The organism is Herbiconiux sp. 11R-BC (assembly GCF_049472555.1).
In the GTDB taxonomy this organism is placed as follows: domain Bacteria; phylum Actinomycetota; class Actinomycetes; order Actinomycetales; family Microbacteriaceae; genus Herbiconiux.
This window is the reverse complement of record NZ_JBCEBO010000005.1, coordinates 170749-284993: the sequence shown is the minus strand read 5'-3', so window position 1 is coordinate 284993 and position 114245 is coordinate 170749. Positions and strand designations below refer to the sequence as shown.

Sequence of the window (114245 nt, the reverse complement as noted above, 5' to 3'; positions counted from 1 at the left end):
CCCGCATGTTGATGGAGGTCTTCGCTCCGCCCCGCAGCACCATCAGCGAGACGAAGTTGGCGACAAGGCCCACCCCGGCGACCGCGAGCATCAGGCCGCCCTGCACCTCCCCGGGTTCGGCCGAGAACAGCCGGATGACGGCCTCCACCGTCACGAACACCGCGACGCCGATGAGGATGAGGCTGTTCACCAGCGCACCGAACACCTCGGCGCGCTGGTAGCCGTAGCTGTGCCGCTCGTTCGCCGGGCGTGCCGCCACGATCGTGGCGACGAGGGCGATGATCAGGCCGACGAGGTCGGAGAGCATGTGCCCCGCGTCGGCGAACAGCGACAGTGAGCCGCTCAGCAGGGCGCCGACGGCCTCGACCACCAGCACCGTCGCCACGATGGCGATGGCGATGGTGAGCCGCGTGCGGTTCGCACCGCTGCCGTGGTCGTGACCGGAATGCTCGTGGCTCATGTCATCAACGGTAACCGCCTCCGAGCCGCGGGAGGCAGCGTATCCCCTAGTCAGGAATGACGTTCATTCTCAATACCGGGATGGCGGCCTCGAAGGCCCGGGCCCGGTGGCTGATCGCATTCTTCTCGTCGGCCGTCAGTTCGGCCGCCGACACGTCGTGGCCGTCGGGCACGAAGATCGGGTCGTAGCCGAATCCCCCGCCGCCGTGGGCGGCGCGGGCGAGTCGCCCGGGCCAGGAGCCGGAGACCACGGCCTCGAAGGCCGGCTTCTCCGCGGTAGCGGGCACGACGACGGCGATGTGGCAGGCGAAACGGGCGCCGCGGTGCTCGTCGGCGATGTCGGCGAGCTGGTCGAGCAGTAGGTCGAGGTTCGCCACCGCCCCCTTGCCGTGCCCCGCCCAGCGCGCCGAGAAGATGCCGGGCGCGCCGCCGAGAACGTCGACGCAGATGCCCGAGTCGTCGGCGAGGGCCGGCAGCCCGGTGTGCGCGGCGGCGGCGCGCGCTTTGATCAGCGCGTTCTCGTCGAAGCTCGTGCCGTCCTCCACCGGCTCCGGGCCGTCGTAGGGCTCGATCTCGAGCTCCGGCAGAGCCGCGCCCAGGATGCCCTGGAACTCCTCCACCTTGTGCGGATTGTGGGTGGCGAGCACGACGCGCATCCGGATGCCCTACTCGGCCCCGGCGGCGAGCACCGCGTTCTGCAGGACGGCCAGCTCGGTGGTGCCGAGGAGCGCCAGGTCGAGCAGGGAATTCAGCTCGGTGCGGTCGAAGGGCGCGCCCTCCGCGGTGCCCTGTACCTCGACGAAGAGACCGCGGCCGGTGACGACCACGTTCATGTCGGTCTCGGCGCGAACGTCCTCGACGTACGCGAGGTCGAGCATCGGCTCACCGTCGATGATGCCCACCGACACCGCGGCCACGGAGTCGATGAGCGGGGTCGAGCGCTGCCCGATGAACTTCTTCTCGCGTGCCCACTCGATGGCGTCGGCCATCGCGACGTAGGCACCGGTGATGGCGGCGGTGCGGGTTCCACCGTCGGCCTGCAGCACGTCGCAGTCGATGACGATGGTGTTCTCGCCGAGGGCCTTCATGTCGACCACAGCACGCAGGGACCGGCCGATCAGGCGCGAGATCTCGTGGGTGCGACCACCGATGCGGCCCTTCACCGACTCGCGGTCCATGCGGTCGTTCGTGGCGCGCGGCAGCATCGAGTACTCGGCCGTCACCCAGCCCTTGCCCGTTCCCGACTTCCAGCGCGGGACCCCGTTCGTGAACGAGGCTGTGCAGAGCACGCGGGTCTTGCCGAAGGAGACGAGCGCCGAGCCCTCGGCCTGCTCGCTCCAGCCCCGCTCGATGGTGACGGGACGGAGCTCGTCGGCGGTGCGGCCGTCCTTGCGGGTGGCGGTGCTGCTGTCGGTCACGGGGTGCTCCTTCTGGGGACGGGCGGGAGGGGGATGGTTCCGGTCTCGACGAGTTCGACCGAGCCGACCTCGGGCCCGAGGAACAGCTCGGCCAGGCGGAGGAACTCCTCCGCGCTCGTGCCGGTGGCCTCGTAGCGGTAGCTCGGGCGGCCGGGCGCCGTGCGCTCGAGACCGGTGCGCACGAGGGTGCGGTAGACGTCGTTGGCGGTCTCGGTGTCGCTCGAGACGAGCCGCACGCCGTCGCCGACCACGTAGGAGATGGCGCCCTTGAGGAACGGGTAGTGCGTGCAGCCGAGCACCAGGGTGTCGATGCCCTGCTCGACGAGGGGTGTCAGGTAGCGCTCGGCCAGCGCCACCAGCTCGCGGCTCGTGGTGTCTCCCGCCTCGACGTGCTCGACGAACTCCGGGCAGGCCTGGCTGAAGAGCTCGAGGTGGGGAGCCGCGGCGAAGGCGTCGTTGTAGGCGCGGGAGGTGATGGTGGCGGTGGTGCCGATGACACCCACGCGATTGTTGCGGGTGACCGTCACGGCCGTGCGCACCGCCGGCTGGATGACCTCGACCACGGGAACGCTGTAGCGCTCACGGGCATCCCGCAGCATGGCCGCGGAGGCCGTGTTGCAGGCGATCACGAGCATCTTGACGTCCTGCGCCACGAGGTCGTCGAGCACCTCGAGGGCGAAGCGCCGCACCTCGGCGAGCGGGCGCGGCCCGTAGGGCGAGTGCGCGGTGTCGCCGACGTAGAGGATGGACTCGCGCGGCAGCTGGTCGCGCACCGAGCGGGCGACCGTGAGGCCTCCGACCCCGGAGTCGAAGATCCCGATCGGCGCATCACTCACGGTATGACAGCCTAGACGACCGGGCCACGGCATAAGCTCGGAGGGTGACCGCGTCCACCGCTCTCCTCACCGACCGCTACGAGCTCACGATGGTCGATGCGGCCATCCGTGCAGGGACGCACGAGCGGCAGAGCGTGTTCGAGGCCTTCGGCCGCACGCTTCCGGCGGGCCGCCGCTACGGTGTCGTGGCCGGAACCGGGCGGCTGCTCGAGCTCATCCGCGACTTCCGCTTCGGCGACGCCGAGCTCGAGTTCCTGCGCGACAACGCCGTGGTGAGCGCGGTGACCCTCGACTGGCTCGCCGACTACCGCTTCACCGGCACCATCACGGGCTATCGCGAGGGCGAGGTCTACTTTCCGAACTCCCCCATCCTCGTGGTCGAGTCGAGCTTCGCCGAGGGCGTCGTGCTCGAGACGTTGGTGCTCAGCGTGCTGAACTACGACTCCTCGGTGGCCGGTGCCGCCTCGCGCATGGTCTCGGCCGCGCAGGGGCGCCCGCTCGCGGAGATGGGCTCGCGGCGCACCGGGGAACGCTCGGCCGTGGCGGCGGCCCGGGCCGCCTATATCGCCGGCTTCGGCGCCACCTCGAACCTCGAGGCCGGGCGCAGCTGGGGCATCCCCACGATGGGCACCGCCGCCCACGCGTTCACCATGCTGCACGACTCCGAGGAGGAGGCGTTCCGCGCGCAGGTCGACGCGCTCGGCCCGGAGACGACCCTGCTCGTGGACACCTACGACGTGACCGAAGGGGTGAAGACGGCCGTGCGGGTGGCCGGTGCCGGGCTCGGCGCCGTGCGGCTCGACTCCGGCGACCTGCTCACCCTCGTCTCGGCCGTGCGCCGGCAACTGGATGCACTGGGCAACACCGCGACGAAGATCACCGTCACCAACGACCTCGACGAGTACACCATCGCCGCCCTCGCGGCCACGCCGGTGGACTCCTTCGGCGTCGGCACCTCGGTGGTCACCGGATCAGGCTCCCCGGCCGCCGGCATGGTCTACAAGCTCGTGGCGCGGCAGGACTCGGCCGGCGAGTGGGTCTCGGTGGCCAAGCGGTCGCCGGAGAAGGCGACCCACGGCGGGCGCAAGCATCCGGTGCGGCTGCTCGACGCATCCGGAACCGCCGTCTCGGAGTCGCTGTACGTCGGCGAGGCCGCACCCGCCGTGGTGCGCGGCCGCCGGCTGCACGCGCGGCTCGTCACCGACGGGGTGGCCGACCCGGCCTGCCTGGGAGCCGCCGGCGTCGAGGCGGCGCGGGCACGGCGGGCTGCCGCCATCCGGGAACTGCCGCCGGAGGCGTTCCGGCTCGCGGCCGGGGAACCGGCGCTGCCGACGGTCTACGTGGAGGGCTGAGTCTGGGCGCGAGAGGAGGCAGGCGCCCGCTCGTGGCGTCTACTCGCGGTGTCTACTCGTCGGCCATCTTCTCGTAGATCTCCTTGCAGGTCGGGCAGATCGGGAACTTCTCGGGGTCGCGCCCCGGGGTCCACTTCTTGCCGCAGAGCGCCTTCACGGGCTTGCCGGTGAGCGCCGACTCGAGGATCTTCTCCTTCTGCACGTAGTGCGAGAAGCGCTCGTGGTCGCCCGGATCGATCTGCTCGGTGTTCAGCAGCTCCTCGAGCTCGCGGTCGAGGGTGATCGTTCCGCCGCCGTCGGGCAGATCTCCGGGCTCGGAGACGCGTGCGAATGCTGATGTGACCATGGAGTCGATTCTAGATCGTGCGCGCCGGGGCGATGTCAGTTGCCCGACGGCGATGTCGACTGCCCAAGGGCGAGGTCAGTTGCGCTGGGCGGCGGCGAGGATCTCGGGGCCGCGCTGGTTGAACACGCGCGCACCGAGGGCGACGCCCGCGACGAGCACCACGATGCCGACGCCGAGGCCCGTCCAGAGCGACACCCAGAAGTAGTCCGGGTCGACGAACACCCCCATCACGCCGTAGACGATCGAGGGCAGCGAGAGCACGATCGTGCCGACGAGCGAGAAGCCCTGGGCGAGCACCGACGCGGCGCCGGTGGACTGCGGCTGCGTGAAGGCGCTGTCGTGCGGCCGCGTGGCCGGGTAGGGGAAGCGGGCGGAGAAGATGCTGCCGAGGCCGAGGCCCGTGAGCACGAGGCAGGTGCTGGCGCCGAGCACGGCGGGCAGCGCATCCGGGTTGTTCGCGAAGAGCACGCTGAGGAAGGAGCCGAGGCCGATCAGCGGGATGGCGATCAGCACGGCCGGGATCATGCGGCCGATGCGGTCGGCGAGTCCGAGGCGGCCCGAGACGATGTGCAGCCAGATCGCCGTGTTGTCGAAGGCCACGTCGTTGTGCACGACCCAGCCGAGGAACACGCACATGATGGGGATCGGCAGCAGGGCCGTGTACTCGATCGGCACACCCACGAACACGAAGACGAGCACCGTGATGAGCGGGACCACGGGCACGATCACGAGCTGCGTGGGGTAGCGCGTGTCCCGGCCCCAGTAGGTGAGCGAGCGGGCGGCGACCGCGCCGGCCGGTGTGGCGGGCATCCGCCCGAACCAACCGAGCCCAGCGTGCTCCCGCACCTCCGACGGCCCGCCCGGCGTCACGAGCATGAGCGAGACGAGGCCCTTCCAACCGAGCCAGAGCAGCGCCAGGGTGGCGAGCGCGATGAGCAGCTTCAGCACCGCGAGCACCCACTCGCCGTTCGCCGCGTCGGCCGGGATGGCCCACACGGCGCCGATCGGGGTCCAGCCCAGGATGCTCTCGAGCGCGGAGAAGAAGCTGCGGCCGTCGGCCCCCCAGGCCGTGATGACCAGGAGCAGGAGCGCCGGGACGGCGAGCAGCACGAGCAGCACGCCCACCGTCGCGCCGACCTCCCGCGCGCGGCGGGTGGAGAAGGCGAAGGCCGAGAGCGAGACCGAGATGCGCGCGGCGAGCACGCAGGTGACCGCGCCGATGACGGCCGAGAGCACGGCGAGCACGGCGGAACCGGGCGACTGCGACCAGGTGACGATGGTGGCGAGACTCGCGAGGGTGACGACGACGGCGGGAACGCTCACGAAGGCGGCGACGAACACCCCGACGGCCACGCGGTCCTCGGTGACTCCGTAGAGGGAGAAGGCCCGCGGGTCCATGCTGTCTCGCGCGTTGAAGACCACCGGCAGCACGAGGAAGCCCAGCAGCACGGCCGAGCCGCCGATCACCACGATGTTGCGCGCGACATCCGGATCCGCACCGCGCAGGCCGAACAGCACGCCCACGAGCGCGATGGCCATGATGACCCCGTAGACCACACCGAGCACGATGCCGACCTGCTGCGAGGTGCTGCGGCGGAACGTGTTGCCGAGAAGCCGCAGCCTCAGTCGGAGGAACTCAGCAACCATTCCATGCCTTCTGCGCTCTTGCGGCCGCCCGCTAGTTCGACGAATCGTTGTTCTAGGGTGCCGCCTTCGCGCACCTCGTCGACCGTTCCCTTCGAGAGCACGCGGCCCTCGACGATGATGGCGACGCGGTCGCAGACGCGCTGGATCATGTCCATGCTGTGGCTGGAGAGCACCACGGTGCCGCCGCCGTTGACGTACTTCTGCAGGATCTCCACGACGTTCGCCGCCGACACCGGGTCGACCGATTCGAAGGGCTCGTCGAGCACGAGGATGCGCGGCGAGTGGATCATCGACGAGGCCAGGGCGATCTTCTTCGTCATGCCCGCGGAGTAGTCGGAGACGAGGCGCCCGAGGGCGTCCTCGAGACCGAAGGCCGTGGCGAGGTCGTCGGCGCGCTGGCTGACGGTGGCCGCATCCAGCCCGCGCAGGGTGCCGGAGTAGTGCAGCAGCTGGCGGCCGGTGAGGCGGTCGAACAGCCGGAGACGGTCGGGAAGCACGCCGATCAGGCGCTTGGCCGCGGCCGGGTCGCGCCACACGTCCTGCTCGAGCACCGTGACGGATCCGCCGTCGGGGCGCAGGAGGCCCGTGACCATCGAGAGCGTGGTGGTCTTGCCTGCGCCGTTCGGGCCGACGATGCCGTAGAACGAGCCCTGGGGCACGTCGATGTCGATGCCGGCGACGGCAGTGGTGCTGCCGAACTTCTTGGTGAGGCCCGAGATCGAGAGCACGATCTTGTTCGGGTCGAGGTCGCGCACGACGAGCCGGGGCGGGGCGGGAGCCACGCGCGGCTTGGCCGGAACGCGGGGCGCGCGCGGCCCGGATGCGGTGGTCGCCGGTGCGGGAGCGGCGGCGTCGGCTCCGTCGCCGCCGGGAGCCGGGACGGGGGTGCGCGGCTTGCGCTGGGGTGGCTTGCGCGGAGCGGAGGGCCGCTTGACCGGAGCCGCCGGAGCGGGGGCGGGTGCGGCCTTCGTGCTCGCCGTCTCGTCGACCACGACGGTCTCGTCGTCGGCCACGATCTCCTCGAGGGTGACGACCTCGATCACCGGGCGCGAACGGGCGGGGCTCGAGGGCCGGCGCGCCGCGCTGGGCTTCGCAGGGGTCGTGGGCTTGGCGGGTGTGGTGGGCTTCTGAGCTGCTGCCGGCTTCTGGGCGGCGGCAGGCTTCTGGCCGGCCGACTTCTGGCCTGCCGCCGGCTTCAGGGCGGCCGGACGCTTGGCAGGCTGCCGCGTCGGCGCGGCCGAGGAACCGCCCGCTCTGGCGGGCGCGCGCCGCGGTGTGCGTGCGGCGCCAGATGGTGCTCCCCCGCTGTCTGGAGTGTCTGACTCTGAGCTCACCGCACCAACCTATCAATCCCTCATCTGCCCCGCACGAGCTCCGCCGCGCGCACACGAAGCACTCAGTCTGACACCTTCCGGGGCCGCGGACCGCATCCCGAAACAGAAACGACACAGACCGGCTCGCCGCGACGAGAGTCCTCCACAGGAGGCCGGTCGGGGGAAGTTATCCACATGCGGAGCGCCGGGCGCCGGGAAGAGGGGTGTTCGTCGGTGGTGGGGTTTTGGATGTCGGGTATGGCAAGCAGTCACCTCACACATCACGAAACCGAATCCGACGCCTATCCCGTGCCGCTGCGCCTCGACCGACGCGATGCCCCACAGAGCTACCGGCTGAGGAACGTGAGCGAGGAGCCCCTGCGCGGGCTCTCGTTCACGCTGCTCGGCAGCGGGCTCATGCGGGCGACCGCGCCGCTCCTGCTCGTGCCGGGGCAGGAGATCCGTCTGCACATCCGCGGTTCGTCCCTGCCGCGCTCGGCGGTGCTCATCATCCGCTGGTTCCGGCCCAACGGAGACGAATACCTCTGGCGGGTGAGCTTCTGATGACGGGGCTCAGGAGCCGCCGGCGGCCTCGCGTGCCCGGATCAGGTCGGCCACCGTGATCTTGTGCGGCCGGTCGGGCAGCATGTCTGCGGTCATGCCGTCGAGCAGCACGGCGGGATTCACGTTCAGGGCCCCGGCGATGCGGAGGATGGTGTGCAGCGAGGGGTTCGCCTGGCCACGCTCGATCTTGCCGAGGTTGGTGAAATGCAAGCCGGCGAGCTCGGCCAGTTCCATCTGGTTGATCGCGAACTTCTGCCGCTCGTCGCGGATGCGGGCGCCGAGCAGGCGGGCCGCTTCCGAATTGACAGAACTCACGCCTCATGACTACCGGCCCGAAGCAAACGCGACCAGAGCGCCCGATGCGCATGCGTTCAGACCCCTCGACAGCTCAGAGGCCCTGGCGCTCCACCATCGGCAGGGCCACGCGGGTGACCACCGTGTCGAGCACGGCCCAGGCGACCCGACGGCGCCACGGCAGATGCCCGGTGTGCACGGCCGTGTACTCCAGCCCGGGTTCTCCGCCCCGGTTGCGCTTGAAGTCCGCCACACCGCTCGAGGCGTGCAGCTCGACGCCGGCCTCGTGGGCGGTGAGGGCGATGACGTAGCTCAGGATGCGGTACAGCCCGGCCTCGCGCGGAAGCGCGGTGTCGTAGCCGACCACCGGGGCGGCGAGGAGCCCGTGGGCGACGGTGTAGCCGATCACGGCGTCGATGCTGCCGCGCCCGGCAGCCGCCGGATCGCCGGGGACGGACTCCTCGTGGCGCTCGATCAGCAGGAAGCGGAGGAATCCGCTGCGCTGGGCGACGCCGATGAAGTGCGGCGTGTAGCGCGGGTTCAGCCGGGAGTACTTGTCGGTGTAGAGCAGGCGGTAGAGCTCGGCGATGCGGGCGCGGGTGGGCGCATCCGACATGCCGGTGGCGGGGTCGACCGCGGCGGGGCGCACCGTGTACCCCGAGCTCTCGAGCAGCGCACGGTCGCGGCGCACATCGCGCAGCGACAGCCATTCGGCGCCGCGGGTGTCGGTGAACAGCACGCTCCGCGAGGCGATGAGCCGGTAGCCCGCGCGCCGCAACACGTCGGGGAGTGCGGAGCCGTGGCCGTGCACGCTGCGCCAGCCGATGGCGAGCCGCGGATGCCGGCGGCTGAGCTCGCGGGTGACCGTGGCGACCTCGGCCTCGTCGAGCGCGGGCAGGAGGTTGGTGGAGACCAGGGCGTTGCCGATGAGCGCGATGTCGTCGACACGGCCCGCCCGGAGCACCCGTTCGAGCACGGCCACGGCGCCGCGGGCGAGCAGACGGGCCGGGCGCGACTGCAGCTCTCCGATCTCCTCGCGGGCGTAGTGCACGTAGTGGGTGAGCGGCGAGACGACGTAACTGGCGGGCTCGGCCCCGGCCGCTCCGCGGCGGTGGCGATTCGGCAGCGTGAGCGGCAGGAGGTGGCCGGCAACGGGGATCGTGCCGAGCTCCACGTCGATGTTGGGTGCGAGCGCACGGGTACCGCCCTCCGCCGCGCTGAGCGCGGCCAGCCGGGCTGCCCACTCGCCCCTCGCAGGCTGGGCCGGGAATGCAGACGGGGACCACTCGCCGGCACGCCCGGCCGGCGACGGCGCCCCGGCACGCCCGGTGGGCAGCGGCTCACCGGCACGTGAACCTGCCGGCCGCTCGCCAGCAGACAAGGCGGGCAGGGGCTCACCGGCACGCCCGGCCGGCGACGGCGCCCCGGCACGCGAGTCCCACGGCGGCTCGCCCGCACACCCGGAGGGCGACGGCACCCTGCCACGCGAATCCCACGTCGGCTCGCCCGCTCGCGGGGTGGGCAGCGGCTCGCCGTTCCATTCGATGTCGTGGGTGGAGGCGGCCAGCAGCGGCACCCGGGCCGTTCGCGCCGTCGCGCCTTGCACGGCCAGGGAGCGGAGGAGGGCGGTCACGCGGATGCGGTCGCCGGCCGGGCGGAGCGCATCCGGAAAGTGGAGCTGCGAGACGAAGCGCCGGGCATCCGACGGCCGGCGGATGCCCGCTACCGCGTAGAGGGCATGCGGCAGAGCGAGCCGCGCGGCGCGGCGGCCCGGCACCTCCGCCGGACGGCCGGAGAACGCGGCCGCCAGGCCGTCGCCCGGGCCGAACAGGTGCAGCCCGCTCGTCGCGCGCGGATTGCACTCGAGCACGTGAACGCGGGGAAGCGCGGAGGCGTCCGCGGCGCCCAGCAGCAGATCGAGCCCGAAGAGGCCGGTCACGCCGAGGTGTTCGGCCAGCCGCTCGGCGACGGCGCGCGCCTCGCCGACCTCGGGCCGCGACTCGTCGAGACGCTCGAAGGCGACGGCGGCTCCGGTGCCCGCGCGCCACACCGGGCGATACGCGGCGAAGGCGGTGATCCGCCCGCCGACCGCCACGGCGCTCACGCAGAACTCGTCACCGGTGAGCTCGCGCTGCACGAGCCACGGATGCTCCGGCGACACCCCGGCGACGTTCGGAAGCGGCTCGCCGGCCGCCACCCGCACGGTGCGCGTGCCGAACCGGGAGTACGCGGGCTTCAGGACCACCGCGGGCGCGGTCGCGCCCCGGCGCGCCGCCGCCCGCCGCCACGCGATGGCCGACGACACCACCGCGGTCTGTGGATGCGCGATGCCGAGCTCCCCGAGCAGACGCGCGAAAGCCGCCTTGTCGTGCAGCACCCGCAGGGTGGCGAGGGGCGGCGCGAACAGGCGTTCGGCGAGGAAACGCAGATCCGGCGTGGGATCCCGGAACCGATCTGCGGCGCTCACGCCCCCGGCGGGGCGGCGTACGGTCGCAGGATCGGCCGCGCCGGAGGCCGCTCCGGCCGATCCCACCGCCGCCGCGAGCCAGAACGTCTCCTCGCAGCTCGGAACGACCAGCGAGGCCGCATGCCGTCGGGCGATCTGCTGCACCGCGGCCGCGAACTCCCACGGCCGGAACCGGGCCGACGGCACCCGGTAGGCCGCGCCCACCGCCGCCGACGCCGCCGTCAGGTTCGGCTGGCTGTCGGCCACCACCACGAACGCGCCCTCCTCGGCGAAGCGCCGCGCCAGATCGGCCGTGACCGGCGCCCGGCCGCCCGTCAGCAGCACCGAGCTCGCGTTCACGCCCCCTCGGCCACTCTCACGCACTCGGCGAGCGAGCGGCGCATGTACATCAGCCAGATCGGCCCGATCAGCGCCCGCACCACGAAGCGCCGCCCGCGCAGCGGCCGGAAGCCGTAGCTCCACCGGATGCGCGACCCGTTCCCCGCGGGCTCGTATCGCCAGTGCGCTTCGGCGTCGGACACGAGATGGGCGAGCAGCTTCGTGAAGCCGGTGACCCGGTAGTCGAACACGCCCACCGCATCCGGAGTCGCCGGCGGCTCGTAGCGCAGGAGCTCCTCCTGGAACCGGCCGCCGTCGGAGAGATGCACGAGGCGCCGCTCCCCCGGTCGCGTCCACGGCCCGGTCTCGTCGGAGATGCGCGTGACCGCGGGCAGCACGAGGAAGCCGCGGAACAGCGTGCTGTCGTCGCGTGGCACCACCCGCTCGAAGGCGACGCGCGCCGAGACGCTCGCGAGGGCATCCGCACTGAACTCCACCAGCTCCATGCGCCCACCGTAACGCGCCTCTCCCCGCCGCGCGCCCCCTACTCTGGAGCCATGCCCTCGTATCGCGTGACCATGATCGTCGGAACCCTCGAACTGGGCGTGCGGCCCGAGGAGGTGCTCCCCACCCTGAGCGGCGCCATCGCCGACTTCACCACCGTGGAGTCCTCCGATCTCGCCGTGGTGGCGGGATCGCCGCGCGTGACCGTGCGCTTCACCGCCGACACCGACGAGGCCGCATTCCTCATCGCCGAGCAGGGCATCGACGGCACCCGGGTGTCGGTGGAGCCGATCGCCTGGCAGGTCACCCGCATGGTGCACGGTCGCTGGGAGCCTCTGGCCTAGGCTGCGCCGGCCCCCGGATGCGCGTCGCGGGTGAACCGCAGAAACGCCGAGAGCGTGGCCAGATCGTCGGGATGCGCCGGCAGGTGTTCGGTGAGCCGCGGCGAGAACACCAGATGGGCGGCCCATTTCGCCCGTGAGACCGCCACGTTGAGCCGGTTCTTCATGAGCAGGAATCCGATGCCGCGCGGCACGTCGACGGCGGCCGAGGCGGCCAGCGACACGATCGCCACGGCGGCCTCCCGGCCCTGGAACTTGTCGACCGTGCCCACCGGCACCCCGTCGAGCCCCGCGGCGAGCAGCGCCGCCCGGATGCGCTCCACCTGCGCGTTGTAGGGGGCCACCACGATGACGTCGGAACCCGCCGCCGGCCGGGCCGCGCCGGACTCGCCCGGGTCGGACCACGAGCGGCCCAGCACGCCGCGCACGAGTTCCACCACCCGCTCGGCCTCCTCCGGCGACTGGGTCGAGTTGCCCCGGTGCTCGACCGGATGCAGGTGCAGCCCAGGCGGAACCCCCTCGAGGAACCGCGCCGTCGTCTCGGGCAGGCGCGCCCGCAACTCGCCCTCGTAGGAGAGCTCGCTCACCGGAGCGCAGACCGCGGGATGCATCCGCCAGCTCACGCCGAGGAAGTAGCCGCGCTCGGCCGGCAGCACGTCGTGCCCCGCGGTGAGCCAGCCGAGGGCCGAGGAGTCGACGGGCTCGGGATGCGTGCCCAGCGTCACCTGCGGAAGCTGCTGCGGATCGCCGAGCAGCAGCAGATTACGCGCCGCCACGCTCACGGCGATCGTGTTCGCGAGCGAGTACTGCCCGGCCTCGTCGATCACGAGCAGGTCGAGCTGCCGCCGGCCCACCCGCGCGGTGTTCGTGAAGTCCCACGCGGTGCCGCCCACCACCACCGACTCGCCGTTCTCGCGCCCCGTCGAGAGGAAGGCGCCCAGCCGCTCCTTGCGCAGCACCGTGAACCCCGCGTCGGGCGAGTCGCTCGCCTTGCCCACCCGGCGGGCCTCGACACCGGCGGCCACGATCGCCTCGAGCATGTTCTCGACCACGGCGTGCGACTGCGCCACGACGCCGACGTTCCAGCCGTGCCGGTTGACGAGCTCGGCCACCACGCCCGCACCCGTGTAGGTCTTTCCGGTGCCCGGGGGGCCCTGCACGGCGAGGTAGGAGTCGTCGAGCGCGAGCAGCGAATCGCGGATGGCATCGATCGGCCCGCGCGCGCCGTCGGCCAGGGGAGCCAACGGCATCCCGTCACGCCGCCGGGGCGCACCGCGACGCAGGATGTCGACGGCCGGGTCGGCGGGAAAGGCCGGAAGGGCCTCGACCAGGCTCTGCCCCCACTCGAGTATCGCGGCCTGCAGCGAGGCGGTCTTGGGGGGTGCGGCCGGGGCGACCGCCACGGGAAGCGCCGCATAGGGAGTGCCCGCCATCGGCAGCCGTTCCTCGAAGACGTACTGCGTGAGGCCCGTCGGAAGCACCCGGACCTCGTCGAGCCGGGTGCGGTCGTGTGCCACACGGTCGCTCGCGCGGCTGCGCGGCGCGGACCACGGATGCGGTGGGTCGTACACGAAGTACCGCCCGCTGCTGCTCTCCTCGAGCCGGCTGCCCGGCGCGAGTTCGCCGCGCAGGCGCACCTCCCGGCGGTCGCTCCGCTGGCCCGCGCTGCGGTACCACTCGCGATCGACCACGGCGGCCTCGACGGCGAGCACGTCACGCGTGTCGGCCCAGTCCTCGAGCGGCTGCTCGAGCCGGGCGTAGTGCTCCCACCAGAACGACTTGTCCTCGCGCCGGTGATAGTCGATCGCGGCGGCCGCGAGGGCGAGCGCGGTCTCGTCGTCGGTGCGGTCGGCCGGGGGCACGTGCTCGATCCGCTCGACCAGGGCGCGGTGCACCGGGCTCGGCTCGAAGGCGTCGAGCGCCGTCGCCTCCTCGCCGCCGACGCCCTGGGCGCCCTCGTCGCCGGAACCGGAACCGGCGCCGTCGCCGGGCCCCGGTGCCACTCCGTGCTCCGCCGCGCGCGCCAGCAGCCAGTCGCGCAGCCGCAGCGTCGAGACGCAGTCGTATTGGTTGTAGTCGGCGATCTCGCCCAGCCGCCTCCGAGCTTCGGCCTCGGCCACCGCATCCGTTCGCCCGCGCTCGCGCAGCTCGACGTACTGGGCGTACTCGACGATGGAGTCGGCCGCGTTCGTGACCGCGCTGTCGCGCAGCAGGGAGCCCATGTAGAGGGGCTCGAGCTTCTTCAGGCTGTACGAAGGGCTGCTCACCCGGATGCTCTGCTTCACCACCGGGTAGAGATCGACGAGGACGCCCCGGCGCAGCAGCTCGTCGAGCTGCTCCTCGCCCACGCCGTGCCGGGCGCAGAGCGACTGCAGGTGCGCGCGCTCGTAGTTGGCGTAGTGGTAGACGTGCATCCGCGGATGCTCGCGCAGGCGCGCGGTGGCGTAGTCGAGGAAGTCCCGCAGTGCCTCGCGCTCCTCGGCGTGGTCGTGCGCCCAGAACGGGCGGAAGACCGTGCCCCCGAGCACGGCCGGGTCGTGCTCGACGACGCCGAAGAGGTAGTCGAGGCCCCAGTCGGGGCCGCCGCCCTCGCTGTAGAGCGGGTCGCCCTCGAAGTCGAAGAAGATGTCGCCCGGGTCGGGCACGGGCAGCGCCGCGAGCGGAGCCGTGTCGAACACCCGGTAGCGGGGCGCGCCCGCCGGGGCGAGCTGCATGTGCGCCTGGTCGCGGAGACCGGCGAGGGTGTTCTCGCCGATGCCGGGCACGGGGCCGAGCGAGGAGGCCAGTTCGTCGATGCTGCGGATGCCGGCGTCGAGCATCCGCTGCCGCTGGGTGTGGCGCAGGCCCGCCACCAGCAGGAGGTCGCGGTGCGCGGTGACCTCCGGGCTGCAGACGTCACAACGGCCGCAGGCCGTGTAGCGGGGGTCGCCCCACTCGACCGGAGCGACCGACGCGCCCACCCGCTCGTCGAGCAGCGCCTCGAGCCGTCGCCGCCGGTCGAGGAACACCGGCAGCACGTCGCGCAGCAGGTGGCTCGACGTACTCCCGTCGCCCAGAAGGAGGTGCACCCGCGGACCGAGCGGCACGCCGAGGCGCTCGAGCTGCTCGGCATAGGCGGCGAGCTGCAGCAGCGCCGTGATCTTCGCATGGCGCGCGAGCTTGGTGTCGTAGACCTCGTACCGGGGCGACTCGGCGCGGGGCGGGGCGGCTGCGTGGCCGGATGCGGCCGCCCGCGCGGACCGGGCGGCGCCATCCGGCTCCCGCGCATCCGCCCGCACCAGGAAATCGGCGAAGCCGAGGAAACGGCCGTCGAAGAAGGTGCCCTGGAAGACCACGTCGGCTCCCGCGCGCAGGGCGGCCGCCGTGAGCTCCTGCTGCGCCCGCAGCTCGGCCGGCGTCGTGCGGGCCGGCCTCTCGATCTCGGCCACCCCGGCGGCACGGCTGCCGTCGAAGACGCCGAACTCGGCGCGGAACCGCTCGAGGGTGCGCAGCTCGTGGGCGTCGCCGAGCCGGGCCGTGCGCTCGAGCATCTGGTCGACCGGCTGATCGGGCAGCCCCACCCGGCCGAGCTTCGCGTCGAGCCGGCGCACGAGGGCGAATTCGCAGTCCGCCGCCGCGGTGAGATCGGTGGCGCTGTAGAGCACCGTCGGGTCGCCGAGGCCGCCGCCCGTGCTCTCGGTGACGATCATGCGGCCTCCTCTGCTCGCCGGTGGACGCCATCAGGGTATCCGCCGCCGCCGACACGGTAGCGTTAGCACATGGCCCGACCCCGCCGCTTCGACGAACAGCAGCTGCTGGACTGCGCCCAGGAGTCCTTCTGGGTGCATGGCTACGACCGCGCCTCGGTGGAGGAGATCTCACTCGCCTCGGGCGTCGGCAACGGCAGCATCTACGCCGCCTACGGCAGCAAGCTCGGCCTGTTCCTCGCCGTGTTCACCCGCTACTGCGAGGGCCGGGTGCAGCTCGTCGACGGCGTCATCCGCTCGCACCGCGGAAGTTTCGAAGAAGCGGTGGCGAACTACCTCGACGAGATCGTGGCCGACTGCACCTCGCACGCCGATCTGCGCGGCTGCCTCATGCTCAACAGCATGGGTGAGCTCGCTGCGCGGTTCCCCGAGGTCGTGACCATCAGCAATCGCACGGTCGCGGCGATGGAGGGCATCGTGAGCGAGCGTGTGGCCGACGCCGTGGCCGCGGGCGAGCTCGAGCTCACCCGCGACGAGATCGAGCCGCTCGGCTCGCACATCGTGCTCGTGTCGCAGGGACTCATCCAACTCAGCCGCATCGGCGTTCCCACCGAGCGCCTCCGGGCGATCGCCTCGACCTCGAGCCGGCTCACGGCGCTGCTCACGGCCGCCTGAATCGCGCCACGGCTCCGGGTCGTCTCGGCGGGAACCCCGCCGCACTTGCAACAGATCGAGGAGGGCCGGCGCACCACGCCGAGTAGCCTTCAGGCTGAGGCCAGTGACGTCCCGGGCTCCCGCCGCCGCCGTGGCCGGACCCCGGGACGTCGTCGTTCCCGGTGGGGCCTCCCCTGACGAAAGGACGGCAGATGGCGCTCCCCGCCGTACGGCACGGGGCCGGGTTCTGGATCGTCGCCGCCACCTTCCTGCTGGTGATGGCGTACTCCACGGTGCCGACGCCCCTGTACCCGCTCTACCAGCAGCGCGACGGGTTCTCCTCGGTGACGATCACCGTGATCTTCGCGGCCTACGCGGTGGGCGTCATCGTGAGCCTGTATCTCGCGGGGCACGTGAGCGACTGGCTCGGCCGCCGCCGGGTGCTGCTCGTGGCGGTGCTCGTCTCGGCTCTGGCCGCCGTGATGTTCCTGCTCTGGACGGAGGTGCCGGGGCTCATCCTGGCGCGGTTCGTCGACGGCGTGTCCATCGGCATCCTGACCGCCACGGCCACCGCGCACCTCACCGAGCTGCGGGCCACCGCGCGGCCCTCCGAGAACCGCATCGTCGCCGCCTCGGTCGCGGGCGCGGCGAACCTCGGCGGCCTCGCTCTCGGCCCGCTCATCGGCGGGATGTTCGCCGAATTCCTGCCCGACCCGCTGCGGCTGCCGCACCAGGTCTTCCTCGTCGTGTTCCTGCTGGCGGCGGTGCTGCTGCTCCTGGTGCCCGAGACGGTGACGGCGCCCGATCCCCTCCCCCGCTACCGCCCGCAGCGCCTCTCCGTGCCGGCCACGGCCCGGAGGCCCTTCCTCCTCGCCGCCTTCGGAGCGTTCTCGGCGTTCTCGGTGCTCGGACTGTTCACCTCGCTCGCCCCCACCTTCCTGATCGCGACCTTCGACGCGCCCGACCGCTTGCTGGCGGGCGCGACGACGTTCTCGGTGTTCGGAGCCGCCGCGGCCGGGCAGCTCCTGCTCGCGGCGCTGAAGCTCCGCACCCAGCTGCTCATCGCCGCCCTGGGGTGCGGCGTGGGACTGGCGCTGGTGGCGGCCGGTGCGCTGGTGCCGCTGCTGGCCGTGTACACCGTCGGGGGGATCGGCGCCGGCCTCGGCGTCGGCCTGCTCTTCAAGAGCGCCCTCGCCACCGCGACACGCGTGGCCGAACCGGGCCGCACGGGCGCCACCCTCGCTCTGATGTTCCTCGTCGCCTACGCCGGGCTCGCCATCCCCTCGCTGCTGGTGGGCGTCTTCCTGCAGTTCATCCCGCCCACCACCGTGCTGCTCGCCTTCGCGGCCCTGGTGCTCGTGGCCACCGTCTCCGCCGCCGCCCTGATGCGCCACGCCGCCGCGCGGCCGCGCGAGGAGTTGTCGGACGTGGCCTAGGCGCCGACCGGAGCCGCCTGAGCCGGCGCGGCGCCCGCGGAACCCAGTCCGACGGCGGGCAACATCACGTGGTCGATCATCGCGAGGAGGAACTCGCGGTCGACCGGCTTCTTCAGGATGAGGGTGCGGTAGGCCGCCATCGCGGGCGTGACGAGCGAGAGCGTCTCCACATCGATGTCGCTCGAGATCTCGCCTCGCTCCATCGCCCGGCGGAGGAACAGGCGGTTCACCTCGGCGCGCGGCCGGATGATGGCGTCGTTGATCGCGTCGGAGAGCTCCGGCGACCGGGAGATCATCGACATCACGCCCGCCATGATCTGCAGCTTGCGCTCGCCGTCCTCGATCGAGGCCGGCTTGATCATGGCGACCAGATCGCCGCGCAGGGTTCCGGTGTCGGGCACCACGTCGTACTGACCCCGCTTCATGCAGGCGACGGCATCCACCACCAGTTCGCCCTTCGAGGCCCAGCGCCGGTAGAGGGTGCCCTTGCCCGCCTTCGCGCGCGCGGCCACCATGTCGATGGTCATGCCGTCGTAGCCCGACTCGGCGAGAACCTCCAGGGCGGCCTCCAGGATCTCGGGGTCGCGGGAGTGGTCGCGCTTGCGGCCGAGCTTCGGGGAGCTCTCCGAATCGAGCTCGGAATCGGGGCCGGAGAGGTCGAGCTGCGTCATTGCGGCGATCTCCTTCACTTGTGGGTTATCTGGTCGGGCATCACCATTGTATCCTCGAGAAACAGCACGCTGCCGTTCTGGAACTCACTGTATCCGAAACTGCTCAGTACCGTATATAGTGTCCTTCATGACCCAGACTTCTCCCGCGTCGACCGACGCCGCCCCCACCGGGGCCTCCTCCCGTCGCTGGTGGACACTCACCACCGTCGCCCTCGCCCAGCTCATGGTCGTGCTCGACGCCACCGTCGTGAACATCGCCCTTCCGGCCGCCCAGGCCGACCTCGGCTTCTCCGACGGCGACCGCCAGTGGATCATCACGGCCTACTCGCTCGCCTTCGGCAGCCTGCTCCTGCTCGGCGGCCGCCTCTCCGACCTGATCGGCCGCAAGCGCGCCTTCATCATCGGCCTCGTCGGCTTCGCCGTGGCCTCCGCGCTCGGGGGCGCCGCCGACAGCTTCGGCACGCTGGTGGCGGCCCGCGCCCTGCAGGGAGCCTTCGGCGCCCTGCTCGCGCCCACCGCCCTCGCGGTGCTCACCACCACGTTCACCGTCCCGAAGGAACGCGCCCGTGCCTTCGGCGTGTTCGGCGCGATCGCCGGCGCCGGTGGCGCCGTGGGCCTTCTGCTCGGCGGCTTCCTGACCGAAGACCTGAACTGGCGCTGGAACCTCTACATCAACGTCTTCATCGCGGTGATCGCCATCATCGGCGCCGTCGTCTTCGTCACCACCCCGAAGCGCGTCGGCCCCCGGCCGAAGCTCGACGTCCCCGGCACCCTGCTCGTCTCGGGTGCCCTGTTCTCGCTGGTCTACGGCTTCTCGAACGCCGAGACCGACGGCTGGGGCTCGCCCCTGACCTGGGGCTTCCTGACGGCGGCGGGCGTTCTGCTGGTGGCGTTCGTGCTCTGGCAGCGCCGCGCGGCGCATCCGCTGCTCCCGCTCTCGATCGTGCTCGACCGCAACCGCGGGGCCGCCTACAGCTCCGTGCTGATCGCCGGCGCCGGGATGTTCGGCATCTTCCTCTTCGTGACCTACTACCTGCAGGCCTCGCTGCACTACTCGCCCATCCAGACGGGCCTGTCGTTCCTGCCGATGATCGGCATGCTCGTGCTGGCGGCGCAGCTGTCGACGAACATCTTCGCGCCGCGCTTCGGTCCGAAGATCATGGTGCCGTTCGGCATGCTGCTCGCGATGAGCGGCATGATCTACCTCACCCACCTGAACATCGACAGCAGCTACGCGGCCGACATCCTGCCGCCGCTGATGATCCTCGGCTTCGGCATGGGCTCGATCATGCCGGCCTCGATGCAGACCGCGACCCTCGGCGTCGACCGCCAGTTCGCCGGCGTCGCCTCGGCCATGGTGAACACCAGCCAGCAGGTCGGCGGCTCGATCGGCACGGCACTGCTCAACACCCTCGCGGCGACCGCGCTCACCGACTTCGTCGCCTCGAACCAGCCCACCACCCCGCAGGTGCTGTCGGATGCCGCTATCCACAGCTACTCGACCGCCTACTGGTGGGGAGCCGCGTTCTTCGCCTTCGGCGCCGTGATGTCGGCCCTGCTGTTCCGTCGCCGCGGGCAGGGCGTCTCGCTGCACAACCCAGGTGGCGACGCTCCGGCGAACGCCGCCGCCACCCCGGCCGAGCCGGTGATCGCGCACTAGGCACCGCGCAAGCCGACGGAGTTCGGGCCCGGCTGTCGGAGACGACGGATGCCGGGCCCGAACTGCGTCGGATCCTCCGTCGTTCTGGCGCAGCGGGCCTCCGGGCCAGCAGCCCTTCGACGCTACGAGCCCGGGCTCCTGCGCCCGGGCTCAGGGCAGCGAGAGCTCCTGCGCCGGTGACGGGACCGTGCGGCCGCCCACCTGCACGGTCTCGTCGCCGAGGAACCGGGTGTAGAGCCGCGAGCCCGCCCCCTGGTCGATGGCGAGGTCCCGGCCGAGCAACGCCGTGATGCGCACCGCGGCGGCGCCCGTGGCCTCGTCCTCCGCGATGCCGAGCGCCGGTGCGAACATGCGCGAACGGATGCGCCCGGCCGCCTCGTCGATCCAGGCCCAGGCGTACTCGTGCTCGCCCGTGAACGACTCCGCCTCGAGCGCCTCGACCACCGCGGGCGAGTCGAGCTCGTGCCAGGTGAACTCCGGAGCCCAGGAGGCGCGCCCGGTGATCCAGGTGAGCTCGCCGTCGTAGCGCACGGCGACGTCGCCGGCCGGCACACTCAGCGTCGTGACGGGCAACCCCTGCTGCGCGAGCCACCACGAGGTGCCGACGCTCGGATGCCCGGCGAACGGCAGCTCGCGCGCCGGCGTGAAGATGCGGATGCGCGCCACACGCCCGTCGCCCGAGTGTTCGCCGGTGACGTGCGCGCGACCGTCGCGTTCGAGCAGTTCGTCGACGAACACCGTCTCGCTGAAGCCGAGGGCGGTGGCGATCTCCTGCTCGCGGCCCAGAGTCTGTGCGCTGGAGCGCACCAGGCCGAGCGGATTGCCGAAAGCGCCTCCGGCATCGGTGAACACGGACACGACGTCGACGGGGAGGGAGTGCATCCCCCGATTCTGGGCCCCCGCGGGCACCGGCTCAAGCCGCCAGTCCGCGCCCGGTGGCCTGCTCGTGCTCCGGACTCAGCCGCGGATGGCGACGCTCGGCGAGATGGCCGTCCAGCTCGGCCCCACGGTCATGTACTCGGTGTGCAGCCACACCCGCTGACCCGTCTCGGCGATCTCGAGCGTGGACCCGTAGCGCCCGAAGTGATCGGCGTCGGCACAGCTCGCGACGGTCTCGGCGCCCTCGGCGATGAAGCAGATCTCGTTGTCGGCCGTGGCGCCGGCCCAGTAGTCGATTCCCTCGTAGCTGACGAGCATCCGCACCGAAGAGGGCAGGATGGCGGGGTCGACCCCCGCGATCGCGGGCGGCAGGTGTCCGCTGGCCAGCAGTGTTCCCTGGTCGAGGTGCGCGAGCTTCGTGTACGCGTCGACCGGATGCGTCGCGCATCCGGCGAGACCGATCGTCGCGGCGATCATCAGTGCAGTCGACCCCGTGACGGCGGCGGCTCGCGAACGCATGTGACCCTTCCGAAGAATGCCTGTTGCGGCATATCTTCTCCGCCTTCGACGATAGGGCATGAAAATGATCGTCCGCTCCGAGCGAGGCGCGCCGCCCCGGCCGTCGCCCACAGGTGGTTGGATGGAGGGATGGCCGACAGCACGACGTACATCGACGACTTCGCCGCCTTCATCCGGGCCTCGCCCTCCTCCTATCATGCGGCCGCCGAGACGGCCCGCCGCCTCGCGGCCGCCGGATTCGAGGCGCTCGATGAGACCGCGGCCTGGCCCGCCGGCCCCGGTCGCCACCACGTGGTGCGCGACGGCGCCGTGATCGCGTGGATCGTGCCCGCGGGGGCGGATGCGCTCACCCCGTTCCGCATTCTCGGCGCCCACACCGACTCCCCCGGCTTCAAGCTCAAGCCCAAGCCCACCACCGGCTCGAACGGCTGGCTGCAGGCCGGCGTCGAGGTCTACGGCGGTCCGCTGCTGAATTCCTGGCTCGACCGCGAGCTCGAGCTCGCCGGCCGGCTCGTGACCCGCGACGGAGCGCAGCACCTCGTGCGAACCGGGCCGTTCCTGCGGATCCCGCAGCTGGCCGTGCACCTCGACCGCGAGGCCAACTCCGCCCTCACCCTCGACCGGCAGCGGCATACGGCGCCCGTGTTCGGGGTGGGCGAGGTGTCGCAGACCGACCTCGTGGGCATCCTGGCGGCCCTCGCCGGGCTCGATGCGGCCGAGGTGGCCGGCTACGACCTCCTCACCGCCGACACCAACCCGCCGGCGCGCTTCGGCCTCGACGACGCCCTCTTCGCGGCCGGCCGGATGGACAACCTCACCTCGGTGCACGCCGGCCTCACCGCCCTGCTCGACGCCCCGGCCGCCGGCGGGCACATCTCGGTGCTCGCCGCCTTCGACCACGAAGAGCTCGGCTCCGAGTCGCGTTCCGGGGCGAGCGGGCCCTTCCTCGCCGACGTCCTCGCGCGCATCTCTTCGGGCCTCGGCGCCGGCCTCGAGGAGCGGGCGCGCGCGATCTCGGCGTCGTGGTGCCTCTCCTCGGACGCCGGGCACGCCGTGCACCCGAACTACCCCGAGCGGCACGACCCGGCGAACCACCCCGCCGCGGGCGGCGGGCCGCTGCTGAAGATCAACGCCAACCAGCGCTACGCGACGGATGCGCCGGGTGCGGCGCTCTGGAGCCGGCTCTGCGCCGAGGCCGGCGTCGGCTACCAGGAGTTCGTGTCGAACAACACGGTTCCCTGCGGCTCCACCATCGGGCCGCTCACCGCGACGCGGATCGGCATCCGCACGATCGACGTCGGCGCCCCGCTGCTGTCGATGCACTCGGCACGCGAGCTCGCCCACGTCGACGACCTCGTGGCGCTGTCGGCGGCGATCGGCGCGTTCTTCGGTCCGCGCGACTGAGAAGACGTTCAGACTCCGCGCGCGGCGACCACCCCGGGTGACAGCCCCCAGGCAGGCGCGCGACAATGGCAGGATGGCCGCCTCCGCCGATCCTCCCGTCCGTGTGCTCGTCGTCGAAGACGACCAGGAGCTGGGGCCTCTGCTGCAGCGGGGCCTCGAGGACGAGGGGTACACGGTCGACTGGGTGCTCGACGGCACTTCGGCGCTCATCGCCGAGCGCGCCGCGGACTACGACCTGGCGGTGCTCGACGTGATGCTGCCGGGCATGTCGGGCTTCGAGCTCTGCCGCCGCTTGCGCGGCAGCCGGCCGGGCACGCTCGTGCTCATGCTCACCGCCCGCGACGCCGTCGACGACCGCGTGCGCGGCCTCGACTCGGGCGCCGACGACTACCTCGTCAAGCCCTTCGCGTTCACCGAGCTCACCGCGCGGCTGCACGCACTGCGGCGCCGGCGGGACACCCTCTCGAGCAGCCCACGCATCGAGGTGGGCAACCTCGTGATCGAGAACCACGACCGCGTGGTGAAGGCCGGCGGCCGCGTGGTGGCGCTCAGCCCGAAGGAGTTCGCAGTGCTGCGGCTGCTGGCGCAGAACGCCGGGCAGACGGTGGGGCGCGACGTCATCCTCGCCGAGATCTGGGGAACCGTGCCGCACAGCGACGCGAACATCGTCGACCAGTACATCAGCTATCTGCGCCGCAAACTGGAGCCCGTCGCCGCGGGGGTGAGCCTCGTCACCGTGCGCGGCGTGGGGTTCGAGTTGACTCCCGGATGAGGGCAGCGCTCGACCGTCTGTCGATCCGCGCCCGGATCACCATCGGAACCGTGCTGCTCGCCGGGCTGTTCTTCGGCGGCGCGGGCTTCGTGGTGCGGCATCAGGTGGAGGGCATCCTGAACGACGACGCCGTCGAACTGCTGCAGAGCGATGCGGCGCCGTTCGAGACCGCCCTGCAACGGGAGCCAGGCGACACCCTCGACACTCCCGGCGACGGACAGCTCGTGGCCGTGATCGACGCCAGTGGCGTCATCCGCACCTCCACCCTGCCCGCGGACGTGTCGGCCGCGTTCGGCAGCCTGGATCTCGGCTCCCGCTCGGCGCAGAAGCTCGAGACGCCCTCGGCCGACTACCTCGTGCTGGTCGAGACGGTGGACACCGCGAACGGATCGTGGACGATCGTGTCCGCCCGCAACCACGACGCCTCCGGGGTCGTGCTCGACCGGCTCACCGCGGGTCTCGTCATCGGCCTCGGCGCCCTCACCCTGCTCTTCGGCGTGATGTCGTGGCTGCTCACGGGAGCAGCACTGCGCCCCGTCTCGCGGCTGCGGCGGAGTGCCGACGCGATCGTCGCGTCCGGCTCGTCCGAGCTGCTGCCGGTGGGGCCGGCCCGCGACGAGATCACCGAGCTGGCCACGACCCTCAACCATCTCATCGCCGATCTGCGCGCCTCCGCAGCCCGGGAGCGGCAGATGGTGTCGGATGCGAGCCACGAGCTCCGAACGCCGCTCGCCGTGCTGCAGGCCCAGCTCGAACTGCTGCGCACGAGCGAGCACCGCGATCTCGAGAGCGACGTGCGGGCGGCGGAACGCGCGGCGGCCCGCCTGGCGCACCTCGTGGCCGACCTCCTGGAGCTCTCGCGGCTGGAGGCGCAGACGGGCGGCACCGCGACTCCGGTGGCCGAACTGGTCGCCGAGGCCGGAGACGCGATCGACCGCGCCCGGCTGCAGGCCGCCGGGCAGGAGGTGGCGATCGATTTCGCCGTGCCGCCGGCGGAGGCCACCGACACCGGAACCGTGACGATGCCCGCCCTGCTCTACGGGCGCGTGCTCGACAACCTGCTCTCGAACGCACTCACGGCAGTGGGCGGTGCAGGGCGGATCACGCTCTCGCTCGAGGTGGCCCAGGCTCCGGACGGACAGCCCGGACTCGTCACCGTCGTCGCCGACAGCGGCGCCGGCATCGCCGCAGAGTTCCTCCCGCACGCGTTCGACCGCTTCTCCCAGGAGGACAGCGCACGGGCCGGCGGCCAGGGCGCCGGGCTCGGACTCGCCATCGTCGCGGCCGCGGTGGAGGCCGCCGGCGGCTCGGCCGCCATCCGGAACTCCGACGATGCGGGGGCGATCGTTTCGATCACGATTCCGATCGGTCGGAAGCCGCTCCCATCTCTCTGACAGAGCTCACAGGATGCCCGATGCGGGTCGCGCGCGGTCGATAGCGTGGGGCGGGCTCCCGCCGTGACCGACCACAGAGAGTAGAGATCCCGCGACGCATGGACTACGTCAACGCCATCATCCTCGGCTTCGTGCAGGGGCTCACCGAGTTCCTCCCCGTCTCCTCCAGCGCGCACGTGCGCATCGTCGGCGAGCTGCTGGGCACCGGAGCCGACCCCGGGGCGGCCTTCACGGCCATCACGCAGCTGGGCACCGAGGCGGCGGTGATCATCTACTTCTGGCGCGACCTGACGCACATCATCGGGCGCTGGTTCCTGGCGCTGTTCGGTCGCATCCCGCGGAACGACCCGCAGGCGCGGCTGGGCTGGTTCATCATCCTCGGCTCGGTGCCCATCGTGCTGCTGGGCCTGATCTTCCAGACGACGATCGAATCGGTGTTCCGCTCCCTCTGGATCATCGCGGTCACCCTCATCGTCTTCGGCATCCTGCTCGGGGTCGCGGATGCGGTGGGCACCAAGACGCGCCGGCTGCGGCAGCTCACCGTGCCGCACGCCGTGATCTTCGGACTCGCCCAGTCGCTCGCGCTCATCCCCGGTGTCTCCCGTTCGGGCGGAACGATCACCGCGGGGCTCTTCCTCGGCTACGAGCGGAAGGCGGCAGCGCGGTACTCCTTCCTGCTGGCGATTCCGGCCGTGCTGGGCAGCGGGTTCTACGAGCTGTACAAGGTGCTCACGCACCACTGCTCGGACGTCTGCACACCCGAGGTGTTCTCGCTCGGCCAGACGGCATTGGCGACCGTGGTGGCGTTCCTGGTGGGCCTCGTCGTGATCGCGGTGTTCATGCGCTACATCTCCAGGGGCAGCTTCTTGCCCTTTGTGATCTACCGGATCGTGCTCGGCGTGACGCTCATGGTGCTGCTCTCGCTCGGAGTGCTGCAGGCCTGAGCGGCACGCGCCGGCCTGTACACCCGCTTTGCGCGCCCGGAGTCGGCGCCTAGGCTGGAAGCGGTGAGTGGACGACGCAAGACGAGCGACCCGCGGCTGAACGTCGCGCGATACCGCCTGGACGGCTCGACGCCGAAGGACGCCGACCCGCGGGGCGCATCCGGAACCGCTGCGGGTGACGACGACACCGACGCCGCCGGCCGGATCACGATGGATCAGCGCACGCAGTTCGTGGAGATCCAGATCCAGCAGGCCATGCGGCGCGGCGACTTCGATGACCTGCCGGGGGCCGGCAAGCCTCTCCGCGGCCTCGGCGGCAGCTACGACCCCGACTGGTGGATCCGCCAGAAGATCGAGCGCGAGAACCTCACCGGTCTCGGCCCGCCGGCTCTGACGCTGCGCACCGAGAACGCGAGCCTCGACGAGCGGCTCGACGCGCTGCACTCCGAGCCCCAGGTGCGCGAGGTGCTCGACGACTTCAACCGCCGGGTGATCGAGGCCCGCCGGCAGCTGCAGGGCGGCCCGCCCGTCGTGACGCCCGTGCGCGACGTCGACGCCGAACTCGAACGCTGGCGTTCGCGTCGCGCCGACCGCCGCCGCGCCGCCGAGGCCGAGCGCGAGCGCGCGGACGCGGCCCGGGCCGCGATGACTTGGCGCGAGCGCCGCCGCGCCCGCCGCGCCGAACGCGACTAGCCGTGCAGCCGGCCGGACCCTACATCAGGCCCTGCGCCTGGAACTCCCACTGGATGGCCGGGGCGATGTGCGCCGAGTACTGCGGCGTCATGTGCACCTGGTCGAACTTCGTCGGCAGCGTTCCCGCGAAGGCGGGGCACACCCCGTTGTAGCAGCTGAACGCGAGGGAGCTCACCTGGTGGTCTCCCGTGGCGGAGGCCGCCGCGGTGGACTTCTGGAAGTCCTGCCAGGCGCCGTCGACGGGCATGTTGCAGTCCTGCGGGCTCGACACCGGCGAGTAGCACTGCCCGAGGTTCGCGCCGAGCGGTGGCGGGTCGAGGTAGACGATGCGGCCGGGCGCGTTGTACTTCGCCGTCTCCGCGAAGGTCGAGGCCACGATCTGCGCCGCATTGAGGGGCTGATTGCTGCCGGCCAGCTTGCCGAGCGCGAAGGCGTTCGACACCACGACGAGCTGCGGCTGGTCGCTCGCGATGCGCGCGGCGATGTCGGCCTTACGCTGCTGGCAGACGTCCATCACGCCGGCCCCGTCGTTCTGGATGAGCACGTCGGTGAAGCGGCAGCCGTAGAGCCCCACGGTGGTGATCTTCCACTGCCCGCCGCTCGCCTCGGCCATGGCCTTGAAGGCGGGGGCATAGGCGAGCGCGGTGGAGTCGCCCACGAGGTACATCTGGTGCGGGGCGTTGCCACTCCCCCAGGTGCAGTGCCCGAAATCGGGATCGCGGTTCACGTCGAAACAGCCGCTCGCCGGGTTGTCGCTCGACCCGTGCGAGATGGCGTCGTCCATCGACGGCGAGAGGTTGCCGGGCCACGCGGTGGCGCCCGCCGCGTTGCCGAGGTCGAGCTGCAGCTGGTCCTCGGGGTTCACCGCGGCCGCCGGGTCGCCGGCCACCGGCGCCGCCGGAAGGGCGGGTCCGGCGTAGGGCACTCCGCCGCGCAGGGACAGCTGCGCCGTGATGGCCACCGCCACCACGATCACCACGAGCCCGAGCGACGACAGGATGAACTGCGCCCCGAACCTGTCGCGCCAGTCGGCCCACGCCGTGCTGCGCGCTTCGCGATCGAGGAACTTCTGCAGCCACGGCGAGCGGTGCAGCGGCTGCTCGATCAAGAAGTACGACACGAGCGAGAGCGCGAGCGTGAGGCCCAGGATGAGCAGAGTCACCGTCTGCGTCTGCTCCGGCAGCAGCATGAGCAGGAAGACCAGCACCGGGAAGTGCCACAGGTAGAGCGAGTACGAGATGTCGCCGAAGAACCGCGCCACCGGATTCACGAGCGGGAACAGGTAGCGCTGCGTTCCGCCGATGCCGCCCGCGATCACCAGCGCCGTGGCCACGACGGGCAGCGCGGCGCCGGGCCCCGGGAAGGCGAGCGAGCCGGTGCCGGTGGGGCCGAGCACGAAGAACGAGCCCACGATCCCGGCGAGGCCCAGCCAGCCCGCGAGGAAGCGGATGGCCGTGGGCAGCTTCGCGAGCAGCGGTGCGGCCGCCGCGAGCAGCGCCCCGAGACCGAGCTCCCAGGCCCGGGTGAGCGTGGAGAAGTACGCCACCGCGGGCGCGGAGGCCGTCTGGCTCAGCGCGAAGGCGAAGGAGGCCGCCACGAGGACGGCGGCCAGAGTTCCGACGATCAGCCGGCGGCGGCCGGATGCGCGGGTCACCCGCGCGACGACCAGCACGATCACGAGCACCAGGGCCGGCCAGACGAGGTAGAACTGCTCCTCCACCGACAGCGACCAGAAGTGCTGCAGCGGCGACACCGCGTCGCCGGCGGCGAAGTAGTCCGTGCCCTCGGCCGCGTAGTGCCAGTTCGACACGAAGAAGAACGAGTACACGGCGTCCCACCACGTTGAGAGCGCTCTCGGGCGGTTGAAGAGAAAGTACGCGGCGACCGAGGTGGCCGCCAGCACCGTGACGGCGGCGGGCAGGATGCGCCGCATCCGCCGGGCGTAGAACCGGCGGAACGAGATGCTGCCGGTGTGCTCGAGGTCGCGCAGCAGCAGCCCGGTGATGAGGAAGCCCGAGATCACGAAGAACACGTCGACGCCCGCGAACGCGCCCGACGGCCAGGCGAGCACGTGGTTGAGGATGACGGCAACCACCGCGAGAGCGCGCAGGCCCTGGATGTCGGCACGGGCAGCGGAGCGCGCAGGCGCAGCAGGCGTTCCGGGTGCGCCGGGGCCCTCGGGCTCGGCCGGCTCGGTGGTCTGGGTCGTGAGGCTCACGGTGCTCCTGGGTGTTCTCGAGCCCGGCGCCCTCGGGTATCCGGCGCAGTCGCCCGGCGCCTTCGCAACGCGGAATTCGCCTCGCGAGCCTATCGTGCCCGCGGGCCCTGCTTGCGCATCCGCACCCGGGCAGCCGGTAGAATCGCCGAGGAGCGCCGGGAAGTCTGGTCGGCGGCGGCCGGGTCGGCCGTCTCGCGACGAACGGGCGCTCGGCCCGAGACAGGGCAGGCGAACATGGCCGTCACGAAAGGCCTGACGATGGGCTTCATCCGATCCGAGCGCGTGGCCGCCGTGCTGCTGCTGGCCGCGGCGGCGCTGGGGCTGGTGGCCGCGAACACCGGCATCGGTCCGGCCCTCATGCAGCTGCAGGATGCGCACCTCGCCATCCCCGGCACCTCGCTCGATCTCTCGGTCGGCCACTGGATCAGCGACGGACTGCTCGCGGTGTTCTTCTTCGTGGTGGCCGTCGAGCTCAAGAACGAGTTCACCGTGGGTCAGCTCAACTCGGTGTCGAAGGCCGTGCGGCCCGCCATCGCGGCGATCGGCGGCGTGGCCGTGCCCGCGGTGCTCTACCTCGTGATCACCGCCGGATCGGGATACGAAGGCGGCTGGCCCATCCCCACCGCCACCGACATCGCCTTCGCGCTCGGCGTGCTCGCGGTGTTCGGCAAGGGCATCCCGTCGCGGCTGCGCATCTTCATCCTGGCGCTCGCGATCCTCGACGACATCGTCGCGATCCTCATCATCGCCGTGTTCTTCACCGCGAACCCGAACCTGCTGATGCTCGCCCTCGCCGTGGTGGGCGTGATCGCCTTCGCCCTGCTGAGCCGTCTGCTCGGCCCGCAGGCGTTCGGCGGGCGGTTCCGGATGCCTGCGGCCGTCCTCATGGTCGTCGTCGCCCTGCTGACCTGGTCGCTCGTGTACCTGTCGGGCGTGCACGCCACGATCGCCGGCGTGGCGCTCGGGCTCGCGATGGTGCGCAAGCCCGCCCTGCACGTGCGGCACGCCCTCGAGCCCTGGACCAACGGCGTCATCCTGCCCCTGTTCGCCTTCTCGGCGGCCCTGGTGGCGATTCCCCAGGTCTCCCCCGCACAGCTCGCGCCCGCGTTCTGGGGCATCCTGATCGCGCTGCCCGTCGGCAAGCTGATCGGCATCACGCTCGGCGGCTGGCTCTCGTCGTTCGTGGGGCGGCGCAGAGCGGATGCGACGGGCTCGCCCCGTCCGCAGCTCAGCCTCCAGGGGCTCGTCACCGCCGGCGCCCTCGGCGGCGTGGGATTCACCGTGTCGCTGCTCATGAACGAGCTCGCGTTCGCCTCCTCGCCGGAGGTGGCCGACGAGGGCACGCTCGCGGTGCTGCTCGGCTCGGCGGTGTCGATCGTGCTCGCGGCCATCCTGGTGTCGCGCCTGGCGGCCTACTACCGGCGCCTGCGCGAGCTGCGCCTCGCGGCCGAGGCCGCACGCGCCGCCACGGCCTGAGCGCCGAACGCCCGGTCGCCGGCCCCGGATGCTGCTTCCAGGTCGCGCTTGGTGCGCTCCTGGGCGCCCGTCAGAGCGGTTTGCGCGACCCCGCGCGCGGGATAGGGGTGCGAGGGTGACGGCGTCGGAGGAGCGGAGTACCCTGGCCCGCATGTGCCGAAGCATCCACACCCTCCACAACTTCGAGCCCGCCGCGAGCGACGACGAAGTGCACGCCGCCGCCCTGCAGTACGTGCGCAAGATCAGCGGAACCACGAAGCCCTCGAAGGCCAACACCGAGGCCTTCGACCGGGCCGTCGCCGAGATCGCGCACATCACCCATCACCTGCTGGAAGACCTCGTCAGCGCGGCTCCCCCGAAGAACCGCGAGGTGGAGGCCGAGAAGGCGAAGGAGCGCTCGGCGAAGCGCTTCGCGACCGCCTGAGCTACCGGGCTCGCTGGCGTCGGCCGTCGCGCACGGCCCCCACGAGCATCCACGCCGCATAGCCGAACAGCAGCACCACGGCGACGGGCACGATGACTCCTCGTGCGTCGCCGTTCACCGCGGTGTTGACCCAGCCGAGCAACGGGATGCTGTACCAGAGCGTGCCGACGATCTGCACCTCCTGCACGGGCTTCTCGTCGGCGAGGGCGTTGTTGTCGCCGCGGGTGATGAAGGTCGTCGTGCCGTTCGAGGACAGGCGCTTCTCGATCACGCGGTGACTCACGACGCCGGGCTTGCCCGACTCCAGCTGGTAGGTGAGCACGTCGCCGACGCGGATGTCCTGCACCGCCGTCGGCTTCACCACCACGAGGGTGCCGGGCGGGAAGCCGGGCTCCATCGACTGGGTCAGCACCGTGAGCGGTCTCCCGCCCACGGCCGCGGGCAGCGCGATGGTGACCACGGCCAGCGCGAGCACGAGGATGAGCACGGCGGCGCTCGTGGTGACGCCCAGGTAGTGGCGCAGCGTGCCGCCCGCCGCCGCCGGCGGTCGGGATCGCGTCCGTTCGCCCGCGTCGATCGATGCCGTGGCAGCGTGCACGGGTGCGGCAGCGGCTGCGGGTGCGGCAGCGGCAGCGGCTGCGGGTGCGGGTGCGGCAGCGGCTGCGGCAGCGGCTGCGGCAGCGGCAGCGGCAGCGGGTGCGGGTGCGGCAGCGGCAGCGGCTGCGGGCTTCGCGCGGCTGCCGCGCCCTGCCGGCGCCGCCCGGTTGCGTTCTGGGGTGTCGAGCGCGGCACTCATCGCGTCCACCGCCTCGGCCGGCGCCGCCCGGTTGCGTTCTGGGGTGTCGAACCCGGCACCCATCGCGCCCACCGCCTCGGCCGGCGGGCCGATCCTCCCGCGCTCCCTGCGTCCGCTCGCGACGTTCGCCCTACGGCCGCATCCCGCCTTGCCGACCCCGGGCGCCCCTCCAAGCCCGTCCGCCGTGCCGGTCCCGGCCGGGTGGGTGTGTGCGGCAGCGCGCGTCCGGCCGGGTGCGCGACCGTGACTGCGATGCCCGCCCCGAGGAGCGCGGCGGCCACCAGGGTCACGAGCGCCACCGGCAGCCCGGTCGACGCGATCGCGCCCGATCGGATGCCCGGCGCCGCGAGCCCCTCGTCTCCCCCTCCCGGGAAGGCCGGCACCACGGCCCCGCCCGCGCAGTCGGCGCTCGGCCCGGCGCCGTCGGCCGGGTCGCGCAGCGCCGCCACGAAGTCGAGGCCGGCTCGCGCATCCTGGGCCTCCCGGCCGCGCGCGTCCGGAGAGAAGGCCACCGTGACGGTGAGCGCGACGGACGAACCCGGCTCCAGCACCGGTCCGGTCAGCAGCAACGCGCATCCGGACGCCGCCCCGAGCGGAAGCGCCTCGGCGGCCCGCGCCCCCGGCGCCCCGGCCGACACGAGCAGGGCGGCGGCCAACTCCGCGCTCGTCGACCAGGCATCCGTTCCGCTCAGGCGCACCGTCGCCGGTGACGCACCGGCGTTCCGCACCCAGAGGCTCGCCGACATGCTGTCGCCGGGCACCACGACCGGAGCTCCGGCGAACAGGGGCCGGCTGAGGGGGTCGCGAAAGTCGACGCCGTCGAGGCTCACCTGGATCCCCTCGGCGGGCACGGAGGCCACGACGCCCTCGACCGGAGGTCTCGGAGCTGCCGGAGCCGTGTATGCCGACATCGGCATGAAGACCAGCATCCCCGCTCCCACGAGAACCCTCAGGCCGGGCATTGCACGCTCAGCAGCGGCAGCAGCGCCGTGCGCAGACTGATGGTGGTGCCCGCACCGGCGGTTCCGTACACGCTGTCGTGGGTCTGCACCACCACCGGCACCGATGCGAGCAGCCCGGTGAGACCCAGATCGAGGGCCGAGACGGTCGTCGACACGGGCGAGGCTCCCGGCGCAACCGTGCGGAACGAGGCCGTGGCGAGCGACCCCGAGTGGAGGGTGTAGCTCGTGGCGTCGGCCACCGGGGTCCACTTGAGCGTGACCGTGCCGGCGATGGTCAGGGTGCCGGGGTTCTCGGTGCAGGTGATGGTGCCGACGTCCGCGACTTTGAACACCCGCTGGGTGAACGCCGCCGGACTCGCCGTGGTGACCCAGTTCGTTCCCACCCGACCGGTGATCGTGAGCACCGAGGACACGGTCTGGCCCTGGTAGGCGGCCACCGTGTCGTCGAGCCTGGTGGCGGCGCAGACGGTGACGGATGCGCCCACGGCGACCGAGGCGACCCCCGCCGGCAGGGCGGGCGGCGCGGCGAGGGTTCCCACCGTGGTACCCGAGGAGGGGATGCTCGCGGCGCAGCTGCCCGCACTCCCGCCCCAGAGCGTGAGGGAGAGGTGCGCGGGGAGCGCTGTCGCCGAGGTGTTGGCGACGCCGAGCGTCAAGGCGAGCGGCGACGATCCGGTGTTCGCGAACACGAGCGGGGCGATCGCGAGGTTCGCGCTCGCGGTGGCGGCCCCCGCGAACTTGTACTCCTTCACGAGCGCGGCCGACCCCGTGGCGGTGAGGGAGGCGGTGGCCGCGTTGGCCGTGGCCCCGAGGCTCTGCACGGCGGCGGTCCAGGAGGCGGCCGCCGACAGCGTCGTCACTCCCGCGAGGAAGACGGTGAGGAAGGCCGCGACGAGGAGGAGGACGGCGGAGCGGCGCCTCACAGCTGTCTCCCGTCGATGAGCACGGCGAAGCTCGCGGCGGAGCTGCCGCGTGCCGCATCCGGAGCCCCCGTCGGCAGAGCGGCGCTCACGCAGAAGAAGACCGAGGCGCCGGCCGCCAGCGTGGTGCTGAGCTCGGCGGCGGGGGCCGAGGCGAAGACGCCGGTCCACTCGGGCGTGAAGCCGCCCGAACAGGCCGCCGCCGAGGCGCCGGCCGCCACGCCCACCGTGAGCGCCCCGGAGAAGGACGTCGCTCCGCCGGACAGCGTGAGCCCCGTCACCCGCAGCTTCAGCGGGATGGTACCGGTGTTCTTCACGACCGCGGATCCCGAGACGGTGGCGCCCGGATACAGCGCGGTCGTGGGGAGCGACAGCGCCGTGGTGACGGCGAGCGAGGCATCGCCCGAGGTCAACGTCACGGCTGCGGCCGCCACCGCCTGGGAGTTCAGCAGGGCGTAGGTGCCGCCGGCCGCCGCGACGGCGAGTGCGACCCCCGCACCCGCCGCGACGGCGGCCATCAGCATCCGGCGCACGGGAGGGCGGATCAGGACGGGAAGGTCTGCGACAGCGTCACGTTCATGTTGCTGAGGTTGACCGATCCGAGTTTGGCGTCGTTGTACTGACCGGCCGTCCCCCGCGGGAACGCGAGCGTGACGGTGACGGTGACCACCTGGGTGACCCCGGTCGCACCGGCGGTCACCGTGTACGGGCCGGGGCTCGTTCCCGTGATGCCGGTGCCGCTCGCCGCGAGGACCGCGTTGTCGGTCAGGTAGCTCGCGAGCTGCGTGTCGGCCGCAGCGGCGGAGCTGGGCGTGACCGCCTGCGCCCCGAGGGCCAGCGAGGCGGTGAGGTTGTTGCCGACGGCGGTCACGGTGAGGTCGTCGGTGTAGGTGAGCGTGTCACCCGGCACGATCCGGTAGGAGGCGATGGCGATGGTGGTGCCCGTCTGGTCCTTCCAGACGCCCGCGGTGCCGTCGTTCACGACCGTGAGATTTCCGGCGACGATGGTGCCGCCGGAGACGGCGGCCTGATCGTTCCAGAAGGCGAAGGTGCCGGCACCTCCGAGCAGCAGGGCGATGCCGGCGGCCCCGGCGATGGCGCCCTTGGCAAGCTTGTTCATGGTGTTCCTTTCACGCGCGGTCCCCCGGCGCCGGTCGTGCGTCACGCCAGGTGATCGCGGGTTGAGGATGGTGCTCGAACGAGTCTCCGAAGCGGATCACGCGCACGCCAGGGCGACCGCTCGCGATGTCGCGGGAATGACGGGACGTGTCGCGGTCATGACGCTGGCCCGGGCAGGGCGGAGGGGGACTACCGAGAATCGGCCCGTCACCGGATCCGGATACCGAGCATCGGCGGTGCGGGAACGGTAGTGGCCGCTTCATACGGCCCGGCCGCTACCCAACGACTACCGACGTGCGGCGGGCTGCGGCCCGGGCAGCCATAGCCTGACCCCACGATCACAGCACGACCGGGGTGGTGATGAACGGGGGTGGTGACGATGGAGCCGGCGATGACCTACCGCCAAGCGACATCCCACCACCCTGCGCGCACCGAGAAGATCGGTGACGTGACGATCACCTCCACGCGGCTCCCGGCCGGCGGGACGGTCGTGCTTCCGTCCGGCGCCGATCGCCGCGCTCTGCAGCTCGTGGTGCCGGTCGACTCGACCCTCGTCGTGCGCGAGCGCGACGCCGAGCAGTACCTCGTCGGCACCCGGGGACTCGCCTGGTTCCCCGCCTGGTCGGCCGCTGCGGTGTGCAGCCCGCGCGAGGGGGAGGTGCGCTGGGTGGACGTTCCAGCTCGGCTTCTGGGCAGCCGCGGCTCGCTCTCCGAGCCGCTGCCGCCAAGACCCGCCCCCGGTTCGGCGCTCGTGGAACCGGTGCGGGCCTTTCTCGAGGCGGCTTCGTCGGCTCGGAGTCCGCTGCCGCCGGCGGGAGCCGGGGCCGGGGCCGGGGCGGTCACAGCGCTCTCCGGTCGCCTGTTCGAGGAGCTGCTCGGCGCGATGATCGACGCGCTCTTCCGCGAGGCCCGCGGCGCCGGCGCGACGGCCGGGGCCGTGCGGCCACCGCTGCGTGTGCAGGCGGTCGCGCACATCGCCGCGAACCGCGCAGACCCCGCGCTCTCCTCCGAGCGCATCGCGCGAGCTCTGCGCATCTCGGTGCGCCAGCTGCAGCGCGCCTTCGAGGAGGCCGGCACCACCGTGGGCGCCGAGGTGCGCCGCCAGAGACTCGACGCGGCGGTGCGGATGCTCACCGACGAGAGCTTCGACGCCCTCGCGGTCTCCGAGATCGCCGCCCGGGCCGGATTCCGCAACGACGCCGAACTGCGCCGGGCACTCGCGGCCTGTACCGGCGGCGCCACCCCCTCGCGTCTGCGCACCCAGCGCTCGACGACCCTCGCGCGCGTCGGCTGACCGCGCCCGCTCGTCGTCCCGAAGCATCGAGAGACCGAGGCACCGAGGCACACTGGAGCAGATGGCCTGGAGCGATCCCCGACGAGTTGCGAGGAGGAGGGGAGGGCGCGGCTCAGAGCGCGCGGCGCAGGTCCCGGCGGGCGTCGTCGGCGATGGCCAGGGCGCGGCGCGCCTGGTCGAGCGAGCGCTGGTAGAGCACTCCGTAGGTGAAGGAGCCCTCCCCCGCCGCCTCGGCGCGCCGGGAGGTCAGCAGCACGAACTCGGCGAACAGGGAGGCGTCGCGGTGCCAGCCGAGCGCATCCTGGAGCTCTTCGGCCACGTCGCCCAGCCGCTCGGTGCTCTCGCCCAGCACCCCCGCCGCTCCGGCGGTGGAGAATTCGGCCGCGTAGCGCAGGCGGCGCGCGGCCTTGCGCGACGCGTGCAGCTCGCCTGCGGTGGTGGCCGCCGCGGCGGCGTCGGGGCCGAACACGAGCTCGGCCTCACGGGCTCTGACGGCGCGGGAGACGGCCCGGCGCCCGGCGCGCTTGACCGCCGAGCGGGCCTCGGCTCGCGGCTTCGCCGCAGAGGAGACGGCCGACTCCCGCGCGACGAATTCCTCCAGTGCGTCGAGGAGCCGGAAGTACGGCGCCTGCGAGAGCACGGCGACGAGCTTCGCGTGCGCCTCGTCGTGCTCGGCGCGGGTGTCGTCGACCAGGCGGCGGCGGGCATCCGGGTCGTCGACGCCGCGATCGGCCTTCAGCTCGTCGAGCGCGTGCGCCGCCCAGTCGGCGCGCACCTCGAGGTCTCGCGCCTCGCCGAGCACGGCGCCGAACCGCGAGAGCTCGTCGCGCAGCTCGTCGACCTGCGCGGGCTCGAACAGCCGGCGGTGGCTCGCGAGGGCTCCCCGCAGCCGCCGCACGAGGGTGCGCATGCGGTGCACCGCGTCGGGAGCGTCACGCCGCACGGCCGGGTCGAGCTCGATCAGCTCGGCGACGAGCTCGGCGAGGCCGGCGCTCACCACTCCGGCGGCCGTGGAGCCGGCTGGAACAGCGGCCGACGGAGCCGTCGGGTGGCCGAGACCGGTGCGGCCCATCGCCTGCGCGAGCTTCGAGACGCTGGGCGAGAGCGTGGCGCCCACGGCGAGCAGGCGCTCCTCCACGGCGTCGAGCAGCGCCGAGCGGCCCTTCTTCGTGTCGGGCGCGGCCGGCCCGAGCTCGGCCTCCCACTCACGCCAGAGGCGCAGGGTGCCCTCGCGCGCATCCGTCGCCCGCACGAGGTCGTCGGCGATCTCCACGACGACGGCACCGGAGGCGTCACGGAGCTCGGTCACGCGACGCGTGGTCGCGATGCGGGCCAGCGGCGTGAGCGGGCGGTCGCGCACGTACACCCGCACCGCGTCGAGCAGCTCGGCCGGCACGCCCGCCTCGGCCCCGGAGCCCGGCTCGTCGCCCGTCTGCAGCGGCCACTGCAGCTCGCGCCGCCCCTCGGCGGCGGGCAGCTTGATGTGCCAGCCCTCGTCGTGCCCGCCCGCGCGGCGGCGCAGGGCGATGCGGTTCGCGGCGAGGGCGCCACCCTCGGTGTCGAAGTAGACCGCCTCGAGCTCCACCGGATCCAGGCCCACCACGGCCGTGATGCCCCCGCTCGGTTCGAGTCCTTCGAAGCCCGGGAGGGAGACGCTGTCGCCCACCGAGTATTTGCGTTCGATCTCGACCTGTTCGGCGTGGGCCATCGTCTCCGGTCTCCTCTTTCACGGCGCGTTCCCCGGCGGCGGCGGGGATTCGGGAGCACACTGACTCTGTGCCGGTCCCTACTCTTATTCTGGTCACCCATCCGGTCGTCGGCACCACCGACGGGCGAACGGATGACGACCACTCGGCTGGCTCCCAGCCCGGCTTCGTGCTCGCCGACGCCTCGCTGCCGCAGCTGAGCGTGCTCGACCTCGGCGTCACCCGGGGCGACGGCGTGTTCGAGACCGTGATGGTCTCCGAGGGCCGCGCGCCCGCGATCGACGCCCACCTCGGCCGCTTCGCCTCCTCGGCCGCACTGCTCGATCTGCCCCGGCCCGATCTCGACGTCTGGCGCCGGGCGGTGCTCGCCGCGATCGACGCGCATCCGCCCGCTCCGGTGCTCGCCGTGAAGCTCGTGCTGACGCGCGGCATCGAGAGCGGGGCACCCGGCGCCGGCGTGCCGACCGCCTGGGTGGCGGCCCAGCCGGCCCGCGACTTCACGCCGCAGCGGGAGAACGGCATCCGCGTGGTCACTCTCGACCGGGGTTACCGGCACGACGTGGCCGCGACCTCACCGTGGCTGCTGCAGGGTGCCAAGACGCTCTCCTACGCCATCAATGCGGCGGCCCTCCGAGAGGCGGCCCGCCGTGGCGCCGACGACGTGATCTTCACGAGCTCTGACGGCTTCGTGCTCGAAGCGCCCACGGCGAGCGTGCTGCTGCGCGAGGGCAACCGGTTCTCGACCCCGGCCCCCGAGCTCGGCATCCTGCCCGGCACCACCCAACGACGTGTCTTCGAGTTCCTGAAGGTCTACGGCTACGAGACCGATGCGGTGCGGCTGCGCGCGAGCGAGCTCGGCCGGGCCGACGCCCTCTGGCTGCTCTCGAGCGTGCGCCAGGCGGTGGCGGTGGTGGAGCTGGACGGCTCGGCCGTGGGCTTCGACCGCGAGCTCACGGCGCAGCTCAACGAGCACCTCGCCGCGAGCGGCCGGTAGCGGGCCGTCGCCGGCTGCTGCGGGCCGGGATGCGCGCCGCGGCTCAGGCCGTCGCGCCGAGCGGCACCGTGGTGCGCCCCACGTTGTCGCCCACCCACTGCACGAGCGGGATGAGCAACGCCGCGAGCTCCTGCCCGAGCGCCGTGAGCGAGTAGTCGACCCGCGGCGGCACCGTGCCCATCGACTCCCGCAGCACGAAGCCGTCACTCTCGAGCTGCCGGAGCGTCTGCGCGAGCATCTTCTCGCTGATGCCCTCCACGTAGCGGTGCAGCTCGCCCCAGCGCATCGAGTCGCGCGAGAGCGCGACGAGCACGAGAACGCCCCACTTGCTCGTGACGTGGTCGAGCACCACCCGGCTCGGGCAGTTCGACGAGAACGGGGTGGTGGGCGGGGGCTCGGAACGGATGGCGGCCCAGATGCTTTCGCTCATCCCACTAACTTACCAAAAAGTGGGTACCCGCTGTCGGGAAGTATTGCGGATGCGCCCGGGTTCCACTCTTCGAACGGCCCGCGAGCGCGGGTCGCGGAAAGGGATCAGAACTCATGACCATCGTCGTCACCGGAGCCACCGGCCACCTGGGCCGCCTCGCCGTCGAGCACCTGCTCGCCCGCGGCGTTCCCGCATCCGGAATCGTGGCCGCCGGCCGCAACCCCGAGAAGCTCGCCGCCCTCGCCGAGCTCGGCGTCGGCACCGCCGTCATCGACTTCACCGACCCGGCCTCGCTCGACGCCGCCTTCGACGGCGCGGATTCCGTGGTGCTGGTGTCGGGCAGCGACGTGGGCCGCCGCGCCGCGCAGCACGCCAACGCGATCGACGCCGCGGTGCGCGCCGGGGTGACGCACCTCGTCTACACGAGCGCCCCCAAGGCCACCGACACCGCGCTCATCCTCGCCCCGGAGCACAAGGCCACCGAGGAGGCCATCGCGGCCTCCGGGCTGCCCGCCACGATCCTCCGCAACGGCTGGTACCACGAGAACTACGCGCAGGCCGCGGCTCAGGCCGCCGGCACGGGCGTCTACCTCGCCTCCACCGGCGAGGGCCGGGTCGCCAGCGCGGCGCGCTCCGACTACGCCGAGGCCATCGCCGCGGTGCTCACGAGCGAGGGCCACATCGGCTCTGTCTACGAGCTCTCGGGCGACACCGCGTGGAGCGGCGAGGACTTCGCCGCCGCGGCCACCGAGGCGTTCGGCCGCGAGGTCGTGTTCCAGTCAGTGACCCCCGAAGAGCACTTCGCCGTGCTCACCGGCGCCGGACTCGACGAGGGCACCGCCGGCTTCGTGGTGGCGCTCGACGGCAACATCCGCGACGGCCTGCTCGGCGAGACCTCGGGCGAGCTCTCGGCCCTCATCGGCCACCCCACCCTCCCGCTGGTCGACTACCTCCGCAGCACCAAGTAGCCGCCACAGCCGCCACCGAGAAGTCGCATTCGGCCCCTAGAACAGCCGCGAAGCGGCCGGATGCGACTTCTCGACGGAGGATTCGGCGCGGGCGAGGGGAACGGCGGCGCGGAGCAGGGCGGGGCCCAGGCGCAGGCGTCCGTCGGTCAGGGGCTCGCTGCGCACGCCGCCCCGGCCGCGCAGGGCTTTGTGCGCGCCCTCGGCGAGCACCACGTTCATCCAGCCGCAGGGGTTCGCGGGTCGATGCCCTTGGAAGAGCACCGGCCCCCATCCCGCGTCGAGGCTGAAGGGCTCGCCGCGCAGGGCGTCGACGTCGGCGCCGCGAAGCAGGATGTTGCGGCGGGCCGCCGCGGGATCGAGCGGATGCTCCACCCCGAGCACCGAGCGCACGTGGTCGAGCGATTCCGCGGCCATCACCGTCACCGCCGCCGTGGTGTGCGCGCCGCGGCCGAAGTAGCGGTCGCCCACGATGCCCAGGTGCGCCCGCAGTTCCACCTCGATGCGCGACTCGGGCTCGCCGTCGGGAAGCCGCAGGGGCCCGTCGGCGGGGCGGCCGTCGTAGCGGTGCAGCGGCGACACCAGCAGATGCACGATCTCGACCGGCTGCTCGTACTCCATCCCCCCACGCTAGCCCACGGATGCGCGGGGCCGGCGGAAGCGCAGCACCGACGCACGCGCACGGCCGGGGACGGTGCAGGCGCCGGAGCCGGGGCGACCGGGTGTGCACCCCCTCGGGCGCACAGACCCCGCTACCGCTGGTGGTCGGCCTCGGCGTGACGGATGGCGGCGTCCGAAGCGGCCGAGTCGAGTTCGTCGAGCCGGGCTGCCAAGTAGCCCGGCGAGGTCGGAAGACGCACGGTGACGCCGGCGTAGCTCTCGACGGCCAGCTCGCCCGTCGCATCCGTGACCTCGAGCACGTGGCCGCCGATCAGCCCGGTCTCGTCGACGAAGTGGACATGCACGCCCGCCACGCTGATGCCCTGGAAGACGCGCGGGGCGAAGAAGCCGATCAGGGTGCCCGTGACGTCGGTGACGACGTTCTCGCGCTGGTCGCGGACGGCTTCGGCGAGCGGGAGGTAGGGCTTCGTCTGTCGCTTGGCCTCGCGCAGGCTGACGCTGCCGAAGCGGCCGTCGAAGCGCAGCGCCTGGAACAGGTTCGCGGTGTGCACGCGGGAGTGGAGCTCGTCGACGATCGCGGCGAGCGAGGGCGCGGCCTCGAGCGGGGCGGAGGTCTCGGGGGTGAAGTCGGCCACCTCGGCGAAGGCGAGCGCGTCGTCCGGCTCGAGCGCCGTCATCCGGCCGTCGCCGTGGAAGAGCCGGAAGACGCCGTCGACGAGCACCATCTCGCCGTCCATGTGGTCGCCGCAACCGAGGCCGAGGGTTCCGGCGGCGGCGATCTGCCGCACGGCGAACTCGCCGTCGAACAGACCCGCCACGAGCGCATCGACGGTGGAGAACTGCGTGATGACCTTCTCGGCGCGGTGGTTCATCCCGTGGATTCGGCTCATGAGTCGTCATTCTCCCGCACATGTCCAGCAGAACACAGCAGAGTAGGAGCATGGCCACTCGACTCGACCGCAACATCGACCGCCTGCTGAGCGTGCACCGGCCGGCCGTGCTCGCGCACCTGCGCAGCATCCGCCGCCTGCATCCGGAGGCGTCGCCCGAGGAGCTGCTGGTGATCCTCGAACGCCGCTACGTCTCCGCCGTCACCACGGGCGGAGCCGCGGTGGGCGCGAGCGCGATGCTGCCCTTCGTGGGCACCGGCATCTCGCTCGGCCTGAGTGCCGTGGAGACGGCCGGGTTCCTCGAGACGACGGCCCTGTTCGCGCAGTCGATCACCGAGGTGCACGGCATCGCCGTGAACGACCCCGACCGTGCCCGCGCGCTCGTGATGACCCTGCTGATGGGCAAGGCCGGCAGCGATCTGCTGCGGCAGATCGCGGGGCAGGCCACCGGCGGTGTCTCGCGCAACGCCTACTGGGGCCAGGTGGTGACGAGCGGACTCCCGCAGTTCGTCGTGGGGCCGATCGCCGACCAGGTGAAGCGCGTGTTCGTGCGGCAGTTCGCCGTGGGACAGGGAGCCAACGCGATCGGGCGCGCGATCCCCTTCGGCATCGGAGCGGCCATCGGCGGAGTCGGCAACCTCATGCTCGGGCGCACGGTCATCCAGAGCGCGCGCACCGCGTTCGGGCCGCCGCCGTTCACCTTCCCGGCCGAGCTCGCCATCACGGTGAAGGTGCCGAAGGCCGTCGACCCCACGGAGCCGAAGAGCGGGATCTCGCGCCTGCTGCCGTCCCGCAAGGCGCGCAGGACCATAACGGAGGCGCCCGGTCCGCGGGGCCGGAGCATGACCGAGGATCCCGACATCCGCATCTGAATCGGCCGAATTCACAGCCACCTGCTACCCTGGAGGCTCAAACGGGGTGTTTCACACACGAATTGTCAAGTCGAGAACGGGGAGGGGGATGTCATGAGACGTCGAACGATCTCCGCCGTCTCCGGCTTCGCCGCGATCCTCGCCGTGGCCGTTCTGAGCGTCTTCGGTGCCTCGGCCGCCGCCTTCGCCGGCACCAATGCCGACGACTCGAGCGGAGAGCCCGTGCTGGCGCAGACGGGCTACGACTTCACGCCGATGCTCGTCACCGCGGCCGTGTTCCTGCTCATCGCAGGCATCACGGTGATCGTGGCCAAGTACGTGCTGAGCCGCTCGGGCGCGGGCCAGAACTGATCTGATCGGCGCTCGACTGAGCGGTGCCGAGCACAGCGACGTCGATCTGCCGGTGTCGACCTGGCGGGCGTCGACCTGCGGGTCTCGTCCTTGCGGATGCTGACCGAATCGGCCTGAACCCGGCGCTCAGGCGCTGCGCAGCGCCGTGAGGCCGGCCGCGATGCGTTCGGACTCCTGGCGCGCCGCCGTCGTGTCCGCCTCGGCGAGCAGCGACTCGATCGCGCCGCGGAACCGCCGCGTCGCCGCCCCGGCACGCGTGTCGCCGAAGTAGTGCGTGACCCAGCGCCCGAGCCGTACACCGGCGGCGGAGTCGCGCTCGAGCTCGTCGAGCCGCGCGAGGACCTGCGGGGCGTCACCGGCGCCCAGCCACGCGCAGTCGGAGAGGAAGCCGGTGGTGTCGATGCGGGCATCCGGATGCTCGGGGCGCGTCACCAGCATCGGTGCCGCGGTCGCGAGCCGGTCGTAGACGGCGGGGGCGATGTCGACGATCGCGAACTCCGCGGTGGCGATCGCCTGCCGCCTCACCGCGTCGGGACCCGCGCCGAGCCGATGGCCGGCCGCCGGGTCGCGCTCCGCGGCCGCGGCGACGAGGGCGACGATCTCGCGGTGGGCCGCCGCGTGCGCCGCCTCCGCCGCGACGTCCGCACGCGCTCCGCGTTCGGCCACGCCGGTCGCCCGCGACTCCGGCCAGTACACGAGGCGGTGCGCCGGCGAGGCGAGCACCGCGCGCGCGATCGCCACGCCGTGGGTCGCCACCGAGCCGAGGTGGGCGGCATCCGGCTCGCTCGCACCCGTCGGGGCGTAGAGCACGGTCGTGCGCTCGGCATCCTGCTGCGGCGCTCCCGCATCGAGGTGGTCGGGGTGACCGAGCGGCAGGGCGCCGAGCTGATCGAGCTGCGGGCGGCCGATACGGGTGACCCGGGTGGCGTCGAAACCCCAGACCTCGCGCTCGAGCCGGGCCGCCGCAGCGTCCCCGGCCACGAGCACCGCGTCGTAGCTCTTCACCTGGTTCGGGCTCGCTCCCTCACCCTCCCCCGGGTCGAGGTGCACGTGCCAGCGCCGGCCGTGCGCGAGCATCCCGAAGGTCTCGGCGCCGTGCTCGAGGTGCAGCACCACCCGCAGCGGCTGCTCGGCGAGGAACGCCTCGAGCGACCCGGCTTCGGAGAGCTCTGCGACCGGCAGCGGGCACTCCTCGAGCAGGATGCTCGTGGTGGCGGCATCCCGGCTGAGCACCACGAGCGGATGCGTCTTCGCGAGTTCGGCGAGCGGCCCGTACCACCAGCGCAGCCGCGCGAGCGCGAGCGGACCTCCACCGAGGTGCACGCCGATCTCGAACCGGCGGGGCGGGAGAACGGCGCGGAAGGCGAGCTGCTGCGCGAGCCGCGCCCGCAGCCGGCGGGCGGCGGCGCTGTCGCGGACAGCGCGCAGACCTTGCCTCATGTCGTCTGCCGTCCCCACGGATCCAGGCTAATCATCCAGCCCGGCCGCTCTGCCCGGAACCGCACCCTGGCCCTCCTTCTTTAGGCAATCGTGACCTTCGTCAGCTGTCGACCAGACTGCCGGTGTGGTCGGTCCCGTCTCGACGAACGAGGAGCGGCCCCGAAACCGGAGCCGCTCCTCGTCGTGTTCGACGCCGCGCGCGGATCAGCCCGCGAGCTGCCCCAGGGTGACGTCGACCGTCTTCGACGATCCCCCGCGGGTGTAGGTGATCTTCGCGGTCGAGCCGGCGGCCTGGGTGCGCACGAGGGCGGTCAGGTCGATCGAGTCGGTGACGGGCAGCCCGTTGAACTCGGTGACCACGTCACCGGCCTGCAGGCCCGCCTTCTCGGCGGCGCCGCCGCTCGTGACGGAGTTGATCAGCGCGCCGGCCGTGGTGCTGTTCGCCTGCGAGGAGGCGTCGCCCACCGTCGCGCCGAGCAGGCCGTGGGTGGCCGAACCGGTGGCGATGATCTCGTCGGTGACGCGCTTCACGAAGTTGGCCGGGATGGAGAAGCCCACGCCGATGCTTCCCGACTGCGAGCCGCTGCTGCTCGAGGACCCCGCGCTCGCGATGGCCACGTTGATGCCGATCAGCTTGCCGGAGGAGTCGAGCAGCGCGCCGCCCGAGTTGCCGGGGTTGATGGCCGCGTCGGTCTGGATGACCGAGAGCGAGATCGAAGACTGAGCGGTCGAGGGCGTCTGCTGGGTCTGACCCGGGATGTCGAAGTTCCAGAAGTTGTTTCCGCCGCCGTCGGGGTTGCTGGGCGCCGGGGTGGCCTCGGACTTCGGGGCAGCCGACGACGCCACCGTGATGCTGCGGTTGAGCGCGCTCACGATGCCGTTGGTCACGGTGCCGGAGAGACCGAGCGGAGCGCCGATGGCGATCGCGACGTCGCCCACGTTGAGCTTGGCGGAGTCGCCGAACTCGATCGGGGTGAGACCGGATGCGTCGGTCAGCTTGATGACGGCGAGGTCGGCCACCGGGTCGGTGCCGACGACGGTGGCGTCGTAGAGCTTGCCGTCGTTGGACTGCACCTTGATCGAGGGCGAGGCCGTGGCGCCGTCGAGCGTCACCACGTGCGTGTTGGTGACCACGTAGCCGTCGGCGGTGAGGACGACGCCCGAACCGGTGCCGGCCGACTGCGAGGAGCTGTCGCTCACCGAGATCGTGACGACCGAGGGCGAGGCCTTCGCGGCGACCGCGGTGATGAGGTTCGCGTTGTCGGGGTTGTTGACCGTGATGCTGGTGGGGCCCGACGCGCTCGTGCTGCTCGATCCGCCGTTCTGGCTCACGGCCCAGGCCGTGACGCCCGCTCCGGATGCTCCGCCGATGAGCGCGCCGATGGCGAGCGCCGCGATGAGGGCCACTCCGCCGCGGCGCTTCTTGGCCGGGGCCGCCGGGGTCTGCTGGGCGTAGGCGCCCGAAGCCGCGTACATGGCCGAGTTGAAGTTCGGGTCGGGGACGGCGCCGTAGGGAGGAGTGCCCGCCGGCGGGGTGCCGAAGGCGCCGTTGCCGTAGTTGGGGGTGTGCGCCACCTGACCGTAGGGGGTGGTGGGCTGCGTCTGGGCCTGACCGTAGGGCGCCGGCGCCGCGGGAGCGTTCAGCTGCGGCTGCACTGCCGTGGGCTGCGCTGCCGTGGGCTGCGCTGCCGTGGGCTGGTTCGCGGTCGGGTGCGGGAAAGCGGGCGTCGCGGGGGCCGTGGCGGCGGGGGCGGGGGTGGGGGTGGGGGTGGCCGGTGCGCCCGGCCCGGGAATGACCTCGGTGGGCTGCGCATCGGCGACGGGGGCGGCCGGGGCTGCGTCGGCGGCGGGGGCTTCTGGTGCTGCGGGGGTCGGCGCGACCGCGCCGGACGGCGTGGTCTCGGGTGCGGACTCCGAGGACTGGGCGTCGTGCTGTGCGCCCGCGTTGTCGGCCGGAATGCCGTCGTGGTTCTCGGTGCTGTCTGACATGTGGTGCTCCTTCCAAGCACTCGCAAGCATCCTCACCGAAGCTGAGGGTTCTCTATGGACGGGCTGTACGCAGACTGCCGTCTCGTTATGGCGATCCTTCGAGTCTCGCGACCGCACCGCCACGCACTAAGTTGGAGATCGGACGGAAACACGAAGGACAGAATGACGATCAGCGGTTCCTGGCAGCGCACGGCACGCGGGGCGGGCCTCCTGGCACCCGACGGACGCATCGCCTCCACCATCTTCGCCGAGATGAGTGCCCTCGCCCAGAGCACGGGCGCCATCAACCTCGGCCAGGGCTTCCCCGACGAGGACGGCCCCGCCGAGGTGCTCGACGCCGCGCGCCGGGCCATCGCCGACGGCGTGAACCAATACCCGCCGGGCCCCGGGATGCCGGTGCTGCGTACCGCCATCGCCGCCCACCAGCAGCGCTTCTACGGCCTCACCGTGGATCCCGACCGCGAGGTGCTGGTGACCGCCGGAGCCACCGAGGCGCTCGCGGCCACCATCCTCGCGCTCGTCGACGACGGCGACGAGGTGGTGACGCTCGAGCCGTTCTACGACGCCTACGGCGGACTGATCTCGCTCGCCCGCGGCATCCACAAGACGGTGCCGCTGCACCGGCCCGATTTCCAGCCCGACCTCGACGAGCTGCGGGCAGCCGTGACCGACCGCACCAAGCTCATCCTGATCAACAACCCGCACAACCCTACGGGGTCGGTGCTGCCGCGCGAGACGCTCGAACTCATCGTCGAGCTCGCCCACGAGCACGACGCCATCATCGTGACCGACGAGGTCTACGAGCACCTCACCTTCGAGACGCCGCACATCCCGGTGGCCACGCTGCCGGGCGCGCGCGAACGCACCGTCACCATCTCCTCGGCCGGCAAGACCTTCAGCACCACCGGGTGGAAGATCGGCTGGCTGGTGTCGACCCCCGAGCTCGTGACCGCGATCCTCGCGGTGAAGCAGTTCCTCACCTTCGTGAACGGCGCACCGTTCCAGCCCGCGGTCGCCGTGGGACTCGCGCTGCCCGATTCGTTCTTCACCGGCATCGCCGACACGCTGCGGGCCAAACGCGATCTGCTCTCACAGGGCCTGGCGAAGGCGGGCTTCGACGTGAGTCCGTCGCGGGGCACCTACTTCGTGGTGGCGGATGCCGCCCCGCTCGGCTACGCGGATGCGGCGACGCTCTGCCGCGAACTGCCCTCGCTCGCCGGGGTGGTGGGCGTGCCGATCAGCGCCTTCTGCCACGAGGAGCACGCGCACGAGTACGCGAGCCTCGTGCGCTTCGCCTTCTGCAAGAAGGTCGACGTGCTCGAGCGGGCCGCAGCCCAACTGGCCCGCCTCGGCCGCTGACGTGGCCCGCCACCGCATCGAGAAGTCGCAAACGGCCCTTTCGGCGTCGTTTTAGGGGCCGTTTGCGACTGGTCGATCGGGCGCCGGGCGCTAGCGGGGCTCGCGCGGCTCGACGGTGAAGCGGCGCAGGGCGAGGGCGGGGTTCACGCGGCGCACCTCGTCGATGCGGCGCGGGTCGATCCAGGCCACGGCCACGTCTTCGCGCTCGCCGAGCGAGGCGATGGTGACGCCCATCGGGTCGACCACGAGACTCGCGCCCACGCCGATCGGCGGCGTCTGGTCGGCCGCCGCGACGTAGATGGTGTTCTCCAGCGCCCGCGCGGTCACGAGCGAGCGCCAGTGGTGCTCCTTGAGCGGCCCGCGCACCCACTCCGCGGGCACGGCCACGAGATCGGCCCCCGCGTCGACCAGCCGGCGCGACACCTCCGGGAAGCGGATGTCGTAACAGGTCTGCATGCCCACGGTCACGCCCTCGATCGAGAAGGTCTGCGGCTCGGCGATGTCACCGGCCTCCACCCACTCGCTCTCGTGCGCCCCGAAGGCGTCGTAGAGGTGCAGCTTGCTGTAGGTCGCGACGACGCCGTCGACCGGTGAGACCGCGACGAGCAGGTTCGAGAAGCGCCGCTCATCCCGCGCCCGGGCCACGAGCCCCGCGATGATGTGCACGTCGAGCTCGGCGGCGAGCCCCGAGAGCACGGTCACGAACGGCCCGTCGAGCGGCTCGGCGTTCTGAACGAGCGCCTCCCCCAGCGGGTCGACGAAGAACGAGGAGTACTCCGGGAACACGACCAGCGAGGCACCGCGCGCCGCGGCCTGACGGGTCAGGCGCGCGATGGTCTCGAGGTTCGCGGCCTTGTCGGCGCCCGGCGCGAACTGCGCCACCGCCACGCCGAAACCGAGCCCCGTCTCGCCGTCGAGCATCTCGCCCTGCACGATCTCCGACGGCTCGGTGGGCAGGATCTCTCCGTGCACGGTCCCGGTCATGAGAGCACCGCCATCGCCTTGACGGCCCGGCGCTGGTCCATCGCCTTGTAGCCCTCGGCCAGGTTCTCGAAGTCGAGCTGCAGGTCGAACACCCGGCCCGGTTCGATCGAGCCGTCGAGCACCTCGGTGAGGAGCTCGGGGATGTACCGGCGCACGGGCGCGATGCCGCCGGAGAGCCCGACGTTGTTCGAGAACGCGATGCCCACGGGCAGCTGCACACCGTGCGGAACCCCCACGAAGCCCACCCGGGAACCGGGGCGGGCGATCGCGAAGGCGGTGTTCATCGACTCGCCGGTGCCCACGCACTCGAGGGTCGCATCCGCCCCGATGCCGCCGGTGAGCTCGACGACGGCGACCACCGCATCCTCGCCCCGCTCCTCGACGATGTCGGTGGCGCCGAACTGCACGGCCAGCGCCTGACGGTCGGCATGCCGGCTGAGGGCGATGATGCGCTCGGCCCCGAGACGTCGGGCGGCGAGCACTCCGCTGAGGCCCACGGCGCCGTCGCCGATGACCGCCACGACCGAGCCGGGCACGACGCCCGCGCCGAGCGCGGCGTGATGACCCGTTCCGCAGACGTCGGTGAGAGCGAGCAGGTGCGGGAGGAGGGCGTCGGAGGGACGGCCGCCCGGCACCGCCACGAGGGTGCCGTCGGCGTAGGGCACGCGCACGAACTCCCCCTGGCCGCCGTCGATACCCCGCGAACCCCAGAAGCCGCCGTGGAGGCAGGAGGTGGGCACGCCGTTCAGGCAGTGCACGCAGGTGCCGTCGTTGTAGGTGAAGGGGGCGATCACGAAGTCGCCCACCGAGAGCGAGCCGACGTCGGTGCCGATGGCCTCGACCACGCCCACGAACTCGTGGCCGATGCGCGCACCGGCCGGATGCGGGGTCAGGCCGCGGTAGCGCCACAGATCGGAGCCGCAGACGCAGGTGGCCACCACCCGCACCACCGCATCGGTCGAGGCCTGGATCTCGGGATCGGGGACGTCCTCGATCGACACCGAGAACGCGTCGTTGAACACCACTGCTCGCATCCTCCGACTCTACCGGGATGGCCTGGGAGCAGCAGGAGCGGCAGGGGCGGCAGGGATCAGTGCCTCAGGAGCGTTCGAGCACCAGCCTCGAGTAGCCCGGGATGAGGGTTCCACGCTGGGCGCGCCGCTCCACGATCGCGAGCGGTGCGGCGGCCGCCGCGTCGAGCACGGCCCCGAGCATGGTGCCGATCTGCGCCATCGCCAACGGGGCACCGAGGCAGAAGTGGGCGCCCGCCCCGAACCAGAGCTGCTTGAGCGAGGCGGCCGGATTGGCGACGGGATCGAAGGCGCCGGCCGCGCGATCGGCGAGGAAGGTCGCGAGCACCACGCGGTCGCCCGGCGCCACCGCGACCCCGCCGATCTGCGCGGGCGCGGCGACGCTGCGCAGCATGACAGGCGACGGCGTGGTGACGCGCAGGCCCTCGGCGATCGCCGCGGCCTCGCCGCTGCGATCACGGGCGAGCACGCCCAGCCAGCCGGTGTCGTGCAGGATGGCGAGCATCCGCGGCAGGTACGACACGAGCGTCTCGGTGCCGGTGAGCACGAAGGCGCCCACCGCGCCCATCGCCTCGTCCTCGGAGAGGCCGAGTTCGCGCATCCGGGCCGGCACCGTCCGCGCGGGCACGCCGTCGTGGCGGTAGGCCGCGCGGGCGTGCGCGGTGAGCTCGTCGAGCACGGCGCGGGCGCGGCGCACCTGCGGCTCGGTGAACCGGGGCCGCGACAGCCGCACGTAGCCCGTGACGGCCGAGACCCGGGTGAAGAGCCCCGCGTCGACGACGTCGCGGTCGAGCCCCACGAGACGGCTGATCACGCGGCCGGCGTAGTCGCGCACCTCGGCCACGGCATCCACCCGCTCCCCGGAGAGCAGCCGCTCGGTGAGCCGGGCGGCGGCCCCGCCGATGGTCTCGGCGGTCAGCGCGTTCACGAAGGCCGGCGCGAAGAGCGGGCCCAGGCGGCGGCGCAGGGCGAGATGGTCGACGCCCTCCATGTTGAGCAGCACCGAGGGGCCGAGCACCGGGGTCCAGAGGTCTGCGGGCGAGCCCGGGCCGGTCTTGGTGAAGCGCGCGGTGTCGAGCAGGACGCCGCGCACGAGTTCGGCCTCGGTCACCACCACCCCGACGCGGGGCACCCGCAGCACCGGCCGCCGGATGCGCGCGAGCAGCGGGTACACGAGCGGATGCGCGGCGCGCTGCACCCGCTCCTCCCAGCGGCGCTCGGCACCGGGCCGGGTCTGCGCGGCTGCGGCGGCGGTCGCGGCGGCGCTCACAGTCGCACCACCATCACGCCGAGCGAGATGCCGCCGGCGAGCCCCACGAGCGCCACCAGGCTGCCGTCCCGCACGAGACCGCGCTCCCTCGCCAGCTGGAGCTGGAGCGGGAGCGTCGCCGAGGCGAGGTTGCCGTGCTCGGCCACCGTGAGCACCGACTTGGCCGGGTCGACGCCCAGCACCCCGAGGATGGTCTCGTGGGCGGCGACGGCCACCTGATGCACGGCGACGAGGTCGAGCTCGGCCATCCGGAGCCCGAGTTCGGCGAGCAGCTCGTCGACCAGGCCGACGCCGAGCTCGGCGAAGGCGCGTTGCAGGGCGGCGCCGTCCATGTCGAAGTAGCTGCCGCCCTCGGCGTGCGGGTTCACGGAGCCGCCGGTGGGGAGCGTGCCGACAGGCCAGTGCGCCGAGTGGGCCACGAAACGGCTGCCGAGGATGCCGGGGGGCGAGGCTGCGGCATCGCCGGAGGCGCCCGGATCAGCGGAGTCTCCCAGATCAGCGGAGTCCGACGGACCGGGGGACGCAGCCGGCCCCTCGGAGTCGTCACCCCCCGTGCACTCGAGCACGACCGCGGCTCCCGCGTCGCTCATGGTGTAGCCGGCGAAGGAGCGCAGGAACTGCCCGCGGTTCTCGAGCCGCCAGCGCACCGCGTGCGAGGGCTGCTCGCCGCTCACGACGAGCACACGGTGGTGCTGGCCGGTGGCGATGAGGGCATCCGCCACCTGCATCGCGTTGAGCACGCTGTTGCACGCGTTCTTGACGTCCATCACCGGGCAGTCGAGGCCGAGTTTGGCGGCGACGATGTGGCTCGTCGCGGGCTCGATCATGTCCTGGCTGGCGGAGGCGAAGAGCAGCAGGTCGATGGGGCCCGGCGTGGCCGCGAGGGCCCGGTGGCCCGCCGCGACGGCGAGATCGGAGGTCTGCCAGCCCTCGGGTCGCAGGTGCACGGCCTCGACGCCGGTGAGACGGCCGACGAGCCCGGTGGGCAGCTCGAGTCCCGGGTTCTCGCCGCGCAGGCGCGCCTCGGTCTCGGCCGCGGTGCGGGTCGTCGGCGGCAGGAAGGTGGCGACCGCCGCGATGCGCGCCCGCGGGCCGGGCCGGGCCACCACAGATCTCTCAGGGGCCGGCGCCGGAGCCTCGGGGCCGGCGACGAGCGACGGGGCACCCGCCGCGGTCATGGGCGCATCCCGTCGTGCGCAGCTCGAGCCGCGTCGAGCGTGCGCGCGAATCGCTCCAGGCCCTCGGCCATCGGCACGAGGGGCTCGCCGAGCAGCTCGCGGCAGCGCTCGGCGTCGAAGGTCGTGGCGAAGGCGTACACGATCACCGAGTATCGCGTGATCGGCGGCTCACCGCGACGTCGCAGCACTCTCCACGCCCCTTCCACGAGTGTGGCCGCGGCGAGCGCCGTGCGACGCGAGACCGTGCGCTGCGGCACGGGGACCCCGGCACGGCCCAGGAGTGCGAACACCTCTCGCTGCAGGTCGACGGGCTCGCCGTTGGTCACAGCCAGGCTCGTGCGGGCCGCACGGGGCTCGGTGAGCGCGCGCACGAGGTACTCCACGAGGGTGTCGACGTAGATCAGGTCGGAGAGCACCGGCCCTCCCGCGCGCGGCGCCCGGAACCTCGGCAGGCTGCCCCGTTCGGCGGCGGCGGCGATGCGCGGGAACAGCGTCGTGTCCCCCGGTCCGAAGACCGCCCGCGGCCGCAGGATCACCCATTCACCCGGATAGCCGCGCACCAGTTGCTCGGCGGCGTGCTTCGAGGCCGCGTACTCGCTCACGAAGCGGCGCGGCACGGGCTCGTCGTCGCGGAGGGCGAGCTGGTCGCGCACCCGGGAGACAACGGATGCGGTCGACACGAACACCAGGCGGGGCCGGCTGCCGGGCGCGAAGCTCCGCGCGTACTCCAGCACCGCGCGGGTCGTTCCCACGTTGTCGCGCTCGAACTCGGCCCGGGTGCCCCAGGGCGAACTGCGCGCCGCCGCGTGCACGATCACCTCGGGCCGGAACGGCCCGTGCTCCCCGGCACGGGTCAGCTCGCGGAGCCGTTCGACGGCATCGGGCGCGGCGAGGTCGACCCGGCGATACGCCGCTGCCGCGCTCCCTTCGGCGGCCGCACCGTGCCCCAGCGCGCCGATCTCACACCCCGCCTCCGCGGGACCGTCCTGCACACCCGCGCCCGGTGCCCCCGCACTCGGTCCCCCGGCACCCGTCCCACCAGCACCGCGCGATCCCGCGTCCGGCGCACCGGCAGCGACATCCCGTCGCCCGACGCCCAGCACCGCGAAGCCCGGGTCGTCGGCGAGCCGGCGCAGCAGCGCGCCTCCCACGAAGCCCGAGGCCCCCGTCACCAGCGCCCTCACCACGCCGGTCCCCCGCTCCCGCGGAACGCGCGGTCACCTCGCGGGCGCAGTGCAGCGAACGCCTGCGCGCCCGGGCCGGCACCCGCGCTCACGAGGCATCCTCCCGCACGATGCGGCGCACCTTCTCGGCCGGGAGCGGCGGCACCCACGGCACGAGCTCGACCGGGGCCGCGCATCCGTAGCTCTCGAAGAGCGCGGCGAGCGCCGCCGTCACCCGGGCCCCGGCATCCGGGTGCGGTTCGGCGAGCGCCACCCGCAGGCCGAGGCCGAGCTGGCGGATGCGCCAGTCGGCGAACCCGCCGGACTCGACGGCCATCACCCGGCGCACGGCATCGGGGAACACCTCGACCACCCTCAGGCCATCGGCCGACGGCAGGCGGAGCACCGCATCCGCCCGCCCGTCGACGGCCGCGATCACCGCGGTCACCCGCCCGCAGGCGCAGCGCTCGGGGGCGCCGGCATCGACGCGCAGCACGTCGTCGAGCCGGTAGCGCGCGATGATCTGCGTGCGCCGGTCGAAGTCGGTGACCACGGGCGTGAAGCGCGTGCGGCCCTCCCCGGGGGCGGTGCCCAGCCACTCCCGTTCGACGTGCACCGACTCCTCGTTGAGATGCAGGGCACCCCGGTCGCAACTGATGCCGAGCAGTCCCTCAGTGGCCTGGTACACCTGCCGCGGCTCGCTCCCCCAGGCCCGGCGCACCCGCTCGGCCGTGGCCGGTTCGAGCACCTCCGCCACCGAGATCACGAGGCGCGGCGCCACGCTCGGCTCCCCCCGCAGGGCCCGCACGGCGAGCGCGTCGAGCACGGAGGGCGGGGCCACCAGCACCTCGGGGCCCCGTCCCGCGTCCATCGCCGCCACGAGCCGCTCGAGGTGCGCCTCCAGCGGCTCCGTGAGATCGAAGAACGCGAAGCGGATGCGCGAACTCGCGACCGACTCGTAGAGGTTGCCTCCCGCGCGCAGGAAGAAGGCGATCCCGAGCGGCGGGCGCCACGGCATCAGCACCTGGCGGAGCGACGCCCCGTCGAGGACGCGACCGAGGATGGTGCCGGCCCACAGCATCCGTTCCCGTGGGCTCACGAGGAACACCCCGCGCCGCCCCGAGGTTCCGCTCGACAGCCCCACCGTGAGGTCGCCGCCGAGCACCGGGCGGAAGTCCCGGGTGCGCTCCGCCTCGAGCGCCACCCCGAGGGCGTCGGCGAGTCTCACGCCCCGGGTGTTGAGGGCGTCGAAGTGCTCGAGCAGCACGCTCTTGTCGACCACCGGCAACCCGGCGAGGGCCGGCGTGCGTGCACGAGGCGGCCGGTCCACGACCCCGACCCCACGGTAGAAGGGCGCACCCGCGACGCGCCGCAGGAACGAGCGGATGCGCCGCGCCTGCCACGCCTCGAAGCGCGCACGCGAGCGGAAGCGCAGCCCCCATCGCGCACGAACGAACCGGGCGAGCAGCACGGCCACGAGCGCACGATCCCTCATCGACCGTCTCACCCGGCCAGGATACGCGGAGCCACGCCACATGGCAGGCCGGAGCACTGTCCCGCCGCCGTCCGGCGACTCGTAGACTGCTCGCATGGCGGGAATCATCGGGCACATCCTTCCTCTCGCCGTGGGTGTGGCGCTGAGTTCCGTGCCCATCGTCGTGATGGTGCTCATCCTGCTCTCCCCGCGGGGCCGCGCCTCGAGCATCACCTACCTGATCGGTGCGGCCGCCGGGATGCTCGCACTCACCCTGCTGTTCACGGCCGGTGCGAGCCTGCTCCCTCCCCCTCCTCCTTCGGAGAAGAGCCCGCTGTTCGCGGTGATCGAGATCACGCTCGGGGTCGGACTTCTCGTGCTGGCGGGGGTGCGCTGGCGTCGCAGCCGGCAGCCCCGGGCCCGCGATGAGGTGCTCGCCACCGAGGACATCCCGGCCGACATCGACCTGGCAGCGCTCGCCGCGGCTCCCGCGAGCCCCGCCCGCACGACGCCGAAGTGGATGACCCGGGTCACCACCCTCGGGCCCGTCCCGTCGCTCGGAGTGGGTTTCGTGCTCATGCTGCGGCCGAAGAACCTTCTGCTCACCATCGCCGCGGGCGTCGCCATCGGCGCCGGCAATCCGACTCTCAGCGAGGCGGCCATCGCGATCGTGATCTACGTCGTGCTCGGCATCTCCACCTTGGCCGCTCCGATCATCGTGGCCGTGGCGAACCCGACCCGGATGCGCAAGCCGCTCGAGGAGACCCGCATCTGGATCGAGGGCAACAGTGCCACGGTCACCACCGTCGTGGTGCTCATGCTGGGCACCGTCATCATCGGCTCCGGCCTGCAACACTTCTGAGGTCGCGGCCCGGTCCGCACGGTCCCGCGCCGCGACCCCCACCTCAGCGGTAGTCGCGCAGGAACCGCTCGAACTCGTACTGCGCCGTGCCGCCCGAGGTGACGTCGCCGATGCGCAACACGGTGAGACCCGCATAGCGGGCGCCCGGTCGCTCGAAGGCGTCGCGGATGTGCGACCACCCCACCCCGGTCGCCGAGCCCGAGCTGCCGAGGTTGCCGGCGAGCGCGTTCTCGCCCTTGAGGGTGACGTGCGCCTTCGCGGCCGCGTCGGCCACCCAGCCCACGAGCGAAGCGGCGTCGGAATAGGCGTGGGCGGTGCCGTCCCACTCCCGCCCGTTCGGCATCTCGAGGGCCGTGAAGTGCAGCACCACGTGGTGCTTGGGCGACACGCCGCCATCGCCGTTCACCTCGAGATCGTGCGCGAGGTTCAGGATGCCGTCGTAGCCGTGATCGGTCGACGTACCGTTGTAGTCCTGGTCGGTGTGCACCAGGCCCGCCGCGATCTCCGGAACCCGCTGCATCGGGCTCGTCGTCATCGTCTGCCAGTGCACCCCGGGGACCTTGAAGCCGAGCGGCACGGTCGCGAACGCCCCGTCGAAGGCGCCGATGGCCTGCTGCATGACCTCGCGGCCGTGACGCAGGAGGCTCTCGCTGTACCAGCGCGTGAAGTCGCGGCCGTAGGCGATGGAGCGGTAGGAGCCCGAGGTGATGAACAGCTCGTGGTCGGTGGGCGGCGAGATGCTGCTGTAGACCAGACCCGGGATGCCCCACGCCGTCGCGACTCCGGCGACCGAGCCGTACTTCGCCACCGCCCAGTCGGCGAAGGCCTGCACGGCGGCCGGCGTGTAGCTCTGGAACGTTCCGCGGTTGGGGTACCCGGCCGGGTCTCCGGGCACGGAGCGGTCGTGAGAGGCATAGGAGGGGAAACGCAGCTCCCCGGCCGGGCCCAGGCCGATGGTGATCTCGGGGAACCGGCTGCGGTAGTCCGTGACCCCGCTCGAATAGTGCTCCTCGAACGCGTTCATGAGATCGCGCATGTCGCGCAGGGTGCGCTCATTGCCCACGCCCCACGGCGAGGTCGCCTCCCGGTCGTCGTTGCCGTACTCGCTCCGGTAGAAGTTCTCGACCGGCTGGCTCGAGCACCATCCCGCGACACCGCAGATCTGGAAGGGTTCCCAGACGAACGCCGGGACCGGGATGTTGCAGGTGTCGCCGACGTTGCCACCGCACTGGTGGAACGACATCATCGGCACCACGTCGAGCCCGGCAGCGGTGATCGCGGCGAAGACCTTGTCGTAGTAGGCCCAGTCGAACGTGCCCCGCTCGGGCTCGGTCTTGCCCCACCACACGTCGACGGCCACCGCGTCGACGCCCTGCGCATCCGCTGTCGCGAGCGAGGTCGTGAACGCCCGCCACTGCGGCCCGGCTGAGGCCCAGTCGTCGATCCAGAGCGGGGCCATCACGTTGACCGACTCCGCGGCGTGCGAGGAGGCCTGGGCGGGCGGTGCCGCCGCCGGAGCGGCGACGAGGGCGGTGACGGCGAGGGCGGCGGCTCCGAGAGCGAGCCCGAGACGGGAGGGGTTTCGGTAAGACATCCCCACACGCTAGGTTCGCGGTGCCGCCGCCCCGGATGAGTACTTTCTGCCTAGCGGCCGGACTGCTCGCGGGTGCGCTTGCGCACCAGTGCGAGAGTGACGCCCAGGCCCAGCACGAGCATCCCGAGCGGCAGCATCGGGAGGACGTCCTCGGCGCCCGTCGCCGCCAACTGGGGCTCCGCGGCCGCTGCCGGCACGACGGCCGGCGCCGACGGGCTCGGATCGGCCGGCGGCAGCACGCCGTTGATGGCCGAGGTGTCGTTCGCGAGCGACGCCGTCACCGAGGAGATGGCGCCGATCATGATGCCGAGCGCCTCGGGGTTGATGTTCGAGATGTCGTCACCGGCCGTGTGATAGTTCGGGTCGGGCGTGATGCCCGGCCCGCCGGTGCCGCCGAACAGCGCGGCCTGCTCGGGGGTCTTCTCGTCGTCGGCGCCGGTGAACAGGCCGGAGGCGGCGATGCCGTTGGCGATGAACGCGTCGTAGTCGCTGCGGCCGTCGAACGCGGTGTCGATCCACGGCTGCCCGCTGGCGTCGAAGTAGTCGGTGAACGCCTGCTCGGTGGCCACCGAGCCCGCGGGCACCTCGACCGGCGCCGGGTAGGTGGACTCGTTCGCGTCGTAGACGCTGATCACGTAGTTCGGCGAGGCCACCATGTCGAAGTTGAGGTAGGTGGCGATCTGGTCGAGCTCGGCCGGGTCGTTCTCGACGAGGTCGTCGACGTAGTAGGTCGAGCCGACCAGGCCCACTTCTTCGGCTCCCCACCAGGCGAAGCGCACCTGGTTGTTCAGCGGGCCCGAGGCGGCCAGTTGCACGGCCGTCTCGAGGATGGCCGCCGTTCCGCTGCCGTTGTCGTTGATGCCGGGGCCCTCGGGCACGGAGTCGAGGTGCGCGCCGAGCATCACGGTGTTGTCGGTGCGCCCCGTGGTCGTCTCGGCGATGATGTTGAAGGTGTCGACCGTCGTGGTGGTCTCCTGCAGCTGCAGATCGACGGGAACCGGATTCGAGGCCGCCAGCTCGGCGAGGATCGCCTGCCCCTCGGCCTGCGTGATGCCCACCGTCGGCACGAACTCGGGCACCTGCTCACCGAGCGTGCCGTTGAGTGGTCCGTCTTCGTTGTTGTAGACGAGCAGCGCGACGGCGCCCGCCTCGGCGGCCGCGAGCGACTTGTCGGCGAAGGCGCAGGCGCCGCGGCTGACCACGGCGACCAGGCCGGTGGCGTCGACGCCGCCCCACTCGGCAGCCGTGCATCCGGTCGCCGTGGTCGGCACGACGACGGAGGCGCCGACGATGCCGGCCGCGTCCGTGGCCGTCGTGCCCTCCATCGGGATGCGGTCGCCGGCCGGGTTCGCGAGGTCGGTCGTGCTGCCGAGCAGCGTGATCGAGAACTGGTCGATCGACTGCGTGGTGGCCTGGAAGGGCTGGCGCACGGGGGTGTATCCCGCCGCCGTCAGCACCTGCTCGACGTACTCGCCGCTGGCCTCGTAGCCGGGCGTGCCGATGGCGCGATTCCCGCCGTTCGCATCGGCGATGTCCTGCAGAGCCTGCAGGTGCGCGGTGACGCCGGCGACGGTGACCCGCGACTCGAGGTCGTCGGGATCGACGGCGAAGGCGGTGGCGGGCGACCCGAAGCCCACGACCCCCGCGATCAGCACCCCCGCTCCGATTCCGATGGCTGCCGGTCGGCGGTGGCGTGATGTCACGTGGATCTCCCCTGGTTCGCGTGAACGATTCCCCGAAGAGTACCCCCCTTCAGGGGGTTCTTCGCAAGGGGTAACACGATCGAAACACAACAGCTGTCGAGCGGTTCGCGAACGGTTGCGGCGGGGCAGAAATACATAAAACCGCGATTGATTCACACAAACCGCGAACATATTGCGCTCTGTGACGAACAGGCTGGGCAGGCGGCCCGCGACGCGCGAGGATCGCCGTCATGAGCCTCGCATCGACCGCGCATCCTTCGCCCACCGCCCCTGCCGACTTCGTCACCGCCTGGACCACCTGGCACGACGCCCTCGAGTCCGCGCGCCGTGAGCCGCACAGCTTCCTCGCCCTGACGGGCATCCACTTCCTGACGGATGCGCCGCAGCGATTCGCGGATGCGCCGGGCAGCTGGACGACGGGTGAGAACGGACCCGTCGTCGAGCTCGCCGACGGCGAGAGCCTCGTCGTCGACGGCGAGGAAGTGACCGGACGGCACGTCTTCGGCGTCATCCCCGAACGGGTGCGGCTGCGGGCAGGCTTCGGCGACGCCGTCGTGGAGCTGTCCAAGCGGGGCGGCCAGGACCTGCTGCGGCCGCTGCATCCGGAGAACCCGCTCCGCACCGGCTATCAGGGCACACCGGCGTTCGCCCCCGACCCGCGCTGGGTGGTCCAGGGCTCGTTCGTGCCCTGGGCCGAGCCGCGGGAGTTACGCATCGACGCCGCCGTCGACGGCATCGTGCACACGCACTCCTCCCCCGGTGTCGTGGAGTTCGCCATCGACGGCCAGGAGCTGTCGCTCATCGTGTTCGACGCCGGCGGCCCGTCGGGCTCGCTGTTCACGGTCTTCACCGACTCCACGAGCGGCATCACCACCTACTCGGCCAGCCGCACCCTGCACGGCATCCAGCCGAGCCCCGACGGCCGCGTGGTGCTGGACTTCACCCGCGTCAGCAACCTGCAGTGCGCCTACACGCCGTTCGCGCCGTGCCCGCTCGCACCCAGGGAGAACCGGCTCCCGGTGGCGATCGAGGCCGGCGAGCAGATCCCGCACGGAGAGCTGCGCGGCTGATCGAGACCGGTCAGTGCCGCCGACCCACGCGGCGGACCGGTGCCGCCGACCCGCGCCGCGGATCAGTCGAAGTACTCCCGCATGGCGCCCTTCGCGGCCACGGCGATCCAGCCGGCGAGCTGCTCGAGCGCGGCCGGGTCATCGGGCAGCTGCAGCGGCGACACCCGGATGAGCGGCGTCTCGGGGGCCGTCACGAACGACTTGCTGCCCGGGCCCACCGAGATGCCCTTGGAGGCCAGGCCCACCACCGCATCCGTCTCGTTCGCGACCTCCACCCACACCACGATGCTCTCGGCGCCCGAGCGCACCACGACACCGCGCTCCTCCAGCGCCGCCACGAGCGCCGCCTTGCGCGCACGGTAGATCTCGCGGGCCCGCCCGACGACCTCCTCGGTCTCCACGTCGTCGATGAGATACGCCAGGGTGTTCTGCAGGATGCGGCTGTTGGAGCCGACACCATGACTGCGCAGCCGGATGCTCCGCTCGACCAGTTCGGAGCTGCCGCCGAGCACCGAGGTGCGCACGTCGATGCCGTAGGCCTTGCAGTAGCTGCGCACGCGGAGCACCCGCTGCGCCAGCTCGGCGCCGAGGGTCGGCGGCTCCCCGGCCGAGAGCGGGCCGATCGAGTCGTCCTCGATCACCCAGACGCCCTCGTGCTCGGCGAGCACGGCCGCGAGCTCGCGAGCGCGCCCCTCCGAGAGCACGTGGCCCAGGGCGAAGGGGGCGCCCGGCTGCACGACGAACGCCACCGCGCCGCGCTCGAGCGCCGCCCGCAGAGAGGCCGGGGTCGGGCCGTCGGCATCGGACTCGACGCCGATCGGGGTCAGCTCGAGGTCGCGGAGCGTGTCGAGGAAGCCGGGGCTGAGGGGCTCGTCGACCGCCACGAGCGAACCGGGCTTCGCCGCGGCCGCCGTGGCGAGCAGGATGGCCTCGGTGCCGCCACCGGCGGTCGCCCAGGAGGCCGGCGGGAACGGCCAGGTGCCCGCCACCGCGCCCCGCAGGCGCTCGGTCATGAAGTCGCGGCCGAAGACGTTGAGGCCCTCGACGGTGAGGCTGTCGAGCACCGCCGCCCGCAGGTCGGGCTGCAGACCGATGTCGGGCGCTCCGCTCTGCAGGTCGATGTCCGACCAGGAGCGGAAGGGTGCGCTCGCCGGGCGGTGGACGTCGGGGAGGTTCACGATCGTTCCGCCGCGGCGGTGCGTCTCGATCAGGCCGAGGTCGCGAAGGTGGTTCCACGCGGCCAGCACCGTGCCGACACTGACCTCGGCAGCCGTCGACAGGCGGCGGATCGTGGGCAGCTGACTGCCCGAGGGCAGCTCGCCGGAGCGGATGAGCGCCTCGAGGCCGGCGCCGAGCTCCTGCGCGGTGCGGCCCGGGATGCGTTCGGTGAGCCACTCCGACGTCACGGCCTCACTGGTGCTGGTTGACCCTGCCATCGCTCGTGCTCCTCATTGTGTTGTCACACAAACGATAGCCCAGCAGAACAAAACTCCGGATTGTGCAGGAGACCGACCGTCATCGACGGCCCGCCGGATGCTCATCCCCGCGCCGTGGTCAACCTCGCACCGCCTCGAGGGTGCGCGGGCCGGCCGCGCCGGCCTCCGCGACCCCTCGGCCGTAGACCACGTCGAGCACTGCTCCGGCGTCGAAGCCCTGCTCGGCGTCGAGACCCGCTCCCGTTCCGTGCCAGGCCACGTGGTGATCGGGCCGCACGATCACGTAGTCGGCGCCGTACAGCCGGCGCACCTCCGGCTCGGTGAGGTGCACGACGTCGAGCGGAACAGAGCGCTCCCCCGCCGCCGCCCGGAACTCCGCGACCGCACTCGCGTCGTCGGTCAGCACCAGCAGCACGGGATGGCTGCCCAGGCGCCCGTAGAGCGTCACGCCCTGGGCTTCGATCGCCCCGTTGGGGGCGCGGTGACCCGGCCGGGCGTCGTCGATGTAGACATCCGGTGTCCACGGGCGGTCGGTGTCGGCCTGGCCCCGGTCGTACACCACCACCGAGGAGGCGTCGTAGCGCTCGTCGAAGACGACGCCCAGCGCGAAAGCGAAGTCGCGGGCGAGGATGCGGCCGATCTCGGCGCGGCGCGCGGCGGCCTCTGGACTGGTGTCGGCGTCATCCGGAACCCCGACGGCCCGGATCTCGGCCAGCGCCTCGTCGTTCGCGATGGCGCGGGCCAGCGCGTGGTCGGCGACGCGCCAGTTGTGGGTGCGGCGCTCCTCGTCGTAGGAGCGCAGCAGCGTCTCGCCGCCGAAGCCCTGGAGCACGGCGGCGAGCTTCCAGCCGAGGTTCGCCACGTCGCCGAAGCCCTCGGAGAGGTTGCCGCCGGGCGTGCGCACGTGCGCCGCGTCGCCGACGAGGGCCACCCGTCCGCGAACGAACTCGTCGGCGATGCGGGTGCTCTTGTAGTAGCCGGTCAGACTCACGATCTGGAGCTCCGCCTCGAAGCCGAAGCCGCGGCGGGCGAGGGCGATGAGCTCCTCGTGGCTCGGCACGTAGTCGACCGGGTACGGCCCGGCGTATGCCCGCCAGTCGGTCTCGTTCAGGGCCGAGATGAAGCCGGAGTAGTGGTCGTTGAAGACGATGTTGCTCGCACTCGGCGCGGGCCCGAGCTCGGGCGGCACTCCCCCGATGGTGCGCACGACGAAGCGCCAGTAGCGCTCGGTGGCGTACTCGCCGGAGCGCGCGATGCCGGCCAGCTGCCGCACGGTGCTCTTCGAGCCGTCGGCGCCCACCACGTACGAAGAACGGATGCGGCGCCGCTCGCCGGTCGTGCCGTGCACCACCGTGGTGACCACGCCGTCCGCGTGCTGCTCGAGCTCCTCCACCCGCCAGCCGGCCGCCACGGGCACCCCGAGCTCGGCGAGCCGGTCGAGGAACACCTTCTGGAAGACGGTCTGCGGGCGGCGCACCCCGTCCTCGCGCGAGACGGGGCTGCCCGGCCCGCGGGAGAAGGCATCCGGAGCCTTGCCGCCCAGCTCGTGGCCCACCACGCTCGTGACGAGCACGTTGCCCTTGTTCCACTCCGGCGGCACCGTCCAGCTGTCACGGATGCGCTCCGCGACGCCCCAGGTGCGGAAGATCTCGACCGTGCGGGCGCTCACGCCCGCGGCCCCGGCACGCACGAGGGTGGCCTCGGTCGCGAGGTCGACCACCGCCACCCCGACGCCGTGGCGCTGCAGCTCGAGCGCGGTGCCGAGCCCCGAGGGGCCGGCGCCCACGATCAGCACCTCGACCTCGTCGGGCGGGGTCTGCTGCGGGAAGGGGACGAGCTCGACCCAGGCCCGGTCGGCGGCGATGGTGTGTGACATGGTGTTCTCCCTCGGTGGCGTGGTACTCGTCGGGTCAGGGTGTAGGGGCTGTGCGGTCAGGCGCCCGCGAGCGCACCGGCGGGCGCCGGCAGTGCGGCGCCGAGCCCGAGGTTCTCGCGGAGCGTGCCGTACTCGTAGTCTCGGCGGAAGCGGCCGCGGTCCTGCAGCTCGGCCACGACTCCGTCGACGAAGGCCTCGAGACCGCTCGGCTGCACGTCGATGTTGATGGTGAAGCCATCGGCGGCGTCTTGGTCGACCCAGTGCTCGATGTCGTCGGCCACCTGCTCGGGGGTGCCAATGAGCACGCGCTGTCCGCCGGACAGGTTGTTGAACAGCAGCTGCCGGATCGTGAGCCCGCGGGCCTTCGCATCGGCGACGAGCTGGTGCCGGCGCACCGTCTGGTGCGAGCTGCTCGCCTCGCCGGCGAGCCGCTCGTAGGGCAGCTCGCCGTCGAGCGGGTACGGCGTGACGTCGAACTCCAGGTAGTCGGAGAGCTCCTGCACGAGCGGGCCGAGCTCGAGCAGGGCGTCGAGCTCGGCCTTGCGCCGGAGGGCGGCCTCCTCGGTGTCGCCGAGGATGACGTAGAGCCCGGGCAGCACGAGCAGCTCGTCACGCCGACGGCCGTTCGCCTCGGCGAGGCCCTTCACCTCGTCGGAGAAGGCCCGGCTGAGGTCCAGCCGCCGCTGCGAGGTGAAGAGCGCGTCGGCCCAGCGGGCACCGAACTCCTTGCTCGCCCGCGAGGTGCCGGCCTGGAACAGCACCGGCCGTCGGCCCCGGTAGCCGCCGACGAGCGGAAGCACCCCGGCGCCACGGAAGTGCTCACCCCGGATGTCGACCGGGCGCGTGAGTTCCTCGTCGATGTAGACGTCGGCGTCGGCGTCGCCGACCACCGCCTCGGGCGGCAGCGAGCGCCAGAAGGCGTCGACGATCGACACGAACTCGTCGGCGGCGCGGTACCGCGTCTCCGCGTCGAGCACCTCCTCCTTGCCGAGGGCCCGCAGGGTGTTGGGCTCCTGGCTGGTGATGATGTTCCAGGCCGCGCGGCCGTGGCTCACGTGGTCGAGCGAGGAGATCTGCCGGGCCAGCAGGAAGGGGTTGCCGTGGATGGCGGGATTCGTCGAGGCCAGGCCGATGTGGCTCGTCTCCCGGGCGAGCGCGGCGAGCAGCACGGTCGGGTCGAGGCCGCGCCACGGGCGGTCGCGACCGGTCTTGTCGAGCCCTCCCAGGCGGTCGGCGATGAAGATCGCGTCGAAACGGCCGCGCTCGGCGAGCTTCGCGATCGACGCGAAGTAGTCGATGCCGTCGATCCAGTCGCTCGTGGCGGGCACGGTCTTCCAGGCCGCGTCGTGCCGCCCGGTGGACTGCAGGTTGAGGGTGAGGCGGATCTGCTTGGTGGTCATGGTGGGTCTCTCTCACTTCCGGAAGACGACGACGGGATGCGGGGCGCGGATCAACCGGCCGGGTGCAGCTCCTCGCGCAGCCCGTTGCGGCGCACCCGGTCGATGGAGCCGGCCGAGAGCGTCGGTGCGGAGCCGACGAGCAGGCGGGTGTAGGGATGTTCGGGCGCGTTGACGATCTGGGCCGTCGCGCCCGACTCGACCAGCTGCCCGCGGTAGAGCACGAGCGTGCGCTCGGTGACGCCCGCCACCGAGCCGAGGTCGTGCGAGATGAACAGCAGCGCGACCTGCGAGGAACGCAGTCGGGCCAGCAGTTCGAGGATCTTGACCCGGTTCGCCGAGTCCAGCGCGCTCACCGGTTCGTCGAGGATGAGCAGCCGCGGTTTCGTGATCAAGGCGCGGGCGATCGCCACCCGCTGCCGCTGACCGCCCGAGAGCTCGGCGGGGAAGCGCCCGGCCAGCGCGGGGTCGAGCTGCACCTCCTCGAACTCGCGGCGCACGGCATCCCGGATCTCGGCGCGGCCGAGCACCCCCTGCAGCAGCAGCGGTTCCGCGACCGAACGGCCGACGGTGAGATCCTGGTCGAGGCTGCGCTGCGGATCCTGGAACACGTACTGCACGAGGCCGGTGCGCCGGTGCGCCCGGAGCTCGCGCGCGGAGAGGCCGGTGACCTCGCGGCCGGCCACCCGCACCGACGATCCGGCGGCCGGGCGCACCAACCCGAGCACGGAACGGGCGATCGTCGACTTGCCCGACCCGGTCTCGCCGATAACCCCGACGGCCTCGCCCGGCGCGATCTCGAACGACACCTCGTCGATGACCCGCTTGCGCGACCGTCCGCGGCCGAAGTCGACGTTCAGGCCGGCCACGGCGAGCGCGGGGGCGCGGTCGCCCGTCTCGGTGATCTCAGGCATAGTCCAGCTCCTCCTCGCGCAGCTCCGGCAGGGCCGCCGGGGAGTCGAGGTAGCGCTCGAGACCGTACTGCTCGTGCTCGGCGATCAGCAGCCGGGAGTACTCGTGCTGCGGGGCGTACAGGATGTCGCGGGTCGCGCCCTGCTCCAGCACAGCTCCGTCTTTCATCACCAGCACCTCGTCGCACAGCTGCGCCACCACGGCGAGGTCGTGCGAGACCACGATGAGCGCGAGGCCGGTGCGTGCGCGCAGGCTCGCGAGGAGATCGAGGATCTCGGCCTGCACCGTCACGTCGAGCGCGGTCGTGGCCTCGTCGGCGATCAGCACGTCGGGTTCGAGCGCGATGGCGGAGGCGATCAGCACCCGCTGGAGCATGCCGCCCGAGAGCTCGTGCGGGTACTGCCGGTAGACGGCCTCCGGGTCGCGCAAGTGCACGGCCTCGAAGAGCTCGAGGGTGCCGCGCCGGGCCTCGGCGCGGCTCTGGCCCTTCTTCACCCGGAGCACCTCCTGCACCTGCTTGCCGACCCGGATGGACGGGTTCAGGTAGGAGGCCGGGTCTTGGAAGACCGCCGAGATGGAGGTGCCGCGCAGTCCCGTCCACTGCTTGGGGGTGAGGGCGGCGGCGTTGTGCCCGAGCAGCTCGATCGTGCCGCCCGACACCTCGATGTGCTGGGGCAGCAGCCCGAGCACGGCCCGGCAGGTGAGGCTCTTGCCGCTGCCCGACTCGCCGACGATGCCCACCACTCCCCCGCGGCGCAGCGTGAAGCTCACGCCGTGCACGAGCTCGTTGTCGGCGAGGTCGTCGTGGATCGTCACCTCGTTCAGTTCGAGGACGACGTCGCCGAGGGGGCCGGTGCTCGTGGAGGTCATGCGTGCTCCTTGCTCGGGGTGAGGGAATAGCCGGAGGCGGCGAGCCGTCGGGCACGGTTGGCCTTGGCCGCCTTCGCGCCGACCAGCGATCGGCCCGACTCGCCCGCCGCATCCCGGATCGCGTCAGCCAACAGGTTGAACGCGAGCACGGTGACGAGGATGAGCGCGGTCGGGAACAGGGGCGCGTACGGCTGCTGCGGCAGGTAGCCGAGGTCGGAGGCGAGGATGCCGCCCCAGGTCGGAGTGGGCGGCTGGACGCCGATGCCGAGGAACTGCAGGCTCGAGATGACGACGAGACCCACGCCGAGGGTGGTCGCGAGCGAGATGGCGATGGGCGGGAGCACCTTCGACCAGACGTGCGTGCGCACGATCCAGCCGGTGGTGGCTCCGGCGAGCACCGCCGCCTCGACGTACTGCGAGCGGGCGACGGACAGGGTCGCGCTCCGGGCCACCCGGTAGAAGAGGGGCGAGACCAGCAGCCCCACCGCGATCATCGCCTGCACCATGCCGTTGCCGAGGAGCGCGGTCATCGCGACGGCGAACACGAGGAACGGGAGCGCGATGAAGGTGTCGACCACCCGGAGCGAGATCCACTCGAAGACGGCGGTGGCGTAGACCGAGAGGATGCCCGGGATGGCGCCCACCACGAGCGCGATGCCGGCGACGAGCACGGTGCTCGCCACACTGAGGGGTGCCCCGGCGAGGATGCGGCTGAGCACGTCGCGGCCGAGGTAGTCGGTGCCGAACCAGTGCGCCGCCGAGGGGGCCGCCAGGTTCTGGGCGGTGTTCTCGAGCGGGTCGTAGGGTGCCAGCAACGGGCCGAACACGGTGATGAACACGATGAAGGCGAGCATCACGAGCGCGATCCGGGCGCTGGGCAGCTTGAGGACGGTCTTGATCACGGGCTCAGACTCCTCTCGAGGCCGACGGGATCAGCCGGTTGTGGGCCACGTTCACGATCAGGTTGAACACGACCACGAGCACGATCGAGATCACGAGCACCGCCTGCACGGAGGGCACGTCGCCGGTGACCGCCGACTGGGCGGCGAAGGTGCCGTAGCCGGAGAGGCCGAAGATGGACTCGATCAGCACGGCGCCGCCGAGGAGGGCGGGGAACTTCAGGCCCAGCACCGAGAGCGCGGGGCCGACGCCGTTGCGGAGCACGTGGCCGAAGAAGATGCGCTGCGGTCCGAGCCCGCGCACCTGCGCTCCGGTGACGTAGTTCTCGCGGTAGGCCGAGACGAGGCCCGTGCGCAGCTGGCGCGCGACATCCGACACGGTGTCGAAGCTGAGGGCGACGGCCGGGAGGATGAGGTGGCTGAACCACGGCCAGAATCCCAGCTGGATCGGCACGAAGCCCACCGCCGGCAGCCAGCGCAGCCCGACCGCGAACACGGCGATGAGCGCGATGCCCACCACGAAGGGCGGGAGCACCGAGAACACCGTGGTGCCGGTCGTGATGGCCCGGTCGATCCAGCGGGTGTGGAACTGCGCAGCCAGCACCCCGAACAGGAAGCCGAAGATCACGCCGATCACGAGCGCGAGGCCCGCCACCGAGAGGCTCACCACGGCGCGGTCGCCGAGAAGCGTCGCCACCGGCACCCCGTTGGCCCAGCTGTTGCCGAAGCTGCCGCGGAAGAGCTGGCCGAGCCAGTCGGCGTACTGAACGAAGAACGGCCGGTCGAGCCCGAACTGCTGGTTGAGGGCTGCCACCGCCTCGGGTGTCGCCGCGTCGCCGAGCTGCAGGGCGGCGGGGCTGCGCCCGCTGAGGGCGCCGAGCAGGAAGGTGAAGAAGGTGCCGAGGAAGAACACCGGCACGAAGATGCTGATCGGCCGGGCGATCGAGAGGAGCACACGCCGCACCCGGTGGCCGGCGCCGCCCCCCGTGCGGGGGATCGCACCGGTGGCGATCCCCCGCACGGACACGGCTGCGGATGCGGTCATCGTCAGTTGCCGCCGATGGTGACGCCGGTCCAGTCGATGAAGCCGTCGACCTTGGGCAGGTCGGAGATGTTCGTCGCCAGCGCCAGCGGCGTGGCGTAGGTGTAGAGCGACACCGTGCTGCCCGTCTGGTAGCCGAGCTTGGCCGCGGCCTGGAGGTTGGCCTCGTAGTCGGGCGAGTCGGTCGGCGTCGAGCGGGCCGTCGAGAGCGCGGCCGAGAACTCCGGCGACACGTTCGGCGAGCTCAGGTTCAGCACGCCGAGGCTGTCGTACTGGTCGGAGAGACCCTGCACCGCGGAGTCGCGGCCCACCCAGCCGTAGAGCGAGGCCGGGAAGGTCTTGCTGAAGTAGCCCTTGCTCCAGGTGCTGATGTCGGAGACCTGGATGGTGGTCGTGATGCCGACGTCGGCGAGCTGGGACTGCAGCACCTCGGCCACCTTGTCGAAGCCGTTGATGTTGAGGGTCTGGAGCTCGAAGGAGATGTCGCCGGGCTTGATGCCCGCGTCGGCGAGGATCTGCTTCGCCTTCGCCGGGTCGTAGCTGAACTCGCCGGTCAGCGACTGCACGAAGTCGGGGTGCCCCTGCGGGAACGGCTGGCCATTGGCCTCGCCCTGACCGAAGGCCAGCTGCTGGATGAACTGATCCGGGTTCACCGCGTAGCGGATCGCCTGCACCACGGCCGGGTTGTCGAACGGCGCCTTGTTCTCGTTGAGGCTCAGGAAGTTCGAGCCCCAGAGCCGGTCGGTTCCGCTCAGCACCTTGAGGCCGGCCTGGTTGGCGGCGTCGATCTGCGCGGGCGAGAGCACGGCGAAGTTGGCGACGCCGGACTGCAGCGCCGGAATGACGGTGTCCGGGCTCACCCCGAAGTTGATGCGGATCGTGTCGATGTGGATGTTGGCCGCGTTCCAGTAGCCGTCCCACTTCTTCAGGGTGATGTGGTCGTTCGGCACGAGCTCCTGCACGATGAACGGTCCGGCGCCCACGGGGCCGCTCGCGTTGAACGCCGTGGCGTCCTTCTGCACGGCCGTGGGGCTGGGGAGCTCCCCCGTCTTCTCTGCGAGGAGGTAGGGGATCTGGTAGTCGGGCTGCTTGAGATCCAGACGCACCGTGAGGTCGTCGACCACCACGGCCTCCTTCACGTCGGCGTAGGAGGCCTTCAGGGCCGAGTTGGTCTGCGAGAAGATGCGGTCGATGTTGAACTTCACGGCCGCCGCGTTCACCGGGGTGCCGTCCTGGAAGGTCAGGCCGGGCTTCAGCGACACCGTGACGGAGTCGCCCGCGTCGTTGTACGTGTAGCCGCTCGCGAGACCCGGCACGATGTCGTGGTTCTCGTCGAGGGTGAACAGCGAGGCGTAGATCGGGGTGGTGAGGTAGGTGCCGGCGGTGCCGCCGATGACCAGCGGATCCCAGTTCACCGGCGAGCTCGTGTAGGCCCAGGTGATGGTTCCGCCCTCGGTCGAGCCGCTGGTGCCGGCGGCGCTGCTGTCAGGGGCGCAGCCCGTGAGCGCCACGGCGGCGAGGGCGGCCGTGGCCAGAAGGGCCAGGCCTCGCGATGCGAGCGTGATGGTGTTCATGGGACTCCTGAGATGAGGGGATGCGACCAGCCGGGTGGCCGGTGAAAGCGATGCTGACACAAGGCCCCAGCCCCCTGGATTTTGTTACGAAGCATGTCCCAGCTTTGCTACGTTTTGTTTCCCGAAACCTCCAGAACAATATCTGCGTCCCTATCGTCGGAGTCATCGCGCACCGACCCGAGGAGGCACCCACCGTGACCGATTCCGCATCCGTGACACCCCGCCGGGGGCTGTCGCTCTTCCTGCAGACGCCACCGGATGCGAGCCCGGGCCGGTCGTACGCGCAGGCCCTCGACGTGATCGAGCAGGCCGAGCGCATCGGCTACGAGGTGGCCTGGATCGCGGAGGCGCACTTCGCGCCGATCGGCCTTCCCTCCGCGCTGGCGTTCCTCGCGGCGGCGGCGCAGCGCACCCGGAGCATCCGTCTCGGCACGGCCGTCGTCCCCCTCGTCTTCGACCACCCCTTGCGCCTGGCCGAGACCGCTGCGGTCACCGACCACCTCAGCGGGGGCCGACTCGAGTTCGGGGTGGGCAAGAGCAACGGCCACGGGTTCTCGACCTTGGCCTTCGCGGCGTTCCGGCTCTCGGAGGGCGACAAGGACACGCTCTACGCCGAGACCCTCGCCGAGCTGAAGCACGTTCTCGGGGGAACCCTCGAGGGCGGCGAGAAGCCCTTGCACGTCTATCCGCCGCCGCAGGCCCTGCTCTCGCGGCTCTGGCAGGCCACGGCCACCCCGGCCAATGCGGAGGCCATCGGGCGGGCCGGAGACGGGCTGCTGCTGCACCGCCTGGCCTTCGAGGGCGAGACCGGCCCTGTGCAGTCGGCGCTCATCGACCGCTACCTCGACGCCTACACCGCCGAGGCCGCTCCGCGTATCGGCGTCTCGCGCTCGGTGCTGCCGGCGGCATCCCGGGCCGAGGCCCTCGCCCTGATCGACGCCGACTTCGCCCGGAACCCGGTGCAGTACACCGGCTTCGGCGCGAGCTCGCCCCGCGAGTTCCTCGACCGCTCGAACGTCTACTACGGCACCGTCGAGGAGATCGCCGAGCGTCTCGCCGCAGACGAAGCGGTGACCCGCTCCACCGACTACTTGTTCAGCATCCCGCTCCCCAACGGCTCGCCCGAGTTCGACGAGTCCCTCCGCCTCATCGCCGACGAGCTCTACCCCCGCCTCCCCCTGGGCGCCGCCCAGTTCGCCTGACCCCGCCCCACCCCACCTCCCACCGCCTCCACCCACCCAGAACCAAAAACAAGGAGTTCTTCAACGACACGCCGGCCCTGGCGGGCCCGGCAGGGCGTGTCGCCGAAGAACTCCTTGTTTTTGTGAGGGGGGGGTGGGGGGCTGAGGTGGGAGGGGCGGGGGTGGCTGAGGTGGGGGCGCAGGGGCGGCTCGGTGAGTGGAGCGGGTCAGGCCGAGGGGACGAGCTGCGGGGCCTGCTCGGAGGGGGCGGATGCCGCATCCGCCGCATCCGCCGCCGCCGCCCGCGCCGCCGTGTAGCGGTTCTGCACGAAGGGCAGGCCCAGGTTCTCGCGCAGGGTCGTGCCCTCGTACTCGCGCCGCAGCACCCCGCGCTCGCGCAGGATCGGCAGCACCTCGCCGACCAGGCGCCGGAACTGCGCCGGGTGCCCGATCTGGATGTTGTAGCCGTCGACCGCGCCGGCCTCGAACCAGCGCTGCAGCTCGTTCGCCACCGTCTCCGGCGTTCCCACGAACGGGGTGCGCCGCGGGCTCGACAGGGCCTCGACCACCTGGCGCAGGGTCAGGCCGCCGGCCTCGGCGAAGGCGACGATCTGCTTCGCCTGGGTGTGGAAGCTCCGCTCCGAGTACTGGAGCGCCTCAACGGGGAACGGGGCGTCGAGATCGTAGGCGCGGAAGTCGTGCCAGCCGAAGGGGCGCCCGAACTCGGCAAGGGCCTGCTCGAAGCCCCCGTCGGCCAGCTGGGTGGCCCGCTCGATCTCGCGCGCCGCGTCGTCGGTGTCGCCCACGAAGACGCTGATCCCGGGCAGGATGAGCACGTGATCGGGGTTGCGGCCCTTCGCGGCCGCCCGCGACTTGAGGTCGGTGGCGAACGCCAGCCCGGCCTCGAGGGTGGGCGCGTGCGTGAAGATGCCCTCGCCGATCGTGGCGCCGAGGTCGCGGCCCTGCTCGGAGTCGCCGGCCTGGAAGATCACGGGCTGGCCCTGGGGCGAGCGCGAGACGTTCAGCGGGCCGGTGACCTGAAAGTACTCGCCTCGGTGGTCGAGGCGGTGCAGCTTCGCGGGGTCCAGGAACACCCGCGTCTCCCGGTCGCGCGGGAAGGCGTCGTCCTCGTAGGAGTCCCAGAGGCCCTGCGCCACCCGCACGTGCTCGAGCGCGCGCCCGTAGCGCGTGTCGTAGTCGAAGTGCTCCTCCTGGCTGAAGTTGCCGGCCGTCCCGGCGTCGCCGGAGGTCACGACGTTCCAGCCCGCGCGACCGCCGCTGATGAGGTCGAGCGAGGCGAAGCGCCGGGCCACGTTGAACGGGTCGTTGTAGGAGGTGGTGAGCGTGGCGACCAGCCCGATGTTGCTCGTCGAGACCGCCAGGGCGGAGAGCAGCGTGAACGGCTCGAGCCGGTTGAGGTAGTGGGGCGGGGAGTCGGGGGTGATGAACTGGCTGTCGACGATGAAGACCAGGTCGAACTTGGCCTCCTCGGCGATGCGGGCCTGCTCGATGTACCAGCGGATGTCGATGCTGGAGTCGGCGGGGATCTCGGGGTCGAGCCAGGTGTTGAAGTGCCCCGGGCCGCCGGCGCCGGTGAGCACGGCGCCGAGCTTGATCTGGCGTGCGGAGTTCTCGGTCATGGTTCGGTCTCTCTGTCTCGGTCGGAAAAGATGATCAGGCGACGAGGCCTGCGGCGAGCGGCAGCGCCTCGGCTGCGGGCACGACGACACGGGAACGGTCCGGGTTCCGCAGGCGCTCGAGGAAGAGCACGATCGTGGCGGCCACCGAGCGGTGGGTCACGTCGTTGAGGATGTCGTGGCGGCCGCCGGCCACCACGTAGGACTCGGCATCGGGCAGCACCTCGAGAAGGGCGGTGGCCGCGCCGACCGGGCTCAGCGCATCCGCTGCTCCGTGCACCGTGAGGACGGGCACGGCGATGCGCTGCAGCAGCCCCGCGTCGACCCGCTCGGTGAGGGCGTCGCTGCGGCCGAGGGCGCCGTGCTCGACAGCGCCGTCCCGGGAGAGCGCGCCCCGGTGCACCGGACAGGCGCTGCGCAGCTCGAGCTCCTCGTCCCAGTCCAGAGGAGCTCCGGGTGCGCCGGGCGCGTCCACCGGGAGGCCGGCCAGAACGGCCACGTCGGCCGGCACCGCTCCCTCGGCGAGCAGCACCGCGGCCACGGATGCGCCGGTGTCGGAACCCAGCAGCACGCGCGGCAGCTCCGGGCGCTCGGCCAGCAGAGCGGATGCGCTGTGTCGGGCCCCGGGCAGGCCGCGGCTCGCGTCGGCGATCACCGCGACCCGGTAGCCGTCGAAGGCGAGCCGGTTCGCGAGGCGCTCGTAGACGGCGGCGGATTCACCCCGGCCGGCCAGCACCACGACCGAACCCCGCAGAGCCGCCGTGGGCTCCACCCAGAAGGGCGTCACCCCGCTCGGCTCCGGTGCTCCCGGCTCCCCCACCGCACGCACATCTGGTGCACTCACATCTGGCTCCTCGCAACAGGCGGTCCTGCGACCACGTCGTTTTGTCTCACTCATTATGGGGTCCTGCCGAAATATGTTCTGAAACATAACGTAAGACAACGGATGCCGACCGGCGGCGGCGGCCAGACTCGGTGAGTGACCAGAGAACTCTCCAGCGAGCGGTTCGCGACGCGCCAGGTGCGCAGCGGCTTCCGCACGGGCCTCCCCCAGAATCCCGCCGTCGTGCCGATCTACCAGACGGCGGCCTACGAGTTCGCGAGCTTCGCCGAGGCGGAGGCCATCTTCTCGCTGCGCCGCAAGGGCAATCTCTACAGCCGCACCGGCAACCCCACCCAGACCGTTCTCGAGGAGCGCATCGCCGCCCTCGACGGCGGGGTCGCGGCGCTCGCCACCGCCTCCGGTCAGTCGGCCGTGCTGGTGGCGCTGCTCACGCTGGCCAGGAACGGCGAGCACATCGTGGCCGCCCGGCAGCTCTACGGCGGCACCCTCGACCTGCTCACCGACACCTTCGCCGACTTCGGCATCGACGTGACGCTGGTCGACCAGAACGACCTCGACGCCTGGCGGGCCGCCGCACGGCCGAACACCCGCGCGTTCTTCGCCGAGACCATCGGCAACCCCACGGCCTCCGTGCTCGCCGTGCAGGAGGTCGCCGACATCGCCCACGCCGCCGGCGTGCCGCTCGTGGTCGACAACACCGTCGCCACCCCCGCCCTGCAGCGGCCGAAGGAGTTCGGAGCCGACATCGTGGTCTACTCGGCCACCAAGCTGCTCGGCGGACACGGCAGCTCACTCGCCGGCCTCGTGGTCGATCTCGGCACCTTCGACTTCGGCGCCGAGCCCGCCCGCTGGCCGCAATTCACCCAGCCCTTCCCGCGGGTGGGCGACGTGGTGCTCTGGGAGGCCTTCGGGCAGGCCGGCAGCGCCTTCCTGGCCTATGCGAAGGTCAAGCTGGTGCACGACCTCGGCCCCTCGCTCTCGCCCTTCAACGCCTTCCAGATCATCCAGGGCGTCGAGACCCTCGACCTGCGCGTCGCCCGGCAGAGCGGCACGGCACTGCGGGTGGCCGAGTTCCTGGCCGGGCATCCCGGGGTGTCGGTGGTGCGGCATCCGGGCCTCCCGGGCGACCCGGGGCACGAGGCGGCGAAGCGGTACCTGCCGCGCGGAGCGGGCTCGGTGTTCTCCTTCGACCTCGCCGCCGGCGCGAAGGCCGCCCCCGCCTTCGTCGACGGCCTCGAGCTGTTCGCCCTGGTGGCCAACATCGGCGACGCCCGCAGCCTCGTCATCCACCCCGCCACCACGACCCACAGCCACCTCGGCGACGAGGGTCTGGCCGGGGCGGGCTTCACGCGGGCCACCATCAGACTCTCGCTCGGCCTCGAAGATCCCGACGATCTGATCGCCGACCTCGACCGCTCGCTCGGCTTGCTGGGCTGACGGCCGAGCCCGCGGACCAGACACCCTCGACCACCGACCCCAAGGAGACGACCATGCACTTCGGCTACTGGACCCCCGTCTACGGCGGCTTCCTGCGCAACATCGGCGACGAGGGGATGCCGGCCCGCTGGGACTACATCCGCCAGGTCTCGACGCTCGCCGACCGGCTCGGCTACCACACCACCCTCGTGCCCGAGCTCTACCTCAACGACCGCAAGGGCATCGACGCCCCGAGCCTGGAGGCGTGGTCGCTGTCGTCGGCGATCCTCGCCGTCACCGAGCGGCTGCGGGTGATGACGGCGGTGCGCCCGGGCTTCCACTTGCCGACCGTGATCGCCAAGACCTCGGCCACCATCAGCGACATCGCCGGGCCGGACCGCTTCGCCCTCAACCTGGTGGCCGCCTGGTGGGCCGAGGAGGCCCGCCAGTACGGCGGCGCCTTCGCCTCCCACGACGACCGCTACACGCAGGCGCGCGAGTTCGTCGACGTGCTGAAGGGCCTCTGGCGCGAGACGCCGTTCGAGTATTCCGGAAAGTACTACCAGGTCGACGGGGCCGTGCTCTCCCCCAAGCCGGTCACCGCGCCGGTGATCTTCGCCGGGGGCGAGAGCGAGGCCGGCCGCGAGGCCATCGCCGGTTTCGCCGACTCCTATGTTCTGCACGGCGGAACCGTGGCCGAGGCGCGCGAGAAGGTCGCCGACCTGAATGAGCGCCGCACGCGCCTCGCCGGTGCGCCCTTCGGCGAGTTCGGCATGGCCGCCTACGTGATCGTGCGCGACACCGAGGCCGAGGCGCAGCGGGAGCTCGAACGCATCACCGCCGTCGACCCCTCCTCGCCCGGCTACGCCTCCTTCGAGGAGTTCCGCGCGAACTCGCGCCTGGACGTCGAGCTCTCCAAGCGCGAGTACTCGGTGGGCACGCGCGGGCTGCGGCCCAACCTCGTGGGCACGCCCGAACAGGTGGCCGAGCGCATCCTGCAGTTCGAGGAGGCCGGCATCACGCTGCTGCTGATCCAGTCCTCGCCGCTGCACGAGGAGCTCGAGCGCATCGCGGCCGAGGTGTTCCCGCTCGTGCGGCAGGTCTCACCGGCGCTCGTCTGAGTCTCCCGCGGCACGGGAAGCACCCACGGCTCCCACGGCGCCGGCGAACGGCCCGGATGCGCCGAACGCGGCCCGCGCGAACCGTTCGCCGATCAGCTGATGGGTCGGGGCATCCGGGTGCAGCGCATCCGGGAGCGGGAGACGCCGCGCATCCTCCTCGCCGTACAACGCGGTGCCCTCCAGCAGGTGCAGCTGCGGGTCGTCGGACCGGCGCGCGACCACCTCGCGCAGCGCGCGCCGGATGACGGTGAGCGTCAGCCGACCGAACGCTTCGTCGCCGGGCGTGCCGGTGGCCAGAAAGCGCGCCTGCCCCGTCGCGAAGCTCGCCGGGTCGATGGCTCCGGGGCCCGGCGTGTGCTCGTGGATGTCGCAGAAGATCGGCGTGACGAGCAGGATCGGTGTGTCGGGATGCCCGTCGCGCACCGTGTCGAGGAAGCCGTGGACGGCGGGCACGAAGGCGCGCAGCCGCATCGCGTCGAGGTTGACCACGTTGATGCCGAAGGCGAGGCTGATCAGTTCGGCCGGGGCGTCGCGGATCACGCGGGCCAGGAACGGGTCGACCAGCGCGCTGCCGCCGAACCCGAGATTGCGCAGCTCGGCACCGCCCAGGCGTGCAGCGACCGCCGGCCAGGTGCCGCTCGGTATGGCGGCGTTCGAGCCCTGGCTGATCGAGCTGCCGTGGTGCACCCAGAGCGGCCCGGCCGGTGCCGACGGCTCGAGCGGAGCATCCGAACGCAGCTCCACGAGTTCGAGCGACTCGTTGTGCGGCAGCCAGATCTCGACGAGCTTCTCGCCCTCGGGCAGTCCCTCGAGCACGGTGCTGTGGGAGGGGCCCGGCACGGCGGCGGTGGATCCGGTCTGCAGGTCGATCTCGGTCAGGTCTCCGCCCGTGAGCGCGTCCTGCAGGCACAGCTCGCCGTCGACGAACACGTCGATGCCGCCGCGCGGGCGTTCGACGCCCCGGTAGCCGACGCGGGCCGGATGCGACTCCAGCTCGAGGCGCCGAGCGCGGCTGCGGAAGACCAGGCGCACGCCCGCGGGCTGGCTCTCCATCGAGAGCAGCTGGGGGTCGGGAAAGCGGCGGCCCACCCAGGAGGGCAGGCGGTGCGGACGCACGCCGCGGGCGGTGGGCTCGAGCTCGGCGGCACCGCGGACGAGTGCGGAAGTGATGGGGGTGGTGCTCATGGGGCTGGTGGTCATGGGCTGGACGTCTTTCTCGAGAGGGATGCCCCGCCGCCCGGCCAGGCGCGAAGGGCGAGGTCGAGCGCGTCGATCGCCCGCTCCCAGGAGAGGGCCGCGGAGTCGGTGCGGTGCCCGAACGAGCCGGAGCGCTCGAGCGCCAGGAAGCCGTTGATCGTCGCACCCACCAGGCGGGTGGCGTGCACGAGCTCGTCGTCAGGCAGTTCGTAGGCGCGCAGCACCGCCCAGATCAGGGTCACCACGCGGGCCGCCTCGTCGGAGCGCACGGTCTGCTCGCGGGCCGGCTGCTGCATGGCCGCCCAGCGGCCCGGATGCTCGCGCGCGTAGCGCCGGTGCGCCCCGGCGAGGCCCGCCAGGGCGTCCCACCCCGAGCGGCCCGCGGTCTCCTCGGCGATCAGGGCGGCCAGCTCACCGAGGGCCAGCTCGTGCAGGCCGTCGAGCACGGCAGCGCGGTCGCGCACATGGGAATAGAGACTGGCCGGCTTCACGTCGAAACGGCGTGCCAGAGCGGACACCGTCACGGCCTCGAAGCCCTCCTCGTCGGCGAGTTCGGCGGCGGCCAGGATCACCGCGTCCCGGCTGAGGTTCGCACGCATCATAACCTCAGCCTACAGCAGTTAGGTTTTAACCTACGCACTGTAGGCAGAGTCGGATTGGCGGGTTCCCGCACACCTTGCGCGGTGGCGGCGCTGGCCCGTGCGGCATCGGATCCGCAGACTGGGAGCATGACGCGACCCGCCGCCACGGCGCTCGCCGTCGCCCTCCTGCTGCCCGCAGTGGTGCTCGGCGCGAGCGGCTGCGTCTCCACGTTCGCCGCCGGCGAGTCGTTGCGCGCGACGGATGGCCCGTCCGGGGCTGCCCCGACGGATGGCGCGACGGGCACGGGAGGCTCGGGTCGGCCATCCGCAGCCCCGTCGATCCCCCAACCTCCCCCCTCCGTCGCACCGGGCGACTCGACGGCCACCGACCCCGTCGTCAGCGGTCTCAGCGTCGAGGGCTACCTGCTCGTCGAGGCCGACTCGGCGCGCTTCGTGGCCCCGAACCGCGGCCGCGTCACGATGATCGGCGTCGACGGAGCCACCATCGCCGACGGCGGTACCGCCCTCCTCCCGGAGCCCGAGGGATCGGCCGCCCTCGTGGCCGCCGCCCACGCCGCCGGCATGTCGGCGGAACTGCTGCTGGCGAACTTCGATGCCACGACGAAGGACTTCTCGGCGGGCATCGGGGCCGCCCTGCTGCGCGACCCCGTGAACCGCACGGCCGTGATCGGCCAGCTGGTGACCGCCGCGATGCGCGGCGGCTACGACAGCGTGCAGCTCGACCTGGAGGACCTCTCGGCGGCGGATGCGACCGGGCTCACGGCGTTCGCGCGGGAGCTGCGGGCCGCGCTCGACCTGGTGCCGCGCGTTGGGCGGGCGCGCATCCCGATCTCCATCGCGATCATGGCGAAGGACTCCCCCGCCGCCTACGCCGACGCGGGCTACGACTTCACCGGGCTGCTGGCCGACATCGACCGCGTGGTGCTGATGGGCTACGACCAGCACGGGCCGGCCTGGAGCCCGCCGGGGGCCGTCGGGGGCCTGGCTTGGGCGGAGGCCGCGCTCGACGCGATGATCGCCTCGGGCGTGCCGCCCGCGCGCATCGACCTCGGGGTCGGTCAGTACGGCTACTCCTGGCCGGGCGACGGCACGACCGGAATCGCGCTGCGGGTGGAGGATGCGCGCGACATCGCGGGCGGCCGGGCGGTGTTCGACGCCGAGCAGGGCGAGTGGACGGCGACGCTCGACGACGGCACGGTGCTCTGGTGGTCGGACGAGCGCTCGCTCGCGCTGCGCGCGCAGCTGGCACGGGAACGGGGCCTGCACGGCCTCGCCGTCTGGCAGCTGTCGTCGGCGGCTTTCTGAGTGGAGCGTGCCCGCACCCGCAGCGCCGTGGGGCGCCTCCACGGCCCGCGGCGTAGACTCGGCCGCAGGCAGGCGGATGATGAACGACGACCCACGCGACGACCCCACCAAGGTGACGAACCAGCCCGCGCTCACCACCTCGAGCGGTCGCAGCTGGCTCGTGCTCGGCGGGCTGATGGGCGCGATCGCCGTGGTGCTGCTCTGGTTCCTGCAGCAGGTGAACTCCACCGGCGTCGCGATGATCGGCATCGTGGCGATCGTGCTGCTCTTCTTGGCGATGCTGGAGGTGCGGCTGCTGGTCACCCGGCTGCGGCCGCGCCTGGTGCTGATGGCCGTGTGCTTCTGGCTGATCGCCGGGGTCGCCCTCGCCTGCGTGCTCGTGATCGCGAGCTCCCAGGTCGTCGCCTGACGGCTCGCCCGACAGCTCGGCCGAGCGGGCCGGCGGCGGAATGCTCGGCGCCGCTGTGGGAAACTGTGCGGCATGATGCCGTTCCTCGCCGTGATCGTGGCCGCGCTGTGTTTCGGCACGACGGGAACGGCGCAGGCCTTCGCGCCGGCCGACGCCTCGGCGTTCTCGCTCGGTGCGGCGCGCATCCTGATCGGGGGCGGCCTGCTCGCGATCGTCGCCGGCCTGATGGCGCTCCGGCACCGGATGCGCGAGGCCCGCTCGCCGGTCACGGCCGGTGCACGGGCGGCCGGCCGGCCGAGCGGCGCCTCTGCGAACGGCGCGAGCACGGCATCCGGCGCCCACCGTCGCTCCTGGCCCTTCGTCGTGGTCGGCGCGCTCGGCGTGGTGGCCTACCAGCCCGCGTTCTTCGCCGGCACCCACCTCAACGGTGTGGCCATCGGCACCGTGGTGGCGCTCGGCTCGGCGCCGGTCATCACGGGGCTGCTCGACGGCATCCTGAACCGGCGCTTCCCCGGCCGCCGCTGGCTGATCGCCACCGCGATCGCCCTCGTGGGCGTCACGCTCATCAGCGGCCTGGTGGGCACGGGCAGCGCGGCCGCGGGGGCTGCCGCGGGCAGTGGCGGCGTCAGCATCCCGGGTCTGCTCGCCTCCCTCGGCGCCGGAGCCTCCTACGCCGTCTACACCCTCGCGAGCAAGGCGCTGCTCGACCGCGGCTTCAGCCCCTCGGCCACCATGGGCGGCGTGTTCGGCGTGGCCGCCGCCTTCAGCCTGCCCATCCTGTTGCTCACCGACACCCGCTGGCTGGGCACCGGCCCGGGCCTGCTCGCCGCCCTCTGGCTCGGAGTCGTCACGACGGCCGTCGCCTACACGCTCTTCGCCTGGGGCCTGGACCGCCTGACCGCCGCCACCGTCTCCACGCTGACGCTCGCCGAGCCGCTGCTCGCGACCGTGCTCGGCACCTTCGTGCTCGGTCAGAGCCTCGCGCCGGTCGCCGTGGCGGGTCTCGTGGTGCTCGCCGTGGGCATCCTCGTTCTCACCCTGCCCGGGCGGGGCCGGCGCGAGGAGTTCAGCGAGCCGGCCGCCTCTTCGTGATGATGAGGTGGGCCACGAGCGCCGTCCACCCCGTCTGGTGCGAGGCCCCGAGGCCCTGCCCGGTGTCGCCGTGGAAGTACTCGTAGAACGCGATGTTGTCGCGCCAGCGCGGGTCGGTCGAGAGCAGCGGGTAGCGCGCGTCCGCCGGCCGCGGCCCGCCGTCGACGCTCACGAAGAGCGAGATGAGCCGCCCGGCGAGGTCGTCCGCCACCTGCCCGAGCGTGCGGATCTCGCCGCTGCCGGCCGGGTACTCGATCGTGTGCGTCTCGCCGAGGCTCGTGTCGTAGGAGCGCAACGACTCGATGATGAGGGTGTTGAGCGGGAACCAGACCGGCCCGCGCCAGTTCGAGTTGCCGCCGAACAGCCCGGAGGTCGACTCCCCCGGCTCGTAGTCGACCACGGCCTCGACCCCGTCGACCTCCACCCGGAACGGATGCTCGCGGTGCCAGGCGGAGATGCTGCGGATGCCGTAGGGCGAGAGCATGCGGTCGGGGTGCACGATGCGCGACAGGATGCGCTCGAGCCGCTCCGGCGCCACCAGGGCGAGCAGGCTCTTCGTGCCCTGTCCGGGGTCGCGGATGTGCACGGCCTCCCGATAGCCCGGGTTGCGCTCGAGGAACGAGCGGCCGCGCGCCACGAACTCCTCGAGGTGCCCCATGCTGAGGCGATCGAAGACGAGAGAGGCCGTCACGGGCACGAGCCCCACGAGCGAGCGCACCTTCATCGGCACGTCGCGCCCGTCGGCGAGGTGCAGCACGTCGAAGTAGAAGGCCTCCTCCTCGTCCCACAACCCGGCGTCGTTGGCCGAGGCGGCGATGGTGAGGAAGTGCTCGAAGAACTTCGTGGCCACGTCTTCGTAGGCGGGGTCGCGGCTCGTCAGCAGCAGGGCCATGTCGAGCAGGTGCAGGGCGTAGGTCGCCATCCACGCCGTCGAATCGGCCTGCTCGAGGATGCCCACCTCCGGCGGCAGGGTGGAGCGGTCGAGCGGGGCGATGTTGTCGAGCCCCATGAAGCCGCCCTCGAAGAGGTTGTTGTCGCCGTGGTCCTTGTTGTTCGTCCACCAGGTGAAATTCATCAGCAGCTTGTGAAACACCCGGCCGAGGAAGGTGAAGTCGCGCCCGCCGTCGATCTCGAACACCCGCAGCACCGCCCAGGCCTCGATCGGCGGGTTCACATCGGCGAAGTTCCACTCGTAGGCCGGCAGCTGCCCGTTCGGATGCATGTACCACTCGCGCAGGATCAGGATCAGCTGTGTCTTGGCGAACTCCGGGTCGATGTGCGCCATCGTCACGCAGTGGAAGGCCAGGTCCCAGGCCGCGAACCACGGGTACTCCCAGGGGTCGGGCATCAGGATGACGTCGTGGCTGGACAGGTGCCGCCAGTCGCCGTTGCGCACGGTCTTGCGCTCGGGCGGGGGCGGCGGCGCGGTGGGGTCGCCGTCGAGCCAGCGGCGCACGTCGAAGTGGAAGAACTGCTTCGACCACAGCAGCCCCGCGAAGGCCTGCCGGGCGATGCGGAACTCCTGCGAGGAGACCTGTTCGGGGATGACCCCGGCGTAGAACTCGTCGGCCTCGGCCTGGCGGGCGGCGAGGACGGTTTCGGGGGCTGTGTCCGTGCCGGGGGCTGTGTCGTTGTCGGGGGGTGTGTCTGTGCCGGCGGCGGTCTCCGGATGCGCCGGGCCGCCGGCATCCGGAACCTGCGTCAGGCGCACGGTGAACTCCCGCACCCCGCCGGGCTCGATCTCGGCGCGGTAGTGCAGCGCGGACTTCGTGCCGACGCCCGCGGGGTTGACCGTGGGGGCGCCGTCGACGACGTGGTCGTTGATGCCGTCTTTGGGGTAGGGAGTGGTGTTGGGCTCGTCGAAGAGCAGGGCGCGATTGGTCTCGTTCTCGCAGAACAGGGCTTCGGGGAGCCGGCCGTCGGCATCCGGATGCGCGCGCAGCACGAGATCGGGGCGGCCGGGGATCGAGGCGGTGATGGTGCTCGCGGTGGCTGTGTTCGCGGTGCCGTTGTGCGCATCCGGTGCGCCCGCGCGGAGCTGCGGTTTCGGGCCCGGGTCGAGATCCCACGACCAGGTGTTGCGGAACCACAGGCTCGGCAGCACGTGGATCGTGGCGGTGTCGGGGCCGGCGTTCTCGACGCGCACGCGCATCACGAGGTCGTGCGGGCCGGCCTTGGCGTAGTCGACCGTGACCACCCAGTAGCGGCCGTCGTCGAAGACGCCGGTGCCGACGAGCTCGAACTCGGGCTCGAGCTTCGAGCGGGCGGCGTTGACCTCGATGAGCTGCTCGTAGGGGAAGGCCGCCTGCGGGTAGTGGTAGCGCCAGCGCTGCCACGAGTGGGTGGGGGTGCCGTCGAGGTACCACCAGTACTCCTTGACGTCCTCGCCGTGGTTGCCCTCGGGGCCGGCGAGGCCGAACATGCGCTCCTTGAGGATGGGGTCTGCGCCGTTCCAGAGGGCGAGGCCGAGGCACCAGCGCTGCTGCTCGTCGCTGAAGGCGGCCATGCCGTCCTCGTTCCAGCGGTAGGTGCGGCTGCGGGCATGGTCGTGGGGGAAGAATCGCCAGGCGTCGCCGTCGGCGCTGTAGTCCTCGCGCACGGTTCCCCAGCCGCGCTCGGCCACGTAGGGGCCCCAGTCGCGCCAGGGGGTTCCGGTGGCGGCTTCGGCGAGGCGGCGGCGTTCGCCGGTGGGGTGCGCGGGCGGCGTGGGCTGGGCGCGCTGGGTCGGGTCGGGCGTGGTCGGGTCGGGCATGGCTCGGTCGGGCGTTCCCGGGTCGGGATAGGTCGAGCCGACAGCAGGCTCGGTCAGGCCGGTCTCGAACGCGCCCGGCTCGGTCACGCCCGGCTCGGTCGCGCCGGGATCGGTCGCGCTGGGCGTGGCCACGCGAGCGGGGTCGGGCAGGGAGTCGGGCATGCTGCGATCCTAGGGTGCGCCGGTCGTGGGCGCGGGCCGGTGCATCTCGGCGGGTCGGCCGTTCGGCGCATTGACGCATCGGCCGGACGGCGCATCGGCGGGTTAGCGCATCGGCGGGTTGGCGCATCCGCGGGTTGGCGCATCCGCGAGTCAGCGGGTCGGTGGGACGGTGGGACGGCGCATCCGCGGAACGGCGGGGCACCGCATCGGCGCACGGCGCATCGGAGGGACGGCGGCTCGGCGCATCCGCCGGTCGGCGCATCGGCCGGACGGTGTATCAGCCGGACGGTGCATGGACGCATCAGCCAGTCAGCGCGTCGGCGGTGCGGCGGCGCGGCGGCTCAGCGCATCAGCGCATCAGCGCATCGGCGCATCGGCGCATCGGCGCAACGGCGAGTCAGCGGGTCGAGTCAGCGAGTCGGCGCGTCGGCGCGTTGGCGCAACGGCGAGTCAGCGGGTCGGCGAGTCAGCGAGTCGGCGCGTCGGCGCGTTGGCGCAACGGCGGGTCGGCGGGTTGGCGGGTCGGCGGGTCGGCGGGGCAGGTCGTCCATCCTGCTCCGACAGGGCGGACGCATCCAGCAGCCCGATGTCGGTGGTGTCGTGTTGACTTATTCTCATGAAAGAAGTCCTACTCACACCCCGTCCGGGCGAGAACAGCCCGGGCCATGACAGCCCAGTCGACCACAGCGACGGCAGCGACGGCAGCGACGGCAGCAGCCTCGGGCTTCTCGGCACCGGGCGTCGCGGCCCAGGCCTGCGAGCCGCTCTCCGCAGCCGTGCCGACTCGCCGCTCGACGAGCTCGTCTCCCTCGAGCGTGCCGTCGGCGAACTGCACGCCCTGCGCGCCGAGGTGCTCGCCGAGCTCTCCGCGTGGGCCGAGCTCTCGAGCGATGCGACAGCCCCGGCCGGCCTCGGTGCAGCGCGGCGTGACCTGGCGCGACGCTCGCTCGTCGCCGAGGTAGCGTGCGCCATGCACCTCTCCGAGAGCACGGCGGGCCGCCTCCTGGTCGACGGCGAGGTTCTCGCGCGTGAGCTCCCCGCGACGCTCGCGGCCCTGCGATCGGGTGCCATCACTTACGTCCACGCCCAAGCCGTCGCGCGTCACGCCCACGCCTTGCCGGAATCGGTGCGCCCCGCCTACGACGCCGCGGTGATGGCGACAGCCTCGGGCCAGACACCGTCGCAACTCGACACGAGGGCCCGGCGTCTGCGCGAGCGCCTGCATCCGGAATCCCTGGAGGCGCGCCATTCGCGAGCGGCAGCCGACCGTTTCGTCGCCTTCCAGGCCGACCGCGACGGCATGGCCTGGCTCACCGCGTTCCTCCCCGCGGTCGAGGCAATCGCCATCGACGACGCCCTCGACCAGATCGCCCGCGGCCTCCGCGCCGACGACGAGCCCCGCAGCCACGCCCAACTCCGCGCCGACGCCTTCACCGGCCTCGTGCTCGGCCCAGGGGGCGGCTTCGGCGTGCCCACCCACCCGCTTGCGAACCCCGGCCCCACCGACAGTTTCGGCCGCCCCGTGGCACCGAACGCGTCCGCCAGCCCCAGCCATGCCGAGACCGACACTGGCACCGCGACCGACACCGGCACCGGCACGGCAGGCGGTCAGCTCCCTGCCGCGAGCCGGCACGGCGCGCTCGCCGGCGACGACGAGTCGACCGACGCGGGTCGCGCCGACGTAGCTCATCAGCTCGGCCGCGTCCGGCCCACGGTCATCGTCACGGTGCCGGTCATGACGCTGCTCGGCCACTCGGATGCGCCGGGCGAGCTCCACGGCTACGGCCCGATCGACGCCGCCACCGCCACCAGAATCGCGGCGCACGCGCCCTCGTTCATCCGGATGCTCACCCACCCCGACACGGGCCAGACCCTCAGTGTGGGCCGGGAGCGCTACCAGCCACCAGCCGATCTGCGACTCGCGCTCCGGCTCGCCGACGAGCACTGCCGGTTCCCCGGCTGCTCCCGTCGAGCATCCCGCTGCGAGCTCGACCACTGCGAAGCCTGGCAGGCGGGGGGCCACACCTCGGCATCCAACCTCTTCCACCTCTGTTCCCGGCACCACCATCTCAAACACGAATCGAACTGGTCTCCCACCGCCGGCTCCGGCCGCCACCTCACCTGGCGCTCCCCCACCGGCCGCCACTACGAGACCAGTCCGGCGCCGTCCCCAGTCCCGCCGGTCCCCCCGGCCTGCGCTGTCACCCCCGAAGACGACACTCCCAAGGAGGACGCCCCACCGTTCTGAGTTGCCTTCTCACCCGCGCGTTCCTCAGACCGTCGCGTCAAGCCACGCGCCGACACCCCGTCCTGACGTCGGCCACCGCGGAACCACGCCGCGCGCCACCACGGGACGACGCCGAGCGCCACCCACATCGCCCCGCAGTGATGACGCCGCCCGCCACGCCCGACCGCGCCGGCGGCCTTCCACCGCGCCTCGCCCCGCGGTGATGATTCCGCCCGCTACCTCCAAACCGCGCCGGCGGCCTTCCACCCCGCCTCGCCCCGCCTCGCCCCGCCTCGCCCCGCCCCGCCCCGCGGTGATGATGCCGCGCGCCGTGCGTGGCACCCCCGGCCGACACCGGCGCCTGCGCACCGCACCGCACTGCACCGCACCGCACCGCACCGCACCGCACCGCACCGCACCCGATACTGACACCCGACACTCCGCGCCTCGCGCACGAAACACGAAAGCCCGCACCCGACCGCCACTACTCCGCACAACGCATCCTGCGCCACGCCTTGCACACGAAACACAAACACGAAACACGAAACACGAAACACGAAACACGAAACACGAAACACGAAACACGAAACACGAAACACGAAACACGAAACACTGCACCCGGCCCGAAACATGACACCCCGCGCCCGAAACACCGAACCCGAAGCACGACACACGACACACGAGGCGCAGCGACCCTCACGCCCCACCGCCGGACTCAGGGCACGGGTCGACTACGTGCCCGTCTACCCGCGTCGCGCGCGAGGAAGAGCAGCACCCGCAGCGCGGCGACGACCTTCCGCGCCTTGCCGGGACGCTTCACCTCGCCAAAGGTCTCGCGATCGACAGCACCGGAGAGGTGCTGCAGCACATGACGAAAACTGTCCACCTGACGGCCGAGCACGTCGATGTCGACGATGTCCTCCTCCGTCTCCGCGAGCAGATACTGCGGGCCCGTGACCAGGGAGATCGCGGGGATGTCCCGCTCGAACAGCGGTTCGCCTTCACCGAGGTGCACCATCGGCCCCGGCCGGGCCGGGCGCACGACCCCCGGCCCGGCACCGCGCCAGAGACGACGGGCCAGCTGCACCAGCTGCGGAGTCGTCGCATAGAGCAGTTCGGGCTCGGGAGATCCGTCGGCCCCGTAGCGGCCCGTGACGGGATCGTCCGCGAAATGCCTGGCGCCCAGGTGCTCCACCACCAGACCGGCCGCGGCGGTCAAACCGCCGGCGTCCTGCCTCCACAGTTCCGGATGCGCCTCCAGCCACGCGGTGGTGGCCTGACCGTGCGCGGTCACGGCGGGGATGCGCAGATGACCGGCGGTGCAGATGAACACGACCGTGCGATCGTGCTCGGACGCCACGGCATCCCGGGCCAGCGCAAGCAGTCCGATGTACCCGTTCTCCTCGACCGCGTTCCCTCCGTCGCTGTGCGTCACCACCAGGATCGACTCCCGTGCGCGCGGTCCCCTTCCGGGCGAGACCGCCCAGACCGTGTTCATGGTCGCGTCCGGAGTCTTCGTGGCGGCCAGCCTGAGCGTCACACTGTCACCCCCGGCCGCCGCCTCGAGCAGCGCCCGCCGTGCAGACGGGGCGGCCCAGACCGCGGGAAGCCCGTGATACCCCTGAGTGAAGGGCAGGTACTGACCACGAGCGGCCTCATCGGAGAGACCCTGCCAGACGGCGATCACCGCGAGCACGCCGGCCTCCCGGGCCTTCTTCAGGTCGATGCCGGACAGCTCGGCGCTGATGACCGGATTGGTCACGGTGTCGAACAGCGGCGCACCGTCCCACGAGCCGATGATCAGCTTCGCGGGAACGGCGAGGCTCGCCACGGGGACCAGCGCGATCTTCCCCGCGGCCGCGCGCCAGCGCTTCCTGACCCCGGCCACCAGCACGAGGGGTGCCGTGATGCCGCCGGGAGGGGTCTCGCCCGAGTACGGCCAGGCCGAGGCGAGTGGGATGGAGACATCACCGCGCGGGCCGCCGGGGTGAACCGTGAGCTCCTTCCCCTCGAGCGCCCACCGCTCGAACGAGTGCGTGTCCCTCTGCACGTCGTACCCGATGCCCGAGAGCTCGGAGGCGACATGGTCGATCAACGCACGATGGGCCGGCGAGCCCGACATCCGCGGGCCCAGCCGGGTGAGATAGTCGATCGCTTCGGCGTAGGCCTGGTTTTCGGCGGTCATCGCCGGTCAGAGGACGGGGGCCGGCGCGGTGCGGGCCAGGGCGACGACGAGCTGACGGAGGCTGCGGATCGCCGCCTGCCAGTCGAGCTCGGGATCGACGAGCCACTGCCGCTCGATCCCCTCCACCGCGCCCAGCGTGGTGACGGCCAGGGCGGAGGCGTTCACCCAGGGCGGCAGCTCGCCGCGCTCCACCGCGCCGGAGTAGACCTGCTCGAGCTTCCCGCGGATCGCCCGTTCGCGCGACACCATCCAGTCGTGAGCGGGATGGTCCGGATCCGCGGCCTCCGCGATCAGCCGGTGCGAGAGCCTCAAGATCTCGGCCTCGGCGTAGATCGCCGGGAACATCTGGTCGAATTGCGCCGCGAACGTCTCGAACGGCACGTGGACGGGATCCGGCCACTCGGTGGTCAGCCGGGCGTCCCGCTCATCGAGCACGGCGATCAGCAGAGCCTTCTTGTTCGGAAAATAGTGCAGGAGCAGCTGGCGGGTGATCCCGGCATCCCGCGCGATCGAGTTCATCGATCCGGAGGTGTAGCCGTTCTCGGCGAATTCCTTGATCGAGGCCTGCAGGATCACCTCTCGCGGCGAGGATCCGTCCGCCCACTTCTTGATCGTCATCGCGCCACTCCCGTTCTCCTGCCCTCGAGTGTAGTCGGGCTGGACTTTCTAGCAAGCAAGTTACATACTTTCCAGCAAGCAAGTTCCAGATCAGGGAGGTGGAGACGATGACGCTCGCTCCAGAATCGATCACCGCCACCCGGCTTCGCACGAACGCCGTGATCGAGCCGCGCGGCATCGGCACGGCGCATCCGGTGTTCTCGTGGCAATCGACCGACCCGAACCGGATGCAGCAGGGCTACCGCCTCCAAGTGGCGACATCGCCGGCCTTCGACGCACTGGCCTGGGACACCGGGCAGGTCGAGAGCGTCGAGCAGTTCGGCATCGTCTACGACGGAGAACCCCTCCGGCCGGGCACCGACTACTGGTGGCGCGTGACCGTCTTCGGCGACGGCGGATCCGGCGGGCCGAGTGCGCCGGCGACGTTCAGCACGGGCATCGTGACCCGTCTCACGGCATCGACGTGGATCGCCGACCCGCGACCGTACACGGCTGACGAGGATCCGGTGCTGTATTTCCGCACGGAGGTCGAGATCCCGCGCGGTGTCGTCCGAGCGAGGGCCTTCGCCTCCGCTCTGGGCTGGTATCACCTGGTGGTCAACGGAGTCGACCAGACTGGCCCCGCGCTGGTGCCCCGCTTCACGCCCTTCGAGCACGAGGTCGAGTACCGCGAGTACGACCTCGCGAACGTGCTCGAAGCGGGGCGCAACACCCTCGGGATGGTCGTCGCCGACGGACGTTTCCGCGGCCGACTCGGTTTCCTGTCCCGGCGGGCCGTCTACGGCGACGAGCTCGGGGCGTTCCTGCACATCGAGCTCGAGCTCGACGACGGCAGCACCCGCACCCTCGGAACAGACGGCGACTGGCGAGTCGGGCGCGGGCCCGTGCTGCGCGCCGATCCCAAGTGGGGCGAGAGCGCGGACCTCCGCATCGCAGACGTCTGGGCACCGGGCGACGCCCCGGCCGGTTTCCATCCGGTGCGGGTGCTGCCGCCCCATCCCCGGCAGCTGGTGGCCGAGCAGGCCGCGCCGGTCACCCAGGTCGACCTGCTGACGCCGAGTCGGGTGTGGAGGTCTCCGGCGGGGCGGCAGCTCGTCGATTTCGGCCAGAACTTCAACGGAGTCGCTCGACTCCGCCTCGCGGATGCGAGCGGAACCCGCGTGCAGCTCACCTACAGCGAACTGCTCGCGCCCGACGGCGAGCTCGACACCCGCTGGATTCTCAGCGACCCGAAGAAGCCGTGGTATCAACGCGACACCGTCACCGTCGGAGAGACCGGGGACTGGTACCAGCCGAGCTTCACGACGCACGGCTTCCGCTACGTCGAGATCATCGGGCTCGACCACGATCTCGGTCCCGACGACATCCGCGGAGTCGTGCTGTCCTCCGAGCTCGAGACCAGCGGCGGCTTCCATTGCGCGGACGAGCGGCTCAATCGGCTGTGGAAGAACGTCGAGTGGAGCATCCGCTCGAATTTCACCGATGTGCCGACCGACTGCCCCACCCGCGAGCGGTCCGGCTGGACCGGAGACACGCAGGCGTTCCTGCCCACCGCCGTCGGCTTCGTCGACGTCGAGGCCTATCTACGGCGTTACGCCCGCAGTCTGGCCCTCGAGCAGATGCCCGACGGGCGGGTGCCGCCGTTCATCCCCTCCGAATCGACGGCGCAGACCTCACCGGGACTCCGCCGGCTGATGAGGATGCTCGCCAACTCCAGCGGCTGGGGCGACGCCGCGGTCACGATCCCGTGGGCGCTCTACCAGTACTACGGCAGCATCGCCGTGCTGGAGGATCAGTACGACAGCATGACCCGGTGGGTCGATTTCGTGGCCCGCCGGGCCCGCACCAAGAAGGGCCTGCCTCGACGGTTCTCCCGGCACCGGGTCGGGGCGCAGGAGGCGTTCATCGTCGACTACGGATTCCAGTGGGGCGAGTGGCTCCGGCCGGGAGCATCCGGGGTCGTGGAGCGCCGCACCGACGGCAGTCTTCGCGGCGCGCCCGTGACCACCGCGTACCTCGCCGAGTCGGCGCGCATCCTGGGCCTCACCGCAGGGCTCCTCGGCAAGACGCAGGATGCGGCCCGGTACGCGCTCCTCGCGCAGAACGTGCGGAGTGCGTGGCAGGCGGCCTTCCTCCGGCCCGATGGCACGATCGGCTCCGACCGGCAGGACGAGTACGTACGGGCGCTCGCCTTCGGGCTGGTGCCCGAGGAGGCCCGGCCCGGCGTGATCGCACGCCTCGTCGAGCTCATCGAGGCTGCCGACCACCATCTCGGAACCGGCTTCCTCAGCACACCGATGCTGCTGCCGGTGCTCACCGAGATAGGCCGCAGCGACCTGGCGTACCGGATCCTGCTGCAGACCAGCAATCCGTCGTGGCTGCACCAGGTGGAACAGGGCGCCACCACGATCTGGGAGACCTGGGAGGGCTTCGACGGCGACGGCCGGGGCCAGCACTCGCACAATCACTTCACCTTCGGCTCGGTGGCCCTGTGGATGAGGGAGTACCTGCTCGGTATCGCACCGACCGCGCCCGGATACCGCACCTTCCGGGTCGATCCCACACCCGGAGGCGGCGTCGACCCGGTCGAGGGCTGGGTACTGACGCCCTTCGGCCGCATCGAGGTCGCGTGGCGCACCGTCGGCGACGCCATCCGGCTCGAGGTGACGGTGCCGGCCGGCACGACCGCGACCATCGGGCACGGGCCCTCGGCCTTCGAAGCCGCTCCGGGCACCCACGAATTCACCCTCCCGATGCGCCCCGTGCGCGTCGGGGCGTAGGAACCGCCACTCCCCCTCTCAAACCCGACCCCGTCAAACCCGACCCCTTCAAAGGAGAAGACATGAACACGAACACACCGATCCGCCGACGGCCGAGCGCCTGGCGAACCGCCACGATCGCGGGCATGGCCTCGTACATCGACTCGGCCGCGATCGTCACCTTCGGAACCGTCATCGTGATCTACCAGGCCGTCCTCGGCCTCACGCCGCTCGAGGTGGGCGTGGCATCCGGGGCTCTGACGCTCTCGGTCGCGGCCGGCGCCCTCGTCGGCGGGAGGCTGGGTGACCGCTTCGGCCGGCGACCGGTGTTCACCGTCACGATGATCCTCATCATCATCGGCATCGCGATCCTCTTCCTCGCCCCGTCGTTCCCCGTGATCATCACCGGGGCGATCTTCCTCGGCGTGGGCAGCGGCGCCGACCTGCCCGTCTCGCTGTCGACGATCTCCGAGGCAGCCAGCGACGCGAACCGCGGCAAGTTCCTCGGCTTCTCCAACATGCTGTGGGCCGTCGGCGTGCTGGTCTCCACCGTCATCGCGATCTTCGTCGGCGACCTGGGCCGCACCGGCGGGCAGATCCTCTTCGCCCACATCGGGATCGTGGCTCTCGTGGTGCTGCTCGCCCGGCTCACGGTGCCCGAGTCCGAGACCTGGCTGGAGGCCCGTCGTGAGCGAGCACGGGGCATCCACACCATCCGGGCCGACCGGTCCGGCGCCCTCCGGCTCGTGCGCACCCCCTACGCGAAGCCGTTCCTCGGCCTGATCGCGTTCTACGCCCTGGCGAATCTCGCCGCCAACACGGTCGGCCAGTTCGGCGCGTACCTGCTCGTGAACACCGGCGGCGTCAGCGTCTCCACGGCCGGCGTGCTCACCCTGGTCATCGCACCCCTGAACTTCCTCAGCTACTTCTGGTTCATGAGGATCGCCGACGGGCGCCACCGCTTCCGCTACTTCACCGCCGGAGCACTGCTCTGGGTCGTCGGGCTGGCCGTGCCCGCCGTCTTCGGTCTCAGCCTGGTGACCTACCTGATCGCGGCCGCGTTCGCGGCGCTCGGCATGGGTTTCGCCTTCGAGACCATCATGAAGGTCTGGTCGCAGGAGTCCTTCCCGACCCTGCTCCGCACCACGGCGCAGGGAACGATCATCTCCACCGCCCGCATCGTCGCCGCCCTGATGGCCACGGTGACCCCCGCCCTCGCCGCCGCCGGTCCCAACGCCCTCTACAGCGTGCTCGCCGTGCTCGTCGCGATCGGGATGGTCATCGCCTGGCTCACCTTCCGCACCCGCGACGGCCACAACGAGTTCGACGTCGAGGCCGCAGACAATCCGACGGCCGCGACCCACGTCGTCTGAGGGTGGCTGTTCTGCGCGACTCAGGCGCGCGGCGCAGCACCCTCTGAGGCGAGCGCCGCCTCGAACGCGACCCACGGCAGCATCGCGCACTTGATGCGGGTCACGTACCGCGACACCCCGCCCAGCGCCACCGCGTCGCCGAGCAGCTCCTCGTCGCCCTCGAGGGCGCCCTTGGACTGCATGAGCTCCCGGAAGGCGTCGATGCGCACCGACACCTCATCGGAGGGCAGGTCATGCACGATGTCGCTCAGCAGCGAGGCCGAGGCCGTGGAGATCGAGCATCCCTCCCCCTCCCAGCTGATGGACGAGACCGCACCATCGGCACCCCGGTGCACGTTGAGGGTCACTTCGTCGCCGCAGGTCGGGTTGACCTGGTGCGACGAGCCCGAGGCATCCGCGCGCAGACCGAAGCCGTGCTTCTCCTTGGAGTGATCGAGGATGACCTGCTGGTACATCGTCTCGAGTTCGCGCGAGGCCATCACGCCACCCGGAAGAAGACGCGGCTGTCGGCCACGGCCTCGACGGCCGCATCGACTTCGGCCTCGGTGTTGTACAGATAGGTGCTCACGCGCGTGGTGGCGGTCACCCCGAATCGCCGGTGCACGGGTTGCGCGCAGTGGTGACCGACGCGCACCGCGATGCCGCGGTCGTCGAGGAACTGCCCCACGTCGTGGGCGTGCACCCCCTCCACGTCGAAGCTCGCGAGACCCACGCGTTCGGCTCCGTGCCCGCCGGCCGTCCCGGCTGCCGGGGCGGGCCCCAGGATGCGCACCCCCGGAATCGCGGCGAGGCCGGAATACAGGCGCAGACCGAGCCGCGTCTCCCACTCGGCGATCCGCTCCATCCCGACCGCGTCGAGGTAGTCGATGGCCGTGGCGAGCGCGATGGCCTGGGACACCCGCTGGGTGCCGGCCTCGAAGCGCATCGGCGCCGGCAGGAACGAGGTCTCCTGCAGGCCGACCGTCGTGATCATCGAACCGCCCGTCAGGAACGGCGGCAGCGCATCCAGCAGCTCCTTGCGCCCGTAGAGCACGCCGATGCCCGTGGGCGCGAGCATCTTGTGGCCCGAGAACACGGCGAAGTCCACGTCGAGAGCGGCGAGGTCCAGCGGCAGGTGCGGCGCCGACTGGCAGGCGTCGAGCACCACGAGCGCGCCCACGCCGTGCGCGAGCGCCACGAGCCGCTCCACGGGGTTCACGGTGCCGAGCACGTTCGACACGTGCGCGAACGCCACCACGCGGGTGCGCGGACCGATTAGCGAGGCCGCCTCGTCGAGTCGCAGGCGCCCGTCATCCTCTAGCCCGATCACGCGCAGCGTCGCCCCGGTGCGGAACGCCAGCTCCTGCCACGGCACGAGGTTCGCGTGATGCTCGGCCTCGGTCACCACGATCTCGTCGCCCGCCCCGAGCCGGAACCGCTCGGCGGCCGCCCCGCCGCGCCCGAGCGAGGCGTTCGACATGCCATAGGCCACGAGGTTGATGCCTTCGGTGGCGTTCGAGGTCCAGACGATCTCGTCGTCGGCGACGCCCACGAACGACGCCACTCGGGCACGCGCGGCCTCGAACAGCTCAGTGGCCTCGCCGGCGAGCGTGTGCGCTCCGCGGTGCACGGCGGCGTTGCTCTCCTCGTAGAAGCGGCGCTCGACCTCGATCACCGACTGGGGCTTCTGCGAGGTGGCCCCCGAGTCGAGGTAGACCAGCGGATGCCCGTTCACCGATCGCGAGAGGATCGGGAAGTCGGCGCGCACCCGTTCGACCTCCGCGGCATCCAACGCCGGCGTGTCCAGCGCCGTGTCATCCCGCGCGCGGGTGGTCGTCACACGGTCAAAGTCGATCGTCACAGCAGCCTCAGAACATCATTCGGGAACTTCCATTGCATCACTGTTCGCGATGCAACACCTACTCGGTTACAAGCATCCGCGGCTCCCCCGCATTCCGGATGCGCGGCGCGGGCACTGGCGGATGCGCGGCTCAGGCCTCGCGGTACGCCGCGTCGACCCAGACGAGCAGCTCCTCGTCGAGCTGCGCCGGTTCATCGACCCGGGCGCGGTGCGTCACCATCGCGTTCCAGCTGCCGGCGGGTTCGAATCGGGAGCCCGGTTCGTCGTTCTTGAGCTTCACGCCGAGATCGAGCCGCTTGGCGGTCACCGCCACGATCGCGAACTTGCGGCTCCCGCGCACGAGGCTCACGTAGCTGTCGGTGGGGGCGAGCGTCACGTCGTCGCCGAGCGCGCGGGCCCGCGCGACGATGGCGTCGAACGAGGGCCGCCAGGCGGCCTTCGCGCCGGCGAACTGCTTCTCGATGCGCTCGTCCGCCGAGCCCCTCGGCGTCGCGTCGTCTTTGAGGATCGAGTAGATCGCCATCCCGTGGCCTCTGCCCAGGCCGAAGTCCTGCGCGAGCCAGGCGAGCACGTCTCCCGCCTTCACCCCGGGGCCGCTCAGGCCCTTCTCGGCGGCAAGCGCCCGGAAGTCGTCGGGCGTCTTGCCCGTCTTCTGCTGGATCGTGTCGATGTAGGCCTGGAAGGTCACCGCTCTGCTCCCGTCGTGCGCGTGCCCCTCAGAGTAGCGCGGGCCGGGGCACAGCGGCTCGGAGCCGGCCCACTCAGAACAACCCGACCCGATCGGGCACCTGCAGCGGCAGCTCCCGCAGCCAGCCGGCCGGCTCGGGCCAGGCGCGGCCCGTGGGCAGCGATCCGAGCATCCGCTGCGCCGCCCCCGTGGTGGCCTCCACGGGGAGCACCCGGCTCGGCGCCACCGCGGCCAGCACCCCGAGCCACCACTGGCTCTCGGCCGGCGTGATGCTCTCCGGCCCGAGCACGAGGTAGTAGTCGGGCAGCACGCTCTCGCCCGCGGCGAAGGAGGCGAGCGCCGACTCGGTCTCGATGCGCAGGGCGGGCAGGGTGGCGGGGTTCTCGAAGAAGGCGGTCCAGGCTCGCGCCACGGCCGCGAGCGGATCGAGGTCGTGCACCAGGAACGGGCTGTGCGCCGAGGCGAGCACCTCGCGCACCGAGGGCGCCCCCACCGCCGGGCGGGCTGCGGCCTCTGCCGTCGCGCGGCTCTCCTCGTCGGTGAGCCGCAGCGCCTGCACGTTGGGGAGGCGGCCGAGTTCGCGCACGATCGCATCCGTGACCCCGCCGACGACGACCACGGCTGTGCTTCCCGGAGACCGCATGCCTTCAGCCTACGAGCGCCGGCGCCGCCCGTGTCGGACGCGCTGTCGTCACCGGACGCTCGGTCGTCACCGGACGCGCAGTCGTCACGACGCTCAGGCGGCGAGCTCGCCCACCGCGTTCAGGATGAGCACGGCCGCGAGAGCGAGCAGCACCACGGCGAGCACGACGTCGCTGTGCCGCGCGAACCAGCCCACGAAGGCATCGAGCGGCCGGGCGGCGCGCTCGCCCACCGCGGCGATGGCCACGAGCGGCGCCGCCACCGCGAGGCTGCCCACGACGGCGAAGGCCACGAGGGCCGCGATCTGCTCCCCCACCACCGCGGTGCCCTCGGCGGCCACCGCCACGGCCGAGAGCGTGATCGCGGCGCTCTTCGGGTTCACCGAGCCGAGCGCGAGGCCGGCGGCGAAGGCTTTCGGAGCGGTGATCGCCCGCATCGTCGCCATCCACGACGGCTCTCCGGTCGCGGCACCGGCCCGGATGCGCGACACGAGCTTGCGGATGCCGAGCACGGCCACCACCACACCGAGCGCGAGCCGCACCCACGCGACCCACGCGCTCGAGTCGGTGGCGAAGATCGCCACGTCGGCGAGCAGCAGTCCGACCGCGCACATGAGCACCACACCCACGAGCCACCCGGCGGTGAAGCGCGAGAGCACCGCCCGGGTGTTGACCGTGGCGAGCACGGCCGCCATGGCGACCACGGGAACCGAGGCGAGCAGCATGCCGACGGCGATCGGCAGCACTCCGGCGATGGCAGCGAACATGTGCTCACCGTAGCGGAGCCGGGTCGGAACCGGAGGCTGCGACTCCGACCCGGGTAAGCGCTGACACGGCCGCCGACGGCCGCGCGCCCGCCTCCTACTGCCGGGTCATCGCGATCTGCATCAGGTGCTCCGGGTCGGCGAGGTGCGAGTGGTCGTCGTCGCCGACGTCGAGCCGCAGCCACGCGATGGTTCCCGTGAAGGCGTTGTCGGTGGGCCCGTAGTCCTCCGACACCGGCGAGGCGAGGTCGGAGCCGATGTCGACCGTCTCGTCCATCGAGAAGAAGAACGGCAGCGTGCGGGTGATGCGCCCCGCGGCGAGTTCGGTGTCACCGTCGAAGAGCGTCAGTGACCCGCCCTTGCCGAGGCCGCCCCCGTCGTACTGGAAGTGCGCCCGCAGCTCGTGCGCGCCGGCCGCGAGCACCGCATCCGACCGCGTGTACTCGACGGCGACGCCACCGAGGTTGTAGGCGAAGGCCGGCTTGCCGTCGGTGAGGTAGAAACTCCAGCCGCCGTAGCTGCCGCCCTGCGCGATGAGCACTCCCGCTCCCCCGCCTTCGGGCAGCGTCACCGAGGCGGTCACGGTGAACGACTTGTTCTTCACGTTCACCACCGAGTTCTCGCTCATGCGCTTCATGCCGGGGTAGAAGGTCTGGCTAGAGCCCGTCACCAGTTCGGGGCGGCCCACGAGCTCGCCGTTGAAGCGCTCGGCCGAGCGGGTGTCCATCGGCAGCACGTTGAAGCGGGCGGCCTGGATGAGGAACAGCCGCTGCAGTTCGGCCAGCTTCTCGGGATGCGAGGCGGCCAGGTCGTTCGACTGTGTCCAGTCCTCCTCGACGTTGTAGAGCTCCCACACGTCGTCGTCGAGGCCGTGCGAGGAGGCGAGCCACGGATCCTTGTGCTTGGCCACCGCGGTCCAGCCGAGATGGAAGATGGCGCGGTTGCCGAGCATCTCGAAGTACTGCGTGGTGTGCCGCTCGGGCGCGGCGGCGTCGTCGAAGCTGTAGTTCATCGGGGTGCCCTCGTAGGGCCGCTGGGTGACGCCGTTCACGGTGTGCGGCTCGGGGATGCCCGCGGCCTGCAGCACCGTCGGCGCCACGTCGATCACGTGCGCGAACTGGTTGCGGATCTCGCCGCGCGCCGCGATGCCTGCGGGCCACGACACGATGGTGCCGTTGCGGGTGCCGCCCCAGTGCGAGGCCACCTGCTTGGTCCACTGGTAGGGCGTGTCCATGGCGTGCGCCCAGCCGATGGCGTAGTGGTTGTACGACTTCGGGGTGCCGAGGTCGTCGGTGTGGGCGATCTTGTAGGCATCCGTCTCGATGTCCTCCATGTGGTTGATGGTGAACGCCTCGTTGGTCGTGCCCGTCATCGTGCCTTCAGCGCTCGCACCGTTGTCGCCGATGATGAGGTAGACGAGGGTGTCGTCGAGTTCGCCGATCTCCTCGAGCGCGTCCAGCAGCAGCCCGACGTGGTGGTCGGCGTAGTCGAGGTAGCCGGCGTAGACCTCCATCTCGCGGGCGAGGGTGGGCTTGATGGCGTCGTCCATCTCGTCCCACGACGGGATGCCGGGGCTGCGCGTGGTGAGCACCGCCTCCGCCGGCACGACGCCGAGCTCCTTCTGTTTGGCGAAGGTCTCCTCGCGCACCGCATCCCAGCCCTGGTCGAAGCGGCCCTTGTACTTGTCGGCCCACTCGAGGGGAACGTGGTGCGGGGCGTGCGTGGCGCCCGGCGCGAAGTAGGTGAAGAACGGCTTGTCGGGGGCGAGCGATTTCTGCTGCTTCGTCCAGTCGACGGCCTTCTGGGTCATGTCGGCCATGAAGTGATAGCCCTCCTCGGGCGTACCCCACGGCTCGACGGGCGAGGTGTTCTCGTAGATCGCGGGGTACCACTGGTTGGTCTCGCCACCGATGAAGCCGTAGAAGTACTCGAACCCGCCACCCGGGTGCGGCCAGTGGTCGAAGGGGCCGACCGCGCTCGACTCCCACACGGGCACCTCGTGGCACTTGCCGAACTGGGCCGTGCTGTACCCGTTGAGCTTGAGCGTCTCGGCGAGCGGCGCGCAGTTGTTGGGCCGCAGCGAGTTGTAACCGGGAGCGCTGGTGGCGATCTCGGTGATGCCGCCCATGCCCACGGTGTGGTGGTTGCGGCCCGACAGCAGAGCCGCGCGGGTGGGCGAACAGAGTGCCGTGGTGTGGAAGCGCGTGTACTTGATGCCCTGCGCGGCGACCCTCTCGAAGTTCGGTGTGTGCACGGGCCCGCCGAAGGCACTCGAGGCGCCGAAGCCGCAGTCGTCGATGAGGATGACGAGCACGTTCGGCGCGCCCGCGGGTGGCCGTACCGGTCTGATGGGTGGGTAGTGCGTGTCAGGCGAGGTGGCGTCGTAGGTGACCGTGCCGGTGTATGCCAGGTCGGGAATGGGCAGACTCGACCGCTGCAGTGCGGGGTCCCCGTGGTCGCCGTGTGTACTGTCGGTCATCGTCACGCCTTTCGCTGGTCGCCATCGGCCGGCCCGGCTGCTCGCGGGCCCCGCCTGTCCGCCTATTCAACGAGCGCGAGAGGACGATTCCCACACCCGAAGCGGGTGATATCGACTGACCGGCACCTGCGGACGGAGCGGCGCCGGGAAGGTCCGCGGGTGACTTAGGTCCCGTGCTTCGCAGGCGCGGACGCGGACCCTGGACTCATGATGCAGAGAACAGTGGTGGCCTGGGACGACTCGGTGGAGAGCCGCACCGCGACGGCCTGGATGCTCGACAGAACCCGGCATGCCGCTCCCGGCCACGAGGTCGTGCTGGTGCGGGTGATCGAGGAGGTGGGCCTGATCCCCGGCGCGACGACCGACCCCGGGGAATACGCCGCCGCGACGATCGCCGTGGCCGAGGAAGCGGTCCGCGTCGCCCGCGAACTGCCGTCCGCGCGCGTGACCAGTCAGGTCGTGATCGGCGACACCCTCACCGCCCTGCGCCGCTTCACCGACCCAGCGACCCTCGTGGTGCTGGGAACCCAGGCCCGCACCACCCCTCACCTCCGCTTCGCCTGGGCCATCGGCACCCGCCTCGCCGCGACCGCCCTCGGACCCGTCGCGATCGTCCCCCGCCACGTCTCCGGGGTGCGCTCGGGCATCGTCGCCGGCGTCGACGGATCGGAGACCTCCACCCGCGCCGCCCTGTTCGCCGCCGCGGAGGCCGTGCTCCGCGGCGTCCCCCTCCACCTCCTCCACGTCTGGCTGGAACCCCCGGTCTGGCAGGCCGACTACGTCTACGACGACCTCACCCTCGAGCTGCTCACCGCCGAGCACGCCGCGATCGTGCACGACGCCGCCAGCGCGGTGAAACGCGCCTACCCCGGCCTGACCCTCACCGCGAACGCGGTGCGCGGGCCCACCGTGCGTTCCCTGCTCGACACACCGCCCCTGCCGGAACTGGTCGTCGTGGGCTGCCGCAGCCGCGGGGCCGTGAACCGGTTCCTGCTCGGCTCCGCCAGCCACGAACTCATCCTCAACCTCGACGTGCCCGTGATCGTCATCAGCGACCGGGTGAACGATCCCCGCCTCGAAGGAGAGACCTCATGACACGCATTCCTGCCTCACCCGCCCCGTTCGACCGCATCCTCGTCGGATGGAACGGATCCGCGTCCGCCACCGCCGCAGCATCATGGGCGGCGTCCCGGCCGGGTTCTGCACCGATCACCCTCGTCGGCGTGCTGGGCGGGCACGAGACCGGCACCGACTACCTCAGCGCGACCTCCCCGGAGGCGGGCACCCGCGTGCGCCTGATGGAAGCGGCTGACGAACTGCGGAGCGCGCATCCCGAGGCCTCGATCTCGACCCAGGAGCTGCGCGGCGCCGTGGTCGACGAGCTCCTCGCCCTGTCGACTCCGGGGTCGCTCGTCGTCGTGGGGGGAACATCCGCCACGCAGAAGCCGAGCCCCTTCGGCTGGTCCGTGGGATCCCGGCTGGCCGCGGCTCACACGCCGGGCGCCGTCGCCGTCGTGCCCGCCGACACGACGGCCACACCGCGGCGGAACCTCGTGGTCGGCTACGACGGCACCACCGTCTCCGAGCACGTGCTCGATGTCGCCATCGCCGAGGCCCTGTCCTCCCAGCAGGAGCTGCTCGTGGTGCACGCCTGGACCGAGCCGTCCGCCTGGCAGGACGTCTACGTGCCGGAGCTCGGCCTCGAGGACTCGCTCGAGGACGTCCATCAGGGTGTGCTCGACACCGCCATCCGGCGAGCCGGCCTCGTGACCGGGCTCGCCGCCCGTGGTTCCCTCGTGGTGGGAACACCAGCGGACGCCCTGATCGATGCGGCCCGGACGGCGTCCGAGGTCGTGGTCGGCAACCACAGCGATCATGGGGCGCGCCGGTTCTTCCTCGGCTCGGTCAGCCACGCGGTGATCCGGGCGCTCGTGGCGCCCACGCTCATCGTCCGCTCATGACCGGCTGGTGAAGCGGGACGACCTCCGGATGATCTGATGCCTCAGGCGGTCGCGCGGCGTGCGCGGGCCGGCGGGCGTGCGCGCGACGTGGGCGAAGAACAGCTTCTTGGCGAACTCCACGATCACGAGGTAGACCACGATCATCCCGACCAGGGCGAGGAAGAACGCTGCGGGGATGGGCGTGAACCCGAGGAAGCCGGAGAGCGGCGAGAACGGGAGCCACGCTCCCACCACGACCACTCCCACCGCCGCCGCGATCAGTGCGAACGACGGCCGGCTGCGGAAGAACGGCACCCGGCGGGTGCGGATGGCGAAGACGATGAGCGTCTGGGTGGCGATCGACTCGATGAACCAGCCCGCCCGGAACTCGCCGATCCCGGCGTTCAGCACCAGGAGCATCAGCGCGAAGGTCGCGAAGTCGAAGATGCTGCTGATCGAGCCGAAGACGAGCATGAACCGCCGGATGAAGGAGATGTCCCAGCGCGAGGGCCGCTCGAGCTGCTCTGGGTCGACGCGGTCGGTCGGGATGGCCATCTGCCCGGTGTCGTAGAGCAGGTTGTTCAGCAGGATCTGCCCGGGCAGCATCGGCAGGAACGACAGCACCACCGAGGCCACCGAGGCGCTGAACATGTTGCCGAAGTTGCTCGATGTGCCCATCAGCAGGTACTTCATCGTGTTGGCGAAGATCCGGCGGCCCTCGAGCACGCCGTCGGAGAGCACGCCGAGATCCTTGTCGAGCAGGATGACGTCGGCCGCGTCCTTGGCCACGTCGGCGGCGGAGTCCACCGACACGCCGATGTCGGCCTGATGCAGGGCGAGGGCATCGTTCACCCCGTCGCCCAGGAACGCGACCGAGTGGCCCTTCGCGCGGAGCAGACGGATGATGCGCGCCTTCTGCTCGGGGCCCACCCGGGCGAAGATGGTGGCGCCGCGCGCGGCCGCGGCGAGCGCGGTGTCGTCGAGGCCCTCCACCTCGGCTCCCGTGAGGGTGCCGCCGGAGGCGATGCCGAGGTCGGCGCACAGCTTCTCGGTCACGACGGCGCTGTCGCCCGTCGCGATCTTGACCTGCACGCCCAGGCGGGCGAGACGCCCGATCGACTCGGCCGCATCGGCCTTGACCGGATCGACGAATACCAGGAAGCCCGCCAGCCGCAGTTCGTGCTCGGTATCGCGGCTCAGCGCCGTGGCACCGGGCGCCGTTCTGGTCGCGACCGCGAGCACCCGCTCGCCGTCGCGGTAGAGCGCCTCGAGCGTGGCGGTCGCCTCGGCCGGCAGCGCGATACAGCGGGCCATCACGTCTTCGGGTGAGCCCTTCACGATCACCATCGGCTCCTCCCCCGCTCGCCGAACGAGGGCGCTGGTCATCCTGCGCTCGTGGTCGAACGGCAGCACGTCCAGGGGCGGCGAGGTGCGCATGGCGCTGTAGGCCTCGGCGCCGGGCTGCTCCCACAGGGCCGTGTCGAGCGAGTTGAGACCCGTCACGTCGAGCTCGGGGCTCGCGAAGTCGACCTCGCTCGCCGTCAGGCCGAAACCGGTCAGCGCCGCGGCATCCGTGACCCCGTCCACCGGCAGGGCGCGGGCGAACCCGATCCGGCCCTGGGTGAGCGTTCCGGTCTTGTCTGTCACGAGGAGATCCAGGTCTCCGAGGTCTTCGATGCAGACGAGACGCTTCACCAGCACCTTCTTGCAGGCCAGGGCCCGGCTCCCCGAGGCGAGGCTCGTGCTCACCACGGCGGGGAGCAGCTGCGGGGTGATCCCCACGGCGATGGCGAGCGAGAACAGCAGCGACTCGATCAGCGGCCGCTGCAGCAGCAGGTTGGCGACGAAGATCAGCGTGGTGAGCACCAGGGCGACCTCGAGCAGCAGCACCGAGAAGCGGCTGAGGCCGCGCTGGAACTCGGTGACCGGGGCCGTGGCGCCCAGACCCTCCGCGATTCGGCCGAAAGCCGTGCGCGTGCCGGTCGCGGTGACCTCGCCGAGGCCACCGCCCGTGTGCACGATGGTGCCCATCTGCAGCACCGACGTCGCCGCCTCCTCGCCGTCGGCCGGCGCCGCCTTGCGGGTGGGCTCCGATTCTCCGGTGAGGATCGCCTCGTCGCAGCTGAGATCGCGCGCCTCCAGCACCGCCATGTCGGCGGGAACGACCGTACCCACCGACAGACGCACGACGTCTCCCGGAACCAGCTCGGCCACATCCACCTCGTGCGCGGTGCCGGCCCGCACGACCGTGACGTGGTGACGCACGCTGTCGTGGAGCGCATCCGCGGCCCGCTCGGCCCGGAACTCGTTCGCGAACCCGAGGGCCACACTCGCGATCAGGATGACGCCGATGACGAGGGAGTTCGTGCTGTCGCCCACCAGGAACGACACACCCGCGGTCACGATCAGCAGCAGCAGGATCGGGCTCCGGAACTGCCGGATCAGTACGCGCGCGGCGTTGGCCCGCCGCGGGTGGATCGCGTTCGGGCCGAGCTCACGGAGTCGTCGCGCCGCCTCCTCCGGAGAGAGCCCCTCGCGGATTTTCGAGGGATCGCGCACCGGTACCCCGCTCACCGTCGAGGACCGCACGGATGAGCTGTGTTGGTGGTCATGGTGCCTCCGGTCGACGTGGCTGTCGTCTGCACCGTACGCCGGGACGACCGCGATCCATGGGACCAAGGACACTCGCTCTCCGCGCCGGATCCGGGAGGGTGGACGAGCAGGATCAGACGGAGGCACGACATGGCGGCACACGACGGAGACTCCGGGGGCGACGGAGACGGCGGCCACCGCGCACACGAGGGAGACCTGGCCGGGCTCTCCCTAGTCGTCGCCTACGACGGAGGGCCCAGCAGCGAAGCCGCCCTCGCCTGGGCGGTGCGTCTCGCCGACTCCGGCGGGCATCCTCTCACTCTGGTCTTCGTGCGGGAGGGGGCGGTCGTCCTCCCGGCGAAGTCGTCGACCGTGGCCGCCGTGTCGCCCGGGGATCAGCTCGTAGAGCGGGCTCGGCGCATCCGGATGTCCGCCCCCGCTCTGACGGTCGGCACCCGGGTCGTGGTGGGCGAGGTCGTGGCCGAGCTCGTGCGCCTGACCGGCCCGGGATCGCTCGTGGTCGTCGGGGCGGGCAGCCACCGCCTGCTCCACGCACCGGCGCGCTGGTCGCTGTGTGTCCGGCTGGCGGCTCACGCCCACGGGCCGGTGGCCGTCGTCCCGTCGGAGACGACCGAGGCGGGATCGGGAATCGTCGTCGGCGTCGACGGTGGCGACGACAGCCTCGCGCTCGCCGAGTTCGCGGCACGCTGGGCACGGGAGCAGAACACCGGCCTGCGACTGGTGCACGCCTGGCTTCCGCCGGTCATGGTGCTGAACCCCTACCCGCTGGACGCGGCCACCCTGGCGCTGGTGGAGGCGCCCCATCAGGAGTTCACCGCGCGTCTCGCCGCCGCCATCCAGCGCGATCACCCCTCGCTGCGCGTCGAGAGCGCCACGGTGCGGAGCCGGGCGGCGACGGCGCTGGCCGCCGGGAGCAGACCCCCGCTCGCGGTGGTGGTGGGGCGCCGGGCGAGATCGGCGCTGGCGACGTCGCTCCTCGGGTCGACCAGTCGCGACATGCTCCTGAACCTCGGTTCCCCGGTCGTCATCGTTCCCGCCCGGGCTGCCGCGGTCGCCGTTCCGCGGCTCGACACGGACGGGCCCCGGTGAAGCGCCTCCGCTACCCGCTCGTGGCCGCGACCGTCGCGGTCGCCGCCGTCTCGGGCATCCTGATCCTGAGCGGGGTGCCGGTGGCCGCGCAGTACCTCGTCGCGGTCTACGCGCTGGGGATCGCCGGAGTGGAACTCGTGCGGATGATCGCGCGGCTCCGCCAGGGCGTCATCGGCGTCGACGTGCTCGCCGTGCTGGCGATCGTTTCGACCGTGCTGGTGGGGGAACTGCTCGCCTCGTTGATCATCGTGCTCATGCTGACCGGAGGCGAAGCCCTCGAGGACTTCGCGCAGGCCCGGGCCGAGCGCGAACTGAAGGCGTTGATGGATCGCGCGCCACGGACCGCCCACCGGGTGTCGCCCGCCCCCGGCGGGGACACCATCGTCGACGTGGCGATCGACGACGTCGTCGTCGGGGACGTGCTGCTGGTGCGGCCCTCGGAGATCGTTCCGGTCGACGGCTCCCTGACGGAGGCGTCGGGCCCGGTCGAGTTCGACGAGTCGTCGCTGACCGGGGAGAGCCTCCCGGTCGAGCGACGGGGCGGCGATCTCGTGCTCAGCGGCTCGGTGAACGGATCGACCGCGGTGCAGCTCACGGCCCGCCGCGACGCAGCGCACAGCCAGTACCAGAGCATCGTGCTGCTCGTCACCGACGCCACCGCGCATCCGGCTCCGGTGGTGCGTCTCGCCGACCGCTTCGCCCTGCCCTTCACCGCCGTGGCCCTGCTGATCGGGGCGAGCGCGTGGGTGCTGTCGGGCGATCCGGTGCGCTTCGCCGAAGTGCTCGTGCTGGCGACGCCGTGTCCGCTGATCATCGCGGCTCCGATCGCGTTCATGGCCGGGATGAGCCGCAGCGCGAAGACGGGGGTGATCGTGAAGGGCGGCGCCGTGCTCGAACGGCTCGCGCGCGTGCGTACGGTGGTCTTCGACAAGACGGGAACCCTGACCGAGGGGCGGCCGACCGTCACCCGGATCCTTCCGGAGCCGGGATTCACCGAGGCGGGGCTGCTGCAACTCGCCGCCTCCGCCGAGGAGTACTCGAGCCATGTGCTGGCGAGCTCGATCATCGCTCACGCGCGCGACGCGGGCATCGAGCTGCTGCCGGCCGGCCAAGCCGACGAGGTGGCCACCGCCGGGGTGCGCGCGCAGATCGCGGGCGACGAGGTGCGCGTCGGCAAACTGGCCTTCGTGCGCGAACGCGCCCCCTCCGCCGCGGCGCCGGCGCTCGAGCCCGGCGAACTGGCGATCTCGGTCTCGGTGAACGATCGCTTCGCCGGCTCGATCGTCGCCCACGACCGGCTGCGGGAGAACGCCCGCGACGTCATCGGCGCGCTCCGGCGCCGCGGAGTCCGCCGGTTCGTGATGCTGACGGGTGACGCGTACCCCACGGCGGCATCCATCGCCGAGTCGGCCGGCATCACCGAGGTGCGGGCAGGATGCCTGCCCTCCGACAAGGTGGCCGCCGTCGCCCGGATGACCGAGAGACCGGTCGTCATGGTGGGCGACGGGGTCAACGATGCACCGGTGCTCGCGGCCGCCGAGGTGGGCATCGCGATGGGAGCGCGCGGGGCGACGGCGGCCAGCGACTCGGCGGATGCCGTCGTCCTCGTCGACGATCTCTCGAAGACGGTCGACGCGGTCGCGATCGGTCAGGACAGCGTGCGGATCGCCCTGCAGAGCATCTGGATCGGGGTCGTGCTGAGCGTCGTGCTGATGGGGGTCGCCGCGTTCGGTGTGATCCCGGCGGCCGTCGGAGCGGGCATCCAGGAGCTCGTCGACCTCGTCTGCATCCTGAACGCGCTCAGGGCGCTGCGGGGGCCGAGTGGTCCGGGTCGGAGCGGTGCGGGTCGGAGTGACGCGGGTCGGTGATGAAGCGCACGCCGGTGAGGGTGCGCGGGGTGATGGCGAAGAAGTTCCACTTCGTGCTCCGGGTCACGGTGTGGAGTTCATCGACACCCGAGGCCGCGATCTCCTCGTCGCTCTCGAGCCGACGGACCGTTCCGCGGAGCACGACGCTCCAGCGCTGCCGGTTCTCGGTGCCATCCGCCTCGAAGGCCACGCCCGGGTGTTCGGTGAGACTGACGATCTTCGTCCCCGGCGCGCTCCGGAAGTAGACGAGGTGATCGTTCACGAGATGGTTGATCGGAAAGATGTCGGCACCGTCGTCGTCGCTCACGGCGAGCCGCCCGAAGGTGGATCCGGCCAGAAGGCGCCAGCATTCGTCCTGATCGAGCGCCTCGACGTCGTCGGCGGCGATCTCGTGGGGGCGGGGGGTCCAGGTCATGTCGAACTCCAGAGGGTGCTCGGGCTCAGTAGCGCTCGGGCTCGGGTCCGCGCCGGAAGGCCCGGCCGGTGAGCGTCGTCGGCCGGATGCGCACCCAGCGGTACTTGAGGGTGGGCAGGAAGGGCACGAGCGACAGGGAGTCGGCGAGGTCGATCTCCTCCTGGCTCTGGAGCTCCTCGGCGGAGCCCTTCAGCACGACGCTGTAGGCCGAGGTGTCGTCGACGTGGTCGATCTCGAAGACGACATCCGGATGGATGGTCAGCTCGAGCAGCTTCGTGCCGGGCGCAGTGCGCAGGTAGAGGGTGCCGTCGGTGACGACGTAGTTCACGGGGAAGACGTCGATCTCTCCGGCCGCATGGAGCACGAGCCGGCCGAAGGCGTTCTCGCCGAGTCTCTGCCAGCACTCCTCGTCGCTCAGGGTGTGCGCGATGCCGATGGTGTCGTCCATGACCGTTCCCTTCTTCGTCGCATCCAGCTCCGTCGCATCCAGTCAATCGGCGTCGACGGCGGCACCGGTGGTCTTTGGTCCCATGCCGTGGCGGCCGTCCCGGCCCCAGGCCTGCGCGAGCTCGGCTCCCCACGCCGCCGCCTCGGCCAGCTGACCGTCCACCAGGCGATGCGTGGCGTCGACGAGGAAGTCGCGCGGCGCGGCGAGCGGCCGGTACCCGGTCGCGCGCAGCTCCCGGTCGATGCGGCGGGCCGCGGATCCGGTGAACAGCCGGGGGCCCTTGCTGCTCCGGGTGGAGAAGGCGGCGAAGAAGGACGGGTGCACCGGATGCGGCAGCTCGTGCAGCAGCTCGCGGAGGCCGTGGCTCGCTTCGACCCACTCGAAGACGAGGCCGGAGTCGCTGTGCTCGGCGATCTTGCGCGCCTCCTCCCGGGTGGTCGCTGAGCTCAGCCCGAACACGTGCGTGGGACCTCCGGCGACGACGAGGTCGGCGCCGGCCAGCGCATCCGGGCCGGCGCCGGCGCAGTTCACGACGGCGACGTCGGCGAACGGGCGCAACTGCTCGCCGATGGCCTCCGCGATCTGCCGGGTGGCACCGAACATCGACTCGTAGAGCACCACGACCCGCTCGGGGACGGGCGTGTCGATCATGCGCCGACCGGCTTCCGCGTCGCGGCCGCGGCGTCGAACCACACCAGAGCACGGCGCATCGCCTGCCCGACGTCGTCCCAGCTCAGCGGCGCGTCGAGGGTCGGTGTGCATTCGAGCACGCTCGAGGCGGCGAGTTCCACGTCGGTCTCGTTCGCGCTGACGACGCCCGGCAGTGCGCAGGTGGCGATGGCGTCGACCTCGTTCCCGTCGGCGGCCGGAATGGCGACGGGAGCCGCCTCGCCGATCGCGAAGACGAACAGGCGCGTGCGGCAACGCCGGTGGCTGTCCTCGAGCACGGCCGAGAGCCGGTGCAGCAGGCGTGCCGGCAGCTCCTCCGCCCGCACCGTCGTCTCCTCGGGCGTGAGCAGGTCGACCGAGAGCGTGCTGTAGCCGTGCTGATGGGCGATGTCGCAGAGGCGCTCGTCGGGCCGGCCGAACCGCGAATAGGCGGTGGGGTACGCGAGGACGATCAGCCCCCTCGCCTCGGGCTCGGTGTGCAGGCGCCCTTCGATGGCGCCGTCGGTCTCGGGATAGACGAGGTCGACCCCCGCGGCCGGCATCCGCTTCGTGCGCGTGTTCGGCGTCATCACCTGGCCGCGCCTTCTTCGACGCCGACCTGGCCTTCGACGCCGACCCGGCCGTCCACGACGATCCGATTGTCGACGTGCTGCACGTGGGGCGAGTTCCAGGCCGCGCGCTCGGCCTCGCGCCGCTCCTCGAAGGAGCGCACCACGCCGGTCAGGCGCACCGTCGTGTCGCTGACGGCGACGGTGATGTTGTGGGCGTCGATGAGCGCATCCCGGCGGAGCGCGTTGCGGATGCGCTCCCCCGCATCCCGGGCCGACACGCGCCGGGTCAGCTCGATGCGGTTGTCGACCAGGCGCACGAACTGCACGCCTTGTACCGCCTTGCGGGCCGTGCGGCGCTGGTAGTCCCAGTCGACCGTCCCGGTGAGGATGACGGCGCCGTCGTGCACCGACGCCGTCACCGCGCCGGCCGGCAGCGCGGTCGTCCAGGCCAGCACCTCGTTGACGTGACGGGCGATCTCCTCGTCGCTCGCGGAGGCCTCGACCGTGCCGTGCACGGTCAGTTCATTCGCCACGGTGCGCACGCCCTCGACCCTGAGCGCGGCCCGCTCGGCCGCGATCCTCTCGGGGAGGGAAGCCACTTCGCCGGCGAGGGTGACGACGCCGCCGATCACGGCGACGCCGATCGTCGCCGGATGCACGCCGGGGGTCCAGTCGAGTTCGTCGATGACGGACTGCTGCAGCCCGCGGTCGGTCGGGGTGAGAACGGATGAAGGAGTCATGGTGCGATCCTGCGCCGGCGCCCGCGAGCGACGAGTGACCAAGGTCCATCGAAGCCGCACGCCCATCCGCGGGGCGTCGTCGTGGGACTTTCGTCCGTTCCGGGCCGCACGCGGAGCAGGACGCTGGGGGCACCGATCGGAAGGAACGCGATGGCCCACTCAGCACTGCTCGCCCTCGAGCTCGACGACGACCGGCCCGGCTGGCAGGAGCTCGGAGACGACCACGTCGTCGTCGGGATCTCCCGCGCCGGGGTGCGCACCGGCGACCAGCCACGCCTGGCTCATCGCTCCCAGACGCCTCTGGGCCTCATCCATCGCTGCCTGCCGGTGCGCCGCTTCGACGTCGCCGTCGTCGCCGGCCTCGCCCCTCGGCGAACGCCCGATGGACCGCTCCGCACGAAGGGACTCCCCGCATGACCACCCGCACGATCGTCGCCGTCGACGAGGGAAGATCCACGGATGCCGCCCTCGAGTGGGCCGTGCATCGCGCCCGCCGGGTCACCGGCCCCCTGCTCCTCGTGCACGTCGTCGAGGGGACCACGCTGCTCCCCGGCAGGGTGCTCGACCCGGCGCGCTTCGAGTTCGCCCAGACGCTGCTCGACGCCGCGGCACAGACCGTGCAGGGTTCCGTGCCCGGTGTCGAGGTGCGCACGGAGGTGATCGCGGGCGACGTCGTGCCGTCGCTGATCGCCCTGACGGCTCCGGATGCGCTGCTCGTCGTCGGCGAGAAGACGAACGCCTCGTCGCGCACCTCCGTGGGCTGGCCGGCCGGAGTGCGGGTCGCCGCGCACGCGGCCGGTCCGGTGGCGGTGATCCCTGCACAACGGGGCGAAGACCGCCGTGGGGTCGTGGTCGGCGTCGACGACACCCCGGAGTGCCTGCGCGTCGCCGAGGTCGCCGCCCTCGAAGCTCTCTCGACCGGACAGTCACTGCACGTCGTGCACGCCTGGATGGCGCCCAACCTCTGGCTCGACTCGGCGCCGCTCGACGACGACTTCGTGGCCGACCTCGCGCGGCCGCATCAGCAGCTCCTCGACGACGTCGTCGGCGTGCTCCGCGGCGAGCATCCCTCGCTCGACGTCACCGCGCAGCTCGTGCGCGGCATCCCCGCACAGTGCCTGCTCGACGCCGATCCGCTGCCGGCCCTGGTCGTGGTGGGGACCCGGGGCAAGTCGGCCTTCCAGCGGCTGTTCCTCGGCTCGGTCAGCCGCGACCTGCTGCTCAACCTCGACGTGCCCGCCGTCGTGGTGCCGACGGCCGCGTCGACGGCTCGCCCGCGCTTCGGAGCGGAGTCCGCGGCCGCGTAGTGACCCCGCGGGCTCGACCCGCACCCGAACGGACGCCAGGCGAACCGTTCAGAGTTCGCTCCGGTGCTCCGAACCCAGCACCGCGGCCTGCGTCCGGCGCTCGAGCCCGAGCTTGCGGAGCATGTTCGAGGCATAGTTCTTGACGGTCTTCTCCTTCAGTCCGAGGTGCTCGCCGATCTGCCGGTTCGTGAGCCCGTCGGCGATGAGGGCGAGGATCTGGCGCTCCCGGATGTTGAGCGAGCCGAACCGCGGGTCGTCGCGCGACTGGGAGCGCACGCGCTCCGACACCTTCCGGGACGCGCTCGGATGCAGCAGCGAGCGGCCGGCCGCGACGGCCGTGATCGCGTCGACGAGGCTCGGCCCGCGCACGTCCTTCAGCAGGTATCCCGACGCGCCCGCGACGACCGCCGCGACGAGCGCGTCGTCGTCGTCGTAGGCCGTGAGGATGACGCAGCGGATGCCGTCGAGCTGGGAGCGGAGCTCCCGGCACAGGTCGATGCCGTTGCCGTCGGGCAGACGCACGTCGAGCAGCGCGACATCCGGCCGCGTCGCCAGGATGCGGGACAAGCCCTGAGCGACGGTGCCCGCCTCGGCCACGACCTCGATGCCGGCGTCGGCCCCCAGCAGCTCGGCGATCCCGCGCCGCACGATCTCATGGTCGTCGACCAGTGCCACCCGGATCACTCGCGCTCGCCTCCCCCGTCGTCGGGAATGGGGATCCGCCACGCGACCCGTGTGCCGTTGGCCGAGGAGGTCACGTCCATCGTGCCGCCGAGCGCGGTCGCCCGTGCGGTGAGGTTCGACAGCCCGCTCCGATGCACCTCGGCGGGGATGCCGATCCCGTCGTCGGTGACGTCGACGCGGATGTCGGTGTCGTCGACCGTGATCGTCACGGCCGCGTCCGCCGCGCCGGAGTGCTTGATCACGTTGCTGAGCAGTTCGCGCACCACGGCGGTCACGTCGTCGGCGAGTTCGCCGTTGACGAAGAGGTCGACCGGGCCGGAGAAGGCCACGTCGACCGGATGGGGAAGCGCCTTGGAGGCGTCGGCGGCGATGTCGAGCACCCGATGCCGGGCCGACGCCGAGCTGTCGCTGGCGGGAGGGGTCAGGGCGAAGACGATCTTGCGGATCTGCGCGATCACGTCGTCGAGGCGGTGCACCGCGTCATCGAGTCGTCGGCGATCCTTCGCGGGGGCCGTCGAGGCGAGGCTCTGGAGTTCCAGCCCGGTACCGAAGATGTCCTGGATGACGTGGTCGTGCAGGTCGCGCGCGATGCGTCCGCGGTCCTCGAGCACGAGAACCCGCTGCTGGTCCTCTCGGGCCCGGGCGAGGGCCAGCGCGACGCTGATCCGCTCCCCCAGGTCGATTCCGACCTCGAGATCGGTCTGGGTGAAGCTCGGGCGACCCGGTTCCCGGGCAGCGACCAGCACGCCCCAGACCACCCGGCCGTCGGTCAAGGCGATGTAGATGGCCGGCCCCGTCGACCCGCCCCGGGAGAGGGAGAACGGATCGGCCTCGCGCTCGGCTCCCGCGGGCACCGGGGGTGCGATCATCGACGTGCCCGAGTCGAGCACGTCGACGGCGAGGGTGGTGGCCGCGCGCACGTCGATGCCGTCCAGCCGAGCCGAGCCCTCGCCCCGCGCGGCGGCCACGTGGATCGTGCCGGGCTCGCTCCCCGGGATCAGGATCGACAGGAGCTGCGCATCCGATCGGCTGATCAGTTCGTCGGCGAGCGTGCCATACGCGCGCTCGGCGTCGGTGTCGGCCAGGGCCACGGCGATCTCGGCCGAGGAGGTCGTCCACCGTTCCCTCGTGCGCGCCTCGACCAGGATGCGGGCGTGATCGATGGCGTAGGCCGCGCTCGTGGCGAGGGCCTGCACGAGCTGCTCGTCCTCCTCCGTGAAGTGGCCGCGGCGGGGATTGGTGAGGTAGAGGTTTCCGAAGACCGCTCCGCGCACCCGCACGGGCACGCCCAGGAAGCCGTCCATCCGGGGGTGGCCGGCCGGAAACCCGGCCGAGCGGGAGTCCTCGGCGATGCGCTCGAGCCGGATCGGGTCGGCGATCACGGCGCCGAGCAGCCCGTGCCCTTCGGGCAGGTGACCGATGCGGTCGACCGCGCCCGGGGCCATCCCGACGTGGATGAACGCCTCGAGACCGTGGCCGTCGGGGGCGATGACGCCGAGCGCTCCGTACTCGGCGTCCACCAGTTCCACGGCGGCCTCGGCGATGCGGCGCAGCACCACGCCGAGGTCGATCTCCTCGACCACCGCCTGGGTCGCGCGGAGGAGGGCGCGCAGCCGGCCCTGGGACTGCTTCACCTCGTTCGCACGGGCGATCAGCTCTTCGATGGTGCGGTCGAGTTCGGACCGCGGCAGGTCGGGGAAGGAGATGGCGTCCGTCATCGCGCCTCCTGCCGGCTCAGCGCGAAAATACCACGTCGGCGTGGCAGTCACCAGAGCCGGGCGTCCCGGGCCGTCCGGGGTCGGCGCCGCCGCGCCCTCCCGCGGGCGGGTCGCGGGGGTCACGGAACGACGACCGCGCGGCCCCGGATGTCTCCCTCGTGCAGCCGCCGATAGGCTTCCGGCGCCTCGTCGAGGCTGAAGCGCTCGACGTGCACCCGCACCGATCCTGATCGGGCGAGGTCCAGCACCTCCTCCAGCTCCGAGCGGCTCCCCCAATAGGGCGCTCGCACCGACGCGCCGAAGGGCGTCGAGAAGAAGCCCGTCGGCAGGGTGGCGCCACCGATGCCCACGATCTGCACCGCGCCGTCGATCGCGACCACCTCGCGAGCGAGCTGCACGGTGCCGGCGGCGCCCACGAAGTCGAACACCGCCTCGGCGCCGACTCCCCCGGTCAGCTCCCGGATGCGGGAGGCCGCATCCGGATCCGAGTGCACGGTGCGGTGCGCCCCGACCTCGGTCGCCAGGGCGAGCTTGTCGTCGTCGACGTCGACCGCGACGATCGTGGCCGAGCTGATCGCCCGCAGGATCTGCACGGCGACGTGCCCGAGACCGCCGACGCCGATCACGACCGCGGTCGATCCGGGCCAGAGCTTGCTCAGACTCGAGCTGATCGCGTGATACGGGGTCAGCCCGGCATCCGTCAGCGAGACGCACTCGACCGGGTCGAGGCCGCCGAGCGGAACGAGGTGCCGCACGTCGTCGACGATCAGGTACTCTGCCATGGCGCCGGGGGCGCCGAGCCCCGGCGGCGCGATGCCGAGCGCGGCGGCGTTCACGCAGTAGTTCTCGCGCCCCTGCCGGCAGGCGTGGCAGTGCCCGCACCCCCACGGTCCGTAGACGGCCACCGCATCGCCGACGGCGACCCCGGATGCGCCGGGCCCGAGCTTGTCGACGATTCCGGCGGCCTCGTGGCCGAGGGTCAGGGGCATCCCGTAGACGTACTGCTCGGCGGGGAGCCCCATCAGGAACCAGTCCGAATGGCACAGCCCCGCGGCCGTCACCTTCAGGCGCACCTCGCCCGGCCCCGGCTCCGGCGTCTCGACCTCCACCAGCTCCGGCGCGGCCCCGATCGCCCGGTACTGCAGGGCCCTCATCGGGCGGCCCCGCCGCTCTGTCCCT

At 71.9% G+C, this 114245-nt stretch carries 101 protein-coding genes (2 of these 101 only partly in view); 36 read left to right on the top strand and 65 right to left on the bottom strand.

Features of this window, described 5'->3' with window-relative positions; all coding sequences use genetic code 11:
- The 4 genes in view from VD659_RS14035 to murI are tightly spaced (at most 46 nt apart) and all read right to left on the bottom strand, a layout consistent with a single transcriptional unit that may run on beyond the window.
- Positions 1–460, bottom strand: the 5' end (the start) of a protein-coding gene (locus tag VD659_RS14035) for a cation diffusion facilitator family transporter (protein WP_423261693.1). 461 nt of this gene lie to the left of the window's left edge; the window shows 460 of its 921 coding nt (coding positions 1–460); the start codon lies at positions 458–460; its stop codon lies off the left edge, out of view.
- 46 nt (positions 461–506) lie between these two features.
- The gene (gene rdgB / locus VD659_RS14030; protein WP_423261692.1) at positions 507–1115 is read right to left on the bottom strand and encodes an RdgB/HAM1 family non-canonical purine NTP pyrophosphatase; all 609 of its coding nucleotides are present in this window, start codon (positions 1113–1115) and stop codon (positions 507–509) included.
- Positions 1116–1124: 9 nt separating this feature from the next.
- Positions 1125–1877 (bottom strand): ribonuclease PH, encoded by a 753-nt coding sequence (rph, locus tag VD659_RS14025; RefSeq protein WP_423261691.1) that lies wholly within the window; start codon positions 1875–1877, stop codon positions 1125–1127.
- Positions 1874–2713, bottom strand: coding sequence for a glutamate racemase (murI, locus tag VD659_RS14020; protein ID WP_423261690.1), 840 nt, complete (start codon positions 2711–2713; stop codon positions 1874–1876). Before murI ends, rph begins: the two co-directional genes overlap by 4 nt.
- A 44-nt stretch (positions 2714–2757) precedes the next feature.
- Between murI and VD659_RS14015 the strand changes: the two genes are divergently transcribed.
- Positions 2758–4065, top strand: coding sequence for a nicotinate phosphoribosyltransferase (locus VD659_RS14015; protein WP_423261689.1), 1308 nt, complete (start codon positions 2758–2760; stop codon positions 4063–4065).
- A gap of 52 nt (positions 4066–4117) precedes the next feature.
- On the opposite strand, the gene VD659_RS14010 is transcribed toward VD659_RS14015, so the two are convergent.
- From VD659_RS14010 to VD659_RS14000, 3 genes are all read right to left on the bottom strand, one after another.
- On the bottom strand, positions 4118–4411 hold the full coding sequence (locus VD659_RS14010; RefSeq protein WP_137836927.1) for a DUF3039 domain-containing protein: 294 nt from the start codon (positions 4409–4411) through the stop codon (positions 4118–4120).
- 75 nt (positions 4412–4486) lie between these two features.
- Entirely contained in the window at positions 4487–6058 is a 1572-nt protein-coding gene (locus tag VD659_RS14005) for an ABC transporter permease (protein WP_423261688.1), read from the bottom strand.
- Complete coding sequence (locus tag VD659_RS14000; protein ID WP_423261687.1) at positions 6034–7392, bottom strand: ABC transporter ATP-binding protein; 1359 nt, start codon at positions 7390–7392, stop codon at positions 6034–6036. The genes VD659_RS14005 and VD659_RS14000 overlap by 25 nt, the downstream gene beginning before the upstream one ends.
- Before the next feature lie 342 nt (positions 7393–7734).
- Between VD659_RS14000 and VD659_RS13995 the strand changes: the two genes are divergently transcribed.
- Positions 7735–7935 carry a hypothetical protein gene (locus VD659_RS13995; protein ID WP_423261686.1) on the top strand — a complete coding sequence of 67 codons (201 nt, stop codon included), beginning with the start codon at positions 7735–7737 and terminating at the stop codon, positions 7933–7935.
- 9 nt (positions 7936–7944) lie between these two features.
- Here the strand turns inward: VD659_RS13995 and VD659_RS13990 are convergent, their stop codons facing one another.
- From VD659_RS13990 to VD659_RS13980, 3 genes are all read right to left on the bottom strand, one after another.
- Positions 7945–8250 carry a helix-turn-helix domain-containing protein gene (locus tag VD659_RS13990; RefSeq protein ID WP_423261685.1) on the bottom strand — a complete coding sequence of 102 codons (306 nt, stop codon included), beginning with the start codon at positions 8248–8250 and terminating at the stop codon, positions 7945–7947.
- 73 nt (positions 8251–8323) lie between these two features.
- Entirely contained in the window at positions 8324–11035 is a 2712-nt protein-coding gene (locus VD659_RS13985; protein WP_423261684.1) for an ATP-grasp domain-containing protein, read from the bottom strand.
- Entirely contained in the window at positions 11032–11520 is a 489-nt protein-coding gene (locus VD659_RS13980) for an SRPBCC family protein (protein ID WP_423261683.1), read from the bottom strand. Before VD659_RS13980 ends, VD659_RS13985 begins: the two co-directional genes overlap by 4 nt.
- 51 nt (positions 11521–11571) lie before the next feature.
- Here VD659_RS13980 and VD659_RS13975 point away from each other — a divergent pair, with 51 nt between their 5' ends.
- A complete protein-coding gene (locus tag VD659_RS13975) occupies positions 11572–11862 on the top strand; it encodes a hypothetical protein (RefSeq protein WP_423261682.1) in 291 nt (96 codons plus the stop codon).
- Here the strand turns inward: VD659_RS13975 and VD659_RS13970 are convergent.
- Positions 11859–15548 (bottom strand): TM0106 family RecB-like putative nuclease, encoded by a 3690-nt coding sequence (locus VD659_RS13970; RefSeq protein WP_423261681.1) that lies wholly within the window; start codon positions 15546–15548, stop codon positions 11859–11861. The two genes, VD659_RS13975 and VD659_RS13970, sit on opposite strands and share 4 nt — an antisense overlap.
- Positions 15549–15617: 69 nt before the next feature.
- Here VD659_RS13970 and VD659_RS13965 point away from each other — a divergent pair, with 69 nt between their 5' ends.
- Both VD659_RS13965 and VD659_RS13960 read left to right on the top strand, forming a co-directional pair.
- Positions 15618–16220 carry a TetR/AcrR family transcriptional regulator gene (locus VD659_RS13965; protein ID WP_423261680.1) on the top strand — a complete coding sequence of 201 codons (603 nt, stop codon included), beginning with the start codon at positions 15618–15620 and terminating at the stop codon, positions 16218–16220.
- A gap of 191 nt (positions 16221–16411) precedes the next feature.
- Complete coding sequence (locus tag VD659_RS13960; protein ID WP_423261679.1) at positions 16412–17635, top strand: MFS transporter; 1224 nt, start codon at positions 16412–16414, stop codon at positions 17633–17635.
- On the opposite strand, the gene VD659_RS13955 is transcribed toward VD659_RS13960, so the two are convergent.
- Entirely contained in the window at positions 17632–18306 is a 675-nt protein-coding gene (locus VD659_RS13955) for a TetR/AcrR family transcriptional regulator (protein ID WP_423261678.1), read from the bottom strand. The two genes, VD659_RS13960 and VD659_RS13955, sit on opposite strands and share 4 nt — an antisense overlap.
- Before the next feature lie 127 nt (positions 18307–18433).
- Here VD659_RS13955 and VD659_RS13950 point away from each other — a divergent pair, with 127 nt between their 5' ends.
- The gene (locus tag VD659_RS13950) at positions 18434–19966 is read left to right on the top strand and encodes an MFS transporter (protein ID WP_423261677.1); all 1533 of its coding nucleotides are present in this window, start codon (positions 18434–18436) and stop codon (positions 19964–19966) included.
- A 150-nt stretch (positions 19967–20116) separates the two neighbouring features.
- Here VD659_RS13950 and VD659_RS13945 read toward each other — a convergent pair whose 3' ends face one another.
- Both VD659_RS13945 and VD659_RS13940 read right to left on the bottom strand, forming a co-directional pair.
- The gene (locus VD659_RS13945; protein ID WP_423261676.1) at positions 20117–20848 is read right to left on the bottom strand and encodes a PhzF family phenazine biosynthesis protein; all 732 of its coding nucleotides are present in this window, start codon (positions 20846–20848) and stop codon (positions 20117–20119) included.
- A gap of 75 nt (positions 20849–20923) precedes the next feature.
- Entirely contained in the window at positions 20924–21322 is a 399-nt protein-coding gene (locus VD659_RS13940; protein ID WP_423261675.1) for a hypothetical protein, read from the bottom strand.
- Positions 21323–21493: 171 nt separating this feature from the next.
- Between VD659_RS13940 and VD659_RS13935 the strand changes: the two genes are divergently transcribed.
- From VD659_RS13935 to VD659_RS13915, 5 genes are all read left to right on the top strand, one after another.
- The gene (locus tag VD659_RS13935; RefSeq protein ID WP_423261674.1) at positions 21494–22768 is read left to right on the top strand and encodes a M18 family aminopeptidase; all 1275 of its coding nucleotides are present in this window, start codon (positions 21494–21496) and stop codon (positions 22766–22768) included.
- A 73-nt stretch (positions 22769–22841) separates the two neighbouring features.
- A complete protein-coding gene (locus tag VD659_RS13930; protein WP_423261673.1) occupies positions 22842–23540 on the top strand; it encodes a response regulator transcription factor in 699 nt (232 codons plus the stop codon).
- On the top strand, positions 23537–24934 hold the full coding sequence (locus tag VD659_RS13925; RefSeq protein ID WP_423261672.1) for a sensor histidine kinase: 1398 nt from the start codon (positions 23537–23539) through the stop codon (positions 24932–24934). The genes VD659_RS13930 and VD659_RS13925 overlap by 4 nt, the downstream gene beginning before the upstream one ends.
- A 98-nt stretch (positions 24935–25032) precedes the next feature.
- Positions 25033–25878 (top strand): undecaprenyl-diphosphate phosphatase, encoded by an 846-nt coding sequence (locus tag VD659_RS13920; protein WP_423261671.1) that lies wholly within the window; start codon positions 25033–25035, stop codon positions 25876–25878.
- Between the two features lie 63 nt (positions 25879–25941).
- Positions 25942–26571: a DUF1992 domain-containing protein gene (locus VD659_RS13915; RefSeq protein WP_423261670.1), complete on the top strand. Its 630-nt coding sequence runs from the start codon at positions 25942–25944 to the stop codon at positions 26569–26571.
- 19 nt (positions 26572–26590) lie between these two features.
- Here VD659_RS13915 and VD659_RS13910 read toward each other — a convergent pair whose 3' ends face one another.
- Positions 26591–28789, bottom strand: coding sequence for an acyltransferase family protein (locus VD659_RS13910; RefSeq protein WP_423261669.1), 2199 nt, complete (start codon positions 28787–28789; stop codon positions 26591–26593).
- 258 nt (positions 28790–29047) lie between these two features.
- Between VD659_RS13910 and VD659_RS13905 the strand changes: the two genes are divergently transcribed.
- Together VD659_RS13905 and VD659_RS13900 are read left to right on the top strand one after the other, a co-directional pair.
- A complete protein-coding gene (locus tag VD659_RS13905) occupies positions 29048–30265 on the top strand; it encodes a Na+/H+ antiporter NhaA (RefSeq protein ID WP_423261719.1) in 1218 nt (405 codons plus the stop codon).
- Positions 30266–30416: 151 nt separating this feature from the next.
- The gene (locus tag VD659_RS13900) at positions 30417–30689 is read left to right on the top strand and encodes a DUF2277 domain-containing protein (RefSeq protein WP_137837676.1); all 273 of its coding nucleotides are present in this window, start codon (positions 30417–30419) and stop codon (positions 30687–30689) included.
- A 1-nt stretch (position 30690) separates the two neighbouring features.
- Here the strand turns inward: VD659_RS13900 and VD659_RS13895 are convergent, their stop codons facing one another.
- Genes VD659_RS13895 through VD659_RS13875 form a run of 5 tightly spaced genes read right to left on the bottom strand, consistent with a single transcriptional unit; the run spans position 30691 to position 34487 of the window.
- Positions 30691–31485, bottom strand: a complete 795-nt coding sequence (locus VD659_RS13895) for a signal peptidase I (RefSeq protein ID WP_423261668.1) — start codon at positions 31483–31485, stop codon at positions 30691–30693.
- On the bottom strand, positions 31482–32447 hold the full coding sequence (locus VD659_RS13890; RefSeq protein WP_423261667.1) for a hypothetical protein: 966 nt from the start codon (positions 32445–32447) through the stop codon (positions 31482–31484). Before VD659_RS13890 ends, VD659_RS13895 begins: the two co-directional genes overlap by 4 nt.
- On the bottom strand, positions 32435–33370 hold the full coding sequence (locus VD659_RS13885; RefSeq protein ID WP_423261666.1) for a hypothetical protein: 936 nt from the start codon (positions 33368–33370) through the stop codon (positions 32435–32437). Before VD659_RS13885 ends, VD659_RS13890 begins: the two co-directional genes overlap by 13 nt.
- Positions 33367–33885 (bottom strand): hypothetical protein, encoded by a 519-nt coding sequence (locus tag VD659_RS13880; protein ID WP_423261665.1) that lies wholly within the window; start codon positions 33883–33885, stop codon positions 33367–33369. Before VD659_RS13880 ends, VD659_RS13885 begins: the two co-directional genes overlap by 4 nt.
- A gap of 26 nt (positions 33886–33911) precedes the next feature.
- On the bottom strand, positions 33912–34487 hold the full coding sequence (locus VD659_RS13875; protein ID WP_423261664.1) for an alternate-type signal peptide domain-containing protein: 576 nt from the start codon (positions 34485–34487) through the stop codon (positions 33912–33914).
- A gap of 390 nt (positions 34488–34877) precedes the next feature.
- Between VD659_RS13875 and VD659_RS13870 the strand changes: the two genes are divergently transcribed.
- Positions 34878–35780 carry a helix-turn-helix domain-containing protein gene (locus tag VD659_RS13870; protein WP_423261663.1) on the top strand — a complete coding sequence of 301 codons (903 nt, stop codon included), beginning with the start codon at positions 34878–34880 and terminating at the stop codon, positions 35778–35780.
- A gap of 112 nt (positions 35781–35892) precedes the next feature.
- Here VD659_RS13870 and VD659_RS13865 read toward each other — a convergent pair whose 3' ends face one another.
- Entirely contained in the window at positions 35893–37488 is a 1596-nt protein-coding gene (locus VD659_RS13865) for a CHAD domain-containing protein (protein ID WP_423261662.1), read from the bottom strand.
- A gap of 68 nt (positions 37489–37556) precedes the next feature.
- On the opposite strand from VD659_RS13865, the gene VD659_RS13860 reads away from it, so the two are divergent.
- Positions 37557–38480, top strand: coding sequence for an aminodeoxychorismate lyase (locus tag VD659_RS13860; RefSeq protein ID WP_423261661.1), 924 nt, complete (start codon positions 37557–37559; stop codon positions 38478–38480).
- 43 nt (positions 38481–38523) lie between these two features.
- On the opposite strand, the gene VD659_RS13855 is transcribed toward VD659_RS13860, so the two are convergent.
- Entirely contained in the window at positions 38524–38910 is a 387-nt protein-coding gene (locus VD659_RS13855; protein ID WP_423261660.1) for a winged helix-turn-helix transcriptional regulator, read from the bottom strand.
- A 113-nt stretch (positions 38911–39023) separates the two neighbouring features.
- Between VD659_RS13855 and VD659_RS13850 the strand changes: the two genes are divergently transcribed.
- The gene (locus tag VD659_RS13850; RefSeq protein WP_423261659.1) at positions 39024–39878 is read left to right on the top strand and encodes an SDR family oxidoreductase; all 855 of its coding nucleotides are present in this window, start codon (positions 39024–39026) and stop codon (positions 39876–39878) included.
- A 36-nt stretch (positions 39879–39914) separates the two neighbouring features.
- Here the strand turns inward: VD659_RS13850 and VD659_RS13845 are convergent, their stop codons facing one another.
- Positions 39915–40496, bottom strand: coding sequence for an MOSC domain-containing protein (locus VD659_RS13845; RefSeq protein WP_423261658.1), 582 nt, complete (start codon positions 40494–40496; stop codon positions 39915–39917).
- 131 nt (positions 40497–40627) lie between these two features.
- The gene (locus VD659_RS13840) at positions 40628–41386 is read right to left on the bottom strand and encodes an acetolactate decarboxylase (protein WP_423261657.1); all 759 of its coding nucleotides are present in this window, start codon (positions 41384–41386) and stop codon (positions 40628–40630) included.
- A 50-nt stretch (positions 41387–41436) separates the two neighbouring features.
- On the opposite strand from VD659_RS13840, the gene VD659_RS13835 reads away from it, so the two are divergent.
- On the top strand, positions 41437–42258 hold the full coding sequence (locus tag VD659_RS13835) for a hypothetical protein (protein ID WP_423261656.1): 822 nt from the start codon (positions 41437–41439) through the stop codon (positions 42256–42258).
- Between the two features lie 93 nt (positions 42259–42351).
- The gene (locus tag VD659_RS13830; RefSeq protein ID WP_137837682.1) at positions 42352–42609 is read left to right on the top strand and encodes a hypothetical protein; all 258 of its coding nucleotides are present in this window, start codon (positions 42352–42354) and stop codon (positions 42607–42609) included.
- A 126-nt stretch (positions 42610–42735) separates the two neighbouring features.
- On the opposite strand, the gene VD659_RS13825 is transcribed toward VD659_RS13830, so the two are convergent.
- Positions 42736–44067 (bottom strand): hypothetical protein, encoded by a 1332-nt coding sequence (locus VD659_RS13825; protein WP_423261655.1) that lies wholly within the window; start codon positions 44065–44067, stop codon positions 42736–42738.
- A gap of 186 nt (positions 44068–44253) precedes the next feature.
- Positions 44254–46038, bottom strand: a complete 1785-nt coding sequence (locus VD659_RS13820) for a trypsin-like peptidase domain-containing protein (RefSeq protein ID WP_423261654.1) — start codon at positions 46036–46038, stop codon at positions 44254–44256.
- A gap of 162 nt (positions 46039–46200) precedes the next feature.
- On the opposite strand from VD659_RS13820, the gene VD659_RS13815 reads away from it, so the two are divergent.
- The gene (locus tag VD659_RS13815; protein ID WP_423261653.1) at positions 46201–47397 is read left to right on the top strand and encodes a pyridoxal phosphate-dependent aminotransferase; all 1197 of its coding nucleotides are present in this window, start codon (positions 46201–46203) and stop codon (positions 47395–47397) included.
- Between the two features lie 90 nt (positions 47398–47487).
- Here the strand turns inward: VD659_RS13815 and VD659_RS13810 are convergent, their stop codons facing one another.
- The 6 genes from VD659_RS13810 to VD659_RS13785 form a co-directional block, all read right to left on the bottom strand.
- A complete protein-coding gene (locus VD659_RS13810; protein WP_423261718.1) occupies positions 47488–48318 on the bottom strand; it encodes a carbon-nitrogen hydrolase family protein in 831 nt (276 codons plus the stop codon).
- A 59-nt stretch (positions 48319–48377) separates the two neighbouring features.
- Entirely contained in the window at positions 48378–49415 is a 1038-nt protein-coding gene (locus VD659_RS13805; protein ID WP_423261652.1) for a zinc-dependent alcohol dehydrogenase family protein, read from the bottom strand.
- A 64-nt stretch (positions 49416–49479) separates the two neighbouring features.
- Positions 49480–50682, bottom strand: coding sequence for a cytochrome P450 (locus VD659_RS13800; protein WP_423261651.1), 1203 nt, complete (start codon positions 50680–50682; stop codon positions 49480–49482).
- On the bottom strand, positions 50679–51860 hold the full coding sequence (locus VD659_RS13795) for a 3-oxoacyl-ACP synthase III family protein (RefSeq protein ID WP_423261650.1): 1182 nt from the start codon (positions 51858–51860) through the stop codon (positions 50679–50681). Before VD659_RS13795 ends, VD659_RS13800 begins: the two co-directional genes overlap by 4 nt.
- Complete coding sequence (locus tag VD659_RS13790; RefSeq protein ID WP_423261649.1) at positions 51857–53047, bottom strand: NAD-dependent epimerase/dehydratase family protein; 1191 nt, start codon at positions 53045–53047, stop codon at positions 51857–51859. Before VD659_RS13790 ends, VD659_RS13795 begins: the two co-directional genes overlap by 4 nt.
- Positions 53048–53132: 85 nt before the next feature.
- Positions 53133–54530 (bottom strand): F390 synthetase-related protein, encoded by a 1398-nt coding sequence (locus tag VD659_RS13785; RefSeq protein WP_423261648.1) that lies wholly within the window; start codon positions 54528–54530, stop codon positions 53133–53135.
- An 82-nt stretch (positions 54531–54612) separates the two neighbouring features.
- Here VD659_RS13785 and VD659_RS13780 point away from each other — a divergent pair, with 82 nt between their 5' ends.
- Positions 54613–55359, top strand: coding sequence for a GAP family protein (locus tag VD659_RS13780; RefSeq protein ID WP_423261647.1), 747 nt, complete (start codon positions 54613–54615; stop codon positions 55357–55359).
- Between the two features lie 43 nt (positions 55360–55402).
- On the opposite strand, the gene VD659_RS13775 is transcribed toward VD659_RS13780, so the two are convergent.
- Positions 55403–56953 (bottom strand): family 14 glycosylhydrolase, encoded by a 1551-nt coding sequence (locus VD659_RS13775; protein ID WP_423261646.1) that lies wholly within the window; start codon positions 56951–56953, stop codon positions 55403–55405.
- A 50-nt stretch (positions 56954–57003) separates the two neighbouring features.
- Positions 57004–58656, bottom strand: a complete 1653-nt coding sequence (locus VD659_RS13770; RefSeq protein ID WP_423261645.1) for a M20/M25/M40 family metallo-hydrolase — start codon at positions 58654–58656, stop codon at positions 57004–57006.
- Between the two features lie 230 nt (positions 58657–58886).
- On the opposite strand from VD659_RS13770, the gene VD659_RS13765 reads away from it, so the two are divergent.
- On the top strand, positions 58887–59726 hold the full coding sequence (locus VD659_RS13765; RefSeq protein WP_423261644.1) for a DUF1684 domain-containing protein: 840 nt from the start codon (positions 58887–58889) through the stop codon (positions 59724–59726).
- Between the two features lie 62 nt (positions 59727–59788).
- On the opposite strand, the gene VD659_RS13760 is transcribed toward VD659_RS13765, so the two are convergent.
- The 8 genes from VD659_RS13760 to VD659_RS13725 all read right to left on the bottom strand — a co-directional run bounded on the left by VD659_RS13760 (position 59789) and on the right by VD659_RS13725 (position 69732).
- Entirely contained in the window at positions 59789–61162 is a 1374-nt protein-coding gene (locus VD659_RS13760) for an aminotransferase class I/II-fold pyridoxal phosphate-dependent enzyme (protein ID WP_423261643.1), read from the bottom strand.
- Between the two features lie 118 nt (positions 61163–61280).
- Positions 61281–63038 carry an FAD-dependent monooxygenase gene (locus tag VD659_RS13755; protein WP_423261642.1) on the bottom strand — a complete coding sequence of 586 codons (1758 nt, stop codon included), beginning with the start codon at positions 63036–63038 and terminating at the stop codon, positions 61281–61283.
- Positions 63039–63094: 56 nt separating this feature from the next.
- On the bottom strand, positions 63095–64438 hold the full coding sequence (locus tag VD659_RS13750) for an NtaA/DmoA family FMN-dependent monooxygenase (protein WP_423261641.1): 1344 nt from the start codon (positions 64436–64438) through the stop codon (positions 63095–63097).
- 50 nt (positions 64439–64488) lie between these two features.
- A complete protein-coding gene (locus VD659_RS13745) occupies positions 64489–65349 on the bottom strand; it encodes an ABC transporter ATP-binding protein (protein WP_423261640.1) in 861 nt (286 codons plus the stop codon).
- Positions 65342–66217, bottom strand: coding sequence for an ABC transporter ATP-binding protein (locus VD659_RS13740; RefSeq protein WP_137837698.1), 876 nt, complete (start codon positions 66215–66217; stop codon positions 65342–65344). Before VD659_RS13740 ends, VD659_RS13745 begins: the two co-directional genes overlap by 8 nt.
- Positions 66214–67119, bottom strand: a complete 906-nt coding sequence (locus VD659_RS13735; protein WP_423261639.1) for an ABC transporter permease — start codon at positions 67117–67119, stop codon at positions 66214–66216. The genes VD659_RS13740 and VD659_RS13735 overlap by 4 nt, the downstream gene beginning before the upstream one ends.
- Positions 67120–67123: 4 nt before the next feature.
- Positions 67124–68161: an ABC transporter permease gene (locus VD659_RS13730; RefSeq protein ID WP_137837700.1), complete on the bottom strand. Its 1038-nt coding sequence runs from the start codon at positions 68159–68161 to the stop codon at positions 67124–67126.
- 2 nt (positions 68162–68163) lie between these two features.
- Positions 68164–69732, bottom strand: coding sequence for an ABC transporter substrate-binding protein (locus VD659_RS13725; RefSeq protein WP_423261638.1), 1569 nt, complete (start codon positions 69730–69732; stop codon positions 68164–68166).
- Between the two features lie 194 nt (positions 69733–69926).
- Here VD659_RS13725 and VD659_RS13720 point away from each other — a divergent pair, with 194 nt between their 5' ends.
- Positions 69927–70934: an LLM class flavin-dependent oxidoreductase gene (locus tag VD659_RS13720; protein ID WP_423261637.1), complete on the top strand. Its 1008-nt coding sequence runs from the start codon at positions 69927–69929 to the stop codon at positions 70932–70934.
- Between the two features lie 206 nt (positions 70935–71140).
- Here the strand turns inward: VD659_RS13720 and VD659_RS13715 are convergent, their stop codons facing one another.
- Complete coding sequence (locus VD659_RS13715) at positions 71141–72553, bottom strand: LLM class flavin-dependent oxidoreductase (protein WP_423261636.1); 1413 nt, start codon at positions 72551–72553, stop codon at positions 71141–71143.
- 34 nt (positions 72554–72587) lie between these two features.
- The gene (locus VD659_RS13710) at positions 72588–73394 is read right to left on the bottom strand and encodes an alpha/beta hydrolase (RefSeq protein ID WP_423261635.1); all 807 of its coding nucleotides are present in this window, start codon (positions 73392–73394) and stop codon (positions 72588–72590) included.
- A gap of 135 nt (positions 73395–73529) precedes the next feature.
- On the opposite strand from VD659_RS13710, the gene VD659_RS13705 reads away from it, so the two are divergent.
- Complete coding sequence (locus VD659_RS13705; protein ID WP_423261634.1) at positions 73530–74831, top strand: O-acetylhomoserine aminocarboxypropyltransferase/cysteine synthase family protein; 1302 nt, start codon at positions 73530–73532, stop codon at positions 74829–74831.
- A 53-nt stretch (positions 74832–74884) separates the two neighbouring features.
- Entirely contained in the window at positions 74885–75931 is a 1047-nt protein-coding gene (locus VD659_RS13700) for an LLM class flavin-dependent oxidoreductase (protein WP_423261633.1), read from the top strand.
- On the opposite strand, the gene VD659_RS13695 is transcribed toward VD659_RS13700, so the two are convergent.
- Both VD659_RS13695 and VD659_RS13690 read right to left on the bottom strand, forming a co-directional pair.
- Positions 75914–77131 (bottom strand): GDSL-type esterase/lipase family protein, encoded by a 1218-nt coding sequence (locus VD659_RS13695; RefSeq protein WP_423261632.1) that lies wholly within the window; start codon positions 77129–77131, stop codon positions 75914–75916. The genes VD659_RS13700 and VD659_RS13695 overlap by 18 nt on opposite strands.
- Entirely contained in the window at positions 77128–77730 is a 603-nt protein-coding gene (locus VD659_RS13690; protein WP_423261631.1) for a TetR/AcrR family transcriptional regulator, read from the bottom strand. The genes VD659_RS13695 and VD659_RS13690 overlap by 4 nt, the downstream gene beginning before the upstream one ends.
- 126 nt (positions 77731–77856) lie before the next feature.
- Between VD659_RS13690 and VD659_RS13685 the strand changes: the two genes are divergently transcribed.
- The 3 genes from VD659_RS13685 (at position 77857) to VD659_RS13675 (ending at position 80536) form a co-directional block, all read left to right on the top strand.
- Entirely contained in the window at positions 77857–79035 is a 1179-nt protein-coding gene (locus VD659_RS13685; RefSeq protein WP_423261630.1) for a glycosyl hydrolase family 18 protein, read from the top strand.
- 79 nt (positions 79036–79114) lie between these two features.
- Positions 79115–79444, top strand: coding sequence for a hypothetical protein (locus VD659_RS13680; RefSeq protein ID WP_423261629.1), 330 nt, complete (start codon positions 79115–79117; stop codon positions 79442–79444).
- A 72-nt stretch (positions 79445–79516) separates the two neighbouring features.
- Entirely contained in the window at positions 79517–80536 is a 1020-nt protein-coding gene (locus VD659_RS13675; protein WP_423261628.1) for a DMT family transporter, read from the top strand.
- Here VD659_RS13675 and VD659_RS13670 read toward each other — a convergent pair.
- On the bottom strand, positions 80511–83450 hold the full coding sequence (locus VD659_RS13670; protein WP_423261627.1) for an MGH1-like glycoside hydrolase domain-containing protein: 2940 nt from the start codon (positions 83448–83450) through the stop codon (positions 80511–80513). The genes VD659_RS13675 and VD659_RS13670 overlap by 26 nt on opposite strands.
- Before the next feature lie 616 nt (positions 83451–84066).
- Here VD659_RS13670 and VD659_RS13665 point away from each other — a divergent pair.
- Positions 84067–85698 carry a DUF222 domain-containing protein gene (locus VD659_RS13665; RefSeq protein WP_423261626.1) on the top strand — a complete coding sequence of 544 codons (1632 nt, stop codon included), beginning with the start codon at positions 84067–84069 and terminating at the stop codon, positions 85696–85698.
- A gap of 694 nt (positions 85699–86392) precedes the next feature.
- Here VD659_RS13665 and VD659_RS13660 read toward each other — a convergent pair.
- Together VD659_RS13660 and VD659_RS13655 are read right to left on the bottom strand one after the other, a co-directional pair.
- Entirely contained in the window at positions 86393–87862 is a 1470-nt protein-coding gene (locus VD659_RS13660; RefSeq protein WP_423261625.1) for a hypothetical protein, read from the bottom strand.
- 6 nt (positions 87863–87868) lie between these two features.
- Positions 87869–88480 carry a TetR/AcrR family transcriptional regulator gene (locus VD659_RS13655; RefSeq protein WP_423261624.1) on the bottom strand — a complete coding sequence of 204 codons (612 nt, stop codon included), beginning with the start codon at positions 88478–88480 and terminating at the stop codon, positions 87869–87871.
- Between the two features lie 107 nt (positions 88481–88587).
- Between VD659_RS13655 and VD659_RS13650 the strand changes: the two genes are divergently transcribed.
- Complete coding sequence (locus tag VD659_RS13650; protein ID WP_423261623.1) at positions 88588–91260, top strand: family 78 glycoside hydrolase catalytic domain; 2673 nt, start codon at positions 88588–88590, stop codon at positions 91258–91260.
- A gap of 62 nt (positions 91261–91322) precedes the next feature.
- Positions 91323–92612 (top strand): MFS transporter, encoded by a 1290-nt coding sequence (locus tag VD659_RS13645; protein WP_423261622.1) that lies wholly within the window; start codon positions 91323–91325, stop codon positions 92610–92612.
- A 20-nt stretch (positions 92613–92632) separates the two neighbouring features.
- On the opposite strand, the gene sufU is transcribed toward VD659_RS13645, so the two are convergent.
- The 6 genes from sufU to VD659_RS13615 all read right to left on the bottom strand — a co-directional run bounded on the left by sufU (position 92633) and on the right by VD659_RS13615 (position 99024).
- A complete protein-coding gene (gene sufU, locus VD659_RS13640) occupies positions 92633–93091 on the bottom strand; it encodes a Fe-S cluster assembly sulfur transfer protein SufU (protein WP_423261621.1) in 459 nt (152 codons plus the stop codon).
- Positions 93091–94431: a cysteine desulfurase gene (locus VD659_RS13635; protein ID WP_423261620.1), complete on the bottom strand. Its 1341-nt coding sequence runs from the start codon at positions 94429–94431 to the stop codon at positions 93091–93093. The genes sufU and VD659_RS13635 overlap by 1 nt, the downstream gene beginning before the upstream one ends.
- A gap of 151 nt (positions 94432–94582) precedes the next feature.
- Complete coding sequence (locus VD659_RS13630) at positions 94583–95140, bottom strand: DUF4287 domain-containing protein (protein ID WP_423261619.1); 558 nt, start codon at positions 95138–95140, stop codon at positions 94583–94585.
- A gap of 73 nt (positions 95141–95213) precedes the next feature.
- On the bottom strand, positions 95214–95783 hold the full coding sequence (locus VD659_RS13625; protein ID WP_423261618.1) for a hypothetical protein: 570 nt from the start codon (positions 95781–95783) through the stop codon (positions 95214–95216).
- 93 nt (positions 95784–95876) lie between these two features.
- Positions 95877–96548 (bottom strand): GAP family protein, encoded by a 672-nt coding sequence (locus tag VD659_RS13620; RefSeq protein WP_423261617.1) that lies wholly within the window; start codon positions 96546–96548, stop codon positions 95877–95879.
- 94 nt (positions 96549–96642) lie between these two features.
- A complete protein-coding gene (locus VD659_RS13615; protein WP_423261616.1) occupies positions 96643–99024 on the bottom strand; it encodes a sulfatase-like hydrolase/transferase in 2382 nt (793 codons plus the stop codon).
- 207 nt (positions 99025–99231) lie between these two features.
- On the opposite strand from VD659_RS13615, the gene VD659_RS13610 reads away from it, so the two are divergent.
- Together VD659_RS13610 and VD659_RS13605 are read left to right on the top strand one after the other, a co-directional pair.
- The gene (locus VD659_RS13610) at positions 99232–100119 is read left to right on the top strand and encodes a universal stress protein (protein ID WP_423261615.1); all 888 of its coding nucleotides are present in this window, start codon (positions 99232–99234) and stop codon (positions 100117–100119) included.
- Positions 100116–100985: a universal stress protein gene (locus VD659_RS13605; protein WP_423261614.1), complete on the top strand. Its 870-nt coding sequence runs from the start codon at positions 100116–100118 to the stop codon at positions 100983–100985. The genes VD659_RS13610 and VD659_RS13605 overlap by 4 nt, the downstream gene beginning before the upstream one ends.
- On the opposite strand, the gene mgtA is transcribed toward VD659_RS13605, so the two are convergent.
- Positions 100980–103553, bottom strand: a complete 2574-nt coding sequence (gene mgtA, locus VD659_RS13600) for a magnesium-translocating P-type ATPase (RefSeq protein WP_423261613.1) — start codon at positions 103551–103553, stop codon at positions 100980–100982. The two genes, VD659_RS13605 and mgtA, sit on opposite strands and share 6 nt — an antisense overlap.
- 153 nt (positions 103554–103706) lie before the next feature.
- Here mgtA and VD659_RS13595 point away from each other — a divergent pair, with 153 nt between their 5' ends.
- Both VD659_RS13595 and VD659_RS13590 read left to right on the top strand, forming a co-directional pair.
- Positions 103707–104666 carry a universal stress protein gene (locus tag VD659_RS13595; RefSeq protein ID WP_423261612.1) on the top strand — a complete coding sequence of 320 codons (960 nt, stop codon included), beginning with the start codon at positions 103707–103709 and terminating at the stop codon, positions 104664–104666.
- Positions 104663–106534, top strand: coding sequence for a heavy metal translocating P-type ATPase (locus VD659_RS13590; protein ID WP_423261611.1), 1872 nt, complete (start codon positions 104663–104665; stop codon positions 106532–106534). The genes VD659_RS13595 and VD659_RS13590 overlap by 4 nt, the downstream gene beginning before the upstream one ends.
- Here VD659_RS13590 and VD659_RS13585 read toward each other — a convergent pair.
- Genes VD659_RS13585 through VD659_RS13565 form a run of 5 tightly spaced genes read right to left on the bottom strand, consistent with a single transcriptional unit; the run spans position 106467 to position 109357 of the window.
- Entirely contained in the window at positions 106467–106949 is a 483-nt protein-coding gene (locus VD659_RS13585; protein WP_423261610.1) for a pyridoxamine 5'-phosphate oxidase family protein, read from the bottom strand. The two genes, VD659_RS13590 and VD659_RS13585, sit on opposite strands and share 68 nt — an antisense overlap.
- 25 nt (positions 106950–106974) lie before the next feature.
- The gene (locus tag VD659_RS13580; RefSeq protein ID WP_423261609.1) at positions 106975–107397 is read right to left on the bottom strand and encodes a pyridoxamine 5'-phosphate oxidase family protein; all 423 of its coding nucleotides are present in this window, start codon (positions 107395–107397) and stop codon (positions 106975–106977) included.
- 42 nt (positions 107398–107439) lie between these two features.
- The gene (locus tag VD659_RS13575; protein WP_423261608.1) at positions 107440–108048 is read right to left on the bottom strand and encodes a flavodoxin family protein; all 609 of its coding nucleotides are present in this window, start codon (positions 108046–108048) and stop codon (positions 107440–107442) included.
- Positions 108045–108638, bottom strand: a complete 594-nt coding sequence (locus VD659_RS13570; RefSeq protein ID WP_423261607.1) for a hypothetical protein — start codon at positions 108636–108638, stop codon at positions 108045–108047. Before VD659_RS13570 ends, VD659_RS13575 begins: the two co-directional genes overlap by 4 nt.
- Positions 108635–109357 (bottom strand): BON domain-containing protein, encoded by a 723-nt coding sequence (locus VD659_RS13565; protein WP_423261606.1) that lies wholly within the window; start codon positions 109355–109357, stop codon positions 108635–108637. The genes VD659_RS13570 and VD659_RS13565 overlap by 4 nt, the downstream gene beginning before the upstream one ends.
- A gap of 150 nt (positions 109358–109507) precedes the next feature.
- Here VD659_RS13565 and VD659_RS13560 point away from each other — a divergent pair, with 150 nt between their 5' ends.
- The gene (locus VD659_RS13560; protein WP_423261605.1) at positions 109508–109774 is read left to right on the top strand and encodes a hypothetical protein; all 267 of its coding nucleotides are present in this window, start codon (positions 109508–109510) and stop codon (positions 109772–109774) included.
- On the top strand, positions 109771–110664 hold the full coding sequence (locus tag VD659_RS13555) for a universal stress protein (RefSeq protein ID WP_423261604.1): 894 nt from the start codon (positions 109771–109773) through the stop codon (positions 110662–110664). Before VD659_RS13560 ends, VD659_RS13555 begins: the two co-directional genes overlap by 4 nt.
- A gap of 48 nt (positions 110665–110712) precedes the next feature.
- Here VD659_RS13555 and VD659_RS13550 read toward each other — a convergent pair whose 3' ends face one another.
- The 4 genes from VD659_RS13550 to VD659_RS13535 form a co-directional block, all read right to left on the bottom strand.
- Complete coding sequence (locus tag VD659_RS13550) at positions 110713–111348, bottom strand: response regulator (protein WP_423261603.1); 636 nt, start codon at positions 111346–111348, stop codon at positions 110713–110715.
- On the bottom strand, positions 111345–113066 hold the full coding sequence (locus tag VD659_RS13545; protein WP_423261602.1) for a GAF domain-containing protein: 1722 nt from the start codon (positions 113064–113066) through the stop codon (positions 111345–111347). The genes VD659_RS13550 and VD659_RS13545 overlap by 4 nt, the downstream gene beginning before the upstream one ends.
- A gap of 119 nt (positions 113067–113185) precedes the next feature.
- On the bottom strand, positions 113186–114220 hold the full coding sequence (locus VD659_RS13540) for an NAD(P)-dependent alcohol dehydrogenase (protein WP_423261601.1): 1035 nt from the start codon (positions 114218–114220) through the stop codon (positions 113186–113188).
- A protein-coding gene (locus VD659_RS13535) for a universal stress protein (protein WP_423261600.1) crosses the window boundary here: on the bottom strand, positions 114217–114245 show its final stretch. The gene runs 523 nt beyond the window's last position; the window shows 29 of its 552 coding nt (coding positions 524–552); its start codon lies beyond the right edge, outside the window; it ends in the stop codon at positions 114217–114219. Before VD659_RS13535 ends, VD659_RS13540 begins: the two co-directional genes overlap by 4 nt.

Excerpts from the sequence above, each read along its gene's own strand:
- VD659_RS13670 (WP_423261627.1), bottom strand. The coding sequence starts at position 83,450 with ATGCCCGACTCCCTGCCCGACCCCGCTCGCGTGGCCACGCCCAGCGCG.
- VD659_RS13625 (WP_423261618.1), bottom strand. The coding sequence starts at position 95,783 with ATGCGGTCTCCGGGAAGCACAGCCGTGGTCGTCGTCGGCGGGGTCACG.
- VD659_RS13760 (WP_423261643.1), bottom strand. The coding sequence starts at position 61,162 with ATGGCAGGGTCAACCAGCACCAGTGAGGCCGTGACGTCGGAGTGGCTC.
- VD659_RS13895 (WP_423261668.1), bottom strand. The coding sequence starts at position 31,485 with ATGAGTGCCGCGCTCGACACCCCAGAACGCAACCGGGCGGCGCCGGCA.
- VD659_RS13865 (WP_423261662.1), bottom strand. The coding sequence starts at position 37,488 with ATGGCCCACGCCGAACAGGTCGAGATCGAACGCAAATACTCGGTGGGC.
- VD659_RS13765 (WP_423261644.1), top strand. The coding sequence starts at position 58,887 with ATGAGCCTCGCATCGACCGCGCATCCTTCGCCCACCGCCCCTGCCGAC.
- VD659_RS13750 (WP_423261641.1), bottom strand. The coding sequence starts at position 64,438 with ATGACCACCAAGCAGATCCGCCTCACCCTCAACCTGCAGTCCACCGGG.
- VD659_RS13575 (WP_423261608.1), bottom strand. The coding sequence starts at position 108,048 with ATGATCGACACGCCCGTCCCCGAGCGGGTCGTGGTGCTCTACGAGTCG.
- VD659_RS14010 (WP_137836927.1), bottom strand. The coding sequence starts at position 4,411 with ATGGTCACATCAGCATTCGCACGCGTCTCCGAGCCCGGAGATCTGCCC.
- VD659_RS13615 (WP_423261616.1), bottom strand. The coding sequence starts at position 99,024 with ATGACCGACAGTACACACGGCGACCACGGGGACCCCGCACTGCAGCGG.
- VD659_RS13610 (WP_423261615.1), top strand. The coding sequence starts at position 99,232 with ATGATGCAGAGAACAGTGGTGGCCTGGGACGACTCGGTGGAGAGCCGC.
- VD659_RS13930 (WP_423261673.1), top strand. The coding sequence starts at position 22,842 with ATGGCCGCCTCCGCCGATCCTCCCGTCCGTGTGCTCGTCGTCGAAGAC.
- VD659_RS13980 (WP_423261683.1), bottom strand. The coding sequence starts at position 11,520 with ATGGAGCTGGTGGAGTTCAGTGCGGATGCCCTCGCGAGCGTCTCGGCG.
- VD659_RS13745 (WP_423261640.1), bottom strand. The coding sequence starts at position 65,349 with ATGCCTGAGATCACCGAGACGGGCGACCGCGCCCCCGCGCTCGCCGTG.
- VD659_RS13580 (WP_423261609.1), bottom strand. The coding sequence starts at position 107,397 with ATGGACGACACCATCGGCATCGCGCACACCCTGAGCGACGAGGAGTGC.
- VD659_RS13740 (WP_137837698.1), bottom strand. The coding sequence starts at position 66,217 with ATGACCTCCACGAGCACCGGCCCCCTCGGCGACGTCGTCCTCGAACTG.
- VD659_RS13900 (WP_137837676.1), top strand. The coding sequence starts at position 30,417 with ATGTGCCGAAGCATCCACACCCTCCACAACTTCGAGCCCGCCGCGAGC.
- VD659_RS13755 (WP_423261642.1), bottom strand. The coding sequence starts at position 63,038 with ATGTCACACACCATCGCCGCCGACCGGGCCTGGGTCGAGCTCGTCCCC.
- VD659_RS13925 (WP_423261672.1), top strand. The coding sequence starts at position 23,537 with ATGAGGGCAGCGCTCGACCGTCTGTCGATCCGCGCCCGGATCACCATC.
- VD659_RS13905 (WP_423261719.1), top strand. The coding sequence starts at position 29,048 with ATGGGCTTCATCCGATCCGAGCGCGTGGCCGCCGTGCTGCTGCTGGCC.
- VD659_RS13815 (WP_423261653.1), top strand. The coding sequence starts at position 46,201 with ATGACGATCAGCGGTTCCTGGCAGCGCACGGCACGCGGGGCGGGCCTC.
- VD659_RS13940 (WP_423261675.1), bottom strand. The coding sequence starts at position 21,322 with ATGATCGCCGCGACGATCGGTCTCGCCGGATGCGCGACGCATCCGGTC.
- VD659_RS13675 (WP_423261628.1), top strand. The coding sequence starts at position 79,517 with ATGATGCCGTTCCTCGCCGTGATCGTGGCCGCGCTGTGTTTCGGCACG.
- VD659_RS13715 (WP_423261636.1), bottom strand. The coding sequence starts at position 72,553 with ATGACCGAGAACTCCGCACGCCAGATCAAGCTCGGCGCCGTGCTCACC.
- VD659_RS13730 (WP_137837700.1), bottom strand. The coding sequence starts at position 68,161 with ATGACCGCATCCGCAGCCGTGTCCGTGCGGGGGATCGCCACCGGTGCG.
- VD659_RS13660 (WP_423261625.1), bottom strand. The coding sequence starts at position 87,862 with ATGACCGCCGAAAACCAGGCCTACGCCGAAGCGATCGACTATCTCACC.
- sufU (WP_423261621.1), bottom strand. The coding sequence starts at position 93,091 with ATGGCCTCGCGCGAACTCGAGACGATGTACCAGCAGGTCATCCTCGAT.
- VD659_RS13835 (WP_423261656.1), top strand. The coding sequence starts at position 41,437 with ATGGCCACTCGACTCGACCGCAACATCGACCGCCTGCTGAGCGTGCAC.
- VD659_RS13850 (WP_423261659.1), top strand. The coding sequence starts at position 39,024 with ATGACCATCGTCGTCACCGGAGCCACCGGCCACCTGGGCCGCCTCGCC.
- VD659_RS13920 (WP_423261671.1), top strand. The coding sequence starts at position 25,033 with ATGGACTACGTCAACGCCATCATCCTCGGCTTCGTGCAGGGGCTCACC.
- VD659_RS13555 (WP_423261604.1), top strand. The coding sequence starts at position 109,771 with ATGACCACCCGCACGATCGTCGCCGTCGACGAGGGAAGATCCACGGAT.
- VD659_RS13620 (WP_423261617.1), bottom strand. The coding sequence starts at position 96,548 with ATGTTCGCTGCCATCGCCGGAGTGCTGCCGATCGCCGTCGGCATGCTG.
- VD659_RS13700 (WP_423261633.1), top strand. The coding sequence starts at position 74,885 with ATGCACTTCGGCTACTGGACCCCCGTCTACGGCGGCTTCCTGCGCAAC.
- VD659_RS13665 (WP_423261626.1), top strand. The coding sequence starts at position 84,067 with ATGAAAGAAGTCCTACTCACACCCCGTCCGGGCGAGAACAGCCCGGGC.
- VD659_RS13725 (WP_423261638.1), bottom strand. The coding sequence starts at position 69,732 with ATGAACACCATCACGCTCGCATCGCGAGGCCTGGCCCTTCTGGCCACG.
- VD659_RS13540 (WP_423261601.1), bottom strand. The coding sequence starts at position 114,220 with ATGAGGGCCCTGCAGTACCGGGCGATCGGGGCCGCGCCGGAGCTGGTG.
- VD659_RS13830 (WP_137837682.1), top strand. The coding sequence starts at position 42,352 with ATGAGACGTCGAACGATCTCCGCCGTCTCCGGCTTCGCCGCGATCCTC.
- VD659_RS13840 (WP_423261657.1), bottom strand. The coding sequence starts at position 41,386 with ATGAGCCGAATCCACGGGATGAACCACCGCGCCGAGAAGGTCATCACG.
- VD659_RS13955 (WP_423261678.1), bottom strand. The coding sequence starts at position 18,306 with ATGACGCAGCTCGACCTCTCCGGCCCCGATTCCGAGCTCGATTCGGAG.
- rdgB (WP_423261692.1), bottom strand. The coding sequence starts at position 1,115 with ATGCGCGTCGTGCTCGCCACCCACAATCCGCACAAGGTGGAGGAGTTC.
- VD659_RS13875 (WP_423261664.1), bottom strand. The coding sequence starts at position 34,487 with ATGAACAAGCTTGCCAAGGGCGCCATCGCCGGGGCCGCCGGCATCGCC.
- VD659_RS14005 (WP_423261688.1), bottom strand. The coding sequence starts at position 6,058 with ATGGTTGCTGAGTTCCTCCGACTGAGGCTGCGGCTTCTCGGCAACACG.
- VD659_RS13795 (WP_423261650.1), bottom strand. The coding sequence starts at position 51,860 with ATGACCGCGGCGGGTGCCCCGTCGCTCGTCGCCGGCCCCGAGGCTCCG.
- VD659_RS13945 (WP_423261676.1), bottom strand. The coding sequence starts at position 20,848 with ATGCACTCCCTCCCCGTCGACGTCGTGTCCGTGTTCACCGATGCCGGA.
- VD659_RS13975 (WP_423261682.1), top strand. The coding sequence starts at position 11,572 with ATGCCCTCGTATCGCGTGACCATGATCGTCGGAACCCTCGAACTGGGC.
- VD659_RS13650 (WP_423261623.1), top strand. The coding sequence starts at position 88,588 with ATGACGCTCGCTCCAGAATCGATCACCGCCACCCGGCTTCGCACGAAC.
- VD659_RS13780 (WP_423261647.1), top strand. The coding sequence starts at position 54,613 with ATGGCGGGAATCATCGGGCACATCCTTCCTCTCGCCGTGGGTGTGGCG.
- VD659_RS13690 (WP_423261631.1), bottom strand. The coding sequence starts at position 77,730 with ATGATGCGTGCGAACCTCAGCCGGGACGCGGTGATCCTGGCCGCCGCC.
- VD659_RS13880 (WP_423261665.1), bottom strand. The coding sequence starts at position 33,885 with ATGGCCGCCGTCGCGGCGGGTGCGGGGGTCGCACTCGCCGTCGCGGCG.
- VD659_RS13890 (WP_423261667.1), bottom strand. The coding sequence starts at position 32,447 with ATGCCCGGCCTGAGGGTTCTCGTGGGAGCGGGGATGCTGGTCTTCATG.
- VD659_RS13820 (WP_423261654.1), bottom strand. The coding sequence starts at position 46,038 with ATGTCAGACAGCACCGAGAACCACGACGGCATTCCGGCCGACAACGCG.
- VD659_RS13950 (WP_423261677.1), top strand. The coding sequence starts at position 18,434 with ATGACCCAGACTTCTCCCGCGTCGACCGACGCCGCCCCCACCGGGGCC.
- VD659_RS13585 (WP_423261610.1), bottom strand. The coding sequence starts at position 106,949 with ATGACCTGGACCCCCCGCCCCCACGAGATCGCCGCCGACGACGTCGAG.
- VD659_RS13805 (WP_423261652.1), bottom strand. The coding sequence starts at position 49,415 with ATGCGAGCAGTGGTGTTCAACGACGCGTTCTCGGTGTCGATCGAGGAC.
- VD659_RS13935 (WP_423261674.1), top strand. The coding sequence starts at position 21,494 with ATGGCCGACAGCACGACGTACATCGACGACTTCGCCGCCTTCATCCGG.
- VD659_RS13605 (WP_423261614.1), top strand. The coding sequence starts at position 100,116 with ATGACACGCATTCCTGCCTCACCCGCCCCGTTCGACCGCATCCTCGTC.
- VD659_RS13970 (WP_423261681.1), bottom strand. The coding sequence starts at position 15,548 with ATGATCGTCACCGAGAGCACGGGCGGCGGCCTCGGCGACCCGACGGTG.
- VD659_RS13855 (WP_423261660.1), bottom strand. The coding sequence starts at position 38,910 with ATGAGCGAAAGCATCTGGGCCGCCATCCGTTCCGAGCCCCCGCCCACC.
- VD659_RS13655 (WP_423261624.1), bottom strand. The coding sequence starts at position 88,480 with ATGACGATCAAGAAGTGGGCGGACGGATCCTCGCCGCGAGAGGTGATC.
- VD659_RS13565 (WP_423261606.1), bottom strand. The coding sequence starts at position 109,357 with ATGACTCCTTCATCCGTTCTCACCCCGACCGACCGCGGGCTGCAGCAG.
- VD659_RS13965 (WP_423261680.1), top strand. The coding sequence starts at position 15,618 with ATGGCCCGACCCCGCCGCTTCGACGAACAGCAGCTGCTGGACTGCGCC.
- VD659_RS13560 (WP_423261605.1), top strand. The coding sequence starts at position 109,508 with ATGGCCCACTCAGCACTGCTCGCCCTCGAGCTCGACGACGACCGGCCC.
- VD659_RS13695 (WP_423261632.1), bottom strand. The coding sequence starts at position 77,131 with ATGACCACCAGCCCCATGAGCACCACCCCCATCACTTCCGCACTCGTC.
- VD659_RS13680 (WP_423261629.1), top strand. The coding sequence starts at position 79,115 with ATGAACGACGACCCACGCGACGACCCCACCAAGGTGACGAACCAGCCC.
- VD659_RS13545 (WP_423261602.1), bottom strand. The coding sequence starts at position 113,066 with ATGACGGACGCCATCTCCTTCCCCGACCTGCCGCGGTCCGAACTCGAC.
- VD659_RS13870 (WP_423261663.1), top strand. The coding sequence starts at position 34,878 with ATGACCTACCGCCAAGCGACATCCCACCACCCTGCGCGCACCGAGAAG.
- VD659_RS13595 (WP_423261612.1), top strand. The coding sequence starts at position 103,707 with ATGGCGGCACACGACGGAGACTCCGGGGGCGACGGAGACGGCGGCCAC.
- VD659_RS13810 (WP_423261718.1), bottom strand. The coding sequence starts at position 48,318 with ATGCTCGACGGCGAGACGGGGCTCGGTTTCGGCGTGGCGGTGGCGCAG.
- VD659_RS13960 (WP_423261679.1), top strand. The coding sequence starts at position 16,412 with ATGGCGCTCCCCGCCGTACGGCACGGGGCCGGGTTCTGGATCGTCGCC.
- VD659_RS13775 (WP_423261646.1), bottom strand. The coding sequence starts at position 56,953 with ATGTCTTACCGAAACCCCTCCCGTCTCGGGCTCGCTCTCGGAGCCGCC.
- VD659_RS13645 (WP_423261622.1), top strand. The coding sequence starts at position 91,323 with ATGAACACGAACACACCGATCCGCCGACGGCCGAGCGCCTGGCGAACC.
- VD659_RS13685 (WP_423261630.1), top strand. The coding sequence starts at position 77,857 with ATGACGCGACCCGCCGCCACGGCGCTCGCCGTCGCCCTCCTGCTGCCC.
- VD659_RS13845 (WP_423261658.1), bottom strand. The coding sequence starts at position 40,496 with ATGGAGTACGAGCAGCCGGTCGAGATCGTGCATCTGCTGGTGTCGCCG.